At 62.7% G+C, this 109,507-nt stretch carries 110 protein-coding genes and 1 riboswitch (2 of these 111 only partly in view); of the genes, 54 read left to right on the top strand and 56 right to left on the bottom strand.

Annotation, left to right across the window (positions count from 1 at the left end; translation table 11 throughout):
* The 3 genes from AC1D13_RS13840 to AC1D13_RS13830 all read left to right on the top strand — a co-directional run.
* Window positions 1–87: the end of a sigma-70 family RNA polymerase sigma factor gene (locus tag AC1D13_RS13840; protein WP_477689725.1), read on the top strand. It extends 480 nt beyond the left edge of the window; 87 of the gene's 567 nt are visible here — the last part of the coding sequence; its start codon lies off the left edge, out of view; the stop codon is at window positions 85–87.
* A gap of 17 nt (window positions 88–104) precedes the next feature.
* The gene (locus tag AC1D13_RS13835) at window positions 105–356 is read left to right on the top strand and encodes a zf-HC2 domain-containing protein (RefSeq protein WP_477670440.1); all 252 of its coding nucleotides are present in this window, start codon (window positions 105–107) and stop codon (window positions 354–356) included.
* A 639-nt stretch (window positions 357–995) separates the two neighbouring features.
* Complete coding sequence (locus tag AC1D13_RS13830) at window positions 996–1,463, top strand: RNA recognition motif domain-containing protein (protein ID WP_457281904.1); 468 nt, start codon at window positions 996–998, stop codon at window positions 1,461–1,463.
* 151 nt (window positions 1,464–1,614) lie between these two features.
* Here the strand turns inward: AC1D13_RS13830 and AC1D13_RS13825 are convergent, their stop codons facing one another.
* From AC1D13_RS13825 to AC1D13_RS13810, 4 genes are all read right to left on the bottom strand, one after another.
* Window positions 1,615–2,391 carry an SDR family oxidoreductase gene (locus AC1D13_RS13825; RefSeq protein ID WP_457281903.1) on the bottom strand — a complete coding sequence of 259 codons (777 nt, stop codon included), beginning with the start codon at window positions 2,389–2,391 and terminating at the stop codon, window positions 1,615–1,617.
* Window positions 2,392–2,422: 31 nt separating this feature from the next.
* Window positions 2,423–3,088: an LPS export ABC transporter periplasmic protein LptC gene (gene lptC / locus AC1D13_RS13820; protein ID WP_457282087.1), complete on the bottom strand. Its 666-nt coding sequence runs from the start codon at window positions 3,086–3,088 to the stop codon at window positions 2,423–2,425.
* A gap of 77 nt (window positions 3,089–3,165) precedes the next feature.
* Window positions 3,166–3,762 (bottom strand): KdsC family phosphatase, encoded by a 597-nt coding sequence (locus AC1D13_RS13815; RefSeq protein WP_457281902.1) that lies wholly within the window; start codon window positions 3,760–3,762, stop codon window positions 3,166–3,168.
* A gap of 38 nt (window positions 3,763–3,800) precedes the next feature.
* Window positions 3,801–4,793 carry a KpsF/GutQ family sugar-phosphate isomerase gene (locus AC1D13_RS13810; RefSeq protein WP_477689724.1) on the bottom strand — a complete coding sequence of 331 codons (993 nt, stop codon included), beginning with the start codon at window positions 4,791–4,793 and terminating at the stop codon, window positions 3,801–3,803.
* A 116-nt stretch (window positions 4,794–4,909) separates the two neighbouring features.
* Here AC1D13_RS13810 and AC1D13_RS13805 point away from each other — a divergent pair, with 116 nt between their 5' ends.
* Both AC1D13_RS13805 and AC1D13_RS13800 read left to right on the top strand, forming a co-directional pair.
* A complete protein-coding gene (locus tag AC1D13_RS13805) occupies window positions 4,910–6,904 on the top strand; it encodes a cation:proton antiporter domain-containing protein (protein ID WP_457281900.1) in 1,995 nt (664 codons plus the stop codon).
* Window positions 6,905–7,032: 128 nt separating this feature from the next.
* Window positions 7,033–7,605: an adenine phosphoribosyltransferase gene (locus AC1D13_RS13800; RefSeq protein WP_477689723.1), complete on the top strand. Its 573-nt coding sequence runs from the start codon at window positions 7,033–7,035 to the stop codon at window positions 7,603–7,605.
* Window positions 7,606–7,731: 126 nt separating this feature from the next.
* Here AC1D13_RS13800 and AC1D13_RS13795 read toward each other — a convergent pair whose 3' ends face one another.
* The 7 genes from AC1D13_RS13795 to rpmH all read right to left on the bottom strand — a co-directional run bounded on the left by AC1D13_RS13795 (window position 7,732) and on the right by rpmH (window position 13,610).
* On the bottom strand, window positions 7,732–8,508 hold the full coding sequence (locus tag AC1D13_RS13795) for a hypothetical protein (RefSeq protein ID WP_477689722.1): 777 nt from the start codon (window positions 8,506–8,508) through the stop codon (window positions 7,732–7,734).
* A 248-nt stretch (window positions 8,509–8,756) separates the two neighbouring features.
* Window positions 8,757–9,248 carry a Crp/Fnr family transcriptional regulator gene (locus tag AC1D13_RS13790; RefSeq protein ID WP_122954706.1) on the bottom strand — a complete coding sequence of 164 codons (492 nt, stop codon included), beginning with the start codon at window positions 9,246–9,248 and terminating at the stop codon, window positions 8,757–8,759.
* A gap of 185 nt (window positions 9,249–9,433) precedes the next feature.
* Entirely contained in the window at window positions 9,434–10,846 is a 1,413-nt protein-coding gene (gene mnmE / locus AC1D13_RS13785) for a tRNA uridine-5-carboxymethylaminomethyl(34) synthesis GTPase MnmE (RefSeq protein WP_477689721.1), read from the bottom strand.
* A gap of 120 nt (window positions 10,847–10,966) precedes the next feature.
* Entirely contained in the window at window positions 10,967–12,694 is a 1,728-nt protein-coding gene (yidC, locus tag AC1D13_RS13780; RefSeq protein WP_457281896.1) for a membrane protein insertase YidC, read from the bottom strand.
* Entirely contained in the window at window positions 12,691–13,008 is a 318-nt protein-coding gene (yidD, locus tag AC1D13_RS13775) for a membrane protein insertion efficiency factor YidD (protein ID WP_477667047.1), read from the bottom strand. Before yidD ends, yidC begins: the two co-directional genes overlap by 4 nt.
* Window positions 13,005–13,424 carry a ribonuclease P protein component gene (locus AC1D13_RS13770; RefSeq protein WP_457281894.1) on the bottom strand — a complete coding sequence of 140 codons (420 nt, stop codon included), beginning with the start codon at window positions 13,422–13,424 and terminating at the stop codon, window positions 13,005–13,007. Before AC1D13_RS13770 ends, yidD begins: the two co-directional genes overlap by 4 nt.
* A 51-nt stretch (window positions 13,425–13,475) precedes the next feature.
* The gene (gene rpmH, locus AC1D13_RS13765) at window positions 13,476–13,610 is read right to left on the bottom strand and encodes a 50S ribosomal protein L34 (RefSeq protein ID WP_007862708.1); all 135 of its coding nucleotides are present in this window, start codon (window positions 13,608–13,610) and stop codon (window positions 13,476–13,478) included.
* A gap of 424 nt (window positions 13,611–14,034) precedes the next feature.
* On the opposite strand from rpmH, the gene dnaA reads away from it, so the two are divergent.
* From dnaA to AC1D13_RS13740, 5 genes are all read left to right on the top strand, one after another.
* Complete coding sequence (gene dnaA / locus AC1D13_RS13760) at window positions 14,035–15,429, top strand: chromosomal replication initiator protein DnaA (protein WP_457281893.1); 1,395 nt, start codon at window positions 14,035–14,037, stop codon at window positions 15,427–15,429.
* Window positions 15,430–15,747: 318 nt separating this feature from the next.
* A complete protein-coding gene (gene dnaN / locus AC1D13_RS13755) occupies window positions 15,748–16,854 on the top strand; it encodes a DNA polymerase III subunit beta (protein WP_457281892.1) in 1,107 nt (368 codons plus the stop codon).
* A 114-nt stretch (window positions 16,855–16,968) separates the two neighbouring features.
* A complete protein-coding gene (gene gyrB, locus AC1D13_RS13750; RefSeq protein ID WP_477689720.1) occupies window positions 16,969–19,593 on the top strand; it encodes a DNA topoisomerase (ATP-hydrolyzing) subunit B in 2,625 nt (874 codons plus the stop codon).
* Window positions 19,594–19,620: 27 nt separating this feature from the next.
* Window positions 19,621–19,878, top strand: a complete 258-nt coding sequence (locus AC1D13_RS13745) for a DUF3297 family protein (protein WP_457281890.1) — start codon at window positions 19,621–19,623, stop codon at window positions 19,876–19,878.
* Between the two features lie 120 nt (window positions 19,879–19,998).
* Window positions 19,999–20,619, top strand: coding sequence for a 3'-5' exonuclease (locus AC1D13_RS13740; protein ID WP_477689719.1), 621 nt, complete (start codon window positions 19,999–20,001; stop codon window positions 20,617–20,619).
* Between the two features lie 22 nt (window positions 20,620–20,641).
* Here AC1D13_RS13740 and AC1D13_RS13735 read toward each other — a convergent pair whose 3' ends face one another.
* The 3 genes from AC1D13_RS13735 to AC1D13_RS13725 all read right to left on the bottom strand — a co-directional run bounded on the left by AC1D13_RS13735 (window position 20,642) and on the right by AC1D13_RS13725 (window position 24,593).
* Window positions 20,642–22,240 carry an ATP-dependent nuclease gene (locus AC1D13_RS13735; RefSeq protein WP_477689718.1) on the bottom strand — a complete coding sequence of 533 codons (1,599 nt, stop codon included), beginning with the start codon at window positions 22,238–22,240 and terminating at the stop codon, window positions 20,642–20,644.
* A gap of 12 nt (window positions 22,241–22,252) precedes the next feature.
* Window positions 22,253–23,449, bottom strand: coding sequence for an HNH endonuclease (locus tag AC1D13_RS13730; protein ID WP_477689717.1), 1,197 nt, complete (start codon window positions 23,447–23,449; stop codon window positions 22,253–22,255).
* Window positions 23,450–23,975: 526 nt separating this feature from the next.
* Window positions 23,976–24,593 carry a hypothetical protein gene (locus tag AC1D13_RS13725; RefSeq protein ID WP_477689716.1) on the bottom strand — a complete coding sequence of 206 codons (618 nt, stop codon included), beginning with the start codon at window positions 24,591–24,593 and terminating at the stop codon, window positions 23,976–23,978.
* 132 nt (window positions 24,594–24,725) lie between these two features.
* Between AC1D13_RS13725 and AC1D13_RS13720 the strand changes: the two genes are divergently transcribed.
* From AC1D13_RS13720 to AC1D13_RS13705, 4 genes are all read left to right on the top strand, one after another.
* Window positions 24,726–25,139 (top strand): VOC family protein, encoded by a 414-nt coding sequence (locus AC1D13_RS13720; protein ID WP_477689715.1) that lies wholly within the window; start codon window positions 24,726–24,728, stop codon window positions 25,137–25,139.
* Window positions 25,140–25,452: 313 nt separating this feature from the next.
* Window positions 25,453–25,644 carry a hypothetical protein gene (locus AC1D13_RS13715; protein ID WP_477667089.1) on the top strand — a complete coding sequence of 64 codons (192 nt, stop codon included), beginning with the start codon at window positions 25,453–25,455 and terminating at the stop codon, window positions 25,642–25,644.
* A 1-nt stretch (window position 25,645) separates the two neighbouring features.
* Complete coding sequence (locus AC1D13_RS13710) at window positions 25,646–26,455, top strand: alpha/beta fold hydrolase (protein ID WP_477689714.1); 810 nt, start codon at window positions 25,646–25,648, stop codon at window positions 26,453–26,455.
* A gap of 244 nt (window positions 26,456–26,699) precedes the next feature.
* Window positions 26,700–26,915, top strand: a complete 216-nt coding sequence (locus AC1D13_RS13705; RefSeq protein WP_477648569.1) for a hypothetical protein — start codon at window positions 26,700–26,702, stop codon at window positions 26,913–26,915.
* Window positions 26,916–26,940: 25 nt separating this feature from the next.
* Here the strand turns inward: AC1D13_RS13705 and AC1D13_RS13700 are convergent, their stop codons facing one another.
* Both AC1D13_RS13700 and AC1D13_RS13695 read right to left on the bottom strand, forming a co-directional pair.
* Window positions 26,941–27,798, bottom strand: a complete 858-nt coding sequence (locus AC1D13_RS13700) for an alpha/beta hydrolase (protein WP_477689713.1) — start codon at window positions 27,796–27,798, stop codon at window positions 26,941–26,943.
* 128 nt (window positions 27,799–27,926) lie between these two features.
* Window positions 27,927–28,751, bottom strand: a complete 825-nt coding sequence (locus AC1D13_RS13695; protein WP_477667034.1) for an alpha/beta fold hydrolase — start codon at window positions 28,749–28,751, stop codon at window positions 27,927–27,929.
* A gap of 121 nt (window positions 28,752–28,872) precedes the next feature.
* Between AC1D13_RS13695 and AC1D13_RS13690 the strand changes: the two genes are divergently transcribed.
* Window positions 28,873–29,709: an inositol oxygenase family protein gene (locus tag AC1D13_RS13690; RefSeq protein WP_477689712.1), complete on the top strand. Its 837-nt coding sequence runs from the start codon at window positions 28,873–28,875 to the stop codon at window positions 29,707–29,709.
* A 95-nt stretch (window positions 29,710–29,804) separates the two neighbouring features.
* Here the strand turns inward: AC1D13_RS13690 and AC1D13_RS13685 are convergent, their stop codons facing one another.
* From AC1D13_RS13685 to minC, 4 genes are all read right to left on the bottom strand, one after another.
* Window positions 29,805–31,511, bottom strand: coding sequence for an ABC1 kinase family protein (locus AC1D13_RS13685; protein WP_477689711.1), 1,707 nt, complete (start codon window positions 31,509–31,511; stop codon window positions 29,805–29,807).
* 86 nt (window positions 31,512–31,597) lie between these two features.
* On the bottom strand, window positions 31,598–31,894 hold the full coding sequence (minE, locus tag AC1D13_RS13680) for a cell division topological specificity factor MinE (RefSeq protein WP_457281879.1): 297 nt from the start codon (window positions 31,892–31,894) through the stop codon (window positions 31,598–31,600).
* Window positions 31,895–31,898: 4 nt separating this feature from the next.
* Complete coding sequence (minD, locus tag AC1D13_RS13675) at window positions 31,899–32,717, bottom strand: septum site-determining protein MinD (RefSeq protein ID WP_348046637.1); 819 nt, start codon at window positions 32,715–32,717, stop codon at window positions 31,899–31,901.
* Between the two features lie 98 nt (window positions 32,718–32,815).
* Window positions 32,816–33,616, bottom strand: a complete 801-nt coding sequence (minC, locus tag AC1D13_RS13670) for a septum site-determining protein MinC (RefSeq protein WP_477689710.1) — start codon at window positions 33,614–33,616, stop codon at window positions 32,816–32,818.
* 273 nt (window positions 33,617–33,889) lie between these two features.
* Here minC and AC1D13_RS13665 point away from each other — a divergent pair, with 273 nt between their 5' ends.
* The 3 genes from AC1D13_RS13665 to AC1D13_RS13655 all read left to right on the top strand — a co-directional run bounded on the left by AC1D13_RS13665 (window position 33,890) and on the right by AC1D13_RS13655 (window position 36,651).
* Window positions 33,890–35,050, top strand: a complete 1,161-nt coding sequence (locus tag AC1D13_RS13665) for a metallophosphoesterase (protein WP_457281877.1) — start codon at window positions 33,890–33,892, stop codon at window positions 35,048–35,050.
* A 675-nt stretch (window positions 35,051–35,725) separates the two neighbouring features.
* Window positions 35,726–36,148: a PPC domain-containing DNA-binding protein gene (locus AC1D13_RS13660; protein WP_457282085.1), complete on the top strand. Its 423-nt coding sequence runs from the start codon at window positions 35,726–35,728 to the stop codon at window positions 36,146–36,148.
* A 143-nt stretch (window positions 36,149–36,291) separates the two neighbouring features.
* Window positions 36,292–36,651, top strand: a complete 360-nt coding sequence (locus AC1D13_RS13655; protein WP_457281876.1) for a hypothetical protein — start codon at window positions 36,292–36,294, stop codon at window positions 36,649–36,651.
* Between the two features lie 103 nt (window positions 36,652–36,754).
* Here AC1D13_RS13655 and AC1D13_RS13650 read toward each other — a convergent pair whose 3' ends face one another.
* From AC1D13_RS13650 to AC1D13_RS13635, 4 genes are all read right to left on the bottom strand, one after another.
* Window positions 36,755–37,693, bottom strand: coding sequence for a TIGR03915 family putative DNA repair protein (locus AC1D13_RS13650; protein ID WP_457281875.1), 939 nt, complete (start codon window positions 37,691–37,693; stop codon window positions 36,755–36,757).
* A 299-nt stretch (window positions 37,694–37,992) separates the two neighbouring features.
* Complete coding sequence (locus AC1D13_RS13645) at window positions 37,993–39,018, bottom strand: lysylphosphatidylglycerol synthase domain-containing protein (protein ID WP_457281874.1); 1,026 nt, start codon at window positions 39,016–39,018, stop codon at window positions 37,993–37,995.
* A 7-nt stretch (window positions 39,019–39,025) separates the two neighbouring features.
* Window positions 39,026–40,300 (bottom strand): cardiolipin synthase ClsB, encoded by a 1,275-nt coding sequence (gene clsB / locus AC1D13_RS13640; protein WP_457281873.1) that lies wholly within the window; start codon window positions 40,298–40,300, stop codon window positions 39,026–39,028.
* Window positions 40,301–40,302: 2 nt separating this feature from the next.
* Window positions 40,303–41,106: an endonuclease/exonuclease/phosphatase family protein gene (locus AC1D13_RS13635; protein WP_457282084.1), complete on the bottom strand. Its 804-nt coding sequence runs from the start codon at window positions 41,104–41,106 to the stop codon at window positions 40,303–40,305.
* Window positions 41,107–41,546: 440 nt separating this feature from the next.
* On the opposite strand from AC1D13_RS13635, the gene AC1D13_RS13630 reads away from it, so the two are divergent.
* Window positions 41,547–41,849, top strand: a complete 303-nt coding sequence (locus AC1D13_RS13630; RefSeq protein ID WP_457281872.1) for a hypothetical protein — start codon at window positions 41,547–41,549, stop codon at window positions 41,847–41,849.
* 85 nt (window positions 41,850–41,934) lie between these two features.
* On the top strand, window positions 41,935–42,405 hold the full coding sequence (locus AC1D13_RS13625; protein WP_457281871.1) for a hypothetical protein: 471 nt from the start codon (window positions 41,935–41,937) through the stop codon (window positions 42,403–42,405).
* A 96-nt stretch (window positions 42,406–42,501) separates the two neighbouring features.
* On the opposite strand, the gene AC1D13_RS13620 is transcribed toward AC1D13_RS13625, so the two are convergent.
* Together AC1D13_RS13620 and AC1D13_RS13615 are read right to left on the bottom strand one after the other, a co-directional pair.
* Window positions 42,502–43,572: a flavodoxin family protein gene (locus tag AC1D13_RS13620; RefSeq protein WP_477689709.1), complete on the bottom strand. Its 1,071-nt coding sequence runs from the start codon at window positions 43,570–43,572 to the stop codon at window positions 42,502–42,504.
* Between the two features lie 252 nt (window positions 43,573–43,824).
* Window positions 43,825–44,382 (bottom strand): Spy/CpxP family protein refolding chaperone, encoded by a 558-nt coding sequence (locus AC1D13_RS13615; protein ID WP_477689708.1) that lies wholly within the window; start codon window positions 44,380–44,382, stop codon window positions 43,825–43,827.
* 268 nt (window positions 44,383–44,650) lie between these two features.
* Here AC1D13_RS13615 and AC1D13_RS13610 point away from each other — a divergent pair, with 268 nt between their 5' ends.
* From AC1D13_RS13610 to thiE, 6 genes are all read left to right on the top strand, one after another.
* The gene (locus AC1D13_RS13610) at window positions 44,651–45,301 is read left to right on the top strand and encodes a hypothetical protein (RefSeq protein ID WP_457306457.1); all 651 of its coding nucleotides are present in this window, start codon (window positions 44,651–44,653) and stop codon (window positions 45,299–45,301) included.
* A gap of 87 nt (window positions 45,302–45,388) precedes the next feature.
* Window positions 45,389–45,512: riboswitch (TPP riboswitch) on the top strand.
* A gap of 79 nt (window positions 45,513–45,591) precedes the next feature.
* Window positions 45,592–47,511: a phosphomethylpyrimidine synthase ThiC gene (gene thiC, locus AC1D13_RS13605; RefSeq protein WP_477689707.1), complete on the top strand. Its 1,920-nt coding sequence runs from the start codon at window positions 45,592–45,594 to the stop codon at window positions 47,509–47,511.
* A 23-nt stretch (window positions 47,512–47,534) separates the two neighbouring features.
* Window positions 47,535–48,596 carry a glycine oxidase ThiO gene (thiO, locus tag AC1D13_RS13600; protein WP_477689706.1) on the top strand — a complete coding sequence of 354 codons (1,062 nt, stop codon included), beginning with the start codon at window positions 47,535–47,537 and terminating at the stop codon, window positions 48,594–48,596.
* Entirely contained in the window at window positions 48,589–48,813 is a 225-nt protein-coding gene (gene thiS / locus AC1D13_RS13595; RefSeq protein WP_477689705.1) for a sulfur carrier protein ThiS, read from the top strand. The genes thiO and thiS overlap by 8 nt, the downstream gene beginning before the upstream one ends.
* 132 nt (window positions 48,814–48,945) lie before the next feature.
* Window positions 48,946–49,764 carry a thiazole synthase gene (locus AC1D13_RS13590; protein WP_457281864.1) on the top strand — a complete coding sequence of 273 codons (819 nt, stop codon included), beginning with the start codon at window positions 48,946–48,948 and terminating at the stop codon, window positions 49,762–49,764.
* Window positions 49,765–49,775: 11 nt separating this feature from the next.
* Entirely contained in the window at window positions 49,776–50,420 is a 645-nt protein-coding gene (gene thiE, locus AC1D13_RS13585; RefSeq protein WP_457281863.1) for a thiamine phosphate synthase, read from the top strand.
* Between the two features lie 57 nt (window positions 50,421–50,477).
* On the opposite strand, the gene AC1D13_RS13580 is transcribed toward thiE, so the two are convergent.
* Window positions 50,478–51,584, bottom strand: coding sequence for an alkene reductase (locus AC1D13_RS13580; RefSeq protein WP_477667024.1), 1,107 nt, complete (start codon window positions 51,582–51,584; stop codon window positions 50,478–50,480).
* A 377-nt stretch (window positions 51,585–51,961) separates the two neighbouring features.
* Entirely contained in the window at window positions 51,962–52,570 is a 609-nt protein-coding gene (gene gstA, locus AC1D13_RS13575) for a glutathione transferase GstA (protein ID WP_457281861.1), read from the bottom strand.
* A gap of 119 nt (window positions 52,571–52,689) precedes the next feature.
* Between gstA and AC1D13_RS13570 the strand changes: the two genes are divergently transcribed.
* The 4 genes from AC1D13_RS13570 to AC1D13_RS13555 all read left to right on the top strand — a co-directional run bounded on the left by AC1D13_RS13570 (window position 52,690) and on the right by AC1D13_RS13555 (window position 55,806).
* Complete coding sequence (locus AC1D13_RS13570) at window positions 52,690–54,096, top strand: AsmA family protein (protein ID WP_477667023.1); 1,407 nt, start codon at window positions 52,690–52,692, stop codon at window positions 54,094–54,096.
* 274 nt (window positions 54,097–54,370) lie between these two features.
* On the top strand, window positions 54,371–54,556 hold the full coding sequence (locus AC1D13_RS13565; protein WP_457281859.1) for a DUF1328 family protein: 186 nt from the start codon (window positions 54,371–54,373) through the stop codon (window positions 54,554–54,556).
* On the top strand, window positions 54,557–54,871 hold the full coding sequence (locus AC1D13_RS13560) for a hypothetical protein (protein WP_477667022.1): 315 nt from the start codon (window positions 54,557–54,559) through the stop codon (window positions 54,869–54,871).
* A gap of 89 nt (window positions 54,872–54,960) precedes the next feature.
* Entirely contained in the window at window positions 54,961–55,806 is an 846-nt protein-coding gene (locus AC1D13_RS13555; protein ID WP_457281857.1) for a transglutaminase-like domain-containing protein, read from the top strand.
* Here AC1D13_RS13555 and AC1D13_RS13550 read toward each other — a convergent pair.
* Both AC1D13_RS13550 and AC1D13_RS13545 read right to left on the bottom strand, forming a co-directional pair.
* Window positions 55,803–56,690 carry a bile acid:sodium symporter family protein gene (locus AC1D13_RS13550; protein WP_477689704.1) on the bottom strand — a complete coding sequence of 296 codons (888 nt, stop codon included), beginning with the start codon at window positions 56,688–56,690 and terminating at the stop codon, window positions 55,803–55,805. The two genes, AC1D13_RS13555 and AC1D13_RS13550, sit on opposite strands and share 4 nt — an antisense overlap.
* Complete coding sequence (locus tag AC1D13_RS13545) at window positions 56,687–57,457, bottom strand: class II aldolase/adducin family protein (RefSeq protein WP_457281855.1); 771 nt, start codon at window positions 57,455–57,457, stop codon at window positions 56,687–56,689. The genes AC1D13_RS13550 and AC1D13_RS13545 overlap by 4 nt, the downstream gene beginning before the upstream one ends.
* 173 nt (window positions 57,458–57,630) lie before the next feature.
* On the opposite strand from AC1D13_RS13545, the gene AC1D13_RS13540 reads away from it, so the two are divergent.
* Complete coding sequence (locus AC1D13_RS13540) at window positions 57,631–58,296, top strand: Crp/Fnr family transcriptional regulator (RefSeq protein ID WP_457282083.1); 666 nt, start codon at window positions 57,631–57,633, stop codon at window positions 58,294–58,296.
* Window positions 58,297–58,303: 7 nt separating this feature from the next.
* Here AC1D13_RS13540 and AC1D13_RS13535 read toward each other — a convergent pair whose 3' ends face one another.
* From AC1D13_RS13535 to AC1D13_RS13525, 3 genes are all read right to left on the bottom strand, one after another.
* Window positions 58,304–58,567, bottom strand: coding sequence for a YkgJ family cysteine cluster protein (locus AC1D13_RS13535; RefSeq protein WP_457281854.1), 264 nt, complete (start codon window positions 58,565–58,567; stop codon window positions 58,304–58,306).
* Between the two features lie 108 nt (window positions 58,568–58,675).
* Entirely contained in the window at window positions 58,676–59,689 is a 1,014-nt protein-coding gene (locus tag AC1D13_RS13530) for a Bug family tripartite tricarboxylate transporter substrate binding protein (protein ID WP_457281853.1), read from the bottom strand.
* A 119-nt stretch (window positions 59,690–59,808) separates the two neighbouring features.
* Window positions 59,809–60,195, bottom strand: a complete 387-nt coding sequence (locus AC1D13_RS13525; RefSeq protein WP_457281852.1) for a winged helix-turn-helix transcriptional regulator — start codon at window positions 60,193–60,195, stop codon at window positions 59,809–59,811.
* Window positions 60,196–60,290: 95 nt separating this feature from the next.
* Here AC1D13_RS13525 and AC1D13_RS13520 point away from each other — a divergent pair, with 95 nt between their 5' ends.
* Window positions 60,291–60,614: a DMT family transporter gene (locus AC1D13_RS13520; RefSeq protein WP_457281851.1), complete on the top strand. Its 324-nt coding sequence runs from the start codon at window positions 60,291–60,293 to the stop codon at window positions 60,612–60,614.
* 24 nt (window positions 60,615–60,638) lie between these two features.
* Window positions 60,639–61,268: an FMN-dependent NADH-azoreductase gene (locus AC1D13_RS13515; protein ID WP_477667019.1), complete on the top strand. Its 630-nt coding sequence runs from the start codon at window positions 60,639–60,641 to the stop codon at window positions 61,266–61,268.
* Between the two features lies 1 nt (window position 61,269).
* Here AC1D13_RS13515 and AC1D13_RS13510 read toward each other — a convergent pair whose 3' ends face one another.
* The gene (locus tag AC1D13_RS13510; protein ID WP_477689703.1) at window positions 61,270–61,848 is read right to left on the bottom strand and encodes an NADPH-dependent FMN reductase; all 579 of its coding nucleotides are present in this window, start codon (window positions 61,846–61,848) and stop codon (window positions 61,270–61,272) included.
* Window positions 61,849–62,187: 339 nt separating this feature from the next.
* Between AC1D13_RS13510 and mnmG the strand changes: the two genes are divergently transcribed.
* The 9 genes from mnmG to AC1D13_RS13465 all read left to right on the top strand — a co-directional run bounded on the left by mnmG (window position 62,188) and on the right by AC1D13_RS13465 (window position 70,933).
* A complete protein-coding gene (gene mnmG / locus AC1D13_RS13505) occupies window positions 62,188–64,185 on the top strand; it encodes a tRNA uridine-5-carboxymethylaminomethyl(34) synthesis enzyme MnmG (protein WP_477689702.1) in 1,998 nt (665 codons plus the stop codon).
* Window positions 64,185–64,853, top strand: coding sequence for a 16S rRNA (guanine(527)-N(7))-methyltransferase RsmG (gene rsmG / locus AC1D13_RS13500; protein ID WP_457281847.1), 669 nt, complete (start codon window positions 64,185–64,187; stop codon window positions 64,851–64,853). Before mnmG ends, rsmG begins: the two co-directional genes overlap by 1 nt.
* A 155-nt stretch (window positions 64,854–65,008) precedes the next feature.
* Window positions 65,009–65,644, top strand: a complete 636-nt coding sequence (locus AC1D13_RS13495) for a LysE family transporter (RefSeq protein ID WP_457281846.1) — start codon at window positions 65,009–65,011, stop codon at window positions 65,642–65,644.
* A gap of 115 nt (window positions 65,645–65,759) precedes the next feature.
* The gene (locus AC1D13_RS13490) at window positions 65,760–66,530 is read left to right on the top strand and encodes a ParA family protein (RefSeq protein ID WP_457281845.1); all 771 of its coding nucleotides are present in this window, start codon (window positions 65,760–65,762) and stop codon (window positions 66,528–66,530) included.
* Between the two features lie 97 nt (window positions 66,531–66,627).
* Window positions 66,628–67,212: an RBBP9/YdeN family alpha/beta hydrolase gene (locus AC1D13_RS13485; protein ID WP_457281844.1), complete on the top strand. Its 585-nt coding sequence runs from the start codon at window positions 66,628–66,630 to the stop codon at window positions 67,210–67,212.
* Complete coding sequence (locus AC1D13_RS13480; RefSeq protein WP_477667018.1) at window positions 67,209–68,522, top strand: serine hydrolase domain-containing protein; 1,314 nt, start codon at window positions 67,209–67,211, stop codon at window positions 68,520–68,522. Before AC1D13_RS13485 ends, AC1D13_RS13480 begins: the two co-directional genes overlap by 4 nt.
* 24 nt (window positions 68,523–68,546) lie before the next feature.
* A complete protein-coding gene (locus AC1D13_RS13475) occupies window positions 68,547–69,485 on the top strand; it encodes a ParB/RepB/Spo0J family partition protein (protein ID WP_457281842.1) in 939 nt (312 codons plus the stop codon).
* A gap of 161 nt (window positions 69,486–69,646) precedes the next feature.
* Window positions 69,647–70,357: a hypothetical protein gene (locus tag AC1D13_RS13470; RefSeq protein ID WP_477689701.1), complete on the top strand. Its 711-nt coding sequence runs from the start codon at window positions 69,647–69,649 to the stop codon at window positions 70,355–70,357.
* 63 nt (window positions 70,358–70,420) lie between these two features.
* Complete coding sequence (locus AC1D13_RS13465) at window positions 70,421–70,933, top strand: hypothetical protein (RefSeq protein ID WP_477689700.1); 513 nt, start codon at window positions 70,421–70,423, stop codon at window positions 70,931–70,933.
* A 432-nt stretch (window positions 70,934–71,365) separates the two neighbouring features.
* On the opposite strand, the gene AC1D13_RS13460 is transcribed toward AC1D13_RS13465, so the two are convergent.
* Together AC1D13_RS13460 and AC1D13_RS13455 are read right to left on the bottom strand one after the other, a co-directional pair.
* Window positions 71,366–72,787, bottom strand: coding sequence for an FAD-binding oxidoreductase (locus AC1D13_RS13460; RefSeq protein ID WP_457281839.1), 1,422 nt, complete (start codon window positions 72,785–72,787; stop codon window positions 71,366–71,368).
* 96 nt (window positions 72,788–72,883) lie between these two features.
* Window positions 72,884–73,282: an EF-hand domain-containing protein gene (locus tag AC1D13_RS13455; protein WP_457281838.1), complete on the bottom strand. Its 399-nt coding sequence runs from the start codon at window positions 73,280–73,282 to the stop codon at window positions 72,884–72,886.
* A gap of 178 nt (window positions 73,283–73,460) precedes the next feature.
* Between AC1D13_RS13455 and AC1D13_RS13450 the strand changes: the two genes are divergently transcribed.
* The gene (locus AC1D13_RS13450; protein ID WP_457281837.1) at window positions 73,461–74,030 is read left to right on the top strand and encodes a cob(I)yrinic acid a,c-diamide adenosyltransferase; all 570 of its coding nucleotides are present in this window, start codon (window positions 73,461–73,463) and stop codon (window positions 74,028–74,030) included.
* Window positions 74,031–74,235: 205 nt separating this feature from the next.
* On the opposite strand, the gene AC1D13_RS13445 is transcribed toward AC1D13_RS13450, so the two are convergent.
* From AC1D13_RS13445 to AC1D13_RS13435, 3 genes are all read right to left on the bottom strand, one after another.
* Complete coding sequence (locus AC1D13_RS13445; RefSeq protein WP_457281836.1) at window positions 74,236–74,541, bottom strand: hypothetical protein; 306 nt, start codon at window positions 74,539–74,541, stop codon at window positions 74,236–74,238.
* A gap of 40 nt (window positions 74,542–74,581) precedes the next feature.
* On the bottom strand, window positions 74,582–75,694 hold the full coding sequence (locus AC1D13_RS13440; protein ID WP_457281835.1) for an ABC transporter substrate-binding protein: 1,113 nt from the start codon (window positions 75,692–75,694) through the stop codon (window positions 74,582–74,584).
* Window positions 75,695–76,022: 328 nt separating this feature from the next.
* Window positions 76,023–76,445, bottom strand: a complete 423-nt coding sequence (locus AC1D13_RS13435) for a hotdog fold thioesterase (RefSeq protein ID WP_477667014.1) — start codon at window positions 76,443–76,445, stop codon at window positions 76,023–76,025.
* A 171-nt stretch (window positions 76,446–76,616) separates the two neighbouring features.
* On the opposite strand from AC1D13_RS13435, the gene AC1D13_RS13430 reads away from it, so the two are divergent.
* The 3 genes from AC1D13_RS13430 to AC1D13_RS13420 all read left to right on the top strand — a co-directional run bounded on the left by AC1D13_RS13430 (window position 76,617) and on the right by AC1D13_RS13420 (window position 79,853).
* Window positions 76,617–77,924 carry a hypothetical protein gene (locus AC1D13_RS13430; protein ID WP_457281833.1) on the top strand — a complete coding sequence of 436 codons (1,308 nt, stop codon included), beginning with the start codon at window positions 76,617–76,619 and terminating at the stop codon, window positions 77,922–77,924.
* A gap of 191 nt (window positions 77,925–78,115) precedes the next feature.
* A complete protein-coding gene (locus AC1D13_RS13425; protein WP_457281832.1) occupies window positions 78,116–78,466 on the top strand; it encodes a hypothetical protein in 351 nt (116 codons plus the stop codon).
* A gap of 235 nt (window positions 78,467–78,701) precedes the next feature.
* Window positions 78,702–79,853 (top strand): ABC transporter substrate-binding protein, encoded by a 1,152-nt coding sequence (locus AC1D13_RS13420; RefSeq protein WP_457281831.1) that lies wholly within the window; start codon window positions 78,702–78,704, stop codon window positions 79,851–79,853.
* Window positions 79,854–80,004: 151 nt separating this feature from the next.
* On the opposite strand, the gene AC1D13_RS13415 is transcribed toward AC1D13_RS13420, so the two are convergent.
* From AC1D13_RS13415 to AC1D13_RS13395, 5 genes are all read right to left on the bottom strand, one after another.
* Complete coding sequence (locus tag AC1D13_RS13415; RefSeq protein WP_457281830.1) at window positions 80,005–81,291, bottom strand: solute carrier family 23 protein; 1,287 nt, start codon at window positions 81,289–81,291, stop codon at window positions 80,005–80,007.
* Window positions 81,292–81,376: 85 nt separating this feature from the next.
* Window positions 81,377–82,261 (bottom strand): alpha/beta hydrolase, encoded by an 885-nt coding sequence (locus AC1D13_RS13410; RefSeq protein ID WP_457281829.1) that lies wholly within the window; start codon window positions 82,259–82,261, stop codon window positions 81,377–81,379.
* A gap of 226 nt (window positions 82,262–82,487) precedes the next feature.
* Complete coding sequence (locus AC1D13_RS13405) at window positions 82,488–83,108, bottom strand: TetR/AcrR family transcriptional regulator (RefSeq protein ID WP_457281828.1); 621 nt, start codon at window positions 83,106–83,108, stop codon at window positions 82,488–82,490.
* Between the two features lie 76 nt (window positions 83,109–83,184).
* The gene (locus tag AC1D13_RS13400; protein WP_477667011.1) at window positions 83,185–83,577 is read right to left on the bottom strand and encodes a RidA family protein; all 393 of its coding nucleotides are present in this window, start codon (window positions 83,575–83,577) and stop codon (window positions 83,185–83,187) included.
* A 107-nt stretch (window positions 83,578–83,684) separates the two neighbouring features.
* Entirely contained in the window at window positions 83,685–84,128 is a 444-nt protein-coding gene (locus AC1D13_RS13395) for a ribonuclease HI family protein (RefSeq protein WP_457281826.1), read from the bottom strand.
* 93 nt (window positions 84,129–84,221) lie between these two features.
* Here AC1D13_RS13395 and AC1D13_RS13390 point away from each other — a divergent pair, with 93 nt between their 5' ends.
* Complete coding sequence (locus tag AC1D13_RS13390) at window positions 84,222–86,339, top strand: acetoacetate--CoA ligase (RefSeq protein WP_477689699.1); 2,118 nt, start codon at window positions 84,222–84,224, stop codon at window positions 86,337–86,339.
* 9 nt (window positions 86,340–86,348) lie between these two features.
* On the opposite strand, the gene AC1D13_RS13385 is transcribed toward AC1D13_RS13390, so the two are convergent.
* The 8 genes from AC1D13_RS13385 to AC1D13_RS13350 all read right to left on the bottom strand — a co-directional run bounded on the left by AC1D13_RS13385 (window position 86,349) and on the right by AC1D13_RS13350 (window position 97,474).
* Entirely contained in the window at window positions 86,349–87,305 is a 957-nt protein-coding gene (locus AC1D13_RS13385) for an alpha/beta hydrolase (protein ID WP_477667010.1), read from the bottom strand.
* A 31-nt stretch (window positions 87,306–87,336) separates the two neighbouring features.
* Window positions 87,337–88,476 carry an ABC transporter substrate-binding protein gene (locus tag AC1D13_RS13380; RefSeq protein WP_457281823.1) on the bottom strand — a complete coding sequence of 380 codons (1,140 nt, stop codon included), beginning with the start codon at window positions 88,474–88,476 and terminating at the stop codon, window positions 87,337–87,339.
* The gene (locus AC1D13_RS13375; RefSeq protein WP_457281822.1) at window positions 88,473–90,899 is read right to left on the bottom strand and encodes an efflux RND transporter permease subunit; all 2,427 of its coding nucleotides are present in this window, start codon (window positions 90,897–90,899) and stop codon (window positions 88,473–88,475) included. Before AC1D13_RS13375 ends, AC1D13_RS13380 begins: the two co-directional genes overlap by 4 nt.
* A 39-nt stretch (window positions 90,900–90,938) precedes the next feature.
* Entirely contained in the window at window positions 90,939–92,018 is a 1,080-nt protein-coding gene (locus AC1D13_RS13370; RefSeq protein ID WP_477667008.1) for a WD40/YVTN/BNR-like repeat-containing protein, read from the bottom strand.
* Window positions 92,018–93,376 (bottom strand): DUF1329 domain-containing protein, encoded by a 1,359-nt coding sequence (locus tag AC1D13_RS13365; RefSeq protein ID WP_457281820.1) that lies wholly within the window; start codon window positions 93,374–93,376, stop codon window positions 92,018–92,020. Before AC1D13_RS13365 ends, AC1D13_RS13370 begins: the two co-directional genes overlap by 1 nt.
* A gap of 23 nt (window positions 93,377–93,399) precedes the next feature.
* Window positions 93,400–95,079, bottom strand: a complete 1,680-nt coding sequence (locus AC1D13_RS13360) for a DUF1302 domain-containing protein (protein ID WP_457281819.1) — start codon at window positions 95,077–95,079, stop codon at window positions 93,400–93,402.
* An 84-nt stretch (window positions 95,080–95,163) separates the two neighbouring features.
* On the bottom strand, window positions 95,164–95,931 hold the full coding sequence (locus tag AC1D13_RS13355; protein WP_477667007.1) for a coniferyl-alcohol dehydrogenase: 768 nt from the start codon (window positions 95,929–95,931) through the stop codon (window positions 95,164–95,166).
* 88 nt (window positions 95,932–96,019) lie between these two features.
* Entirely contained in the window at window positions 96,020–97,474 is a 1,455-nt protein-coding gene (locus tag AC1D13_RS13350; RefSeq protein WP_477667006.1) for a benzaldehyde dehydrogenase, read from the bottom strand.
* A gap of 257 nt (window positions 97,475–97,731) precedes the next feature.
* On the opposite strand from AC1D13_RS13350, the gene AC1D13_RS13345 reads away from it, so the two are divergent.
* Window positions 97,732–99,534, top strand: a complete 1,803-nt coding sequence (locus AC1D13_RS13345) for a sigma 54-interacting transcriptional regulator (protein WP_477667005.1) — start codon at window positions 97,732–97,734, stop codon at window positions 99,532–99,534.
* Window positions 99,535–99,554: 20 nt separating this feature from the next.
* Here the strand turns inward: AC1D13_RS13345 and AC1D13_RS13340 are convergent, their stop codons facing one another.
* Genes AC1D13_RS13340 through AC1D13_RS13325 form a run of 4 tightly spaced genes read right to left on the bottom strand, consistent with a single transcriptional unit; the run spans window position 99,555 to window position 102,692 of the window.
* Entirely contained in the window at window positions 99,555–100,184 is a 630-nt protein-coding gene (locus AC1D13_RS13340; RefSeq protein ID WP_477667004.1) for an ATP-binding cassette domain-containing protein, read from the bottom strand.
* Between the two features lie 5 nt (window positions 100,185–100,189).
* Window positions 100,190–100,936 (bottom strand): ABC transporter ATP-binding protein, encoded by a 747-nt coding sequence (locus tag AC1D13_RS13335; protein ID WP_477667003.1) that lies wholly within the window; start codon window positions 100,934–100,936, stop codon window positions 100,190–100,192.
* The gene (locus tag AC1D13_RS13330; protein ID WP_457281813.1) at window positions 100,933–101,676 is read right to left on the bottom strand and encodes an ABC transporter ATP-binding protein; all 744 of its coding nucleotides are present in this window, start codon (window positions 101,674–101,676) and stop codon (window positions 100,933–100,935) included. Before AC1D13_RS13330 ends, AC1D13_RS13335 begins: the two co-directional genes overlap by 4 nt.
* The gene (locus AC1D13_RS13325; RefSeq protein WP_477689698.1) at window positions 101,673–102,692 is read right to left on the bottom strand and encodes a branched-chain amino acid ABC transporter permease; all 1,020 of its coding nucleotides are present in this window, start codon (window positions 102,690–102,692) and stop codon (window positions 101,673–101,675) included. Before AC1D13_RS13325 ends, AC1D13_RS13330 begins: the two co-directional genes overlap by 4 nt.
* Window positions 102,693–102,884: 192 nt before the next feature.
* Between AC1D13_RS13325 and AC1D13_RS13320 the strand changes: the two genes are divergently transcribed.
* The 6 genes from AC1D13_RS13320 to AC1D13_RS13295 all read left to right on the top strand — a co-directional run.
* Entirely contained in the window at window positions 102,885–103,778 is an 894-nt protein-coding gene (locus AC1D13_RS13320; RefSeq protein ID WP_477646967.1) for a MurR/RpiR family transcriptional regulator, read from the top strand.
* The gene (locus AC1D13_RS13315) at window positions 103,775–105,718 is read left to right on the top strand and encodes a bifunctional 5-dehydro-2-deoxygluconokinase/5-dehydro-2-deoxyphosphogluconate aldolase (protein ID WP_477689697.1); all 1,944 of its coding nucleotides are present in this window, start codon (window positions 103,775–103,777) and stop codon (window positions 105,716–105,718) included. The genes AC1D13_RS13320 and AC1D13_RS13315 overlap by 4 nt, the downstream gene beginning before the upstream one ends.
* A 65-nt stretch (window positions 105,719–105,783) precedes the next feature.
* Complete coding sequence (locus AC1D13_RS13310) at window positions 105,784–106,686, top strand: NAD(P)-dependent oxidoreductase (RefSeq protein ID WP_477689696.1); 903 nt, start codon at window positions 105,784–105,786, stop codon at window positions 106,684–106,686.
* A 40-nt stretch (window positions 106,687–106,726) separates the two neighbouring features.
* Window positions 106,727–108,079 (top strand): ABC transporter substrate-binding protein, encoded by a 1,353-nt coding sequence (locus tag AC1D13_RS13305; RefSeq protein ID WP_477689695.1) that lies wholly within the window; start codon window positions 106,727–106,729, stop codon window positions 108,077–108,079.
* A 25-nt stretch (window positions 108,080–108,104) separates the two neighbouring features.
* Complete coding sequence (locus tag AC1D13_RS13300; protein ID WP_477689694.1) at window positions 108,105–109,034, top strand: branched-chain amino acid ABC transporter permease; 930 nt, start codon at window positions 108,105–108,107, stop codon at window positions 109,032–109,034.
* A gap of 123 nt (window positions 109,035–109,157) precedes the next feature.
* Window positions 109,158–109,507 carry the 5' portion of an SDR family NAD(P)-dependent oxidoreductase gene (locus AC1D13_RS13295; protein ID WP_477689693.1) on the top strand. It continues 394 nt past the right edge of the window, so only the first 350 of its 744 coding nucleotides appear in the window; it begins with the start codon at window positions 109,158–109,160; the stop codon falls past the right edge of the window.

The raw sequence follows: 109,507 nt of genomic DNA, 5'->3' as shown, positions 1-109,507 counted from the left end.
ACCAACCTGTATGTCCAGTTGCATCGGGCACGCCTGCGCCTGCAGGAGTGCCTGAATATCCACTGGTTTGGCAAACTCAGCACCTGACACGGCCGGCCCTTAACGTGAAACCCAACATTACCCTGTTAAGACGCACCTGCCGGGAGGCTGCGGCATTGCTGATCGCGCGGGAAGACCGCGCACTCCGTTTGCCCGACCACATTGCGCTCAAGCTGCATCTTCTGGCCTGCGATGCCTGCCCGAAGTTTGAGAACCAGATTCTGACCATGCGCGCCGCGATGAAGCAGTGGCGCAACTATTCGGATCTTGCCGAGGCTGGCTCCACCGAATTGCCGCCCGATATTCGTCCCAAATAACGCGCCGCCGAACGAGCGAAGGCGGTCGCCATCTCATCGAATAAATATGGATTCGGATTGAATCATTGCAATTTTTTGTAACTATTTTCCTTCCGCGCGCGCGTCAACTGTCCTGCTTATGGCTTTTAACGGACACATCCTCGCTTCCAGCATCAGGGCTGTCCAGAGAGAACTTACGACTCTGATTTCTTCGCGCCGGTAGCCTCTATTCATTGGTAAGTCCATAAACAGTAGGCGCTAACTTATTAAGCAGGGCCGTAAATTCGGGCCACTAATAGCGCTTTATTGTTAAACACCCGCGTAGCTGGTGCGAAAACCTCATCCCGGGCTTTTTGTTGTGCCATCTTCAATAGAAGTGCTTTGGGTTACCCTCCGCGGCCTTCAAGTCAGCGGGCAGGTCGATACAAAAATCGTAAACAAACCCGGGAAGCCCCTGTTTATGCGGGCTTGCGAGGCCCAGGCAGTAACGCCAGCTGGTTGTCTTTTTGATAACTGACGCATAATATGCCGGTGCGAGTGTCACTATTCGCACACGTTAGGTGATCGGTCAGTTTCGCGCGCTACAGCGGTACGTATCAAGATTTGTTGTGCTTTCGGGACCCCATCGCTTTTGTTTTTGTGTTTTAGAGGAGTCCCTTCATGGGCAACAAACTTTACGTCGGCAACCTGCCGTACTCGGTCCGCGACGAAGACCTGCAACAATCTTTTGGCCAATTTGGCGCTGTCACCAGCGCTAAAGTCATGATGGAACGCGACACCGGTCGCTCCAAAGGCTTTGGCTTTGTCGAAATGGGCAGCGATGCAGAAGCCCAGGCAGCTATCAACGGCATGAACGGCCAGCCTCTGGGCGGCCGTAGCGTTGTCGTGAACGAAGCACGTCCCATGGAGGCACGTCCTCCACGTAGCGGCGGCTTCGGCGGCGGCGGTGGTGGCGGCTACGGTGGTGGTGGCGGCGACCGTTCCGGCGGTGGTGGCTACGGCGGTGGCGGCGGTGGTCGCTCCGGCGGCGGCGGTGGCGACGGCGGTTTCCGCAGCCCCTACGGCGGCGGCGGTAGCGGCGGTGGCCGTTCCGGTGGTGGCGGCGGTGGTGGACGCGGCGGCTACTAAGCCCTGCAGAACCCCCTCTTCAGCCTCTGGTTGAAGAGCGCTTAAAAGGCTTCAAGACTTCGGTTTTGAAGCCTTTTTGCTTTGTAGTGCCCAATAAATGGGCGCGAGCAGCTCCTGTTTTGATAGCGCAGCGCGCAAAGGCGCCCGGCTCTCAGCTCTCGCCCTGGCGATGCTTGCGTGCGCGGCCAGACAAAGCCTTGTCGAACACCGCATTGGGCAGCAGACGCAACAGCTTGGCCACCACACCCATTTGCCAGGGGATCACCCGGTAGCTGCACCCCGCCTGGATGGTGGCAAACGCTTTTTCGGCAAATACCTCGGCCTTCATCAGAAACGGCATGGCATAGCGGTTTTCGCGGGTCAGCGGCGTGTCGATGTAACCTGGGCAAATCGTCACCACCTTCACGCCACTGGGGCGCAGTTCCCCGCGCAGGCTTTCGCAATAGGCGATGACTGCAGCCTTGCTCGCGCAATAGGCGCCATGGCCGGGAAGGCCCCGTATGCCGGCCACGCTGCCAATACCAACCAGTGTTCCTGTGCCTCGCGAAACCATGCCGGCGATGAACGGGTGAAAGGTGGCTGCGACACCGATATTGTTGGTCGCAAAAGTCCGGGCCATGACCTCAAGGTCAGCACGCACCGCGGAGTCCATGCCGATGCTGATACCGGCATTGGCAATCACCACATCGGGCACGCCCTGCGCGGCGATGCAAGCCTCGCCGGCGGACACAATGCTGTCGATGTCGGATACGTCTGCGCCGTAGACCTGGTAGCGGCTCGCACTGATGGCATGGGTCTCGGCCCAGGCCTGGACCTCGGCGGTTCTGCGAGCAGCCAGCGCCAGCCGATAGCCTGCAGAATAAAAACGCAGTGCCAATGCCTGACCGATACCGCTGGAAGCGCCGGTGATAAATACGAGTCTGGACATGGTGGGCAGTCGTTGATTAGAGAGTGTCGCGTTAGCGGGTCGCTGGTGCGTTGCTTGCCGGATTGACGGGTGGTGCAGGCGTGAGAGTGGGCAAGGTACCAGCACCTGCAGCGCTGGCCGCGGAACGCGGGACGAGAATGCCGCGGACACGTCCCTTGAGATCGGCCACCTGGTCCAGGTTGTCGTAGGCAAAAGTGTCACCGGTGAACTGGTCGGTGCCGCGAATCAGCAGCACCGGTTTGTGCGACTTCACGCGCTCGTCATTCAGGAAGGCATGAAGAAACTCACCGCGAAATTCCATGCGCGGCGTTTCCTTCCCGTTCGCATCCTGGCTCGCCTCCCTGACCACTACCGCATTGCCCGTCAACTGCACTTCCGATCCATCACCGTTGGTGTAGGCCCGGTTGGCCGTAGCCGTCGTGATGCGCTTTTCCACATTAATGCTGCGGATGCGCACCTGGTCAATTTCCAGGATGTCGGTGTCGGCGAAATGCCGGGCCTCTGTCCCATAAATTTCGCTCTTGAGCTGGCCCCCGTCGTCAAACGTCTTGACGGTGAACTTGCGCATGAAATAGTCCACATCGTGGCTCGCCTCCCTGGCCACTTCCGGCGTGCTGAAGATCGGGGTGTTGCGCACAAGCCAGTAGGTACCCAGCGCCAGCACCCCCATCATCACCAGCGGCATGTAAATGGCCATGCTGTCCCAGACGCGCAGAAAGCGTCGCCACACATTTTTCAGGTGCAGCAGGGCGCCGCGGTTCTTCGCCGCGGTGCTCACTGGCTGTACTCCTGAAGGAGCCCGGCATAGCGTCCGCTGGCAACCAGCAGCACATCACAGAACTCGCGTGCGGCGCCATGGCCACCAGGTGCTTGTGTCACATGATGGACCATCGCACGAACCTCCGCGTGCGCGTTGATCGGCGCGCAGCTCAATGCCACACGGGACAGAACAGGCAGGTCGGGCCAGTCGTCACCCATGGCTGCGGCAGCGCTCCAGTCCAGCCCCAGGGCCTGCAGCGTGAGCTCGGCGGCCGGGCGTTTGTCCTCCGTACCGAAATGGGCATGGGTGATGCCGAGTGCCTGCAAACGTGCGCGCAGCACGTGGCTATCGCGCCCGGTGATGACGGCGGGAGTAATGCCGGCCCTCTGGAGCAACTTGAGGCCATGGCCGTCCAGCGTGTTGAACCGTTTGACGATCTCACCCGAAGCGCGATAACCACCTGACGCCACAGCCAGTTCATGGCCGTCGGGGTATTCGGAAAAATACAGGCCACCGTCCGTGAGTACGCCGTCAACGTCAAAAAATGCCACCTTGATGCCTTGCGCGCGCAGCAGCAGTTCAGGCGGAAAGCTCAGTGTTGGAGTAAGCATCTATCGTTTCACCGCAAGCCAAATAACGGGTGCAAGTGTCATATCACTTTTGCGCGCATCAGGTCGTTGGTATTCAGCGCCCCGCATAACACCCCTGCGTCGTCCACAACCAGCACGCTGGTGATGCGGTGCTGCTCCATCAATGCCACAGCCTCGACAGCCAGCGAATCCGGCTGTATCGTGCGCGGATTGGCGCGCATCACATCGCCCGCCTTGCTGCTGCGCAGGTCCACGCCTTTTTCGACCAGCCGGCGTAAATCGCCGTCGGTAAATATACCGAGCACCCGCCGGCTGCCGTCCACCACCGCAGAAGCCCCAAGTCCCTTGGCGCTCATTTCACGCATGAGATCGGTGAAGCTGGTGTCAGCCAGCACTTGCGGCACCGCATCGCCACTGCGCATCACGTCACTGACATGCGTGAGCAGCTTGCGGCCGAGCGCACCGCCCGGGTGGGAGCGGGCAAAGTCTTCTTCCTTGAAACCGCGCGCATCCAGCAGGGCGACGGCCAGCGCGTCACCCAGGGCGAGCTGCGCGGTCGTGCTGGCCGTCGGCGCCAGGTTGAGCGGACAGGCTTCCTGCGCCACGCTGCTGTCGAGCGTCACCCGTGCATGCCGGGCAAGCGTGGACTGTGCGCCCCCGGTAATTGCCACCATCGGTACGCCCTGACGGCTTAACACCGGCAGGATCATCGTCAACTCGGCACTCTCGCCGCTGTTGGAAATTGCGAGTACTACGTCGATGGCCTTGATCATGCCCAGGTCGCCGTGGCTGGCTTCAGCCGGATGCACAAACATGGCAGGTGTTCCGGTGGAGGCGAGTGTGGCGGCAATCTTGCGGCCTATATGGCCGCTTTTTCCCATGCCCATGACAACCACTCGGCCGCGGCACTGCAGCATCAACTCCACGGCCCGGGCAAACTCATCGCCCAGCCGTCCCACCAGGCCCAGCACAGCGGCGGCTTCTATTTCAAAAGTCTTCCTGGCTAGGCTCAGCACCTGTTCGGCATCAAAATTCACGGCGTCAAGGCTCATGGCTGCATTCTATAGAGGCGGGCAGGCCCCATCCTGCCGGCCTGCCGCCGCGTGAATGGGCCTTTGCCGCCTGCAAATCGTCAAGGCCATGCAATATCCTCGGCTACCATCAACGCATGAGCGCGCTTGAACTGACCCTGCTGTACCTGCTGGCTGCTGTGCTGGGTGTGGTGGCATGCCGTTCGCTCAAGCTGCCGCCCATGCTGGGTTACCTGGCGGTCGGCGTGGTCATCGGGCCCAACGCACTGGCGCTGGCGCAAAATTCCGACGGCGTCAGGCATTTGGGCGAGTTCGGCGTGGTGTTTCTGATGTTCGTGATCGGGCTTGAGTTCAACCTGCCCAAGCTGCGCTCCATGCGGCGTCACGTCTTTGGCCTGGGCCTGCTGCAAGTCACGCTGACCATCGTGCTGGCCACGGTGGGCTCGCTGTTCCTTGCCAGCATGGCCCCCGGTCTCTGGAAGATGGGCTGGCAGACCGCGCTGGCGCTGTCCGGTGCCATCGCCATGAGCAGCACCGCTATTGTGGTCAAACTGCTGTCGGAGCGACTTGAACTCGAATCCGAACACGGCAAGCGTGTCATGGGCGTGCTGTTGTTCCAGGACTTGGCCGTTGTGCCGTTGCTCGTGTTGATTCCGGCACTGGGCGCGCCCGCCGATGCGCTCCTGATGGCGCTGGCGATCGCGGGGCTGAAGGCGGCCGTGCTGGTGGGGCTGCTGCTCACCGGCGGGCAACGCATCATGCGCTGGTGGCTCACCATCGTGGCACGGCGCAAAAGCGAAGAACTGTTCGTGCTCAACCTGCTGCTGGTCACGCTGGCGCTGGCCTGGCTGACCGAGCGCGCCGGGCTGAGCCTGGCGCTGGGCGCCTTTATTGCCGGCATGCTGATCTCCGAGACGGAATACAAACACCAGGTCGAAACCGACATACGGCCCTTCCACGATGTTTTGCTGGGTCTTTTCTTCATCAGCATCGGCATGCTGCTGGACTGGCGGCTGGTGCTGGAACGATGGCCGCTGGTGCTGTTGCTGACGACGTTGCCTGTTCTCTTCAAGCTGGTGCTGGTTACCGCGCTGGCGCGTTCGCTGGGTGCAACAGCCGGCGTATCGCTGCGCACCGGCCTGTATCTTGCCCAGGCGGGCGAATTCGGCTTTGTGCTGCTGACGCTGGCCCAGCAAAGCAAGCTGGTGCCACCCGCACTGTTAAATCCCATTTTGGCCAGCATGGTGCTGTCCATGCTGGCGACGCCCTTCATCATCATGTACAGCAACCGCATTGTGATGAAGCTCGTTTCCAGCGAGTGGCTGCAGCAATCGCTGCAAATGACCACCATTGCACGCAAGTCCATCAACGCCAACAAACACGTGATCATTTGCGGCTATGGCCGCTGCGGCCAGAACCTGGGTCACATGCTGGAGCGCGAAGGCATCCAGTACATGGCGCTTGACCTCGACCCTGACCGGGTACGGCAGGCCGCAGCCGCAGGCGATTCGGTGGTGTTCGGTGATGCGGTGCGGCTCCAGGCCCTGATGGCAGCCGGGCTGGCCCGGGCCAGCGCCGTGGTGGTAACTTATCTCGACACAGCCAGCGCCCTCAAGGTGCTGGCCAACACGCGCGCCCACGCGCCGACCGTGCCGGTGATTGTGCGGACGGTAGACGACCACGACCTGGAAAAACTCCAGGCAGCCGGCGCTACAGAGGTCGTGCCAGAGGCCATCGAAGGCAGCCTGATGCTGGCCAGCCATGCGTTGGCGCTGGTAGGGGTGCCCATGCGCCGCGTGATCCGCGTCGTGCAGGATCAACGTGACGCCCGGTACAACCTGCTGCGAGGTTACTTTCGCGGTGCCGACGACGACACCGTCAACGAGCTCGAGCAGGAGCGCCTGTCAAACGTCACATTGCCGCTGGGCACCAGGTCTGCCGGAAAACCTTTGGGTGCGGTGGCACTGGGCGCCGGCGGCGTGCGTGTGGTCAGCCTGCGCCGCAGCAATGGCAAGGCAGTGGCCGCGCATGACGAAACATTGCTGGAGGGCGGGGACACGCTCGTGCTGTCAGGCAAGCCCGAGGCATTGGCCATGGCCGAAGAGAAGCTCCTGCGCGGCCGTATCAACTGAGCAGCGGGCCGCCCGTCGCAAAGAGGGGCTTCCGGGGAAACATCTCACCGCTTTGTTCGCGCCTGCAGCAGGTCGTTGTTCGTTGGCACTGACGGCACAATATGGGCGCCACCCACCTTGGACACGCCATGCCTGATCTGCACAGCCTCACTCACCAGACCGTCGGCCAGTACCTGAAGAACCATATCCGCACCGTGCCCGACTGGCCGGCCCCCGGTGTGCAGTTTCGCGACATCACACCGCTGCTGCAGAACCCCAAGGTCTTTCGCGTGCTGATCGACGCTTTTGTGCACCGCTACATGGACGGCAAGCTCCGCCCCGACATCGTGGCAGGGCTGGATGCGCGCGGGTTCATCCTTGGCGCCGTCATCGCCTATGAGTTGAATGTTGGCTTTGTGCCGATACGCAAAAAAGGCAAACTGCCCTTCACGACCGTGCAGGAAACCTATGAGCTCGAATATGGAAGCGCCACCGTGGAGCTGCACACCGATGCGGTCAAACCCGGCGACCGGGTGCTGCTGATCGACGACCTGATCGCCACAGGCGGCACCATGATGGCCGGCAAGAAACTGCTGGAGAAGTTGGGCGCCACTGTCACCGAAGGTGCGGCGATTGTTGACCTGCCGGAACTCAGTGGTTCAGAAAAACTGCGGGCAGCAGGGCTGCCGCTGTTCACCTTGATCGACTTTTCGGGGCATTGAGCCGCGGGATGCAGTTCTGGAAACTGCCCGGAGAGAGAACGGGTTCAGCTATAACTTTTATAGCTGCTTGCGCCCGCCGCTATTGGGTTTGAAGCCTATTTGTTTTAAATTTAAAGCCGGCTCGGCCTAATTCAAATCGCCATACTGCGTGCTGCTCAGCGCTGGTGACGTGCTGAATTCCGGCGGCATTTCGGTGTCTTCAAAGCCCGTCAGCAGCGTGTATGAACGTGAGCGCGGGCCGCTTTGCACTTTGACCCCTTTTTCCGGCGCGACTGCGGGGCCTTGTGCAGACGCAGCAACCAAAGCTTGTTTGAAGGCGGCAACCTCGTCGGCCTGGATAGGCTCATACCGTGGTGTTGCGGGTTTGACGGGCGCGGGCGCGCGGGTTTCTACATTGGCTTCAGCGTGTGCTACTACGGGTGCTGGTACAACAGGTGCTTGCACGGCCTGCGGTGGCGTCGGGGCCTGTTTGACAACGACCGCCATTTCCTCCAGACGCCAGTACACAGCGGGTACCGTGATCTCAAAGCGCGCTTTGGCGTGCTGTGTGATCGATGCCTCAATTCCACTCAATTGCTCGGACGTGCCGCCAAATGCTTTTGCCAGGTCCATCATGACCAGGAATTCATTGCCGCTCTGGTCGAGCGAAAGAACTTTGAATTTGTAGCTGGCCGAAAGCACGCCGGAGCGGGTCATGGCCTCACGAATTGCTACGTACAGCTGCTCGCGGCGGGCGTGACGCTTGAGCTTGCCGGAATCCGCGGGAGCAGGGTGTTCGGGGGAGAGTCGCTGGGGTACGGACGTAGCAAATTTGTCGCGTCCGACGGACGCGCGTTTTTGTTCGTCATTCGCAGCCGCGCTGGCTTGCTGCGGTTTGTCGGAAAACCAGTTTAAGAAAGACATGGGCAATGTTCTCGTGATGAATGTTGATTTTCCGTCAATGCACGGAGTGAATCTGTAAGCAATATCGCAAACGGTTCAGCTGTTGTTTAGCAGCAAATCCTGTTGCCGACTTTATCGAATCACCCATGCAACTGTCTGGTAAAAAATCACGCCCGTCACGTTTTTGAGAACGCCTGTGACGCCCAAAAGTATTACGGCAAGGAGTCAGTTGTCTGATGATGCCAGTACACCCGAGAGAGGGGCGACGCTCAGGTCACGGCGACGCGCTTGGGACGGTTATAGAGTCGCTTGGCCATGACCGACCCCATTGCCATGGTCAGCTCCAATGCAATGGGGCTGTGGCGGTTTGCCAGTTCGAGGAACCGCATCGGGGTGAGGCACCAAAGCTTGCAGGGCGTCGACGCATGGACCGTGGCACTGCGCGGCATGTGCGAGAAAAATGCGCCTTCACCAAGCACGGTACCCGCACCCACCAGTGCCATTCGCACGCGGGCCTTTTCATCTTCGTAATGAACGCTGAGCGTGCCGCTTTCCACAAAGTACAGCGTGCGGTCCAGCGCGCCCTGTTCCATCAGCACCTGACCACTGTTGAGCGCGAAAGGCTGCATGTAGCTGGCCAGGATGTCCCAATGCGGCTGGTTGAATTGACAACGCAATGCGTCACTGGCGTGGCAGTGAAGAATGGCCTGGGCAAGGCCCTGAATGTCAAAACGGATGGCGGCAGGTAATGGAGCGTTCATAGTGGGACGGAAGATACCTTCGCACTACATAGCCCGCAAGAGACGTTAACGGCCCCTTACACCTGATACAGGAAATCCGGAGTTGTAATTTCCCCCCGACAGAGCCCCATTTTTGACTGTTTTGGGGCATTTTTCGCGGCATGGAACCGCTTGTCCCCAGACAAGGCCCGCCTGTCGCCGGTTTACTACTTTCCAATACAGAATCTGGAAAAAATTTCGCCCAACAAGTCGTCCGGTGTGAACGCACCGGTGATCTCGCCGAGGTGCAGTTGCGCCTGGCGCAAATCTTCGGCCAGCAGGTCCAGGGCAGGGTGCCCCGCGCGAATCTGCGCATGGGCCCTCTTGAGTTGTTCTGCGACCTGCTGCAGGGCACGCACGTGGCGTTCGCGGGCCATGAACACACCTTCAGGGGCGGCCTGCCAGCCCACGACGTGCAGCAGTTGCTTGCGCAGCGCCTGCAGGCCGTCGCCGGTTTTGGCGGAGATCAGAACACCGCCGCTGATTGTGCCCAGCACATCCGCGTCAGCCGCGTCCGACTTGTTCCAGACATCGATGATGGGCGTGTTGCGTGGCAGCTCGCGGCTCAGTACTTCTGCGATGTGTGCGTCAGCGGCCAGGTAATCGGCGGCACGCCGGGTCAGGTCATGCAGGAAGAGCACCGCGTCGGCGCTGGCGATTTCAGCCCACGCGCGTTCAACGCCGATTTTTTCCACTTCGTCGAGCGCGTCCCGCAGGCCGGCTGTGTCCACCACGTGCAGCGGCACGCCTTCAATCTGGATCAGCTGCGAAACCTTGTCGCGTGTGGTGCCGGCAATCGGCGTGACGATGGCGAGTTCGGCGCCGGCCAGCGCATTGAGCAGCGAACTTTTGCCGGCGTTCGGCTGGCCAGCGATCACCACCTTGATGCCTTCGCGCAGCAAGGCGCCCTGCACCGCGCGCTGCATCACGCCGGCCAGCGTCACCTGCAAGCGCTCAAGCTGGCCCTGTGCGTCTGCCTTCTGCAGGAAGTCGATATCTTCCTCCGGGAAGTCCAGCGTGGCTTCGACCAGCATGCGCAGATGGATCAGCTGCTCCAGCAGCGTGTTGACCGCCAGAGAGAATTCACCCGACATTGAACGCGCGGCTGATCGTGCCGCGGTTTCAGTGCTCGCGTCGATCAGGTCGGCAATCGCCTCGGCCTGCGCCAGGTCGATCTTGTCGTTGAGGAAGGCACGTTCGGTGAACTCGCCCGGTTGCGCCACGCGCAGCCCCGGCACGGCCGCTTGGCCGGTCACCGGGTCTGGCGCCGCACCGGCCTCGAGGCATCGCGCCAGCAACAGCTGCAGCACAACAGGGCCGCCGTGCGCTTGCAGCTCCAGCACGTCTTCGCCGGTATAGGAATGAGGCGCCGGGAAATGCAGGGCGAGCCCTTGGTCGATGGCTACGCCATGCGCATCGCTGAAGGGAAGGTAGGTCGCCTGGCGCGGTTGAAGCTGGCGGCCGCAAATCGCTTCCACGACGGGCGCGATGTGCTTGCCGGACACCCGCACAATGCCCACCGCACCGCGCCCGGGCGCAGTGGCGATTGCAACGATGGGGTCGTGGTGTCGGGCCAGCATGGTGGTAGATGTTAAGGGGCAAACCAGATCTTGGCGCCTGGGTAAGGAGCGCAGCCGCGAAAGTCGGTTTCCCAAGAAAAAGGGCCGCGAAGCGGCCCAATTTTTTATTCCGTGTCCGCCTTATTTGAATTTCGGCAGGTTGAACTGCGGCGGCACGCCCATGCGCGTGTTGATCACCCACTGCTGCGCGATGGACAGAATATTGTTGGTAATCCAGTACAGCACCAGGCCAGCCGGGAAGAAGAAGAACATCACGCTGAAGATCAGCGGCATGAACCACATCAGCTTGGCTTGCATCGGATCCGGCGGGGCGGGATTGAGCGCCGTTTGCAGCATGGTGGTCAGGGTCATCACCACCGGCAGGATGAAGAACGGATCCGGCGCCGAGAGGTCATGAATCCACAAAATCCAGGGTGCACCGCGCATTTCAACGCTGGACAGCAGCACCCAGTACAGCGCGATGAACACTGGGATCTGGATCATGATGGGGAAGCAGCCACCCATTGGGTTGACTTTTTCCTCACGATAGATTTTCATCATCGCCTGCTGCATTTCCTGCGGCTTGTCTTTCAAGCGTTCACGCATTTCCATGATCTTGGGATTGATCGCCTTCATCTTGGCCATGCTGGCATACGCCTTGGCGTTGAGCCAGTAGAACGCAATCTTGAGCAGCAGCACGAGCGCCACGATGGACCAGCCCCAGTTCTGGATAAAACCGTGCAACTTGTCGAGTAGCCAATACAAGGGCTTGGCCAGGATCTTCAAGTAGCCATAGTCCTTGACCAGCTCCAGCCCGGGCGCCAAGGCTTCCAGCGACTTTTCTTCCTGCGGACCGATAAAAAAGATCGAGTCAACCGTCTTGGTTGCGCCAGGGGCAATGCTATCCAGTGGCGTAATCATGCCCACGGCATACAGATTGGTGTCCACCTTGCGGAAGAACAGGTCGCGCTTGATACCGTCACCCAGAATCCAGGCTGTGGCGAAATAGTGCTGCACCATGGCCACAAAACCGTTGGTCGCCTGTTTTTCAACATCAACCTTGCCTTTTTCGATGTCCTTGAATTCGACCTTCTGAAATTTCTGTGCTTCGGTGTAGACAGCCGGGCCGGTGAAGGTCGAGTAGAACGACGACTCGCCGGGCGGTGGGTTGCCATCACGCACGAGCTGCAGGTAAAGCTGCGGAGCGACCGCGGCTGTGCCGGTATTGACGATCTCGTGGCGCACGGCAATGTCGTAGACGCCGCGCTTGAGCGTGTAGGTCTTGACCAGCTTGACGCCGCCGACGTCGGCCGATTCGAACTTCACTTCCAACTCGTTCACGCCTTCCTTGAGCGAACGCTCACCAGGAACCGCCTTCATCGGGGTCTTGTGGGTCGGGAAGCTGCTGCCGCCCGTGGCGCCGGCGATAAGGCCGGTTTGCGCGACGTAAACACGTTTGGCGCTTTCATCCAGGAGTACAAAGCCCTCTTCCTTGTTGGCCATGTCCTTGAGCTTACTGAAGGCCGAATGCACCAGGGTGCCGCCTTCGCTGTCAAAGGTCAGCGCGAGCACGTCGGTGTTCACCAGCACGCGCTCTTTGGTCGCCGAAGTTGCGGTGGATGGTGCGCCGCCAGGCACGGCGCCTGGGGTGGCTGTTGCACCGACGGCCTGAGGCGCCGGTACCGAAGAAGCTGCTGCGCCGGTAGCGGGTGCAGAAGCGGCAGACCCAGCGGCCGGCGCCTTGGCGCTTTGCGTTGCTGACGGGAAAAAGGTCGCCTTGTGGCCGTTATAAACCTGCCATTGGTCCCACAAAAGGACCATGGAAAAACCAAAAATCACCCACAGGATGGTGCGGCGGATGTCGTTCATGACGGCGTCTTTTTAGAAGGGGTGGAGGCCACAGGGGTGGCCAGGCGGGAAAAGAGGGGAACAGGCGGCACCGGGTCGTGCCCGCCATCGCACCAGGGATGGCAGCGTACCAGCCGGCGCAAGGTGAGGTAGCTGCCGACTGTTGCGCCGTGCTGCTGCAGGGCCTGCAGTGAATAGACGGAACACGTCGGCTCAAACCGGCAGGCTGAGCCCAGCCACGGGCTGAGCAACAAACGGTAGCCTTTGACCAGGCCGATCAGCAGGGTTTGCGGCAAACGGAAAAGTGGTGCCAGCGCGGCAAAAGCGGAACTCATGGCGCCTTGGCTCCTGCCTGCATCAGCGCCAGCACTTCGGTGCGTACCGCCAGCTTGAGCTGCTCGGACGTCGCGCTGATGAATTCCTTGCGCGAAAAATCACGCCGCAAGCGGACCACAAAAGCAGCCTGAGGATACTGATGCGAAAAATCAGCGCTCACGGTGTAGATCTGTCGTTTGATGGCGTTACGTGTGACGGCGCGTTTGGCCCAGCGTTTGGGAACCATGGCCCCAAGCCAGACATCCTGTACGGGAAACAGCGGCTTTGCCGCGAGCACATCAGCCAGCTTGCCTGGCTCAGCTTGCACGGGCTTTGCGTCCAGCGCATTGCGGTGCAATGCGAAGTGCGTTGTTTTTGCAACAATGGCGCCGGCAAGAACTGCCTGGAACTGGGGTCGGGTTTGAAGCCGTTGCACGAGCGCCAGGCGTCAGTTTAAAAAACTGCGAATGGCCAGCAGAAAACAGACTTATACGGCCAGGCGCTTGCGGCCTTTGGCGCGGCGAGCAGCAATCACTGCGCGGCCGCCACGCGTTTTCATGCGGGTCAGGAAGCCGTGCGTACGAGCGCGTTTGACTTTGGATGGTTGGTATGTGCGTTTCATGATTGGGTCCTACTAGCCGGTCAGCTACAAAGCTTTCCCCTTTGCCGTTACCTTGCCTTAGTTATAAGACACACTGCTTTGGGCGATTCGAATGATCTTGGTGGCCGTACAACACAACCATCTCTGCAAGTCTTCAAGGCAGGCAAAACCCGCCGCGAATCAGGGAAACCCATGATTATCGCAGATTTCCTAACGCTGGCAACAAGTTAGCCTGCCCATTTGGGGTAAAGGCTGAGATGCGGCGAACCGGGTCGCTACATACCCCAAACCAGTGCCGAAAATAGGTTGAAACCCGGATCAATTATTTTGTGGATAACTCCCCGTCCGGACTACAATTGCCGGTGCTCAAAATTAACAATATCCACAAGCAGCTCACCGCTGCCGGGCGCCTCTTGCCAGGCCAGCAACCCAGCCAAAACCAGCCATGAGTGAGGCATCCGTCCAAAATCTGAACCAGGACTTGTGGCAGAGCTGCGTCGACCACCTGGCCCAGGAATTACCTGAACAACAGTTCAATACCTGGATCCGACCCCTGCTTGTCGAGGTCGCTCCCGACCTCACCAAAGTCACCGTTTTAGTAGGCAACCGGTTCAAACTGGACTGGGTTCGCGCCCAATATGCCGGCCGTATTTCGGCCCTGCTTGAGAAAATTTCCGGGCAAAGCATCCCCCTTGAGTTAGCACTTGCTCCGCGCGAAGCGCCCGCCAAATCTTCATCTCTGGTTCGCAGCTTTGAAGGCTCCGGCGTTCCTGAACCCGTCGGCCTGGGCGTTCCCGAAGAAGCCGCCGGCGCGCCGTTCAAGAATCGGCTCAACAGCGCGCTGACCTTCGACACCCTGATTGAAGGCACGGCCAACCGCATGGGCCGGGCCGCGGCGCTGCATGTTTCCAGCAGCCTGGGCCAGCTTTACAACCCGCTTTTTATCTACGGCGGCGTCGGTTTGGGCAAGACCCATTTAATGCACGCCATCGGCAATAAATTGCTGTCGGACAACCCCGCCGCCAAAGTTCTCTACATCCACGCTGAACAATTTGTTTCAGATGTGGTTAAAGCTTACCAGCGCAAGACTTTTGATGAATTCAAGGAGCGTTATCACTCCCTGGATTTGCTGCTGATTGACGACGTCCAGTTCTTTGCCAACAAGGACCGCACCCAGGAAGAGTTTTTCAACGCTTTCGAGGCCTTGCTGACCAAAAAGTCGCACATCGTGATGACCAGCGACACTTATCCCAAGGGTTTGACGGATATCCACGAACGCCTGGTGTCGCGCTTTGATTCCGGCCTCACCGTCGCCATCGAGCCGCCCGAGCTCGAAATGCGCGTCGCCATCCTGATCCGCAAGGCCGAAGCCGAAGGCGCCTCCATGCCCGAAGAGGTCGCCTTCTTCGTCGCCAAGAACGTCCGCTCCAACGTGCGTGAGCTCGAAGGCGCCCTGCGCAAGATCCTGGCGTACTCACGCTTCAATCTCAAGGAAATCTCCATCCAGCTGGCCCGCGAGGCCCTGCGTGACCTGCTTTCCATCCAGAACCGGCAGATCAGCGTCGAGAACATCCAGAAGACCGTCGCCGACTATTACAAGATCAAAGTGGCCGACATGTATTCCAAGAAGCGGCCCGCCAGCATTGCGCGGCCGCGGCAGATTGCCATGTACCTGGCCAAGGAACTCACGCAAAAGAGCCTCCCTGAGATCGGTGAACTCTTTGGCGGGCGTGACCACACCACCGTGCTGCACGCCGTGCGCAAGATGTCTGCCGAGCGCCAGCAAATGACAGAGCTCAACCAGCAGCTGCATGTGCTTGAACAGACCCTGAAAGGCTGAGGAACAGCCTCCATGCGTCCCATGAACCCCACGAACCCTCTAGCGCCCGGTTTTCACGGTGTTTTACAGAGCCCAGCCACCCTCACAATAACTTTGGGGACAACTTTTGAACAACCCATGGCTTATCCACAGAAGCAGATGACAATCGAAAGTTGTTCATATTCAGCAGTGCAGTTCAGGGGCGTCTGAACACATGGTTAAACAAACGCCAAGTGGTTGATCAAAAAGGGGAAAATGGCACTATCCACAGATGGGCGCCACCCTTATCTACTACTACTAATTTGAATTAAAGAATTAAAGATATATACAGAGGAAGTCATGATCGTTCTGAAAGCAACCCAGGATAAAGTTTTGTCGGTACTGCAGTCGGTGGCCGGCATCGTTGAGCGCAGGCACACCTTGCCCATCCTTGCCAACGTGCTGATCCGCAAAACTGGCGCCCAGCTGCAGCTCACCACGAGCGATCTTGAAATCCAGATCCGCACCACTGCCGAGCTCGACGGCGATGCCGGCAACTTCACCACCACCGTGGGTGCCCGCAAGCTCATCGACATCCTGCGTTCCATGCCCAGCGACCAGACCGTCTCGCTCGAGTCGTCGCAGAACAAGCTGATCCTCAAGGGCGGCAAAAGCCGCTTCACCCTGCAAACCCTGCCCGCTGAAGACTTCCCGCTGGTGCAGGAAGCCGCCAATTTCGGCCCGAGCTTCTCGGTGCCGCAAAAGGTTTTGAAAGAGCTGCTCAACCAGGTCTCGTTTGCCATGGCGGTGCATGACATCCGCTACTACCTCAACGGCATTTTGTTTGTGGCTGAAGGCAAGCAGCTGAGCCTGGTCGCCACCGACGGCCACCGCCTGGCCTTCTCCTCAGCCACGCTCGACGTTGAAGTGCCCAAGCAGGAAGTGATCCTTCCGCGCAAGACGGTTCTGGAAATGCAGCGCCTGCTCAGCGACAAAGAAGGCGCCATCGAAATGCAATTTGCCGGCAACCAGGCCAAGTTCAGCTTTGAAGGCATGGAATTTGTCACCAAGCTGGTTGAAGGCAAGTTCCCCGACTACAACCGCGTGATTCCCAAGAACCACAAAAACATCATCACCCTGGGCCGTGTGCCCCTGCTGGCCAGCCTGCAGCGCACCGCCATCCTGACCAGCGAGAAGTTCAAGGGCGTGCGCCTGAACATCGAACCCGGCACCCTGCGCGTGGCTTCCAACAATGCCGAGCAGGAAGAAGCCGTCGACGAGCTCGACATCGACTACGGCGGTGACGCCATCGAAATCGGCTTTAACGTCACCTACCTGATCGACGCGCTGGCCAATATGGACCAGGACATGGTGAAGATCGAACTGGCTGATTCCAACAGCTCCGCGCTGCTGACCATCCCCGACGACGCAGCCTTTAAATACGTGGTGATGCCGATGCGCATTTAACGCGCTGACCACACGCTAACCAACAACCAGACCCGCGACTCTCCGCGGGTTTGGTCATTCAAGAGATTGAAGAAATCGAAGCAATTCGAGAAAAGATCGGAAATAAAGCTGGCTATGACTGAAGAAAACACACCGAACGAAGCCGATCAGGTAAACGTCAACGACGGCGCTGCAGGCGAGGGAAGCTCCAATTTCCAGCCCAAGATCGACACCAACCAGGCCGGCGCGTCCGAAGCCTATGGCGAAGGCTCCATCCAGATCCTGGAAGGCCTGGAGGCCGTGCGCAAGCGCCCCGGCATGTACATCGGCGATACGTCCGACGGCACTGGCCTGCACCACCTGGTGTTTGAGGTGGTCGACAATTCCATTGACGAAGCATTGGCCGGCCATTGCGACGACATCGTTGTCACCATCCATACCGACAACTCTGTCAGCGTCACTGACAACGGCCGCGGCATCCCGACTGGCATCAAGATGGACGACAAGCACGAGCCCAAGCGCTCGGCCGCTGAAATCGCCCTGACCGAGCTGCACGCCGGCGGCAAGTTCAACCAGAACAGCTACAAGGTGTCAGGCGGCCTGCACGGCGTGGGCGTGAGCTGCGTCAACGCACTCAGCAAGATGCTGCGCCTGACGATTCGCCGTGACGGCAAAGTGCATGTCATGGAGTTCTCTCGCGGGTTTGTGCAAAACCGCATCATCGAACAGGTCAACGGTGTTGATGTGTCGCCGATGAAAGTCATGGACGACACCGACAAGCGCGGCACTGAAGTCCACTTCCTGCCCGACACCGACATCTTCAAAGAGAACAACGATTTCCACTACGAAATCCTGAGCAAGCGCCTGCGCGAGTTGAGCTTTTTGAACAACGGCGTGCGCATTCGCCTCAAAGACGAGCGCAGCGGCAAGGAAGACGACTTTGCCGGCGCCGGCGGTGTGAAAGGTTTTGTTGAGTTCATCAACAAAGGCAAGACGGTTCTGCACCCCAACGTGTTTAACGCCATGGGCGACCGCCAGAGCGACCAGGGCACCAACATTGGTGTTGAAGTCGCCATGCAGTGGAACAGCGGCTACAGCGAGCAAGTCCTCTGCTTCACCAACAACATTCCCCAGCGTGACGGCGGTACCCACCTGACGGGCCTGCGCGCCGCCATGACCCGCGTCATCAACAAATACATCGACGATAGTGAACTGGCCAAGAAAGCCAAGGTTGAAGTCACCGGCGACGACATGCGCGAAGGCTTGTGCTGCGTGCTGAGCGTGAAGGTGCCTGAGCCAAAATTCTCCAGCCAGACCAAAGACAAGCTGGTTTCCAGCGAAGTGCGCGGCCCGGTGGAAGACATTGTGAGCCGCCTGCTGCACGACTACCTGCAAGAGCGCCCCAACGACGCAAAAATCATTGTCGGCAAGATCATCGAAGCCGCCCGTGCCCGCGAAGCCGCCCGCAAGGCCCGCGACATGACGCGCCGCAAAGGGGTGCTCGACGGCATGGGCCTGCCCGGCAAGTTGGCTGACTGCCAGGAAAAAGACCCCGCCATGTGCGAGATCTACCTGGTCGAGGGTGACTCCGCCGGCGGCTCCGCCAAGCAGGGCCGAGACCGTAAATTCCAGGCCATCCTGCCCCTGCGCGGCAAGATCCTGAACGTCGAAAAAGCCCGCTACGAAAAGCTTTTGACCAGCAACGAAATTTTGACGCTGATCACCGCTCTGGGCACCGGCATCGGCAAAGCCGGCGGCATTGGCGGCACGCCCGGCACCGACGACTTCAATGTCGCCAAGCTGCGCTACCACCGCATCATCATCATGACCGACGCCGACGTTGACGGTGCCCACATCCGCACGCTGCTGCTGACCTTCTTCTACCGCCAGATGCCCGAGCTTGTTGAGCGCGGCCACATCTACATTGCGCAGCCACCGCTGTACAAGGTCAAGGCCGGCAAGGAAGAGCAGTATCTCAAAGACACCGCAGCGCTTGATGGCTTCCTGCTGCGCATTGCGCTCAAAGATGCGTCTGTGCAAACCGCCGCTGAAGGCAGCACGGTTTTGACGGGCGAGACGCTGGCCGAACTGGCCCGCAAGCACCAGCTGGCTGAATCCGTGATTGCCCGCCTGCGCGGCTTCATGGACGCAGAAGCCCTGCGCGCCATTGCTGACGGCGTAAGCCTCAACCTCGACACCGTGGCCGACGCTGAAGTGTCAGCTGTGACGTTGCAGGCCAAGCTGCGCGAGCTCAACACCACCGGCGCCCCCGCCGAAGTGGCCGGCGAGTTTGACACCCGCACCGACAAGCCCATTTTGCGCATCAGCCGCCGCCACCACGGCAACGTCAAGAGCAGCGTGCTGACACAAGACTTTGTGCACGGCGCTGACTATGCCACCCTGGCCGATGCAGCCGCCACCTTCCGCGGTTTGATCAGCGAAGGTGCGAAAGTCATGCGCGGCGAGGGCGAGCGCCAGAAGGAAGAAAAGATCGGCGACTTCCGCCAGGCCATGGCCTGGTTGATTGGCCAGGCTGAAAACGCCACCGCACGCCAGCGCTACAAAGGCCTGGGCGAGATGAACCCCGCCCAGCTGTGGGAAACCACCATGGACCCGACCGTGCGCCGCCTGCTGCGCGTGCAGATCGACGACGCCATCGAAGCCGATCACGTCTTCACCATGCTGATGGGCGACGAAGTGGAGCCACGCCGTGAGTTCATCGAACAGAACGCCCTGCGCGCCGCCAACATCGACGTCTAAGCGACCACCCAGCCCTTACTTGACACCATGACCGAAGAAATCAAAACAGCAGAGCGCCCGGCGCTGCCCGATCACCTCTCTACCGACGAGCGCAGCCCGCACTTCGTCAGAGCGATTTTTGAGCACGACATTGGCATCCGCTTCAACGACAAAGAGCGCAACGACGTCGCCGAGTACTGCATCAGCGAAGGCTGGATCAAGGTGCCCGTGGGCAACAAGGTCGACCGCAAGGGCAACCCGCTGATGATCAAGTTGAAGGGCAAGGTAGAGTCGTTCTACAAGTAAGCAAGCCGCCCGGCCCGGATCAATGCGTTGATTCACCGGGGTTGACCAGCACCATGAAGTCTGAACCTCTGCAGGTCGATTTCATGGTGTTTTTATTTTGGTGATCACATTACCTGAGCCATGAGCCGCATCGCCGTCATCGACTTTGAAACCACAGGCCTGTCGCCCGCGATGGGCGACCGCGCGACGGAAGTAGCCATCGTGCTGGTCGAGCACGGCCAGGTGGTGGACAGGTTCCAAAGCCTCATGAACGCAGGGCGCTACATCCCGTCCTTCATCGAAAGCCTGACAGGCATCAGCAACGCCATGATCGCCGCCGCGCCCGCGGCCGAGAAAGTCATGGCAGAAGCCAATCGCTTTGTCGGCAATGCGCCCATGGTGGCGCACAACGCCTCGTTTGACCGCAGGTTCTGGGAAGCCGAACTCACCCGCGCAGGCGAGAAGGCCACCCAGCCCTTCGCCTGCACTATGCTGGTCGCCAGAAGGCTCTACCCCCAGGCACCCAGCCACAAGCTAGGCGTGCTGATTGATTACCACCGCCTGCCCAAAGCTGGCCGGGCTCACAGGGCTATGGCTGATGCGGAGATGGCGGCTTCCTTGTTGGGGCAGATTCAGGATGATCTGCGTGTTCGCCATCGGGTGGCGAAGGTTGACCATGAATTGCTGATGGCTTTGCAGCGGTGTGCGAAGCCGGCTGTTCCGCAATTGATGGCGCGATACTTGATATCAGCAGCAGGTTGATAACCTCATATTTCAGTAGAAGCTAAAGAGCAGCTAAGAATTTTCCGAGATCTGTCTTCACAAGCTCGTCATTCGTCATGACTTGTGCAGCGCGCCAATTTTCTGACTTTCCCCAAAAGCTGTTCTCCGTACCGGGACGGTCGTAGTCGCCAAGTGGCGCAAATCGGCCACCAAACGCTTCATTGACGGAGCTTTCTGACAAGTAATTCTCGGTTGCTCGTTTTTGAGTGATTAAGCAATTGATTTTTAGTTGAGCACAGTTTGCCGCGAATTCAACACGGTCACTTGCTACAGAATCGCTTTCCGACTTCTTCTCGCTATCTATGATTGCAAAGACGTTGGGGCATAGGCGAATGACTTCTTCAAGCAGCGGTGTGGTTTTTCCGTTAATCATGGAACTACCTCCGAGAGGAAGAATTACAACGTGTCTATCTTTCTCGAATTTTCTCAATAGCTGTTGAAAAGTTCTTACGTCTGATGGCCCCTCAACCAAGAGAATCTTATTCCAACCTATGTCTTCAAGCCCAGCTATTCCCATTGACCCGAGGAACTCGGCGTAATGAGGGGTTTTCGCATATGGGCGGACGATAGAACCTCTCTTCGTGGATTGCACCGAGTACATAAGATCCGAGCATGATCGTGCTAGTCCCAGCGAGTGCGTGGCATACAGCACACCATGTTGTGCATATGAAGCAAGCGTGGTTAAAAAATCAAGTTGGAGACCAGGGTGCAAATGTGTCTCAGGCTCATCAATAGCGATAAAGCTGGGGGCGCGGATAAGTGCATTTCCAAGTACGACTACAAGTTGTGCAATGCCCGCTCCTACCTCAGAAAGTTTGTGTGGGCGACCATCAATAACAAGCTGAAGGGTTTTCAGCTCATTGGAAGCGCTTATTTCCAGCGATTTGGCACCGATAAGTCTTCTAACGTCTTCGGTCACTTTCCCGATAGCCCGGTTTTGTAATTTACTGCCGCCTGTTTTCCAGTTGTGCCATTGACCTAAAAATCCGGTTCCAAGATGGAGGTCGTAGTAATTGCCAGCCCCTTCGTTGAGTGCATTTCTAAAGGGACCAAAATATTGGATGTTTGCTAGAGCCAAGGCAGCGTCGACAAGTGTTGTGAACTCAACAGATCGGCCATCACTCAGGTATAGATTCTTATTTTGTAAGKTACGAAACCCTATGCCATTTAATTCTTGATGCAGGCTTTGCCCGTCTGAACTAACTAAGTCTATTTTCCAGGCTTGTTGTTGTCCGTCGTAGGTCCATGTTGCCGACTTCATAAAAAGCGGGTAGTGATTCCAGGCATGCGGAATTTCTAGTGTGAATTGGAGAGGCCTTTCCGCATACTCGTTAATGATCTCCGTTTGATCCGTAATAGGAGCGGGTAGACCGCCCAAACCGGCAAAGTGACTTGGGAAGACGTCGCGTATGTTTGAACCCTCGCCAGCTGCACCTAATCGCGCCAGCGCATGTCTAACCTCGTAGAAGAAGCGGAGTAAGGTGGATTTGCCCGCATTGTTCGGTCCAATAAATGAGGTGAATCCCTTGCCGATGTGAATTACTGCCGGGGCGGTGTCGGTGAAGCAGCGGTAGTTCCGCAAAGTCAGGCGAGCTTGCATTTTTGGCCCCTCTTATTTGGAAATGACAGGTTGGCCTATGTAGCCAAAGCGCGTCGCATGAGATTCAAGGAATTTGGAGTGTGGGGGGTATCGACCAGGGATTGCAATCTTCTTTCCGTCATAGCGCAGAAGAGATTCGGTCAGAAAACTGTTGGATCGCTGTTGCATTAATCCTGCTGAGACGCGAATCGTCAGATCGGGCAAGACAGTTATTAACCCTTGGTCATATGCCCGGTCGTGTAGCGCGGATAGGCATAAACCGTTTGCTGGATTAAGACGGTTTTCAACGTCCATTGACCAGGGAACAATGTGGCTTGCGATTAGTAGCTTCTCATTCTTCAGACCCGAAATACAGCACGTGGAGTTGTAGCCATTGAGAATGGCAGTTCTAAATATTCTTTGATTTATTCGTATCTCGACTAAGGCTTCACGTGTTTGTCCGGCACGGAAAAGATAGCTGGCGTCCGCAGCGGATATCTGCCCCGCGTCTGCAGCGGCTTCGTAGGCTCCCACAACATCTTCAAATGCTTCGTTGGCAGTCAAAGTCGTTGCCGTCCAGTTGTTCTGGAATTCGAGCGATACCTGTTTGTCGAGATCAGTGACGTTGTCCGATGCTCTTGTGCTTTTGGTGACCAGTACGGGATCAAGCTGGGCTAATGTCCGCAGTTTCGCGGCTACAGCGTCGCCGGATTTTCCCAATTGCCCGGCGAACTGGACCACTAGTGGAGAAGAGTTTTGTATTTCATGGGGCTTGAGTTGAAGGTACAAATAGAAAGCCGCAAGAAGTTGGTCGTGTGTCCAGGCTTCCCGGTGTGGATCAAGGATTTCAAAAATGAACTTGCTAGGAGCGTTCGTTTTGAGTTTCTTGTCTGTAACGACGATCTCGCCTTTGTACTGAAACGGGGAGTGATGACGTTGGCGGTGAAAGAGATGAATGGCTTCACCGGTTTCTCTGGCCCTGAGCATGCGCCCTTCGGCGAAGTGATCATTCGGCCCTTCCCATTCGAGGATGTCTTCTTTGAGAATGTCCTTGTAGCTCGTGGCCGAGGTTTGCTTTTCCTCTGTGACAAAAAGGATGATCTGGTCGGCACCTGCCGGAGTAACTACCCCTCTAGCTAAAGCCTGATATGCCCTGTAGCCCCATAGCTCGGCTAAGTCGGGCCTCGTCCAGAAGCTACCAACCGAGATATTTGTGAAGGAAACTGCCATCTCCGCTCTTTCTTCTTAGTCTGAGCGTCGATCTTGCCGGAGTAGGGCTTGTTGCGCAATGACCTGAATGGAGAGACGATGGCGCTATGGTTTGGTAGACGTCTTGCTTAAGCAGAACTCCGGCGCGATGTAGCAAACATCCCATTCGCCAAAACATTTGCTGCCAAAAACAATGGTTCCCTCAATTACCTCAAGGGAATTGATGGTCAATGAAGTGTGCGGAAAGAAGCGCTGAGCATCACGGCGGTTTAGGAATCGCAAAGTAACCTGTTGGGCATAAAGCGTTTTGACGTAGTGGAGCGGGCCCAACTTCGGACCCGGGAAGCCAGTCGTTTTCATTGCTTGCTGTGGGAAGTCTCTGCCGTGCGATAGCGACAGATACAGGCCTGGATGCCTGGGCATTTCGCCCCAATCGGGTAGCGGTTTTGATTTGTGTTGAGTAGACATGCGCAGAGCATATTTACTTGTCGAAGAAATTGAACCCAGGGCTTTACCTGGGTGTCGGAGGGATTCACGTGGCTAGGTGTTAGCAGTGAATCCGAAATTGACGATCGCGAAGCTCTTTCCGGATGCGAGAAATTTCATCCTGTGTATGTGCGTTTAGCGGCTGCCTTGCCAACGCATCAAGACGTTTGATTTCTGCGTCAATGAATACACATTCGCTTCTTTTGTCGGGGGTTGCGTTGACAGATGGAGCGATTGTGGACATCGATGGTGCGGCCGGCTGGATGCGATCAGCCGCCGCCATCTGCGCTGGCGATAGGCCAGTCATCAGGTTGTGATCGGCCTTGGTGACGACTTGCGCACCTGCCGAGCCTTGTGGACAGGCGTTGTCGCTGTAGATGGTTTTGCCGTTGACCACGCACTTGGTGACGATGCGGTTGCCCGGTGCTGGAGTCGCGGGTACAACTGGTTGCGGCTGTGCTGATGTTTGGGGCGGCGGTGAGGGTAGGCTGGTTGCTGGCGCTGCCTGCTGGGTCTTCGCTGGTGATACCCGATCGCTCCGCGACACCCACACCCGATAGCCTGCGTAAGCAAGCGCCAGAAGAACGAACACGAACGCAATCCAGCGCAGAAACGGTTGTTCTGGAGCCGGACTGAATGGCCGTTCACGGCCACCACTCTTCATGAAATCCTGGTCCATTGGTTTTCCCCCTGCCTGTTTTATTTGCAGCAACGATACCGCATGAATATGCTTTGGTGAACTGGGGTCTTCGTTGCCAGAGGCGATCTGGCCGGCTAAGCTTTTCCCTCTCAACCAACAAGGACTACGCCCATGCCCAACACCCCCTCCTTCCCCGAAAGCATCATGTCCCACGTGTCCATCGGCACGAACGACTTTGAGCGTGCCAAGGCGTTCTATACCGCTGTGTTGGGTGCGATGGAGATCAAGGTGATCATGGAGCATCCCGGCGCCGTGGCCTTCGGGCGGGCTTATCCAGAGTTCTGGGTAGGCGTGCCGCACGATGGCGGTAAGGCGCATGTGGGCAATGGCTCGCACTTTGGTTTTCTGGCTGTGTCGAAAGCGCAGGTGGATGCGTTTTATGCCAAGGCGCTGGAGCTGGGTGGGCAGGGTGATGGCGCGCCGGGCCCGCGGCCTTTGTATGGGCCGCAGTATTACGGCTGCTTTGTGCGGGACCTGGACGGGCACAAGATTGAAGCGCAGTTTTCGGATACATCTGCGGGTTGATGTAACGCTGGCCTTAAGCGGAATGGGCCATTGGGCCAAGCAGAGCTTGCGCGAGCAGCTATTTAATTCATAGCAATCCGGCTTGCTTTCCCTTCGCCTTGTCGCGCTTGGGTACGGGGCGCTGTCTGACATGGGCGGGCATTCGGGGTTTTCAGAATGGTTGTTACGCGGGTTGGTGTTGCCTTGTTTGCACGCTGGCCCTTGTTCAACCCCCTTTATCTGGAGACAGACCATGCCGAACAAACAGAACGCCAAAAACAAGCAGAGCAAACAACTCGCACCCGAGGACGCGCGCAACCAGGCCGGCGGCGCGATGGAGCAAGACGGCACACCCAAAGCATCGGGCCACGGCGGCAAGGTTGAAAACGACTTCAACCAGATGGGTGAGCAGAAACCAACCCAGAAGAACGAAGGCCAGCGCACGGCCAACAGCCGCAGCGACCGGGAGTCGCATGTGGGCGGCAGCAACCAGCTGCAGTCGCGCCGCGGCAGCACGGGGCGTTGACGTGGCTGCGGACACGTTCAGCCGCGGGGCGAGGGTGAAGGCGGGCCAGTTTGACCACCACAGCGGCGACCACCTGACGCTGGACAGCGCGAAGATTTACTTTGAAGTTCACGGTGATAACGCAGACCCGCCGCTGCTGTTTTTGCACGGCGGGCTGGGCACGATGAAGGACTTCAACGGCGTCTTGCCGCTGCTGCAGAAGCGCTTCCGCGTGATCGGCATCGACAGCCGGGGCCACGGCAAGTCAACCCTGGGCACGGCGGGCGTGACTTACCAGCGGCTGGCGCTTGACGCTGCCGCTGTGCTGCAGCACCTGGGCGTTGACCGCTGCAGCGTGGTGGGTTTCAGCGACGGCGGGATCACGGCGTTGCGCATGGCTGCGCAAACTGGATCACTGATCGACAAGCTGGTTGCCATTGGCACCGACAAGATGCTCAAGGCCGACGACCCGGTGCGCAAGCTGCTGGGCGGCGTTACGGCGCAAAGCTGGACGAAAAAATTCCCCGAGTCGGTGGCGCTGTACAACGCGGTCAACCCGCAGCCCGACTTTGCGGCGCTGATTGATGCCGTCGTGCCGATGTGGCTGGACGACGGCCCCAGCGGCTACCCGGGCGAGTGCGTCAAGCAGATCAGTTGCCCCCTGCTGGCGATTCGCGGCGATGAAGACCACCTGGTGTCGCGCGCCAGTGTGTTTGAGCTGGTGGAGCAGGTGCCCGGCGCGAAGCTGCTGAACATTCCGTTTGCCGGCCATGAGGCGCACAAGGACCAGGCCGAAGGGGTGATGGCGTGCGTGAACCGGTTTCTGGAATGACATAGTGGCCATTTTCATAACGAAAAGTGGCCGTAGCCCAGGCAGAACGTGCGCAAGCAGCTATCAATACCATAGCGCTTGGCGCTTCCGGCGCCGGCGCTGTGCGCGTCTTTACCTGCCGCTGAGGCATTTCCTTACAAACCGCAACGTGGCAGACGCATGGCCCTAAGTTTGGCGGCGCAGGATGAACGCTTGTTTTTTTCTGCGGGGCAACCACCTGCAGACATCGCCAAGAAAGGCCGCCATGAAAAAGATCGCCGACTTCCTGTTTCACCCGCGCTATTTGCGGGCCATTCCTTCGCTGGTGGTGCTGACCACCGCCATGGCCTGGAGCGTGGCGCCGGACCCGGATGCGGTGGACACCGTGCAGAAGCGGGCGGGCGTGAGCTTGTCGCTCAACCATACCGCCGCGGGCAACAGCCCGAACGACAAGCTGCTGGACAAGCCCGAACAGGCTTGAGCGCGGCCCGGACGGTCGTAGCGCGCTAGGGCTTGGCCGCAGCCATCCAGCGGCTGATCTTGCCGACCACCTCGGCCTCCAGCCCGTTATAGCCGTGGTACGCCATGGCCTCGCAGGGGTCGCCCCGGCTTTGGCCGCCGGTGAAGGTCAGCAGCTCGGCCTTGGGTGTTTTGGCGAGCTTGTTCATCAGTTGCGGCATGTCGCTGAAGGCGCAGAGTTTGCAGCCGTCTTGTTCGTGGTGCACCACCAGCACAGGAATCGTCAGTTTCTCCACCGGCATTTTGGGCACGGCGCGGCCGGTGTTGTCGGTCAGCATGGTGGACGTGAGCACGATGCCGTCGGGGCCGCCTTGCGCCGGTGCAACCTCGGTGGCGATGTAGGCGGCTGACTGCGTGCCGCGGCTGGTGCCCACCAGCCACACGGGCACAGGCGCCTGCTGCTTGAGCCAGGCGATGACGGCCAGCACGTCGGCCGTGTGTTCGGGCGTTTGCCGGTTGCCCGACAGAAACGGCGGCGACTGTTTGTCTGACGGCGCGTCAATCACCGCGACCGCAAAACCGGCGTCTGCAAACTGCTGGCGCGTGCGCACCAGGAAGTTGCCACCCCGGGCGAAACCACCGCTGTCATTGATTTGCAAACCGCCATGGCCGCCGGCAAAGAGGATGACAGAGGCCTTGGGCGTGCTGTTCGGCCTGGTCGGATTGGGGGATGCGGCCGCTGCGATGTAAACAAAGCGCTGGGTGACACCCGGGCGGGTGGGAATGTCGATCACGCGCGGAGTGCTTTGCGCCTGCGCGTTCCCGGCCACGGCCATGCACACCAGCAGGAAAGCGGGCAGTGCGTGGCGCAGCCACAGGTACCGTGCGGATGAATGCGGTGTCATGGTTGGGTTTCTGTGACGATGCTCTGGGATTTATTTAAGGGGAATAGGGCTGCAACCCAATCAGGTCGTGCGCAAGCAGCTATCAAATCCATAGCATGAATGGTGAGCGCTGCTGGCGTTCCCGCGCTTCATGGTGCTGTCGCGGTTTTGATCCACTGCACCACGGCTTCGCTGGCCACGACCGGTGTGGTGAGGTGGTTGGCCTTGACTTCGAGGTACTGGCTTTTGGGATTGGCGGGCAGCTTGTCGGCAAAGTAGGTCTTGGCGAATTTGCTGATCCAGTCTTCGTCGCCCACCACCGTGAGCACGGGCGTGCCGGGCGGGATGCGGGGCGCGGTCACGCCCATTTCTGCGTCAGAGGCGGGGTCGAAGTAGCTCAAATAGTCTTTGGCGGTGGCCGCCACGGGCAGCTGCTTGCCCTGGTTGATGTCGGTAAAGCGTTCGCGCGAATCGCCCTTGCCGTCGGCCACCAGCTTGCGGGCTTCGTCGACGCTTTCGCGCACTGTGGTGTTTTGCAGGACGCGGTAGTAGCTCACGGGCACGTGGCCGGGCGCCAGCAGCACCAGGGCCTGCACGTCGCCGCCACGCGCGGCAAAGCTCATGGCGGCGGGCACGCCTATGCTGTGGCCGGCAATCACGATCTTCGTTGCGCCCTGGCTGCGCAGGGCTTTGACATGCGTGGCCATTTCGGCCATGGCCTTGTCCCAGTTGCCGTCCAGGTAGCGGGTGCGCGACCAGGGCATGTCGGGGAAAAGCACCACCATGCCTGCGCCTTCCAGCACCGGCTTGATGCGGCTCATGTTGGGGTCGTTGTTGCTGCCGGGGTTTTTGCCGTGCAGCATCAGCACGCCGATTTTGGGGTTGCCGTCTTGTGCGTGGACGGCGCCGGCCAGCAGGGCTGACGCAAAAAGAAGGCCGATGGCCATCAGGCGGTGGAACGGTCTGCGGTGCATAAAGCCTTTCGGGCGGTGGCGGGTGGGGCGGGTTGGATCGAGGTCGGGCCCAATATACCCGCGGCAAACCGTTGCGACAGCCGGGTTTGCACGCAGGGGCCGGGCTTCCTACAATGGCACGATGAACGCCGTCATGCCGCAAACCACCCCCAACGCCCCGGCAACGCCCTTGCTGGCCAGTGAACCTGCCCGCGCGGCCTACCGCGACTACGCACAGCCCGGGCTGGACAGGGTACGCACGTTCTACCGCAACAACCACCAGAACCAGACCTACGATTTTGTGCAGCGCAAGAAAGCCGAGTGGCTGGCGTTTTCGCAGCGCGAGATGACGCCGTGGGCCGCGCTGGAATTCCTCAACACGCTGGTCGATGAGTCGGACCCGGACATCGAGCTGCCGCAAATCAGCCACCTGCTGCAAACCGCCGAAGCGATTCGCGCCGACGGCCACCCCGACTGGTTTGTGCTGACGGGTTTTATCCACGACCTGGGCAAGGTGCTGTGCCTGTTCGGCGAGCCGCAGTGGGCCGTGGTGGGCGACACCTTTCCGGTGGGCTGCAAATTTTCAGACCGCATCGTCTACCCCGAATACTTTGACCTGAACCCCGACAGCACGGACGCGCGCTACAACAGCGAGTACGGTGTGTACGCCCCCGGCTGCGGGCTGGACGCGGTGCATATGTCCTGGGGCCACGACGAATACCTGTACCAGCTGCTGAAAACGCACCTGCCGCTGCCGGCGCTGTACATGATCCGCTACCACTCGTTCTACGCCTGGCACCGTGAGGGCCAGTACGGCCACCTGACGGATGCGCAGGACGCGGCGCATATGGAGTGGGTGCAGAAGTTCAACCCCTACGATCTCTATTCCAAGAACGACAGGCCGCCGGTGCTGGCCGAGCTCAAACCGTATTACGACGATTTGATGGCGAAGTACCTGCCGGCGCAGCTCAAGCTGTAGCTTCCCCGCGGGCGGCAAGGCGCGCTTTCTTGAGTAAAAAAGGCCTGTAAGCCTTTAGGAATGTGCGCGAGCAGCTCCTGAAAAGATAGCGCTGCTCAGTTCTCGTCGTCGCTGTTGCGGCCGCGACTGCTGCGCCAGATGGCCCGCACCAGCCACAGGCCGCCGGCCATGGCGCCCATAAAACCGACAAACCCGAACGCCGGCAAACCAAACAGGGTGGGGCCGCCCTTGACGGTCATGACGATGGACGAGCCGATGATGAGCGCCGAAATCACCAGGGCCATGGCCAGCCGGTTGGCGGCGCGGTCGAGCTGGTCGCCCACGCGTTTGAGGTGGGCCAGCTCAATGCCTACCTGCACGCGGCCGCGGCGCGCGTTGCGCAGCAGGCGCGTCAAGTCGTGCGGCAGCTGGCCGGCCAGCGCCATCGCGCGGCTCAGTGTTTGCCAGCCGCGGCTGGCAAGTGCCGCGGGCTCGTAACGCGCACGCACCATTTGCTGCAGCAGCGGTGTGGCTTCGGTGGCCATGTGAAAGCCCGGGTCCAGACCGCGACCCATGCCTTCGAGTGAGATGAAGGCCTTGATCAGCAGCGCCAGGTCGGGCGGCAGGCCCAGGTGGTGGTCGCGCAGGATGGCGGTGACGTCGGACAGCATTTGCCCCAGGCTGAGCTGGGCCAGCGGGGTGCTGTGGTACTGGTCGACAAAGGCTTCAATCTCGCCCTCCAGCTGGGAGAGGTTGGTGCCATGCTCGTCACTCGTCCAGTCGAGCAGCACGTCGGCCACGGCCTGCGGCTGGCGTTCGACCAGGCCCAGCAGCAGTTGCAGCAGCTCTTCGCGCCGCCGCTCGGTCAGGTGGCCGATCATGCCGAAGTCGATAAAGGCGATGCCGTTGCCGGGCAGGTAAAACACGTTGCCGGGGTGCGGGTCTGCGTGGAAAAGGCCGTCTTCCACAATCATCTTCAGCACGGCGTGGGCGCCGCGGCGGGCAAGTTCGCTGCGGTCAAAGCCGGCTTCGGGCGTGAGCTGGTCCAGCGCACTGCCGGGCACGCCGTCGACCAGGTCCTGCACATTGATGCGCAGGCCGGTGTGGGCCCAGTGCACGCGCGGGATCACGATGTAGGGCAGCGACGCCATGTTGAGGGCGATGCGCTCGGCATGTCGGCATTCGGCGGCTAAATCGAGCTCGCGGCGCAGCGACTTGGCGAGCTCGCGCACCAGCTGCCGCGGGTGGTAGGGCTTGAGCGCGGACAGCTCGGCTTCGGCCAGCGAGGCCAGCCGGTCCATCAGGCGCAGGTCGGCGTCGATGACTTCAGTGATGCCGGGGCGGCGGATCTTGACGATGACTTCAGTGCCGTCATGCAGCTGCGCGCGGTGCACCTGCGCAATCGAGGCGGCGGCCAGCGGCGTGGTGTCAAAGCGGGCAAAGACAGCCTCAGGCTCGCCACCCAGGTCTTCGCGCAGCTGCGGCAGCAACAGCGCCAGCGGCACGGGCGGAACATGGCTGTGGAGTTTTTCGAACTCGGTGATCCATTCGGGGCCGAACAGGTCGGCGCGGCCGGCAAGCACCTGCCCAAGCTTGACGAAGGTGGGGCCCAGCTCTTCAAGCGCCAGGCGCACTTGCTCGGGCGGGTTGATGCGGGCGAGGTCGGCGACGTGGCCCCAGTGCAGGGCATGGCCGGCACGCTCGAGCTTGTCGGCCAGGCCGAGCCGCCGCACGCTGTCGCCAAAGCCGTGGCGAATCAGCACACCGGCGATTTCCGCCAGGCGTGCCATGTCGCGCGCAGCACCGAAGGTCTCGATCAACATCGAATGATGATAGCCCTGAGTTGTGTTGCCGGGCTTGCCTTTTGTCAATTGCGGGGCAGGCGCCGAGGCGGGTTCCTTGGCGTGCGCTATTTGCGGGCTGCTGCGGCGGAGGCGCCGGTTTTTTCCTTCTTGTCGGGCAGCTCGATCTTCACTTCCAGCACGTCCAGATTGTCCTGCCGCTCCAGGTGCAGCTTGATGTCGTGGGGGTCGATGCGGATGTATTTGGCGATCACGGCGATGAGGTCGCGCTGCAGCGCGGGCAGGTAGTCGGGCTCATGGCCGCGCCCTGTGCGCTCGTGCGCCAGGATGATCTGCAGCCGCTCCTTGGCGACGTTGGCAGTTTTTTTCTTCTCGCCGAGAAAAAAGGACAGGAAGGACGCCATCGTTTTACTTCCCCCCGAACCAGCGCTTGAAGAGGCCGGGTTTTTGCGCGTCGATGAAACGCATGGGCTTGTCCTTGTCGCCGAGGAAACGGTCGACCACGTCCTTGTAGGCTTCCGATACATCGCTGCCGTTCATGTGCACCGCCGGCACGCCCTGGTTGGAGGCCTGCAGCACGGATTCGGATTCGGGGATCACGCCGATGAGTTTGATGCGCAGGATGTCCTGGATGTCTTCCAGCGACAGCATCTGCCCCTGGTCAACGCGGCCGGGGTTGTAGCGGGTGATGAGCAGGTGTTCCTTGATGGCGTCACCGCCGTCGATGGCGCGTTTGGTCTTGCTTGAAAGCATGCCGAGGATGCGGTCGGAGTCGCGTACCGAGGAGACCTCGGGGTTGGTGACGATGAGGGCTTCGTCGGCAAAGTGCATGGCCATGAGCGCGCCGGTTTCAATGCCGGCGGGGGAGTCGCAGACGATGTACTCGAAGTCCATCTCGCCCAGGTCTTTGAGCACCTTCTCCACGCCGGCTTTTGTCAGCGCGTCCTTGTCGCGCGTTTGCGAGGCGGCCAGCACAAAGAGGTTGTGGCACTGCTTGTCTTTGATGAGCGCCTGGTTGAGCGTGGCTTCACCCTGGATGACGTTGATGAGGTCGTACACCACGCGGCGCTCGCAGCCCATGATGAGGTCGAGGTTGCGCAGGCCCACGTCGAAGTCGATGACCGCGGTTTTGTGCCCGCGCAAGGCGAGGCCGGTTGCAAAGCTGGCACTGGTGGTGGTTTTGCCCACGCCGCCCTTGCCGGAGGTGACCACAATGATTTTTGCCATCAGATAAAAGTCCTTTTGAAAACGGGAACGGGTATGCCGGGTTTACACATGGGCGGCATGAAGGCGCGGAAACATGACGTGGCGTGTAGGCCTCGTGCTCAAGCTGCGAGCACGTTCATGACGAGACGGTCGCCTTCCTGGCCTTCTTCAGCAGGCACCAGCCGCACTTGCGTGGGCTGGCCTGCCAGGCCTTCGGGCAGTGGGTGCTCGGCAGTGCGGTACACGCCGGCAATCGAAATCAGCTCGGCTTCCAGCGCCAGCGAAAAAATGCGTGCCTCGGTGTTGCCGCGCGCGCCGGCCATGGCCTTGCCGCGCAGTGGTGCATACACATGGATGTGGCCGTCGGCAATGACTTCGGCGCCGGCGTTGACCATGGCCAGCACCACCAGGTCGCGGCCGCGTGCATACACCTGTTGGCCCGAGCGCAGGGGTTTGTCGACCACCAGGGCACCCAGCGGGGCGGCGGCGGGCGCGGCCACCAGCACGGGCGGTGGTGGCTGTTGCTGCTGTGCGGGTGCTGCTGCGGTGGGGCGGTCGGGCAGCAGGTGGGCGTCGGGCACGGGCAGCAGCCCGGCCTGCAGCGCTGCCGCCATTTGCGCGGGGTTGCCGCCCTTCACGGAAAGCGGCACCAGCTGGTAGCTGCCCAGCAGGGTGATGAGGGCGGGGAAGTCGATGTCGCCCACCGCCCGTCCGCTGCGCGCGGCGGCGGACTGCAGGGGCGAGAGGTCGATCATCAGCGCGTCCTGGTCGAAAAAGTCGGGAATGTCGCCAAAGCGGGCCTGCAACTCTTGCGCGAGCGCGACAAGGTCGGTGGACTTGAGCAGCAAAGCCACCAGGGGCAGGTTGGCACTTTTGATTTCGAAGGTGGCGGGGGTGGTGGCCTGTATGGCAACAGTCATGGGTGGAAAGTCATGGGCAGAAGGACAACGGGCGACCGGTGCGAAAAATGAGGGCGAAGAAAGATGGCCGAGGGTAGCGTGCGAAGGGGCGGATTCGCACGCACGCTTTGTCGCACTTGTGAGCGTATGAAACGCTGGCCCGTGACTTGTGGCACGCTGGTGGTGGTGTTTGCGTGGCGCGGCAGCCCCGCTTTAAAGCAGCGCCGGCATTGAATGCGCGCGTCCCGTACCCATGTGCAGGGGTCATCAGCTCGTCATTACCCTGGACATTTCATGAACTTCCTGCCGCTGGCGCTTGTAACCGCGCTGCTCCATGTTTACATTGGTGCACGCCTTCTACCCGGGTTGGGGGCGTATCCCGCGGGGCAATGGCTGTTTGCCGCGGTCCTTGTGGTGTCGGCCTTTGTCATGCCGCTGGGGCTGATGGCCGGCCGTGTAGCCAAACAGCCTTTGGCCGATGTGCTGACCTGGGCGGGCCTGCTTTTCATGGGCCTGTTTTCGTCGCTGCTGGTGTTGACGGTGGCGCGTGATGCGGCACTGCTGGTGCTGTGGCTGGCCGATGCCGTGGCGCCCGGCCACCTGCCGCTGGCGTGGCTGCGCACGGTGTCGGCCGAGGCGGTGCCGCTGCTGGGCGGGCTGATCACCGTGCTGGGTTTTCTGAATGCGCGCCGCACAGCCGCCGTGGTGAAGGTGGATGTGCCCATCAAGGGCCTGCCCGCCGCACTGCAGGGGTTTACCGTGGCGCAGATCAGCGACATCCATGTGGGGCCGACCATCAAGCAGGCGTATTTGCGCCGCATTGTCGACAAGGTCAATGCGCTGGATGCCGATGTGGTAGCCATCACCGGCGACCTGGTGGACGGCAAGGTGAGCGAGCTGGCCTCGCACGTGGCGCCGCTGGCGGAGCTGCAGTCGCGCCACGGCACGTATTTTGTGACGGGCAACCATGAGTACTACTCGGGCGCGCATGCCTGGATTGACGAGCTGCGCCGGCTGGGCCTGACGGTGCTGCTGAACCAGCATGTGGTGATTCGACCGCCACTTCTTGCTGCGGGCCAGGACGCCACGCCGCTGGTGCTGGCGGGTGTGACGGACTACAGCGGCGGGCATTTTGACCCAACCCATCGCAGTGACCCGGAGGCGGCTCTGCGTGGTGCGCCGCTGGAGGCCGTGCGCGTGTTGCTGGCGCACCAGCCGCGCAGTGCGGCGGCGGCGGCCAAAGCCGGCTTTGACCTGCAGCTGTCGGGCCATACGCATGGCGGGCAGTTTTATCCGTGGAATTTGTTTGTGCGGTTTCAGCAGCCGTTTACGGCGGGCTTGCACAAGCTGCAGAACCTGTGGGTTTATACGAGCCGCGGGACGGGGTACTGGGGGCCGCCCAAACGGTTTGGGGCGCCTTCGGAGATTACTTTTTTGAGGTTGGTGGTGGGGTAAGGTTGTGTTGATTTGATGGTTGCGCTCTTTGCTGAGGGCGGCTGGCCGGGGGTTGCCCGGCATGCAAGTAACTTTCTTTTGCTTCGCCAAAAGAAAGTCACCAAAGAAAAGGCGACCCTGCTGTCTGCGACCCCTGCGCTGCGCTCCGGGGCAACCTGCGGTGCTCGGTTCAGGCGGGGTCTCGCTCGAACTCGCTACGTTGCACTTCGCTCAGACAATCGCGATCCCTGATCCGCCTGGACCTGCGCTCCTCGGCGCAGACAGAAGGGCAAATCGGGAACGGGGACAAAATGCCAAAGACAAATATCAACTCCAATACCAACAAGGACACGCCATGGCGTGTCCTTGTTTCTTCCGTATTCGGGTTCTTGTTTTTGGCTGTTGGTATTCCTTCCCCCACCCCTTGTGGATGCGCCGAGGAGCGCAGGTCCAGACGGATCAGGGCAAAAACTTGTTTGAGCGAAGCGAGTTGTTTTTGACCCCGGCTGGACCGAGCACCGCAGGTTGCCCGTAGCGAAGCGTAGGGACGCAGGAACCAGGGTCGCCTTTTCTTTGCTTACTTTCTTTTGGCGAAGCAAAAGAAAGTGAGTTGCATGCCGGGCAACCCCCGGCCAGCAGCCCTCAGCAAGAGCACACAGCTTGAACAACAACAGCAACATCGTCTACCCTCCACCCATGCCCCAAACCCAAACCCTCCGCCTGAACCCTGGCGACGACCTGCGAACAGCCCTGGATGCAGCATTCGCCCAGCTGCAGGCCGAGCAGAACACCCGCGCGGCTTGCGTCATCTCTGCGGTGGGAAGCCTGTCTCGCGCCGTGCTGCGCTACGCGGCCGAGCCGCAGGGAACGGTGTTGGTGGAGCCGCTGGAATTGATCACGCTGTCGGGCACGTTGAGCCCGGACGGTGCGCACCTGCATGCCAGCGTGGCCAATGCGCGGGGAGAGATGTGTGGCGGCCATGTGATGCCGGGTTGCATTGTGCGGACGACCGCTGAAATTGTGCTGGTGTCGTTGCAGGGTTGGGTGTTTGCGCGTGAGCATGACGCGCGGACCGGGTTCAAGGAACTGGTGGCGAAGCCGGCAACGCCCTGGTCGTGAAAGCAGGGGCCGCGTCTGTAGGCCGGCCCTGACAGCCGTGCTGGCGTCATGGCCATGGCGGGCGTGGAGGACAGGCGTAGAGTGGTGTTAGCGCATTACCACGCACGCAACCTACCAGCACCCAGTATCAAGGAGGCATGTTCATGTTGAAACAACCACCCTTTTCCGTCGCTTCCGTCGCCCTGCCGGGCGTTGTGTTGGCAATGGCCCTGACGCTTTTCACAGGACCACAGGCGGTAGCCCAGACATCGCAAACCACACAGCCGGCCGCGGCACCCGATACCGCAGTGCCGACGGCTCCCTTGAGGAATCCGATGAACCGCAACCCGGCGCGCCGGGCGTCTGAACCCGAAGCGCCGCCCCCGCCGCCGGATCCGCGTGACTCGACCATCCGTCCGGTGACGCCGCCCGGCAACGACGGTCGTGACGCGGTATCGCCCTCGCCGAATGCGACACCTGCGCCTGGTGTTGCGCCAACGCGGCCGCCTCTTGCCAAGCCCTGAGGCGGATTTGCTGCCTGTTTATAGCCCGTGAGCGGTATGGCGTGGCATCAAGGATGAATGCCAAATGACGCCCTGGCCCAACAGGGACAAGCGCAAGCAGCTATTAAATTGATAGTGGCTGACCGGCGGCAGCCTTCGGTGTGCGCGCCTTGCGGGCGCCGGCCGAGCTGCGGTTTTTCCGGTAGTAACGCTGCGGCGAATCTTTCTGCATCATCCGGCGGCGCAGGCGCGCGGGGTGAAAGACCTGTTCGTACTGCGTTAGCCAGCGCTGTTCGCTGGCGTCGGGTGAGGGGGCGGTCTGCCTGTCGGCGGCGGGGCCGAAGCGCAGTGAAGCCGGGGCGTCGGCCGGCTTGTGGCCTGGTCGTACTTCTTCCGGGGGCAGCACCGGCGCAGCGTGCCGGCCGTGGCCGGTAGCCTGCGGGCCCAGGTAGTCGGACTCGACGCTGCATTGGGGCGTGAGGATGGCCCAGCGCATGTGGGCAAAGCGGCGGGCAAACAGCGGCGCCACGGCTTCAACGATGTGGTGTTCCGGCTCGAACCAGGCCACGTGCAGCGGGCCGCCTTGCGGGCGGGTTTTGAAGGTGTCGTCCTGCACCGAGTGAAAGCGCAGCTGGGCCTTCATTTTCTGCATGTCGTGGCGCACTTCTTCGGCCATTTGCCGGGCCTGCGCCATGTCGGTGTCGAGCTGGTTGTGCCGCAGTTCGGGCTCATGCACCAGACGCCACAGCAGGCGGTAGAGCAGGCTGAAGCGCTGCGGGTTGTTGTGCAGGATGACGGCCTGGCACAGGGTGAGAAATTCGGGTGGGACAGTGACGGTGGGTGCGTCGCTGAGTGCGGGGCTCTGCGCCGTGCCGGTGGGCGGCACGCCTTCAGCGGGCGTGGTGCTGCAATGCCAGATGACTTGCCCAGGCAGGATGTTCTGTGCCAGCAGGCCGCGTGCGGCACGGCGAAAGCCCTCGAGGTCCGTCTGCCCCTGCAGCGTGACAGGCAGCATGGCTTGTGGAAAGAGGTCGTTCGTCAGCAGGTCATTCATCACGCCCATGGACACATCCTTTCTTCACGGTTCAAGCACCCATGGTGCGGCGGCGGCCACCGCGGCGGGTGTAGGCAAAAGAGCCGTCTTCCTGGGTGCGGGCGGCGCATTGCCAGGACAGAAAGCCCGAATTCACTGTATTAATATACAGTGTTTTGGTGATTCAGGTGCGAAAGTGAGGCAAAAATCCCGGGCCTTTTGTGGCTTTGTCGCCTAAATCAGCTGGAAACGACCCCAAAAGGGCGAGGCTGGCGGCAACGGCGCCAAACCTGCTGCGGCGCATGTTTTTTGACCCGGATGAAGTGCCGTCAACGCTGTTTGTGGGCCCGCCGCAGCTTTTTGGCGTGGGTTTCCATGGCGAGATACGCCACAACGGCCACGGTCAGCGGCACCAGGTAATAGATCACGCGGTAAGCCACCAGCGCGGCCAGCAGTTCGTACTGCGGCATCTCGTGCGACAGCAGGGCGACGAACACGGCCTCCAGCACGCCGAGGCCGGCCGGCACATGGGTGATCACGCCGGCAATGGCCGCCAGCAGCAGCACGCTGACGACGGCGGAAAACTCGATGCGGTGCTGCAGCAGGATGAAAATAATGCCCGACATGATGAGCCAGTTGCCGGCGCCCATCAGCAGCTGCAGGCCGGCCAGCCGCACGGAGGGCAACACCACCTCATGGCCGCGCAGCCGCAGCATGCGCCGGCGGGAAAACGCGCAAATGCCGAGATAACCCGCAACAACCGCCAGCAGCACCGCACCGATCAGACGCAGGGAGTTGGTGGTGACAGGCCAGTCCAGGGGCAGGGTGGGCGGCTGCAAGGCAAACACCGCGCCGGCGAGCAGCAGGTACCCCATCCAGTTGGTCAACATGCTCAGCGACATGATGCGGGTGATGGCGCCGTTGCCCAGGCCCAGGCGTGAATAGAGGCGGTAGCGAAAAGCCACGCCGCCCACGAGGGAGCCGAGGTTGAGGTTGAAGGCGTAGCTGACGAAGGTCACTGCCATCACGGTGGGGGCGCGCAACGGGTGGCGGGTGTAGTGGCGGCCCAGCAGGTCGAAGGTGCTGTAAAGCGTGAAGCTGGCCACGGCTAAAAGCACGGCGCCCCAGGCGGCGGTGAGGGGGTAGTCCTCCAGCGCGGTGAGGACCTGGGACCATTCAATCTTGCGAGCCTGCGAGAACAGCAGGCTGGCGATGAGCAGAAAAAATGCGGCGGTGGCGCCGTGCCTGAGCCATGGCCACCAGGCCTTTTTTTTCGGCGCGGCGGGCTGGGGCTTGCCGTGCCGCCGGGGCGGGCGGGGAGGATGGGGCGTGGGCAAGGTGCGGCTTTCGGCCATCACGCGCTCAAATGGGTCTGGCCTGGTGCTGTTGGGGCTCGCGCTGATCGGGCGTGGCCACTTCGGCGGGCGTGATGCGTGGCGCGTGCGCCGGCAGCCAGCCGGCCCAGGCGGGGTAGCGGCGCAGCAGGTGAAAGACAAAGTAGCTGCGCAGCGTGCGCCACCACGTGGGCTTCACCAGGTCCTGGCGGCCTATCTCTTTGCAGCTGTGCTGCATCAGGTGGTCCAGCCGCGTGCCCAGGTCGTTGTTGAAGGTGCGGTCGCGGATCATGACGTTGGCCTCGAGGTTGAGCGCCAGGCTCAGCGGGTCCAGGTTGCTGGAGCCCACGGTGGCCCATTCGTCGTCGATCACGGCCACCTTGCCGTGCAAGGGGCGGTCGCAGTATTCGTAAATGCGCACACCCGCGTCCAGCAGGTGGTGGTAGAGCATGCTGGCGGCGGTCTTGACGATCGCCATGTCGGGCTCGCCCTGCAGGATGAGGTGTACGTCCACACCGCGCCGCGCGGCGTGGCGCATTTCCCTGAGCAGCCGGTAACCGGGAAAGAAATACGCGTTGGCGATCACGACACGCTGGCGCGCCGTGCGGATGGCGGCGCGGTAGTGGCGCTCGATGTCGTTGGTGTGTTTGCGGTTGTCGCGCGTGACAAAAAGCGCCGCGGCGTCGCCCGCCGGCGCGGGCACGTCGTCCCTGCGCCAGGTGCCGGCCACGGAACGGGCGCGTTCGGAAAAACGTTCACGCAAGCCCGTGGGCGGCTCGGCGCCGGCATTGCGCTGCCCCGCCGCCAGGGCCCTGCGCACAAAGCTGTGGATGTCGGCGACAAGGGGGCCTTCAATCTCGACGGCATAGTCCTGCTTGGCCTGCGGGCCGAAGTCGGCCAGGTGGTCCGCCGAATAGTTGATGCCGCCGACGAAAGCACGTTCGCCATCGACGACCACAATCTTGCGGTGCATACGGCGAAACAGGTTGGTGCGCCAGCCCCACAGCCTGGGCCCCGGGTCAAACACATGCACGCGCACGCCGGCCCGCGTCAGGGTGGAAATGAATTCAGGTGACAGGTCCGGCGAGCCGTAGCCGTCGATCGTCAGGTCGATCTGCACGCCGCGCCGCGCCGCCTGGTGCAGGGCCGCGTGCAGCTCTTCACCGACCTTGTCTTCAAACAGGATGAAGGTTTCCACCACCACCTCGCGTTTGGCCGCGGCAATGCACTCAAAGACGCGCGGGAAAAACTCCTCGCCGTTTTCAAGCAGCTGGAACTGGTTGCCGCTTACCCAACGACTCATGTTCAGAGCTCGATTTCTGCCGCAAGGGGCGCGTGATCTGACAGGTGTGACCAGGGCCGCAGAGGCAGCACCACCGGTGCGTGGCCGATGGCGTTGCGCACATAGATGCGGTCCAGCCGCAGCAGGGGCAGGCGTGCGGGAAAGGTGCGCGCCGCCTTGCCGTTGGCCTGCACAAACACCTCATGCAGCTCGGCGCCTTTTTCCAGCCGGGCATGGGCGCGGTGCCGCCAGTCGTTGAAGTCCCCGGCCACCACGACGGGCGCGTGCGGCGGAATGTTGTTGCGCACCAGTTCGCACAGCATGTCCATTTGCTGCTCGCGGTGCGCTTCCATGAGGCCCAGGTGCACGCAGACGGCGTGCACGTTCACGCTGCGGCCGGGTATCTGCAGTTCGCAATGCAGCAGCCCGCGGCGCTCGGGCCCGCTGATGGACACGTCGAGGTTTTCAAAACGCACGATGGGGAACTTGGACAGCACGGCATTGCCGTGGTGCCCGTTGGTGTAGACCGCGTTGCGGCCGTAGGCGAACTGCGGCCAGATGGTGTCGGCCAGGAATTCGTAGTGCGGCGTTTCCGGGTAGTTGTCGAACTTGTCCTGGTGCTTGACGTGGTTGCCCGTCACTTCCTGCAGGAACACCACGTCCGCCCCGACGCCGCGAACGGCTTCGCGCAGCTCGGGCAGGATGAATTTGCGGTTGAAAAAGGTAAAGCCCTTGTGGATGTTGACCGTGAGTACCTTGAACGAGAACGAAGATTCGGGGCTGACCGCTGCAAGTGCAGTCTGCGTGTCGGCCTCGACGGCCTCCATGTCGATCAGCGTGGCGGCTTCAGGAGAGCGGGTGGGCACGGCGACAGACAGGGCATCCGGCCCGCGGCGCGAAGCTGAAGAAGGCGATGGCGATGGCGAAGGGGATTCGGGTGTGGAAGTCGGCATAGGAAAGATAAGCGAGTAGGCCCAGACAGGCAGGCGGAAAGGGCGCAGGACAGGCCTTGGCACCCATTGTTATTCTGCGCCCGGGGAGTGACTGTAGGACAGTAACTTATTTGCGGCAGGGCGCGGCGTACGCAAGCGCCTGGGACGTGCCTTTGGCCACAGCCCGCGGGCGCAGTGTCCTACATGGCGCGGGGGGCCTCTCCGATAAGGCCGGCGGGCCCGGCCCGCTAGATTGAATTCAACGTTAGCCCCGATGAAGTGGCAGGCGTGTTTTTTCAACCCAGCCTACGAGCACAACCCAAGGAACTACTCCCATGTTCAAAACCCCCTCTTCCATGAAGACCCTTTCCCTTGCAGCAGCCATGACGGCCGCACTGATGTTTGGCGCAGCTGCACACGCGCAGACCGATCCTGCGGGCAAACCAGGCGACAGCTCGGGTTCGGTCTCCACCGGTGCAACCGCCAAGACGCCTGAGCAGCGTGACGCCGCCAAGTCCGAAAAACAGGCAGCGAAATCCGACAAGAAGCAGGTCAAGGCCGCCAAACGCGCTGCACGCAAGAGTAAAGCCGCCACTGCAGGCGCTGCCCCCACGGATTCGGGCGGTACCAGCAAGTAAGGCCAGGCGCTGCCTTGGCGCCATGACAGTTTCAGGTTGAAGGTGCGCTGACGCGTTGCCATCACCCTTTTTGAAGGAGTTTGATATGTCCAAGTACTTTATGCGTTCCATTCCTGCGGCCGCTGCGTTGACCGCAGTCACGTTGTTCGGCTCTGCCGGCGCCTTTGCACAGGGCCTCGGTGTGGGTGTCGGCACCGGTGTAGGGGTCGGCGTCTCGGCCGGCCAGAACACCAATATCGACGCCGGTGTTCGCGCGAATGCCGCGGCAGGCGCTACCTCGGACTCCAGCGGACCCTCCTCGGGATCTTCCAGCGGCAGGCTCGGTGCCGGCGCCAATGTCTCCGGCTCAGCCCAGGGGGACACCTCCGCAGGCAGCAGGGCCGCGGCCGCGGTGGACAACACTGCCCGCAGCACCGGACGGGCTGTAGCCCGCACCGGCAACGCCGTGAAGAGCGGCGCCAAGCGCACCTACAACAAACTGGATAGCGCTGCGGGCAGTGCCCGTGTCCAGGGCAGTGTTCAGGGTGATGCGGCCGTCGGCGGCACTTCGAAGTAAGGGCAGGCAAGGTGCGGGTGTAATCGCCGCAAGGTAGTTGCACCGCCACAAAGCCGGGCACGGGGTTCTACCTGCCCGGCTTTTTTCGCGCCTGCGTTATTTGGGCCGGGGCTGCTGCAAGCCCTTGCCGGGCTGGGGTAGCTTCCCGGCCCGGAGTTCGGTGACAGCGGTGGCAACCGCCCTGGCCACGTTGCGGACTTCTTCCATCAGGGCTTTGTCTGCGTCCAGCGTGTCGTGGCTGGTGGCATAGGGTTCGTAGTAGCCGATGTAGCGGTCCAGCCGGGCCTGGCTGCCGGCGTCGATCAGGCCCATCCAGTCCAGCCAGTCGCACAGGCCGCGGCGTGTGCCTTCGATCCCGGCCACGTCGCCATGCACCACGACACCGTACGCGCGGCCGGCCAGGTGCTTGGGATAGTCCCAGCCTTTCATCTCCAGCGCCTTGGCTTCCTCAGGCTTTTTGCCGTGGGTGGTGGTGGGGTCGGGGTTGCCGCCGTCGGCACACACCAGGCGGTCGATCATGAGCTTGAGCGGGCTGGGTGACTGGTACCAGTACACGGGCGTGAGGATGATGACGGCATGCGCAGCCGTCCAGCGTTCGTAGATCTCGGCCATCCAGTCGCTGGTTTGCCCCAATGCATGGTTGGGGTAGCAGCTGCAAGGCCAGTGGCACAGCGGCATGGCGGTCGACACGCAGCCTTTGCAGGGGTGGATGTTGAGGCGGTAGCTGGAGGTGAGCAGGCTGAGGTCCAGCACATCGGGATTCATGTCTGCCTCTTGGAGCGTGGTCTTCGCGCTGTTGAGCAGGCGCCAGGTCTTGGAGATTTCGCCGGGGCAGGTGCCGTCGTTGCGGGCGGAGCCGCACACCAGCAGCACGCGGGAAGGCGTGGCCGGGTCTTTCCAGGCCGCCTGCGCTTTGGCCAGGCGTTCGCGGGTTTCCAGCCATTCGACGGACAGGTCGTAGTCGGGGTCGGAAAATTCTTCCCCGGCCTTGCGCGTGTGGGGCGCCTTGCGGCCCTCCTGGTAGGCATCCCAGGCCACGCTTTCAAGCCGGGCCAGGGCTTCGTCTTCCTGCCGGAATGCCGGGTCGACAAAAGATTGCATGAAGCGTTCGTGGAACGCGTCGCGTGAAAGGACGGCCGGTGCCTGGCCTTTGCGTACCGTGGTCATCTGCCGAGTCTAGTGACCCTGCAGGGCTTGAACCGGGGGTTTCGATGCCGTCCTACGCGGGCTTTCGGCGCCGTCTGGCGAGCTGCGGTTTTTGGTAAAAATGGCCTGTAATCCTTATGTAAGCAGCGCAGACAGCTATCAAAATAATAGCTAATGAGAAATGTGAACTGGCCACAAAAAAGCCCGCACGCAGCCGTTGGGGCTGCCGTGCGGGCCTGACACCGCTTCAGTTCAGCGTGTCATGGTTGCAGCTCAGCCTTTTTGCGGGGCGGGGCCACCTTGGCCGCGAGGACCGCCATGGCGCATGCCGTGCTTTTTGTGCTCGGCATCAAAGGTTTTTTGCTGCTCGGGTGTGAGCCCCGCGTAGAAGGTCTTGGTGGCTTCACCGCGCTTGTCCATCGCCGCGTTCATTTCGGCCATGCGCTGGGTGCGCATTTCCTTCATCTTGTCGATGCGCTGGGGCGTGGTCAGCTTGTCGAACTCGGCGCGTTGCTCCGGCGTGGGGCGTGCTCCGTGTGCGGGCGGCTGCATGGAGGCGGTGTAGCTGGTCCATGCGCCTTCCTGGGCAGGCGTGAGCTTGAGCTTGGCCTTCAGTTCGGCCTGGTGCTTGGCGATCATGGCCTGCATCTTGGCGGGGTCGTGGCGGCCCATGCGGCCTTCGTGGGGGCCGGCAGGCTTGCCTGCGGCGGGCGGCGATCCGGCGGGTGGTGCAGGAGGCGTTTGTGCCATGGCACCGGCGCCAACGGTTGCCAGCAGGCCGGCCAGTACGAGGCTGTTGAGGGAAGCAGGGCGGTTGAATGCGAATTTCATGGGGAACTTCCTTTCAGGAGAAGATGCCTGAGTTCCATTGAGTCGTGACATACGGCTTTTGGCTTCAGGTTGAAAGCAAGTGTGCGGGCCGTCTGTTTCCCTGGCGTTGCCGGGCGATGACGGTATGTAAAGTTTGGTGAAAGCCTGGTGGTGGCCACGGGGCAAGGACGTAAATATTGCCGGAGGCCGTTTTGCGGACGGCCGTGCCTCACGGCCAGGGCTTGCGGGTATGCTGTGTGCCTCAACGTCTTACCCGTCCGCCGACCAAATGAGTTTTTTGTCTGAACTGAAGAAGCACGCCACGGAACTGCAAAGCCGGCAACTCGGTGTGCAGCAAGACCTGAGCACCAACACGCAAAACTGCGAATTCGCATGCAAGATGGCGCGCAAATACCTGCAGGAACTGTGCGCGCAGCTCAATGTGATCAGACCGCCGGCGCCCGGCGACTACAGCCTGAATGGGAAACAGCCGTTCCCGCCGCTTGCGCTGGCAAACCTTCGGTGCGACGCCCGTACCAAGATGCTGAGAAACGCAGAAGCGATTGACTACATCGGGATGGGATGGGATCTGCTTCCGGCCAAGGGAAGTGTGGCCGTCCATAGCGTGACAGTGAACTTCCCGCCGGATCTTGAACGGGTGACGAGCCGCCTGTCTGTCGGCAAGGTACCGCATGAGCGCAAGGAGCAGCGCCATCCGGAAACCAACAAACTGTTGGCCTATGTGTTCGAGTATGAAACGCAGACACGGGGTTTTATCACGGTCACGCCGGACCACGACCGCGGCGAAATTGCCTTCCGGATCAGCAATGTGGGCGGCTTTGGTGTGGAAAACACGACCTACCCCGCGGCACAGGTTACGCCGGGCCTGATGGACGAATTGGCCAAAAAACTGGTTGGGCAGGCGAGCCGCTTTGGGTAACTGGCCCCTGGTTTTTGTCTCCCTCGCCGGTTAAGGTGCTATTGACCACGGTCAATTGCCATTACCGGCCGGCCTGCCTACAATGGCTTCAGCTTGTCGGGGTGCCAAGGATGTTTCCGTGAGGAGGCTTTCGAGGCTGAGATCGCAGTTTGCGAGACCCGCTGAACCTGATCGGGATTATCCCCGCGTAGGGAACAACGCAATTGGCTCCGGAACTCCGCAGCGGCATCCCACATGCCACCGATGGACCCCCGGCTCCCCAGCAGGCACCCCACCTTCTGGAGAACCACATGGCCAAAACCCGACTCACCGTTGACACCCAAGACCTCACCAGTCGCATCACGCGCGCGCCTTTTCCGGGCTCGGCAAAAATCTACATTGAAGGCTCGCGTCCCGACATCCGCGTTCCGTTCCGTGAAGTCACGCTGACCGACACGCTGGTGCACGAAGGCGCCGGCGAGCCGCGCCGCGAGGCCAACCCGCCGCTGCGTTTGTATGACGCTTCGGGTGTCTACACCGACCCGGCCTCGCCCATCGACATTACGCGCGGCCTGCCGCCGCTGCGCGGCGCCTGGATCAACGAGCGCCAGGACACCGAAGCCCTGCCCGGCATCAGCAGCGCCTACGGCCGTGAGCGCCTGAACGATCCGGCCCTGGCCGCGCTACGCATGGCGCATGCGCCCGTGCCGCGACGCGCCAAGGCCGGCGCCAATGTGTCGCAGATGCATTACGCGCGCAAAGGCATCATCACCCCCGAGATGGAATACATCGCGGTGCGCGAAAACCTGGTGCGCGCGCAGCTGGCTGAGCGCCTGGCCACTGAACGCATGCCGAAAAAAGGGCACTCCTTCAACGCCGCGATTCCGGAGCAGATCACGGCCGAGTTTGTGCGCGACGAAGTGGCGCGCGGCCGCGCCGTCATTCCGAACAACGTCAACCACCCTGAGAGCGAGCCGATGATCATCGGCCGCAACTTCCTGATCAAGGTGAATGCCAACATCGGCAACTCGGCGGTCACCTCGAGCATCGAAGAAGAAGTCGACAAGCTGGTCTGGTCGATCCGATGGGGCGCAGACACCGTGATGGATCTCTCGACGGGCGAGAACATCCATGAAACACGCGAATGGATTTTGCGCAACTCGCCGGTACCCATCGGCACGGTGCCGATTTACCAGGCGCTGGAAAAAGTCAACGGCAAGGCCGAAGACCTGACCTGGGAAATCTTCCGCGACACGCTGATCGAGCAGGCCGAGCAGGGCGTGGACTACTTCACCATCCACGCCGGTGTGCGCCTGGCCTATGTGCCGCTCACGGCGAATCGCCTGACGGGCATCGTCTCGCGCGGCGGCTCCATCATGGCCAAGTGGTGCCTGTCGCACCACAAGGAAAGCTTCTTGTACGAACGCTTTGACGAGATCTGCGAGATCATGAAGGCGTATGACGTGTGCTTCTCGCTGGGCGACGGCCTGCGCCCCGGCTCGATTGCCGATGCGAACGACGAAGCGCAGTTTGCCGAGCTGCACACGCTGGGCGAGCTCACACAGATCGCCTGGAAGCACGACGTGCAGGTGATGATCGAAGGCCCCGGCCACGTGCCGCTGCAGCTGGTGAAGGAAAACGTCGACAAGCAGCTCGAAGCCTGCTTTGAAGCGCCTTTCTATACGCTGGGCCCGCTGATCACCGACATTTCGCCGGGCTATGACCACATCTCTTCGGCCATGGGCGCGGCCAACATCGGCTGGTACGGCACGGCCATGCTCTGCTACGTGACGCCGAAAGAGCATTTGGGCCTGCCCAACCGCGACGATGTGAAGCAGGGCCTGATCGCCTACAAGATCGCCGCGCATGCGGGCGACCTGGCCAAGGGCTACCCTGGCGCGCAGATGTGGGACAACGCGGTGTCGAAAGCGCGCTTTGAGTTCCGCTGGGAAGACCAGTTCCGCCTGGCGATCGACCCTGACACGGCGATGGCGTATCACGACGAAACGCTGCCCAAAGAGAACGCCAAGGTGGCGCATTTCTGCTCGATGTGCGGGCCGAAGTTCTGTTCGATGAAAATCTCGCAGGAGGTGCGCGAGTTTGCGCGGCTCAACCCGGCCACCACCACGCTGGCGTCGGCCACCACGACAATTCCCATCAAGCAGATCGCCACCGGCTTTGAGGAAAAGGCCAAGGAGTTCCGCGAAGGCGGGAGCGAGATTTATTCCTGAGTTGTTTCGGAGCCGTCCCTGACATGAGCACTTTGCACATCGGCATCGCGGGCGCAGGCCTGGCCGGACGCACGCTGGCCTGGCGCCTGCTGCGCGCCGGCTGCCGCGTCAGCCTGTTCGATGCGCGGGCGCGTGACGATCTGGCCACGGCCTCGATGACGGCGGCGGCGATGCTCTCGCCGCTGGCGGAGCTGGCGGTGGCTGACGAGGCCGTGTTTGCCCTGGGCCAGCGCTCGATGCAGCTATGGCCGCAATGGATTGCCGAGCTGGAGGTTGCAGGCTTGCCGGTGTATTTCCGGCGCGAAGGTACGCTGGTGGTGGCCCATGCACCCGACCAGAGTTCGCTGGAACATTTCACCCGCCTGCTGATGCACAAGCTGCCTGATGCGTCACGTGCGCAGGTGCAGGCGCTTGATGCCGCTGCGCTGGGCCGGGCCGAGCCCGCGCTTGCCGGGCGCTTTGGCGGCGGCCTGTTGCTGGAGGGCGAAGGCCAGCTGGCCAATGACCAGTGGATGGCCGCGCTGGCGGTGGAGATCGACAGGCTGGGCGGCACCTGGCTCGAAGGCCAGGCAGTCAACGCTGTGGAAGAGGGCCGCATTGTCTGCGCCGGACAAACCCATGGCGTGGATGTTGCGGTGGACGCACGCGGTGTGGGTGCGAAGGAAGGCTGGCCGCAGCTGCGCGGCGTGCGCGGCGAGGTGCTGACGGTGGAATGCGCCGGCGTGACGTTGCAGCGCCCGGTGCGCCTGATGCATCCGCGCTACCAGCTGTATGTGGCGCCGCGGCCCGGCCACCGTTTTGTGGTGGGCGCGACCGAGCTGGAATCGGAAGACAGCGGGCCGGTGACCTTGCGCTCCACACTCGAGCTCGCCAGCGCGCTGCACAGCCTGCACCCGGCTTTTGGCGAGGCCAGGGTGCTGCGCCTGGCGGCTGCACTGCGGCCTGCGCTGGACGACCACCGGCCGGCGATTGCGCTGCGCAACGGTGTCTGGCACATCAATGGCCTGTACCGTCATGGGTATCTGTGCGCGCCCGCGCTGGTGGATGGGCTTGTCCATAAACTCCTGAGTACGGAGAATGAATGACATGACGACGACAACATTGGAAATATCGTTGAACGGTGAACGCATGGAAACCGATGCGCCGACACTGCAGGCATTGCTGCAGGCGCGGGGCTACGACTTCAAGAGCGCCTTTGCCTGCGCCATCAACAATGGGTTTGTGCCGCGGCCGCAGTGGCCGGAGCGCGCGCTACAGGATGGTGATCGCATCGATGTGGTGACCCCGATTACAGGGGGATAGACATGACACACCCCTGTCGGATGCTCACTGCGTGTAGCACCTTCCCCCCTTGCAGGGGGCGACGCTGGCGGCCTGGCGGAGCCAGTTCCGCGGCGTCTGCTGGCATCGCGATACTTTTGCGGAACGCTTGATATGACAACACCTGCATTACCTTCTATCGCCCACGGCCAGCCCCTGAAGGTCGGTGGCAAGACTTTGTCCAGCCGCTTCTTCCTTGGCACCTCGCATTACCCCTCGCCGCAAGTCATGAGCGATGCGGTGCGTGCCAGCGGGTGCGAAGTGCTGACGGTGGGCCTGCGCCGCCTGCAGCCGGAAAGTGGCGGCGGCAACAGTTTCTGGCAACGTATCCAGGCGCTGGGCTGCCACATCCTGCCCAACACGGCGGGCTGCCACAGCGCGGAAGAGGCGATCACGCTGGCGCAGATGGCGCGCGAGATTTTCGGCACGACCTGGATCAAGCTGGAGGTGATCGGCGACGACTACACCTTGCAGCCCGACACACACGCCACCCTGCACGCCGCAACGGTGCTGGCCAAAGACGGGTTTGCCGTGTTTGCCTACACGACGGATGACCTGGTGATAGCCCAGCGCCTGCGTGATGCGGGCTGCGCGGCCGTGATGCCCTGGGCAGCGCCCATTGGCACGGGCCGCGGGCCGCTGAACCCTTATGCGCTGGAAACCATGCGCCGCCGCCTGCCCGATGCGGTGCTGGTGGTTGATGCCGGCATCGGCCGGCCTTCGCATGCGGCGGCGGTGATGGAGCTGGGCTTTGATGCGGTGCTGCTGAACACCGCGGTGGCGCAGGCCGGCGACCCGGTGCGCATGGCGCGCGCTTTTGCCGACGGCGTGGCCGCCGGCCGCGCCGCTTATGAGTCGACACCCATGCCGGAGCGGGCTGCCGCGCAGGCTTCCACGCCGACCGTTGGCGTACCCTTCTGGCACGCACCCTGACTGGACTTCCGATGAAAACCCCCGCCTTTGCCCCATTGACCGGCCCAATTGGTTTTTACCCCGTGGTGCCCGACGCAGCCTGGGTCAAACGCCTGCTGGGCTGGGGCGTGCGCACGATCCAGCTGCGCATCAAGGCGGCGGACCACACGTCTGCGGAGATTTCCGCCGAAGTACAGGCGGCGATTGAAGCAGGGCGCGGCATCAAGGGCGCGCAGGTTTTTATCAACGACCACTGGAAGCTGGCGCTGGATTTCGGCGCGTATGGGGTGCACCTGGGCCAGGAAGACCTGGACACGGCCAACCTGGATGCGCTGCGCAAGGGCGGTGTGCGGCTGGGCCTGAGCACCCACACGCCGGCTGAACTTGCGCGCGCGCATGCGGTGCAGCCGTCTTACCTGGCCATTGGCCCTGTTTACCCGACGACGCTCAAGGTCATGCCTTATGAGCCGGTGGGGCTGGAGCAGCTGCGCGACTGGGCCTTGCGGGCGTCGCCCTACCCGGTGGTGGCGATAGGCGGCATCTCGCTGGACCGCATCGCCGGCGTGATGGCGTGTGGCGTGGGCGGCGTGGCTGTGGTGAGCGCCGTGACGCTGGCAGTCGACCCGCAGGAAGCCGCGCTGCACGGCCTGCGCCTGGCGGCACCGAACCGGGCCTAGATCGGGTTCATGGATGAAAAGGCCCGCTCAGGCAATCTGAACGGGCGCAAGCAGCTATTAATTTGATAGCGTCGGGTAGTCTGTGTAGCCCTTTTCGCGGCCGCCGTAGAAGGTGGCCTTGTCCGGCGTGTTGAGCGGCGCGCCAGCGCGCAGCCGCTCCACCAGGTCCGGGTTGGCGATATAGGGCTTGCCGAAGGCGACCAGGTCGGCGCCGTTGGCGACCGCTTTTTCAGCCAGCACCTGGTCGTAGCCGTTGTTGACCATCCATGCGCCCTTGCCGCCGGCCTGACGGTAGGCGGCCTTGAGTGCCTTGTAGTCGAACGGACGGTCGTCGATTTCGCGCGGGCCGCCGGTGGCGCCTTCGATGATGTGGATGTAGGCGAGATTGAGTGTGGCAAGCTGCTTGACCACGTAGTCAAACAAGGGCTGTGGGTCGGTGTCGTGCACATCGTTGGCGGGCGTGACGGGTGACAGGCGAATGCCGGTGCGGCCGCCGCCCACGGCATCCGTCACGGCCCGGGTGATTTCCAGCAGCAGGCGGGCGCGGTTTTCGATGCTGCCGCCGTAGTCGTCGGTGCGCTTGTTGCTGCCGTCTTTGAGGAACTGGTCGAGCAGGTAGCCGTTGGCGCCGTGGATTTCGACGCCGTCAAAACCGGCCGTCTCGACGGCGTTACGCGCCGCTGCCGCAAAGGTGTGCACGATGCCAGGGATTTCAGCTGCCGTGAGCGCGCGCGGTTCAGAGGTTTCAACAAAGGTCGGCACGCCGTCCTCGATCAGCACGGTCTTGGTCTTGGCGGTGATGGCCGAAGGCGCGACCGGCTTGCCACCGTCAGGTTGGAGTTTGGTGTGTGAAACCCGGCCGACATGCCAGAGTTGCACGACGATCTTGCCGCCCTTGGCATGTACAGCACGGGTCACTTCCTTCCAGGCGTCGAGCTGCTCGCTGCCGTACAACCCTGGGACGTCGGCATAGCCCTGGCCCTGATGGCTGACGGCGGTGGCCTCGGTGATCAGCAGCCCGGCGCTGGCACGCTGGCCGTAATAAATCTGCGCGATGTCGGTCGGGATGGCGTTGGGTGAGCGGTTGCGCGTGAGCGGCGCCATCACGATGCGGTTGGCAAGGGCCAGGTCACCGGCTTTGTTGGAGTCGAATAGGGTGGGCATGAAGAGATCCTGAATGGGGCTTGAATGAAAACAGGGCCAGTTTGGCCCGGTTTCGATTGGCTTGCCCAACACGGGTTGCTTGAATCGTGCTATTGCAGCAACTTGTCCCCACACCCGATTCCGCTCGCCCCTTGTGGATGCGCCGAGGAGCGGAGGACCAGACGGATCAGGGCAAAAACTTGTTTGAGCGAAGCGAGTTGTTTTTGACCCCGGCTGGACCGAGCACCGCAGGTTGCCCGCAGCGAAGCGGAGGGACGCAGGAACCAGGGTCGCCTTTTCTTTGCTTACTTTCTTTTGGCGAAGCAAAAGAAAGTGAGTTGCCGCCGGCAACCCCGGCCCCGGAACGCAAACTGCGATCAGCGTCCGGGAGGCATCACTTATTTCAGCAATCCCTCATGCTTCATCGCTGCCTGCACAGCTGGCCGAGCCGCAACACGCTCCCGAAACGCAGCAATGTTCGCAAACCCCGAAATATCCACCCCGACCCGCGGCGCCCAGTTGGTCACAGTGAAGAGGTAAGGGTCGGCCACGCTGAAGGCATCGCCCATCAGGTACTGCTTGCCGGCGAGCTGGCTGTCCACCCACTTGAGGCGCGACAGCAGCTTGTCGATGACGATGGTCTTGTAGTCGGCCGGTGTGGCGGCATTGAACAGCGGGCTGAAGCCCTTGTGCAGTTCGGTGCCGACAAAAGTCAGCCAGGACTGCAGCTTGTAGCGCTCCAGCGTGCCGTTGGCGGGTGCGAGTTTCTTCTCCGGCACCTGGTCGGCGATGTACTGCACGATGGCCGGGCCTTCGGCGATGCGTGTGCCGTCGTCCAGCTCCAGCAGCGGGACATAACCCAGCGGGTTGATGGTGTAGTAGTCGGTGCCGTCTTCCAGCTGGTGGGTTTTGGTGGGCGCCAGCACATGCTCGAACTTCAGGCCCGACTCGTGCAGCGTGATGTGGGGTGACAGGGAGCAGGCGCCGGGGGAGTAGTAAAGTTTCATGGTGTCTTGTCCTTTGTGGGGTAGCGGAGTGCGGTGGGAGTGTGGCGGGAATGTCGCACAGCCCCTCATGCTAGCCGGAACAGCGGATTATTGCTGGCCGGGCGCGCCACAATAGCCGCATGGCAAAACTTTTCAAATGGCTGGTGTTCCTGGCCCTCGGCTTGATGGTGCTTCTGGCCGTGGTGGCCTACACCTTGCACCGCTGGGTCAGCACGGACGACTTCCGCCAGCGCGTTGAGCGGGAGGCGTCGGCCGCGCTGGGCGTTCCCCTGACCCTGGACCGGGTGGCGGTGGACATCTGGCCTTTGCCCGCTGTGGCGCTGAGCGGTATTTCCGTGCAAAGCAAGCCGCCGCTGACGCTGGAGCGCGTGGAAGTGCGGCCCGAATGGCGCCCGCTGTTGCAGGGGCGCCTGGAAGTGGCCACCCTGCGGGTGCGCCGGGCGGTGTTGCCGCAGCAGGGCATTGACGCGCTGCTCCTGCTGCTGCAAAAGAAGAAGCAGGCGGTGCCTGTCAAACCGGGCGCACCGGCGTCTGCAGCCAACACGGGCCCGGAAATGAACCGGCTTGACTGGTTGCCGCGCCGCACGGTGCTGGACGAGGTTACCTGGGTGAACACCACCGGCGCACGCACCACGGTCAAGGGCGAGGCCAGCCTGGGCGCCGATGGCCTGCCGGAGAACGCTTCGATCAAATTGACAGAAGGCAACCTCCAGGGTCTGGAGGCAACGCTGCAACGCGTGGAAGCGCAAGCCGGCGAGGCCGGCGGTGCCGCACAGTGGGACTTGCTTGTGAAGGTGGGCGGCGGCAAGCTGGAAGGCCGCCTGGGCCTGCAGCGCGGTTTTGTGGCGGCCGCAGCAGCAACGGCCGCCGCCAAGCCGGGCGCCAAGGCGCCGCCGGTGGCGCGTTCGGCGGAAGAACTGGTGCTGCAGGGCCAGCTGAAAACCAGCGGTGTCGAGGTGTCCGCACTGACGGCGCCCGCCAAGGCCCTGACCGGCCAGCTTGACGCCACGACCACGCTCAATGCGCGCGCCGCCACCACGGCTGCGCTGGTGGATGCGCTGCAGAGCCACACCACCTTCACGGTGCGCGATGCAGTGGTGAACGGGCTGGACCTGGCCAAGGCGGTCAAGACGGTGGGGCTGAGCCGTGGTGGCCAGACCCGGCTGGATACCTTGGCCGGGCAGGTCAGCACCCTGGGGCGGTCGGCGCAATTGACCAACCTGGTGGCGAGCTCCGGGGCATTGAGCGCCACCGGCAATGTGGCGGTCTCATCCGCGAAAGCCCTGAGCGGGCAGGTCAGTGTGACCCTGGCCGGCGACAGCAAGATCGGCAGTGCCATTGGTGGCGCCGTGGGGGTGCCGCTGGTGGTGGGCGGCACGCTGGACAACCCGGAAGTCACGCTGTCACGCGCGGCGCTGCTGGGGGCCGCCATCGGCACCGTGCTGCTGCCTGGCGTGGGCACCGGGGCCGGCGCTGGTGTGGGCGAAAAGGTCGGTAAAAGCCTGCGGGGCATCTTTGGCAAGTAGGCCCGGCACTCTCCGGTTGGGCGCGTCAACAGGCGCTTGACTGCTCCTAAAGGCATAGCGATCCTGAAATTGTGCTGAGCCGCTGCGTCCTTGTCCTACAGGGCCATGCGGGCGCTGCTGATTCGGAAAATCGTCGCCTGCTTTTAGCATGGGCTTATGGGTCATGGGCTGCGTTGACTCACCTTGACTTCACACTTTGATGCCCATGACGTGCGTAACGCCGTAACGCCTCATCCTGCGCATTCGCGCAAGAGGCCACTTTCTGGAGGCCATCATGCTCAAGTACGCGATTATTTTTGCGCTGATTTCATTGGTTGCCGCTGCCCTCGGTTTCGGTGGTGTGGCAGCGGGCGCAGCAGGCATTGCCAAAATCCTGTTCGGCCTGTTCCTGATCCTCGCGGTTATCTTCATCGTGCTGGCTGCGCTGGGTGTAGGCGCTGCAAAGAAAGCGCTGAAGTAGATGGCTGCGAGCACCGACATGCCGGCCAGCACCATGGCCGCGCGGTTCCGGCAGCGGCTGTTCCACCCGTGGCGACAGCCGGGCAATGAGGCTGCGCGCTTGCCTGCGTCGCCTGCCGGTGTGGCGCCCAAACGGCCGCTGGGTTTCCAGGCCAGCATTGCCGAGTTTTTACTGATCAACCGCTTGCGTGCGCGCCGGCCGGCTGCACCGTCTGCCGATGTGCTGGAGCGCGCGGCCCGCATTGTGTTTGTGACCTGCAAAAACTGGTTTGCACCGGCCGAGAACCGGGAAGTCAGCCACCGCACACGTCTCTGACTGCGCGGCCGCCTGACGCACATTCCTGCAAACCGTGCCGCTACTGCACGTCACGCATCCACAAGGTTTCTTTTCACCGGTTCAGGCTTATGCACACCACCCTTATTGACCTGCTGCTGGAATACGAGGTCACTCATCCTGCCCATTTCCTGTTTCACATCGAGGCGGCTTTTCACGAAGGCCATCATGTTGTGGAAGAGCGGCTGACCATCACGCCCAGCATGAAGGTGCGGAACTTTTCGGATGAGCGCAGCGGCAACCGCTTTATCCGCCTGGACGCTCCCAAGGGCGTGCTTTCGGTGAACTACCATGCGCGCGTGGAGCTGCACCCGGCCCCGGTGCCCCTGCACCTGGACGAAACCCCCGTGACGGCGGTGCCGGATGAAGTGCTGCGCTACCTGATGCCCAGCCGCTATTGCGAATCCGACGTCATGAGCCGGGCCGCGCAGCAGCTGTTTGGCCACTTGCCGCCGGGTATTGGCAGGGTGCGTGCCATCGAGGCCTGGATTCACGACTCGATTGGCTACCTGCCGGGTTTCAGCAATTCCACGACGACCGCGCAGGAGGTGTTTGTGCAGCGCGCCGGTGTCTGCCGCGACTTTGCACACCTGGGCATCACGCTGTGCCGGGCCTTGAACATTCCCGCGCGGCTGGTGGTGGGGTATGTGCATTTTGACGAGCCGCCGGAAGATTTCCATGCCGTGTTTGAAGCCTGGCTGGAGGGGCGATGGGTGATCTTCGACCCGACACGCATGGCGCCTATCGACCGCCTGGTGCGCGTGGGCACAGGCCGCGACGCCAAGGACGTGGCTTTTGCCACCATTTTTGGCGGTGTGCAGATGCTGCGCAAGGAACTCTCGATCACCGAGGGAGACATCCTGCCCGGCGTTTCGACCGGCGTGCATTCCCCCGCGCTGACCGTGGTCACGGTCTAGCCAGCGGGCGCCGCTATGGCTGGCGCGTTGCGGCGCTTCAGCACCAGCAGCCCGAACAGCGTGGCCGTGATGTACATGCTGAAGGAGTAAATCGCCGCCGGCAGGGCCAGCTGGAAGTTGTTCAGCACGGCCAGCGCGATGAAAATGGCCAGCGTTGCGTTGTGAATGCCGATCTCATAGCTGATGGCGGTTGAGATGGGCTTGTCCAGCCCCGTGGCCCGCGAGACGTAGTAACCGGCCAGCAGGCTCACGAGGTTGAAAGCCAATACCGCCGGGCCGACGGCCGCAAAGGTGCTGGCAAGCGCCTGCCACTCCTTGACGACTGCGCCTACGGCCACCACGGCCAGCACGATGATGCTGAAAATCTTGGTCGGGTTTTCGCTGCGCGCGGCCCAGGCGGGTTTGCGCGTGCGCAGCCACATGCCGATGGCCACCGGCACCAGCACGATGACGATCACCTCCACCACCTTGCCAAACTGCAGCGGCACCACCTGGCCTGTTTTGGCGAAGGTGTTGATGGCCCAGTTGGCAATGATCGGCATGGTGACGATGGACAGCAGCGTGTTGATGGCCGTGAGCGAGATGTTCATCGCCACGTTGCCGCCGAAGAGGTGGCTGAACAGGTTGGCCGAAATACCGCCGGGTGAGGCGGCCAGCAGCATCAGCCCCACCGCAAAGAGCGGCGGCACATTCAGCAGGACGATGATCGCGTAGCAGGCAACGGGCAGCACGATGACCTGCAGCACCAGTGCCACCGCCACGGCCTTGGGGTATTTGAGCAGGCGGGTGAAGTCCTCGACCTTCAGGGTCATGCCCAGGCCGAGCATGACCAGCGCGAGTGCCGCGATCAGCAGCTGCGCGACGACAGGTGAGCCGCCGCTCATGACTTGTAGCTTTCGTCGAGCTTGTCGAGCTTGCGAATCAGCGAGGGCCAGACAAAAGCACCACCCAAGCCGCCGGTCTGCACGCGCATGGCCTCGGCCACACCCTTGACGATGAGCGGGTTGACCTCGGTGAGTTCGCCGCCGGCCTGGGCGTCCAGCTGGATGCGGCAGGTGTTCTCGAAGGTGTACATGCTCAGGAAGGCGTCGGCAATCGTTTTGCCCACTACCAGCAGGCCGTGGTTGCGCAGCATCAGGAAGTTGGCTTGCCCCAGGTCGGCCTGCAGGCGCGGTTTTTCATCGTCGCGGAAGGCCACGCCTTCGTACGCGTGGTACGCGAGGGACGCCAGCACGAAGGTGGACTGCTGGCTGATGGGCAGCACGCCGCACTTTTGCGCGCTCACGGCCACGCCGGCACGCGTGTGGGTGTGCAGCACGCAGCCGGCGTCGGCGCGCGCGTCGTGGACCGCACTGTGGATCACAAAACCGGCCGGGTTTACCGGGAAGGGCGTATCAATGATCTTGTTGCACTGGCCGTCGATCTTGACCAGGCTGGAGGCCGTGATCTCGTCGAACATCAGGCCGTAGGGGTTGATCAGGAAATGGTGATTGCCGGCGCCGGAAATGGTCTCAGGCAGCTTGGCGCTGATGTGGGTGAAGACGAGGTCGCTCCAGCCGTAGAGCGCGACGAGGCGATAACAGGCGGCGAGGTCGCAGCGCAGTTGCCATTCTTCGGCGCTGACGACTTCCTTGAGGGAGGGGATGTGCATGAGGGTTGTCTCCGTGGTGTGTATGAATAAAGGTGCTCTGCGGCATGAACTGCCCACGATACGTGGGTGCTTGACGGGGAACTGTCAAAAATTTGACAATTGACCGCATGCCTGTCGTTCCGAAGACACCTTCGCCCCTTTCACCGCTCTCACCGCCATCCTTGCTTGCCCGCATGTCGGCCAACCCGTGGTTCGGTGCGCTGCCGGCGGCGGACCGTCAGGCGCTGCTGGCGTCGTCCGAGGTGCTGCGCCTGCGGCCCGGCGAAATGCTGTTTCGCCAGGGGGATGCACCCGGCGGCTTTTATGGCCTGCTCGGCGGCCTGCTGAAGATCTCCTCGCTGCGGGAGGATGGGCGCGAGGCGATTCTGGTGGTGCTGGAGGCGGGCAACTGGATCGGCGAGATCTCGCTGATGGACGGCGAGCCGCGCACGCACGATGCCACGGCCTTGTCGGCGGTGGAGGTGCTGGTGGTGCCGCAGGCCGCTTTTACCCTGCTGATGCAGGGTGCGCCGTTTGCGCGGGCCATTGCTGGCTTGCTGGCCGCGCGCGTGCGCTCGCTCTACGGCATGGTGGAAGACGCCGCGCTGCGTTCGACGCGCGCCCGGGTGGCGCGCCGCCTGCTGTTGCTGGCGCGCGGCGATGCCACGATGGCATTGAAGGCGCGGCCGGTGGTGCGGGTTTCGCAGGAGGCGCTGGCCATGATGCTGGGCATCTCGCGGCAGACGCTGTCGGTGGAACTCAAGGTGATGGTGCAGCGTGGCGCCATCGCGCTCGGTTACCGCTGCATTGAAATTGTTTCGCCTGCGCGGCTGGAGGCGTTGGGCAACGTATCGCGCTAGGGCGGGTTCAATGCCGGCCGGGCCGCGTGTCGTTTTCCAGCCGGGTCAGCCAGACCATCGCGCTTCCCGCGTCGGCGCCACACATCTCGGCAGACGCCATGAGCTGCCCGCACACCGCAGGCCGTTCGGGCTGGCCGAAAATCAGGCAGCGGTTGGCATCGTCCAGCTGCGCGCAGCGCACGCCGGCCGGCTTGCCGTGCGGCATGCCGGGTATGGCGGAGCTGATGGAGGGCGCGATGCAGCAGGCGCCGCAGCCGGGACGGCAGTTCATGGCTGGTGGTTTGCTATGAAAAATATAGCTGCTCGCGCAGATTTCTATTGGGCTGGAGCCGTATTTGATGCTCAAAAAAGGCCTGTGGGGCCGTTTGTGGGGCAAAAATCAGTCGGGTTTGATTTTTGCCCGTGCCGCCACTTCCTTCCAGCGCACCTGCTCGGTCTTGATGAAAGCGCCGTACTGCGCCGGGGTGTCGCCGATCGGCTGGGCGGTGTCGCCGCGCAGGCGTTCGGTGGCCTGCGGATTGCGCATGGCCTTGTTGCAGGCTTCGGCGATGCGGTCGATGTTGGCCTGCGGCATGTTGGCCGGCGCATTGAGGCCATACCACTGCGTCATTTCAAAACCGGGGTAGCCGCTTTCCGCCACGGTAGGCACGTCGGGCAGCTGGGGCAGGCGCTCCTTGGTGCCGGTGGCAATGCAGCGCAGCTTGCCTGACTTGATGTGCGCCAATATGGCTGGCGCACCTACGCTCGCCGCTTCGAGCCGCCCGGCCAGCAGGTCGGTCAGCTGCGGGCCGGTGCCGCGGTAGGGCACGTGCAGCACAAAAATGCCGGTGGCCATCTTCAAATATTCAAACGCCAGATGGCCGGCACTGCCGTTGCCGGCCGAGCCGTAGTTGAGCTGGCCGGGCTTGGCCTTGGCCAGCGCGATGAATTCTTTCAGGTTGTTCGCAGGCACGCTGGAATTGACGACATACAGGCTGGGCACCTTGGCCAGCAGCGAGATGGGCTTGAAGTCCTTGTTGGTGTCGAAGGGCAGCTTGTCGAAGATGAAGGGGTTGACCGCCATGGTCCCGATGTGGCCCAGGATGATGGTGTGGCCGTCGGTGGAGGCTGCGCACTCCTGCATGGCGATGTTGCCGCTGGCGCCGGGCTTGTTTTCCACAAACACGGTTTGGCCCAGGCTCTTGGTGAGTTCGTTGGCCGCTGAGCGCGCAACGATTTCCGAGCTGCCGCCGGGCGCGAAGGGTACGAGCAGGCGTATGGGTTTGCTGGGCCAGGTGCTTTGCGCGTGCGCGCTGCCGAGAAGAAGGCCGGGGAAGGCCGAGACAGCGGCTGCGGCGCTGCCGGCCTTGAGGCCAAACTGCAATGCGCCGCGGCGCGTGTTGAGGTGTTTCATCTGATGTGTCTCCATGTTGTGGTCGCCGCCGTTTTCATCGCCGGCGTGTCGGTCCAATATAGGACCGAACATGAGGTGCGGCGCTACGTGATTCCGCTAATGAGGCTAACCCCCATGCGCTAGATGAAGGATGCGTCGAAACGTTCGCGCGCGGCCTTCAGGTTCTGGTGGTTGCGCTCGGCCCAGTTGTCCAGCGGGATCAATGTTTCGCTGAGCGACTGGCCCAGCGCGCTGAGCTGGTATTCCACATGGGGCGGCACGGTCTGGCGGTCAAAGCGCAGCACCAGGCCATTGCGCACCAGCTCCTTGAGTGTCTGCGTCAGCATCTTTTGCGAGATGCCTTCGATGCGGCGCATCAGTTCGTTGTTGCGCACCGGGCCGTCAGCCAGCGCCGGGATCACCAGCAAAGCCCACTTGCTGGCCACCAGCTCCAGCGCTTGCCGCGACGGGCAGGCCTGGCTAAACACATTTGAAGCGTCGGTGGGTGGGTCGCCGGGAATTGTCATGGTTACCAGAAGGTGCGTACTTGCCTATGGGTAATCGTAAACCTAAGCTGGTGGCTCTTCAACCGATTAACCCTGTTCCTGAAAGAAGTCCCCTGATGGCCTGGCTCTATTTACTCGCTGCAAGCATTGTCGAAATCGCAATGGCTTTGTTCCTGAAATCTTCCGAAGGCTGGACGCGCCTGTGGCCCAGCGTGCTGGGGGTGGCCGCGGCCGGCGCCAGCATTTTCTTTTTGACGCATGCCGTCAAGACCTTGCCGGTGGGTACGGCCTACGCGATCTGGACGGGCATCGGCTCGGTCGGCGTGACGCTGATTGGCATTCTCTGGATGGGCGAAAGCGCCTCGGCACTGCGCCTGACCTGCGTGGCGTTGGTCGTGGCCGGCATGGTGGGCCTGCGCTTGCTGGATGGCACTGTTTGATCAACCCATCGCACGGAGAAACGCATGACCCATCTGGTTTATATCGAAGCCTCGCCGATGCAGGCGGCATCCACTTCAACTTCCGTCGCCACCGCCTGGCTGGACGTCTATCGCCAGGCGCATCCAGACGTCACCGTGGACACGATCAACGTGTGGGACATCGACCTGCCGCCTTTTGACGCCGACATGATCGCAGCCAAGTTTGCCGTGTTGCGCGCGCAGAATGCGACAGCGCCGCAGCAGGCGCTGTGGGCGCGGGCAGTGGAGGTGTCGCAGCGCTTCAATGCGGCGGACCGGTATCTCTTCAGCCTGCCGATGTGGAATTTCGGCATTCCCTATCGGCTCAAGCATTTCATCGATGTAGTGACCTTGCCGGGGCAGAACTGGAGCTGGTCAAGAGAGGCCGGTTATAAGGCGCTGCTGCCAGGCAAGAGTGCGACGCTGGTGTATTCAAGCGCAGGCGCGTATCTGCTGCGGCCCGAGGAAGATGAATCCGATTTCCAGAAACCATACATGCGGCGCTGGCTGCGTTTCCTGGACATTGCGGTGACGGCGGAAATCAGCGCCGCACCGACGCTGGTGCCGCCCGAAGAACTGGCGGCGACCAGGGCCGGTGCGATGGAACGCGCCCGCACCTTGGCCTCAACCCGTTAAGTTATGTCGCCAGCCGGGCGCTGGCAAACAGCACCTGGTCGATCACCGCCTGCACATTTTTGAGGTGCGCATCATCGAGCAGCTTGCCGTCCGCGTCAAAAGCGGTGCCGGCGCGGCCCAGGGCAAAAGCCTTGGGCGCGACCCAGCACTGCGCGTTGAGCAGCAACGGCACCAGATGGCTTTGCGAACGCAGGCCGCCCAGCGCACCGGGCGAGGCGCTGAGAACGCCCACGACTTTGCCAGTGAAAGACTTGAAGCCTTCGTGCCAGGCCGGGTCGCTCTTGACGGGGCTGGAGACCCAGTCGATGGTGTTCTTGAGCAGCGCGGTGTAGCTGCCGTTGTACTCGGGCGAGCAGATGATCCACGCCGGGTGTTCAAACATGAGCTGCTTGAGTTTCATCACGTCGGGCGGCGTGCCCTGCGCCTCCAGGTCGGCGTTGTACATGGGGATGTCGAAGTCGGCCAGCTCGATGTGGGTGACTTCGGCGCCGCTGGCGCGCGCCAGTGTGGCGGTCACCTGGGCGAGTTTGCGGTTGAAGGAGTTTTGGCGGATGCTGCCAGCAAAGACGAGTAGTTTCATGCCCGCTATTGTGGCCGTTAGGGTGCAGGCTTTGGGCCCTCTGCCGCACACAATCGTCTTTTAGAAGTCTTTTGGGTCTGCAGCCCAAGCAGGGAAAGCGCGGGCAGCTATTAATTTGATAGCTAAACCCTGAGGCCAAGCAAGGCCATGCCCTCCGGCGGGCCGCACAAATCAGGCCTCGCCTGATAAAATCACGCCTTCGTCCTGTGGGGACCGATGGGCCAGGGCACCGCATGGCGTGCCGTGCGGCTGCGGCAGGCCTGGCCACCATCGACACCGGACCGCTCCATGGCATGCAGGCGCCCCAGCCTGAAAGCCGCTTTACCCGAAGGAGGCGTGATGCACTCGCCTTATGTTTACCCGCAAGAATTTGACGTGATCGTGGTCGGTGGCGGCCATGCCGGCACCGAGGCCGCGCTGGCTTCCGCACGCATGGGCTGCAAGACTTTGCTGCTGACCCACAACATCGAGACCCTGGGCCAGATGAGCTGCAACCCGTCCATCGGCGGGATCGGCAAGGGCCACCTGGTCAAGGAGGTGGACGCCATGGGCGGCGCGATGGCACTGGCCACCGACGAAGGCGGCATCCAGTTCCGCATCCTGAACAGCTCCAAGGGCCCGGCCGTGCGGGCCACCCGCGCGCAGGCCGACCGCATTCTGTACAAGGCGGCGATTCGCCGCAAGCTTGAGAACCAGCCCAACCTGTGGCTCTTCCAGCAGGCGGTCGACGACCTGATGGTCGAGGGCGACCGGGTTGTCGGGGCGGTGACGCAGGTCGGCATTCGCTTTCGTTCGCGCACCGTGGTGCTGACGGCCGGCACTTTCCTGGACGGCAAGATCCATGTTGGGCTCAATAACTATTCGGCGGGCAGGGCGGGCGACCCGCCGGCGGTATCGCTTTCGGCCCGGCTCAAGGAACTCAAGCTGCCGCAAGGCCGGCTCAAAACCGGCACACCCCCGCGCATCGACGGCCGTACCATCGACTTCAGCAAATGCACCGAACAACCCGGTGACGGCATGCCGGGCGGCACTGAAGGGCCGGTGCCGGTGTTCAGCTTTATGGGAGGCGGAATTGCTCATCCGCGGCAGATGCCGTGCTGGATTACCCATACCAACGAGCGCACCCACGAGATCATCCGCTCCGGTTTTGACCGCAGCCCCATGTTCACCGGCAAGATCGACGGCGTCGGCCCGCGCTATTGCCCGAGTGTGGAAGACAAGATCAACCGCTTCGCCGACAAGGACAGCCACCAGATTTTCCTGGAGCCGGAAGGCCTGACCACGCACGAGATCTACCCCAACGGTATTTCGACCAGCCTGCCTTTTGACATCCAGTACGACCTGGTCCGTTCCATGGCGGGGATGGAAAACGCCCATATCCTGCGACCCGGCTACGCCATCGAGTACGACTACTTTGACCCGCGGGCGCTGAAATCCAGCTTTGAAACGCGCGCCATTGGCGGGCTGTTTTTTGCCGGCCAGATCAATGGCACCACCGGTTATGAAGAGGCGGCGGCCCAGGGCATGTTCGCCGGTATCAACGCCGCACTGCAATGCCAGGAGAAAGAAGCCTGGTTGCCGCGGCGCGACGAAGCCTACCTGGGCGTACTGGTCGACGACCTGATCACCAAGGGCGTGACCGAGCCTTACCGCATGTTCACCAGCCGGGCCGAGTTCCGCCTGATGCTGCGCGAAGACAACGCCGACATGCGCCTGACCGAAAAGGGCCGGGAACTGGGTCTGGTAGACGACGCCCGCTGGGATGCTTTCAACCGCAAGCGCGACACTGTTTCACGTGAAACAGCCCGGCTTCGGGCAATCTGGGTCAACCCCAACAACCTGCCGGTGGCCGAAGCTGAGCGGGTTCTGGGCAAGTCCATCGAGCGGGAGTACAACCTGCTGGACCTGCTGCGCCGCCCGGATGTGAACTACGCCGGACTGATGTCACTGGAGGAGGGCAAGTACGCCAACCCCGAACTGGCCGCCGAAGCAGCGGCCAGCGACGACATGGCCAAAAGCGTGATCGAGCAGATCGAGATCACGGCCAAGTACGCCGGCTATATCGACCTGCAAAAGACCGAGGTCGAGCGGGCCGCGCACTACGAAAACCTGAAACTCCCGACGGATCTGGATTACCTGCAGGTGCCCGCCCTGAGCTTTGAGGCGCGCCAGACCCTGGCCAAACACCGGCCCGAAACCCTGGGTTTGGCCTCCCGGATTTCCGGCATCACGCCCGCCACCATTTCCCTGCTACTGGTGCACCTGAAGAAAAACCTCTGGAAAAACACGACGCCGCTCCAGGCGGCCGGGGCTTCCACCGAAAAAGCCCAAGCCTGATGCGGGGCGGTGAACAGGATTTGCGCGCCGGCCTCAAGGCGCTGCAGCTGGACTTGAGCGATGCACAAGTCGGCCAGTTGCTGGATTACCAAGACCTGATCGGCAAATGGACCAAGGTGTACAACCTGACCGCCGTGCGCGACCCGGCTGAAATGCTGACCCACCATTTGCTGGACAGCCTGGCGGCGGTGCTTCCGCTGCGCCGGCAACTGAAAAAAGCCGGGCTGGAGCAGGGTGCTCGCTTGCTGGATGTGGGTTCCGGCGCCGGCCTTCCGGGTGTCGTTATTGCGATTTGCTGCTCCAATGTAGCGGTGACTTGCGTGGATACGGTGGCCAAAAAAGCCGCGTTTATCAAGCAAGCGGCGCTGGCTTTGAAGCTACCCAACCTCTCCGGCCTGCACGCCCGGGTCGAAACCATCACCGCCCCTTTTGACGTGATTTGCTCCCGGGCCTTTGCGTCCTTGGTCGATTTCACCAACTGGTCGACCGACGCGCTGGCACCGCAAGGTGTGTGGATGGCCATGAAGGGCAAACACCCGGCCGACGAAATTGCCGCCCTGCCAGCCGGCGCTGAAGTGTTTCACGTGGAACAACTGCAAGTTCCGGGGCTGGACGCCGAGCGCTGCATTGTCTGGATGCAGGCGAAAGCCGCCGCCAGCCCGGCCTGAAAACCGGGGCCGAGCGCCTCAGCCCGTTGTTCGGGCACAAAAAGAAACCTCTGCGGACACTGAATCAGCCCTGATCGGGCTGGTTTGGCATTTCTGCGGCACACCCCTGTCGTAAACTCACAGCCTCACTTCTCTCTACTTTCTGGAGAACCTCCATGTTGGGCTCATTCGTCGCTACTACTGGTGTGGCCGACTACGGCGCTTTTGTCGTCGCCATCATTGTCTTTTTGCTGATTCCCGGTCCGGGCAACCTGGCGTTGATCACCTCGACCAGCAAGGGTGGCATCGCGGGCGGCCTGGGTGCAACCTTTGGCGTGATTGCTGGCGACCAGGTTTTGCTCTGGGCGGCGGTCGCGGGGGTGTCGGCCATCATGGCGGCCTACCCGACGGCTTTTCATATCGTCCAGTGGGCGGGTGCCATTTACCTGGCCTGGCTGGGCATCAAGATGTTGATGGCCAAGCCCGGTGACGCGCCCTTGCTCAATATCAAGCCGCGCCACTACTTTCAGCAGGCGATGATGATCACCTTGCTGAACCCCAAGGCCATCGTGTTCTATATGGCTTTTTTCCCGCTGTTTGTCGACCCGGCCCTGCACCAGGGGCTGAAGACTTTTGCCGTGATGGCGGCCACGATTGCGGGCCTGACTTTCCTGTATGGCCTGACCTCGGTCATGATCACCTACCACCTGGCTGAGCGCATACGCGCCAACCCGAAAATCACGGCGGCCCTCAACAAGCTGGCCGGCGTTTTCCTGATCGGCTTCGGCCTCAAGCTCGCGGTCTCCAAATGAATAACAAAAATCACATGAATAACAAAATGCAATTTTTCGACGGGCCGCCCCTAGAAAAATTAGCCCCCTCGGGGGGCAGCGCCTTACACGCAGTGAAAAGCGTGGGGGCTCTTTGATGGCCAAAATATTCTGCATAGCCAACCAAAAGGGTGGGGTAGGGAAGACAACAACGACGGTGAACCTGGCCGCAGGCCTGGCCAAAGTCGGCCAGCGTGTGCTGATGATTGACCTGGATCCGCAGGGCAATGCCACCATGGGTTCAGGCGTCGACAAACGCAAGCTGGAAATGACGGTGTACGACGTGCTGCTGGAATCGGCCTCGGTGGCCGAGGCACGCGTGCACAGCGAGAAGTGCGGCTACGACGTGTTGGGCGCGAATCGCGAACTGGCCGGCGCAGAGGTCGAACTGGTCGATGTCGAGCGCCGCGAAAAGCGCCTCAAGCTGGCGCTGGCCGAGGTCGACAGCCAGTACGACTTCGTGCTGATCGACTGCCCGCCGTCGCTCAGCATGCTGACGCTCAACGGCCTGTGCTGCGCGCACGGCGTGATCGTGCCCATGCAGTGTGAATACTTTGCGCTCGAAGGCCTGACCGACCTGGTCAACACCATCAAGCAGGTGCACGCCAACCTCAACAAGGACCTGCAGATCATTGGGCTCTTGCGCGTGATGTTCGACCCGCGCATCACATTGCAGCAGCAGGTGAGCGACCAGCTCAAGGAACACTTTGCCGACAAGGTGTTCAACACCGTGATCCCGCGCAACGTGCGCCTGGCCGAAGCGCCCAGCTACGGCTTGCCGGGCGTCGTGTTTGACCCGGCCTCCAGGGGCGCGCAGGCTTTCGTCACGTTTGCCGAAGAAATGGTGGGGCGCATCAAGGCGATGTGAACCGCACAAGTGCTGTTCTGTAAGCAAAAATGCCTGCAGACCAATAAGCACGGGCGCAAGCAGCTATTAAAATCATAGCAAGCTGATTCTTCTTTTCATGAAACCCGACAACGTCCTCATTCTTCCCGGCTGGAAAAACAGCGGCCCCGGCCATTGGCAAACGCTGTGGGAGGAGGTCGACGGCTACACCCGCGTGGAGCAGCACAGCTGGATGCACCCACTGCGCGGCGACTGGACGGCGCGCCTGGAAGAGGTGCTGTTGTCCTGCGACGAACCTGCGGTGCTGGTGGCGCACAGCCTGGGCTGCATGCTGGTGGCGGCCTGGGCCAGCCACTCCAGGAACATTCACCGCGTCAAAGGTGCGCTGCTGGTGGCCCCGCCTGACGTCGACCGCGAAGACGTGCGTGAGCTGCTGCCCAGCTGGTCGCCAGTGCCGCTGAACAAACTGCCGTTTGAGAGCGCGCTGTTTGCCAGCATTGACGATCCTTTCTGCGCGATCCAGCGGGCGCGGCAATTCGCGGCCGCGTGGGGCTCTACCTTTGTGGACACCGGACCTTGCGGGCACCTGAATGCCGAGAGCGGCCTGGGCGGCTGGCCCGAAGCGTACCTGCGGCTGCTGCAGCTCAAGGACCTGACCTCGCCGGCCATTGAACCTTCACCCGGCATCACCCCTGGCCTATGACCTCATTTTTTTATCAACGCACGCGCGCGCGCTACCTGCAACTCGCCCTGATAGTGCTGGCGACAGGGGCGAGTGCCTCTCTGCATGCCGAGCCTGATGAAGAGTTGCTTGGAAAATCGCAAAATTATCCGCTGGGCAACGTGAACAACTGGCAGCTCAACCCTTTTCGCGTTGGCTCCTGGTCGGCGCTCGACAAAGTGCCCGGGGTGCGGATCCGCGTGGTCGGGCACCCGGCCGAGGCCAGCCCCTTGCCGCGCGCAGCCAGCCCGGCGGCGGTCAGCTACCGCTACAAGAACACGAACTACACGCTGGCCGACTACCTGGACCGCCAGCGCGCCACTGGCCTGCTGATCCTGAAAAACGGCGAGATCGTCGCCGAGCACTACCGCTACGGCCGTAAGGACGACGCGCGGTTTTTATCTTTTTCCATGGCCAAGAGCGTGACCTCGCTGCTGGTCGGCAAGGCACTCTCGCTCGGGTTGATTGCCTCGCTCGACGACCCCACCGAAAAATACGCAAGAGACCTTGCCGGCAGCCCCTATGGCGCCACTACGATTCGCCAGCTGCTTCGCATGAGTTCAGGGCTGACGTTTACCGAACGTTACGATGGCAAGGACGACATCGCGCGCCTGTCGCGCGCCTCGTTCGGGACGCCTGGTGCGGGCATGCCGCTGGATGTGCTCAAGTCCATCACCGACCGGCATTCACCCCCCGGCGAAAAGTTTGTCTACGCCGGCTCCGAGACCGACGTGCTGGGCCGCGTGGTGGTGGCCGCCACCGGCAGGAACATGTCCGAGCTCACCACGGAGTGGCTGTGGAAGCCCATGGGCGCCGAACATGATGCCTTCTGGCGTGTCTCCGCCGACGGGCAGGAGCAATCCTACGGAGCCTTCAACGCCACCCTGCGCGACTGGGCGCGGCTGGGCCAGTTGCTGGCCAATGACGGCCGTGCCATCGACAAGGCCACCGGCAAACCCGGCGCATTGCAGGTCTTGCCGCTGGACTACCTGCTGGACGCCACGGATCCGGCGCGCCAGCCGCCCGCGTTCAAGCCGCGCAAGGCCACGCCTTACTTTGGTTATGGCTACCAGTTCTGGCTCATGCCGCTGCGGGCACGCACTTTTGCCATGCAGGGCATCCACGGCCAGACGGTATATGTGCAGCCGTCCACCGGCATTGTGATGGTGCTCACCTCGGTGTGGGAACAGGCCGGCGGCAAACAGGATGCGCAACCTTATGAAGAGCGCGACGCCCTTTGGCGCGGCGTGCTGCAATCACTGGGCGGGGACCTCACGCCCGGCTCGCAATGACGAATTGAAAGAAAGAAAAAAACCATGGTCACCAAAAAACCCAAGGGCCTGGGCCGCGGGCTCGAAGCACTGCTCGGCCCCAAGGTCAGCGAGACAGCCACCGACGCGGAAAACGCCAGCAGCACGGCCAACAGCCCCGGCTTGCCGGCGTCGCTGCGCCTGTCCGACATGGTCCCGGGCCAGTACCAGCCGCGCACCCGCATGGATGAAGGCGCGCTCTATGAGCTGGCCGAGTCCATCAAGGTGCAGGGCATCATGCAGCCCATCCTGGTTCGCCGGCTGACCAGCGGCGCCAACGACGGCAAGTACGAAATCATCGCCGGCGAGCGGCGCTTTCGCGCGGCCAGGCTGGCCGGACTGGACGAGGTGCCGGTGCTGGTGCGCGACGTGCCCGACGAGTCGGCCGCCGCGATGTCGCTGATCGAAAACATCCAGCGCGAAGACCTGAACCCGCTCGAAGAGGCCCACGGCCTGCAGCGCCTGGTCAAGGAATTCGGCCTCACGCACGAGCTCGCCGCGCAGGCCGTCGGCCGCTCGCGCAGTGCTGCTTCCAACCTGCTGCGGCTTTTGAATTTGGCTGATCCGGTGCAAACGATGCTGATGGCGGGCGACCTGGACATGGGCCATGCGCGGGCCTTGCTGGGCCTGGACCGTGCCGCGCAGATCACCGCGGCCAACCAGATCTCGGCCAAAAAAATGTCGGTGCGCGAGGCCGAAAGCCTGGTCAAAAAACTCAGCGCCGAGTTTTCACTGAAGCCGCAAAAAGCCACCAAGGAAAAGTCCCGCGACACCCGCCGCGTGGAGGAAGAACTCGCCGATCTGCTGATGGCCAATGTGGAAGTGCGCATCAAAAAGCAGGTCAAGCGCAACGGCCGGCGCGAAGACATGGGCGAGGTGGCGATCCAGTTCTCATCGATGGACGAACTCAACGGCCTGATCGAACGCTTGCGCGGCAATAAATAGACTGTTTAGGTTATTTTTCGCCGATGAATCGGGTGGCGATAGTCAAAATGTGAACTAATTAACGACTTTTGTGACTCTTACAAGGCTTTCTCCAGAAAGCGGGTGACGGCTGGCGCCCACATGCTTATTGTTACTACATGTAATTATTTGTGTGTTTGCGTATGAATTACCTGGCGAATCGTTCTTTCCGTAGCGCTCACCTGGCCCGGTTCGGCGTCACCACCGTCACCACCGTCTCCGACATGACAGACTGGATCAAGCCAGGCTGGCGAGAAGGGTTTGCCGGCCTTGGCGCCTGCGCCACCCTTGCGGTGGTGATGGCCTTGGCGCCTCAGGCCGCAAAGGCGCAGCAAACCATTGAGCGCGTCAAGCTCACGGACAACGACCTCAGCTGCCAGCAGATGTACGCCGAGGCGCAGCAGATGGACACCACCATGGCCCTGGCGGGCCCGGGCCTGCCGGTTGTCAGCGCAGCGCCCGCGGCCACTGCCACGCCCGTTGCCGTCGTGCCCGGTGGCGCGCTCACGCTGGCGCAAATGCATGCGCCGACCGCCGCGCTGGCCACGCAGCAGGGGCTTTCGGCCCAGTACCAGCAACAAATCGCCAACAACATGGCGGCGGCCCAGCAAAACGGGCGCAATTCCGCTGCGCCATCGCCCGCGCAGCCCAGCGGCCTGGCCGGTGCGCTGGGCGCAGGGATGTTGGGCTCCTTGCTGGCACGCACCGGTGCCGCAGCTGCCGCCACCGCCACCGTACCGGCGCCAGTTCAGGCGGCTGGTGCTGGTCTGGGGGCCCAGGCCAGGGCGCGCAAGGATCACCTGACTGGCTTGTTCCTGTCCAGGGGCTGCAAGCTCTCGGAAATGCAGAAGTAGCCTCCAATTTTTTACCCCCGTTTCCCCCAACCTCCATCAACCTTACCTACTGCAGGACCGGTCATGAAACAACACTCCCTTGCCGCCGCGCTGGCGCTTTCCCTGGTGGCTGCCACCGCATCTGCGCAAACCATCGAGCGCGTAAAGATGACGGACAACGACCTCACGTGCCAGCAGATCTATGGCGAGATCGGACAGATGGACAGCGTGGTCACGCGCGCCGCCCAGTACACCGCGGCACCGGCCACTGCGGCTCCCACAGATGCAGGTAGTCAGGTTGCCGGAGCGGTGGTGCAAACTGCGCTGGCCACCGCAGCGGCCAATACGGCGGCGCAAAACGCCGGCGGCTTTGGCGGATTCGGCGGCGGCCTGGGCGGCATGTTTGGCGGCATCGTGCAGCAGCTGGCAGGCAATACGGCCCAACAGGCCGCCAACAGTGGCGTCGCCCAGCAGCAGGCCGCAACCGCGCAGCAACAGGCCATTGCCCTGCAGAGCCAGCAGGCGCAGGGCCGCAAGGAACATCTCACTGGCGTGTTCCTGGCCAAAGGCTGCAAGATGAGCGATATCCAGAAATAATTGAGCCCCCACGGTCGCTCACTTCGTGTAGCTTCCGAGGCCTTGCAGGCCGCGGCGTCGCGAGACGCTTCGCCTCTGTCGCCCGTCCAAGCCTGCGCAGGCAGGCTTGGAGCCGCGGGCTCCAGCCCCTCGGGGGCCGCCCGCCCTCCGGCCCGGCAAAGCCGAAAACTGACACACCCCTATCGGGCTCACTGCGTGTAGCCCTTTTCCCCTTGCAGGGGACTGTGCCTGCGGCCCGGCAAAGCCGGTTCCGCGGCTCATGCTGGCTCGAAGATTCAGGGCGTATTCAGTGGGGGTATTCACCAGTGGGGGCCGAGGGACCGGCTTCGCCGGCCCAAGGCGCCGCCCCCTCGAGGGGGGAACGGGCTACACGAAGTGAGCCCGGACGGGGGTGGTTATAGATCGCACAGCAAACGCGCGGTAGAGCTCGCTTCACAGCGAGAAAATCTTGCCCGGGTTCATGATGTTCTTCGGGTCGAGCGCGCGCTTGATGGTGCGCATCATGTTGACTGCGCCGTCACCGGCTTCGGTTACCAGAAAGTCCATCTTGTGCAGGCCCACGCCGTGCTCGCCGGTGCAGGTGCCTTCGAGCGCCAGCGCGCGGGTGACCAGCTTGTGGTTCAGCGCTTCGGCCACTTCGCGCTCCTTGGGAATCGTCGGGTCGATCAAATAGCCGAAGTGGAAGTTGCCGTCGCCGACATGGCCGACGAGGAAGTAGGGAATGCCGCTGGCATCGACTTCGGCCACCGACTCCAGCAGGCAATCGGCCAGGCGCGAAATCGGCACGCAGGTGTCGGTGGAAATCGCGCGGCAGCCGGGACGCGACTGGATGGCCGCGAAGTAGGCGTTGTGCCGTGCCGTCCACAGGCGCGTGCGCTCTTCCGGTGTGCTGGCCCATTCAAACGCGTTGCCGCCGTGGCCGCTGGCGAGCTCCTGCACCAGCTCGGCCTGCTCTTTCACGCTGGCGGGTGAGCCGTGAAACTCCATCAGCAGCATGGGCTCTTCGCGCAGCGTGAGCTTGGAGTGCGCATTCACCATGCGCACCGTGTTGTGGTCGATCAGCTCCACGCGCGCAATCGGAACACCCAGCTGGATGATTTCGATGGTGGTGCGCACGGCGGCTTCGATACTCGGAAAGGAGCACACTGCAGCGGAGATGGCTTCAGGCAGGGGGTACAGCCTGACGGTGACTTCGGTGATCACGCCCAGCGTGCCTTCGCTACCCACCATCAGGCGCGTGAGGTCGTAGCCCGCCGATGATTTCTTGGCGCGAGTGCCGGTGCGGATGACGCTGCCGTCTGCGGTGACGACCTCCAGTGCCAGCGCGTTCTCGCGCATGGTGCCGTAGCGCACCGCATTCGTGCCGCTGGCGCGCGTGGCGCTCATGCCGCCCAGGGTCGCATCGGCGCCCGGGTCGATGGGGAAGAAGAGGCCGGTGCTTTTGACCTCTTCATTGAGCTGCTTGCGCGTCACGCCCGCCTGCACGGTAACGGTCAGGTCTTCGGCATTGATGGACAGCACCTTGTTCATGCGGCTCACGTCGATGCTGATGCCGCCCTGCACGGCCAGCAGGTGGCCTTCCAGCGATGTGCCCACGCCGAAAGGAATCACCGGTACGTTGTGCCGGGCGGCCAGCTTCACCGCATCTGCCACGTCTTGCGTGCTTTCGGCAAACACCACGGCCGAAGGCGGCGGCGCGGCGAAGGAGGACTCATCGCGGCCATGCTGCTCGCGCACCACCAGGGCGGTGGAGCAGCGCTCGGCAAAGCGGGCTTTCAGCGCATCGATCAGCGCGGCAGGGGTTTCGCGCTGGCAGATTTCGGGAAGCAGGTGCGTGGGCAGGGGGGCGTTCATGGTGTCTCCGGGTCGGTGGCACAGTTTACGACGTGTCCGTCGTTCCTGCCAGCCATTGACCCGGTGAAAACCCCCTTGGTGACGGCGCGGCGCCGGTCAGGAACTTGCTGCCTTGATCAGCTCGCCCAGCGAGATAAAGGTGTCGTGGTTGGTGTCGATTTGCTCGAAGCGCTGTGCCACGGCGGGAAAGTGCTCGGCTTCCTGGCGGTCCAGCTTGCCGTCCTTGTTGGCGTCCGCACGGTTGAAAGCCGCTTCAATGTCTTTGCTGGTCACACGGTTTTGCGGCACGGCGCCGGCTGCGCCGCCCGTACCCGGGGATGAAGGCGCCACCTGCGCAGGAGGGCTGTTGGGGCTGGCGGGCGAGGGCGTTGCAGTTTGCGCCCGTGCGGCGCCGGCTGCACCCACGGCCAGTGCGGCCACCAGGAGCACGCTGCGCAACTCGAAGCCGGGAATAGAATGTTTTGTATGCTGTGTTGCTGTCGTGTGCATGGTCATGCGAAGAGTCTTTCAAGGAGTGAACAAGCAACCATTGCAACCCAGCCTGTCCGTTGCGGCCAGCAGTTTTGCAGGGTGTTTCCTCACTCACATGATGGCGTACGACGACACATTTTCTTGCCCGGCGTAACGCCTGGAGCTTCATGCACTTTCACCGCGCTTCACCGCGTCTCAGACCATGGCCAACAGACTCTCACAGATCGCAACGCGCACCGGCGATAACGGCACCACCGGCTTGGGCGACAACACGCGTGTGTCCAAGGACAGCCTGCGTGTGCATGCCATGGGCGATGTCGATGAACTGAATTCGCACATTGGCGTGTTGTTGTGCGAAGAGCTGCCGCCGGGCGTGCGCGAATTGCTGGTGGAGGTGCAGCACCAGCTCTTCAACCTGGGCGGCGAACTCTCCATTCCCGGCTTTGAACTGCTTAAGCCCGAAGCCGTGGCGCTGCTGGACGACGCGCTGGCCGAACACAATGCGAAGCTGCCGCGCCTGGCGGAATTTATCTTGCCGGCGGGCTCGCGTGCCGCGTCGCTTGCGCATGTGTGCCGCACGGTGGCGCGCCGTGCCGAACGATCGGTGGTCGCGCTGGGTGCGGCCGAACCGGTCAAGGAGTCGCCGCGCCACTACCTTAACCGCCTGAGCGATCTGCTCTTCGTTCTGTCGCGCGTACTCAACCGCATGAACGGCGGTGACGACGTGTACTGGAAGAGCGAACGCATGGCACAGGCCGCCGGTACGAAATAACAACAACGGCCTGCGCGGTGTTCTCCGCGTGAACTGCAGCCATGCCGGCCAGCCGGCGTCTGTAAACAGGTCCCGTTCGGGTGCGGTTGGAGCTGGCGGTTTTGCTATCAATAAGATAGCCATTGCGCGCGATCATCAAGCGTCGCAGCACTAAAACATCTTGATCTCAAGTTGCCGTCGGGTTCTGGCCAAAAAAATGGCGCTTCTAGACCCGCGTCAGCATGTGCGCCGGCAGCCAGCCGGAGAAGGCGGGCAGCAGCGCATTGATGCGCCGCGCTGCCTCCTCCTGATAGAACTGGCGGGCGACCAGCTGGAAGATCTCTCCCCGCAGCTGCCAAAGGTGCTGTGCGGTGTGCGCCTCGTCGATGCGCCAGTGCATGCGTTCGCACATGGGCCCTTCGCATCGTTGCAGCGTATCGTGGAGCTGATGGCGCAGCTGGTCCAGGTCCAGCGTCGATGGCTCCAGGGCACTTTCATGCGGCCGGCTGTGCAGCGACTTCATCCATGCCATGGCGGTCTTCTCATGTGGAGGGCCTCGATACAGCTGGGCGTCAGCGCACAAAGCGGCCCTCGAGGCTCACGATGGAGAGGTCCGCGAAGTCCAGGCCCGTGTGGTCGTCGGGGCTGAAGCTCACTTCCAGCCCGCCCAGGTCGAAGCGTTTCATGCCTTCCAGGGCCGCCTGCAGCGTCTCCCGCGTCGGGTTCTTGCCCGCGCGCCGCAGGCCCTCCACCAGCACCTTGGCAGCGGCATAGCCTTCCAGCATCGCCGGCGACAGCGCTATCCCCTTGGCTTTGGCCAGGTCGTTGGCTTCCTGCACCATCGTGTAGGCGTAGGAGCGCTCCGCCGGGTAGACCTGCGTGACGATGACGCCGCGTGAATACTCCCCCAGCGCCTTGATAAAGCCCGTCGATGCATTGTTGGACAAGGTGACCACGCGCACGGACGACTTGGTGGCGCGCAGGGCCCGCACCCCTTCCGCCACGGCGTTGCTCGAGCCGATCCAGAGCACGGCTTGTGCATCGCTTGCCAGAATGGGTGGAACAAGCTGGTTGTAGTCGGGCTTGCTGCGGTCCGCTTTCAGGATATTGGTGGGCTTCAGCTTCGCCTGCGTAAAGCCCTTGTTGGCCCCTTCCAGCCCGTCACGGCCAAAGGAGTCGTCCGCATGCACCACAGCGATACGCTGGATGCCCAGCGTGTGCAGGTGCTCGATGGCCTTCTCGGCCTCTCGCTGGTAGGTTGCGCGCACGTTGAAGACATAGCGGTTGACCGGCTGGTGCAGGATCATCGCGCCCGTGGAGGGGCCGACCAGCGGCATGTGGTTGGCTAGCAGTACGGGCAACACGGCTTCGGTGGGGGGCGTGCCGCGCGTCAGGAACAAGGCGACGGCGCCGCGCTCGGCCAGCTTTTGCGCGTTCTCGCCGGCGAGCTTGGGGTCGAACTTGTCGTCCAGTGACACCAGCTCCAGCTGCCGGCCCGCGATCCCGCCCCGCGCGTTCACCGCGTCCAGCCACAGTCGTGCGCCGTCGGTGTTTTCCTTGACGCCCGCGGCCACGGGACCCGTGAAACCGGCTGTCTGGCCGATCAAAATCTGTGCGTGTCCCGCGCCGCACAGGACGGCTGCCAGCAGCGCTGTGGCCCATCGACTTACAGTTTTTGTGTCCATTTGTTACCTTTCGTCTTCTTGTCGGCGAACGATACAAATGCGCATCTATAAGATCAAATACGATTCAAACCATCTCTTGAGACGAAAAAAATATGGAGCTGAACCCTGTCGTTATGAGCAGATTTGGCCTCTGGCGCGGCTTTCGGAGGGAAGGCCTCATCACAGCCCCTGAAAACACCGATAACCGTGGCCGTGAATGTGCGCCTGGCCAGGCAAAGTGCAGGGTGGATATCTGGCGCGGGAGAATTGTTGCTATTTGTAAATATGCAGCTTGTGCGTAGCCATCAAGGGTGGGTGCGCCATTACACCTATCACCCTTCGAATCGCCTCACCCCGGCCGCAGCATCGCCATCGTGATGCGCGAGACACAGGTCAGTTCGCCCGCGTCATTGGTGAGCTCGATTTGCCAAACCTGCGTACTGCGCCCTATGTGCACGGGCCGCGTGGTGCCGGTGACCCAGCCGCTGGTGACGCCCTTGAGGTGGTTGGCATTGATGTCCAGCCCGACAGCGCGGTGCCCTTCGGGTGCCGCATAGGCCGCGCCGCAAGAGCCCAGGGTCTCCGCCAGCACCACCGATACGCCGCCATGCAGCAAGCCATAGGGTTGCACCGTGCGGCGGTCCACCGGCACGCGGGCACGGATGAAGTCGTCACCCACCTCCAGGAATTCGATGCCCAGATGGGTGACCGCACTGTCGGCATTGTGGTGCGTGAGCAGTTCGACGGAGATGGGCTGTTTCCAGATGCGCATGAGGGTTCTCACAGGGCTGATACCCCCTCACTATAAGGTTGCGGCCTACAGCGCTTGGGCACCTTGTCGCGTAGGCTGCAGCGGCGGCCGGGCTTAAGCTGGCCGTATGAGACACACGGAATACATGAACCTGGATTACCGGGACCGGGGCTGCCCGGCTCCATCGGGCCGATGACACGTTCGCACAAATGGCTGGCAGGGCTGCTGGGTGTCGCACTGGCCCTCGGCTTGCTGTGGTTCGCCGCACTCCGGCTGTTGCCGAGTGACGAGGAACTCGCGCAGCGTGCTGCCACCGAGCTTGAGGCGCAATTGGGCGTCAAGGTCCGTGTCGGTGCATTGCACTGGCGTTTGCTGCCTTCGCCGGCGGTGGTGATTGAAGAGGCCAGCACGGAACAGCCCCAGCCGATCCTGATTAAAAAACTCACCGTCTATCCGGACCTCTTCGCCCTGTGGCAACGCCGCGTGAAAATTGACCGCGCCGATCTGGAAGGTGCCGTGGTGCCCCAGCTGTCGCTGCGCGGATTGGGGAAACAGCGTGAAAAAAAAGACGAGATGGCCGGCGATGAACTGCCGCTGGCGCGCTTTGTGTTTCACGACGTGACCTGGATCTCGCGCCGCGGCATCTCTGTGGTGTATGACGGCGAGGTTGATTTTGACCCCGGCTGGCGTCCGCGCAAGGCCGCGCTGAGGCGTCCCAATGTCGAGCCCACCACCCAGCTGAGCCTGACACGCCAGGGCCAGGAAGACCGCTGGGATACACGCATTCGGGTGGGCGGCGGCACGGCCGATGGGGAAGTCCGGCTCGAGTTTCGCGCCAACGGGCGCATGCATCTCGAAGGCACCCTGCAGCCCCGCGATATCGAAGTTGAAAGTGCATTGGCTGCTTTCAATCGCCGGTCTGTCGTTGCAGGTCGGGCCTCTGGCGAAACCACACTGTCGGCCAACGGCGACACGGTGGCCGAGCTGGCGCAGTCGTTGCACACCAAAACCCCCTTTACGGTGGGCAAGTCCATGCTGCTGCGCTTTGACCTGGAAAAGGCCGTGCGCACGGCCGGCAAGGAACACGCCGGCCAGACACCGCTGGACACCATCACGGGCCAGCTCGACACGCAGAACACGCCCGAGGGTATGGTGGTGACCTACACCGGCGTGAGGGCCAGCTCCGGTGCGCTCACCGCCTCGGGTGACGCCAAAATTGCCAACCGGCAGATCGCGGGCGAGTTTGCCATTGACCTGGTGGACGGCATAGTGGGCATCCCGCTGACGGTCAGCGGCCCGCTCGACAACGTCAAATTCTCCGTGTCGGGCGGCGCCATTGCGGGCGCCGTGGTGGGCACTGCGGTACTGCCGGGTGTTGGCACGGCCATTGGGGCCCGCATCGGCTCCACACTGGGCAAGATTTTCAGCCCGGGCCCGGCGCAGCCTGCCAGCGCGGCGCGCAGCGGCAAGGCACCCGCCGCACCGCCCAAATCGCGCTGAGGGTCCGATCCATCAACTGCGCCCGGCGGGTCCGGTTGCCGTCAATACCCACATCCGATGCTGAGCTTCTGGCCCTCTGAATTTGCCGCAGGTGGTTAAAATCCCGCTGAAGCAGCGCAAGCCAACACCATCATTTTTTGCGGATACCCACGTTTCAACGACCCGCATCAACCGACCATAAGGCCATCGATATGCCACAGCAGCAGTCTGCCGCTTCCACCACCGCATCGACTCCCCTGGAGCGCGCGCTCGGGCAAAACGAAGCCGTCAAGGACACCGTGGAGCAATCGGCCGCCGAGCTGCTGGTGATCAATACGGTGCTCAAGCAGGAACTCCCGCCGCATGTGCAAGCCGGCGAAGTGGCTCAGGCCCTGCAGAAAACCGACGCCCTCGAAACCCGCATCCAGGAATCCGCTGAAGACCTCGCGCAGGTCAATGAAACCCTGGAACAGGAAATCGGCGAGCGTGCCGACCTGGAACGCGAACTCGCCAGAACCAAGGCGGCCCTTGCCAGGGCTACTGGCCAGCCCCAGGCCAAGTAACTGGCTAAACCGGCCAGGCCGACGATAAGCCGGCCATGCCCCGGCAATTTCACAGCTGCCTGCGCTTTGTCATCAATTGGTAAGGGTTTACCCCTAGAATCATTTAATCCTAAATGATTTGCTTTGCCCTTCTGGCGCGCTGCTGTGCGCCGGTTGGCGAGCGGTTTTTACCCTGCAAGGTCACTCGGCCTTGTCTTTTGGCCTTCACGGCTACCCCACCTTTTGGAGATTTGCGATGCTTCGCCGCCGCTTCCTTTCGTTTGCCCCTCAAATGGCTGCCCTTGCCGCCGCCCCTGCCTTCATCCGCAACGCCTACGCCCAGGAAGGCCTGACGGCCAAGGCCATCACCATCGGCAGCACGGGCGCGACCAGCGGCCCGCTGGCCGGTGTGGGCGCCGAGTTGAAGCAGGGCGTCGATGCCGCCATGGGCGAGATCAACGCCAAGGGCGGCGTGAATGGCCGCATGCTGCAGTTCCAGATGATGGACGATGCCTATGTGCCGCAGCGCAGCGCCGACAACGTCAAGAAGATGATCGGTGACGGCAGCATTTTTGCGCTGATGTCCTGCGTCGGCACGCCCAACAACGCCGCCATCATGCCGGTGATTGAAGAGTCCAACCTGCCTTACGTCGGGCCGCGCTCGGGCGCCTCGTCGCTGCGCAAGCCCGGCATGCGCAACGTGTTCCACGTGCGCGCCAGCTTCACCGACGAAACCCAGCGTCTGGTGCAGCGGCTCGTGAGCATGGGCATGAAGGACCTTACCGTCGTTTATCTGGACAACGACTACGGCAAGGAAGTGCTGGCCGACGTCAATCGCGCACTCCAGGCGCAGGGCGCGAAGGCCGCTGCGCAGGTGGCGCTCGCCGTCGACGGCAAGAACCTCAACGACGTCGTCAGCCAGGTCGTCGCGGGCAAGCCCGGCGCCGTGCTGCTGGGGACCGCCGGCTCGGCTTCGGTCGGCGTGATTGCCGCGCTGAAGAAAGTTTCGCCCATGCTGCCCATCGCGGGCCTGAGTGTCACGCTGTCAGGCGAAGGCATCAAGGCGCTGGGCGCGGCCGGTTCCGGCCTGGCGCTGACCATGGTGTTCCCCGACCCGTATCGCGCCAGGCTCGAGGTGGTGCGTGAGTACCAGGCCGCCATGCGCGCCATCGGCCAGCAGGAGTTCTCGCTCGGCAGCCTGGAGAGTTACATCAACACCCACGTGATGGCCGCGGGTCTGGAGCGCGCCGGCCGCGACCTGACGCGCGCCAAGCTGCGCACCGCACTGGCCGGCCTGCAGAAGTTCGACCTCGGCGGTTTCAGTGTCGACTATGCCGCGCCGCCGTTCGCGGGTTCGAAATTTGTCGAACTGGGTGTTCTCGGCGCAGGTGGACGTTTCCTGGGCTGATGGACCATTGATCCTGGCTGGCAGCGCCTGTTGCCGCCAGCCAGAAAAAAGCCCCGGTTGTTGGGTCAACCGGGGCTCTTGGCATTAAAAGGAAGCTGAAGCCCAATCAGGACTTGCGCAAGCAGCTATCAAATAGATAGCGATTCGTTGATCAGGGTTTGCGGCTCAGCAAGGCGTACAACAGGATGGCGCCGAAGGTCGCGGTGCCGATGCCACCCAGTGCGAACTGGCCGAACTTCAGCGTGAAGTCACCGGTGCCGAGCACCAGCGTGATGGCGGCAACAATCAAATTGCGGTTGTCCGAAAAGTCCACCTTGTTGTCGACCCAGATCTTGGCGCCGGCCACGGCGATGAGGCCGAACACCACGATACTCACGCCGCCCATCACCGGCAGCGGAATCGCCTGGATCAGCGCGCCGAACTTGGGGCTGAAGCCCAGCACGACGGCGATCAGCGCCGCCACCACGAAGACGGCGGTGGAATAGATCTTGGTCGCCGCCATCACGCCGATGTTCTCGGCGTAAGTCGTCACGCCGGTGCCGCCCGCGCTGCCCGAGACGATGGTCGCCACGCCGTCGCCGATGAAGGCGCGGCCCATGTAGACATCGAGGTTCTTGCCCGTCATGGCCGTCACCGCCTTGATGTGGCCGAGGTTTTCCGCCACCAGGATGATGGCGACGGGCGCAATCAGCAGCATGGCATTGGCGCTGAACACCGGTGCTGTGAAGCCCGGCAGGCCGACCCAGGCGGCATTGGCAATGCCCGACAGGTCCATCGGCTTGCCCAGGCCCAGTCCGTTGGTCAGCACTGCATAAATCACGCTCGCCACGATCAGGCCGACCAGGATCAGCAGCCGCTGCACCATGCCGCGTGTCATCACGGCCACCAGGGCGACGCTCACAAACGTCACCACCTGCATCCATGAATCGAAATTACCGGCCGCCATATTCTTGATGGGAATGCTGGCCAGGTTCAGGCCGATTACCGCCACCACGGCGCCGGTGACCACAGGCGGCATGAAACGTTCTATCCAGCCGGTGCCGATGGACTGCACGATGAAGCCGATCAGCGTATACACCACGCCGCAGGCAATGATGCCGCCCAGGGCCACGCCCAGGTTGGCATTCGGCCCCTTGCCGGCGTAGGCCGTGGCGGCAATCACCACACCGATGAAGGCAAAACTCGAACCCAGGTAGCTGGGCACCTTGCCGCCGGTGATGACGAAGAAAATCAGCGTGCCGATGCCGCTCATCAGGATGGCGATGTTGGGGTCAAAGCCCATGAGGATGGGTGCCAGCACCGTGGCACCGAACATCGCGATCACGTGCTGCACGCCCATCACCGCGGTCTGCGGCCATGGCAGGCGTTCGTCGGGCCCGATGACGCCGCCCTGTTGCAATACCGCGCTGCTTTTTTCTGTCCAGTCCAGCATTCCCATCATGTCTCCTCGTTGTAAAAGTGAGGCAATGCTAGGGGGAATGCGCGCGCCGCACAAGGGCGGGCACGCTGGAGAGGTACCTGGCTCAGGCCAGGAAAGCGGCAACCTGGCGCAGCACCTCATCATCCTTGAGGATTTTGCGATGGCCCAGGCCTTCGGTGGCCACCAGGCGTGCGCCGGCGATCGCCTCGCTATAGGCCACGCCGTCGGCAAAGCGGTTGATGCTGTCCTGCCGGTCATGCACCACCAGCGTGGGCAGGGCGATGCGCGGGCCGACCATCGCCGGCTCGAACTGCGGCATCAAAATGCCTTCGCGCGCCTCGATGCGCCGCTGCATGGCCGCGCGCGTGGATTCGCGCAGGCCGAATACGTGGGCGAACAGCCGCGTGTATTCGAGCGGCGAGGCAGGCGGCGCCAGCAACACCAGCCGGCCGGCCGCCAGCCCGCGGCTGGCGGCATAAGCGCCGGCGTTCGCCGACAGCGAATGCGCCACCACCGCGCGCAGCGTATGGCCCTGTTGCTGCAGCCGTGCGGTCACGTACTCGAGCACGCGCGCAAACTGCGGCAGGTTGGTGACCGAGCCGCTGCTGCGGCCATGCGCCGGCATCTCAACAATCACGGGCCGCAAGCCTTGCGCGCTCAAGACCTCCGCCAGCGCCAGCATCTGCCCGGCGTGTCCGCCCCAGCCGTGCACCAACAGCACCACCGGGCCGGCAGGCGCGACGGGGCGGCTGTACATCGTCACGCTGGCGTCTTCAAAAGGCCATTGCTCAATGTGCCAGTCGGGGCTCCACTTTCTGCGGCGACTCACCCACTTGGGCGGCAGCGGTGTGCCGAACAGGCGGTAAGCCGCCCGCACAGCCAGCGCCGGCCAGAGCTGCTGCGAAGCGCCCAGCCCCCAGCGGAAAATGCGTGTCAGGGGGCTGGCGTTATAAAAGGCCGCGGTGGCCTGGAGCGATGTGCGTGTCATGGTCTGCTGTCTCCGCGGTTTTCAGTACCAGACCCAGTCTTCATTGCTGCGCGGCAGTGTGCGCAGCGAAGCCTGCACCGCCATCACGGCGCGAACGCCAAAATAAATGCCAAAGCCAATGATCAGGATCAACATGATTTCCTCATTTCTCCGCACAGTCGTGCGAAATTAAAACTTGCCAACACATCGAAAATGGCATGGCTGCCCTTTCCGCCCAGTTTGTCTCTTACTTTTTGGTGACTGTCTCGGTCTGGTAGCTCTTGATCAGGCGCTCCCAGGCTGCCTGGGCCCGTTCAGCCGCGCGTGCATCGCGTAGAAAACGGGCATCGTGAAACATCCCCATGGCAATGCTGCTGATTTCCATGACCAGCTGTTCCGCATCGGTGTCGGCCTTCAGTTGACCGGCCTCCATGGCCTGCAGCACGGTGCGCCGCAACGTGGCGCGCCAGCGGGTGACCTCGCTGAACAGCAGGTCGCGCAGCTCGCCTTCGCGGTCGTCCAGCTCAAAGGCGCCCGCCGTGTAAATACAGCCTGACTTGGCTTCCACATCGCGCGTGCGCACAATCCAGCGCTGCACGATGGCTTCCAGCCGCGGCAGGCCCTTGGGCTGCTGCATGGCGGGCACGAACACGTCGGCAATGAAGCGCCGGCCGAACTCTTCGATCACGGCCTTCTGCAAAGCCTCGCGCGAGCCGATGCGTGAAAACACGCCGCTCTTGGAAATACTGATGCGGTCGGCCACAGCCTGCAAGGTGATGGCTTCCAGACCTTCCGCCGCAGCCAGGTCAATGCCTGCGCCGATGATGGCGGCGCGGGTCATTTCGCTTTTCTGGGTTTTGGCGTCCATGCGGCGAATATTAGCACGATTGTGCGAAAGTGCAATCCCCTCACCGCGTCACGGGTTTCGGATCTTCCGCGCAGGGCTAGCAGGCGGCGACGCAATCGATCTCGATGTCAAAGTGCCCTGGCCATGCCGGCACGCAGATGAAAATCCGGGCCGGTGGATCCTGGGGAAAGTAGCGGGCGTAAATAGCATTGACCGTTGCAAATTTCTCGACCGATGTGCAATAGATGTTGCACTTCAGCACCTGGTCCAGCGACGAACCCGCTGTTTCCAGGCAGAGCTTCATCTGCTCCAGCACCAGCTCGGTCTGGCGTTCGAGGCTTGCATTGATGACCTCACCCGTGGCGGGATCAAACGGCGGAAGGCCAGAGACATAGACCGTATCGCCATGGCGCGTCATGACCGAAGTGGGCGCCTTCCACCGCTCGAGCCAGGTTGAAAGGGGCTCGACGCGAATAATCTCTTTGGCCATGCGTTGCTCCTGGGCAGGGTGTGCGGGGTGATGCGGGTACATCCACATTTGTACGCGGCTACGGCACTTCTTTGCTTCGCGCGGGAACGAAGCATTCACACCTGCGGCTAACGGCGACGCCTGATCGTTGGCGTCGGGCCTTTGGGCATCAGCCCCACCGCCGCCCGGGCCAGCGTATCGGCCTCCCGGTTGCGGTGGCGAGGTATCCACACCAGCCGCGCGCTCGCGAAGGAGTGCAGCACGGCGCGCACCTCTTCGAACAGCGGAGCCAGGCGCAGGAATGGCTCCGTGGCAGTTCCCGCCAGCTGCTGGACCACCACGCTGTTGTCGCAGTGAACAAGCAGCGCCGTTGCACCCTGCTGCCCGGCGTACTGCATGGCCGCCATCAGCGCACGCAACTCCGCTTCGTTGTTGCAGCCTCGGCCTTCCGCGGTGATAGACAGCGGATGCCGGCTGCCGTCCGGCCCGGTAACGACTGCACCCAGGCCCATACGGCCAGGGTTCGGCACGGCGCTGCCGTCGCAGTAGATGATCCAGGGGGCGCTATTCAATGAGCACTTCTTTCATGCGGAGTTAGCCAATATAGGCCATGGCGGGGATACCACCGGGTCGCATCCGCCTCGTCCTGGTTTATGGTTACGGCCATGTTCCAGATACGCAAGTACCAAAACTGGCTGCAGGCCACACGCGGCCTGTCATTCGACAACTATGACGCGCTGTGGCGCTGGTCGGTCACCGACCTCGACGCCTTCTGGCAAAGCATCTGGGATTACTTCGAACTGCAGTCGCCCACCGCGCACACGGCCGTGCTGGGCCGGCGCAGCATGCCGGGGGCTGAGTGGTTTCCCGGTGCGCAGGGCAACTACGCGCAGCAGGTGTTCCGCCACACGGCCGCGGCCGACGCGGCGGGCGTGCCTGCCATCGTCAGTCACGGTGAAGCCAGCCTGGCGAACGGCGAAGCAGCGCGGGAACTGGGTTGGGCCGAGATGCGCCGGCAGTCGGCGTCGCTGGCCTTGCACCTGAAGGCGCAGGGCGTACAGCCCGGCGACCGCGTGGCCGCCTACTTGCCCAACACGCCCGAGACCATGGTCGCCTTCCTCGCGACGGTCAGCATAGGCGCCGTGTGGAGCGTGTGCGCGCCCGACATGGGCACGCCCGCTGTGCTGGACCGTTTTCGCCAGATTGAGCCCAAGGTGCTGATTGCCTGTAACGGCGTGCACTACGGCGGAAAGGACATCGACCGCCGCAGCGTGGTGGCGGAGCTGGTTGCGGCGTTGCCCAGCGTCACGCACGTGATCCTTCACGAGGTGCTGCCCGGCAATTCAAATGCTATTGATTTGATAGCTGGTTGCGCATACCTGCAAAGCGCCACAGCCCGAAACGATGCACAAACAGCGGCCTTCGAGCCACTCTGGCTGCCGTTTGACCACCCATTGTGGATCGTCTATTCCAGCGGCACCACCGGCCTGCCCAAACCTATCGTCCACGGCCATGGTGGCGTGGCCTTGGTGGGGCTGGCGCTGCTGCGCCTGCACAACGACCTGGCACCCAGTTGTGCCGACCCGGTCAATCCGGAACGATTTCACTGGTACAGCTCCACCGGCTGGATCATGTGGAACGTGCAGGCCGCCAGCCTGCTTAACGGCACGACCTGTTGCATCTACGACGGCAACCCGGCGGGCACGAACAAGGACGCACCTGACTGGACCACACTGTGGCGCTTTGTCGCCAACACCCGCGCTACCTTCTTCGGAGCGGGCGCGGCCTTCTTTGCCAACTGCATGAAGGCGGGCATTGACCTCGCGCAGTGCGGAGACCTGAGCCGGCTGCGCACGCTGGGCACGACGGGATCACCGCTGAGTGAGGACACGCAGCGATGGGGAACCGCGCAGTTCGAGAAGCTACGTGATCGGGAAAACCGAAGACGCCTGACCGCCGGGCCGCCCCAAGGCCAGGCAGCCCCCTCGAGGGGCAGCGTATTACACGAAGTGAAAAGCGTGGGGGCACCGATCTGGTGGTGCAATATTTCCGGCGGGACTGATTTCGCCGGTGCGTTTATAGGCGGCAACCGCGAACTGCCCGTGGTTCCCGGCGAAATGCAATGCCGCATCCTCGGCTGCGCGGTCGAGGCCTGGAACGACAAGGGCGAGTCCGTTGTCGATGAAGTCGGTGAGCTGGTCTGCACGCAGCCGCTGCCGTCCATGCCGCTTTACTTCGTTGGCGACAAGGACAACCAACGCTACCTCGCGAGCTACTTCGACACCTACCCCGGCGTGTGGCGGCATGGCGACTGGCTCAAGGTTACGCCCTCGGGCAGCTGCATCATCTATGGCCGCAGCGATGCCACTATCAACCGCCACGGCCTGCGCATGGGCACCAGCGAGCTTTACAGCGCGATTGAGGCGCTGCCCGAAGTGCTGGACTCCATGGTGGTCGACCTTGAATACCTGGGCCGTGAAAGTTACATGCCGCTCTTCGTTGTACTGCGTCCCGGCCACGAGCTGGATGACGCGATGAAAGCCAAACTCAACCAGGCCGTCAAGACCGCGCTGTCGCCGCGCTTTGTGCCCAACGACATCTTCGCCGTGCCGGAAATTCCGCGCACGCTCTCGGGCAAGAAGCAGGAATTGCCGATCAAGAAACTGCTGCTGGGCCAGCCGCTGGAGAAGGTGGTGAACCGCGACGCGATGGCCAACCCCGGTTGCCTGGACTGGTACGTGGCTTTCGCGCAAAAGCGTGCCGCAGGTGATCGGCGGGATTGAGCAGGCGGTTCACACCCGCGCGCGCAACCACTGCGCCAGGTCCGTCATGACCCGCAAACCGACAGGCGATACGGCAGTGAAATGGATACAGGCATGAATCGCCTCCGGGTAGTGCCGGTGCGCCACCTCCACCCCGGTCGAGGCCACGCGCAGTGCGAGGGCATGGCCTTCGTCACGCAACGGGTCGTGGCCCATGGTGGCCACCCAGGTGGCGGGAAGGTTCGCCAGGCCCCCTGAGTCCAGCAAGGCAAAGTCAGGATGCTTGTCCGCACCGGCCTGCTTGCCGAGATAGCTGGCCATAAACCACTGCATCACGCCCATGCTGAGAAATTTGCCTTCGTTCTCCGGGTAGGAGGCACTGGGCTGGCTGGGGTGTTGTGCCACCGGATAGATCAGGCCGAGCGCGCGAACGGCTTTTGCGTTCACGCGCCGTGATGCCACCAGTGCCAGCTGTGCACCGGCGCTGTCGCCGGCCACCGCGATACGGTTTGCGTCGCCGCCCAACGCAGAGGCATTTGCCAGTACCCAGCGCAAGGCGGCCTCGACGTCGTCAGGTGCGGCGGGGAAGGGGTGCTCCGGCGCCAGCCGGTAATCCACCGCCACGACCAGCATGCCGGTGTGGTGGCACAGCGTGCGGCAGACCTTGTCATGGGTCTCCAGGTCGCCGATTACAAAACCACCGCCATGCGCATACAGCAGCACAGGCCAGGGGCCGATGGTGTCGGGGCTGTACACGCGCAGGCGCACGGGGCCGCCCGGACCGGGAAAGCTGGTGTCATCCACTTTCCCGATGGCCGGGGCCGGCAAACCCAATGTGTCGGCCAGCTCGCGGTAAACCTGCCGTGCGATGGCAGGTGGCAGGCTTTCCAGCGGCGGATTGCCTTGCGCGGCGGCCTGGGCCAGAAAGCCGGCCAGGCCAGGGTCCATATCGGCCGTCTCCAGCACCGGCTTCACAACAGCATTCATTCGAGAGTCTCCTCATGGGTGGGTAACGTGTTCATCGCAACAATTTGCCGTCGCGGGCGCGCATGCCGATCTCGACATGGTCCGAGGCGTGGTGCCGCTCCCGGCCGAACGAGAGCCTGAAGCCGCCCAGGTCCAGTGCTCCAAGGCTTTCAATCGCCTCGCCGAGGCGCAGCCCGTCGGCGCGGGGCCCGGCGCGGCGCAGTGCCTCCGTGCAGACACGCAGATTCAGGTAGGACTCCAGGCCTTCGAAGGTCATAGCTTCGGGGCCGATGAAATCGTCTGCATCGCGCTCGAGCTCGCGCACGATGGGCAGGCGGGCCACCTCGGGATTCGGCACCACGCTGGTGTAGCCCACCAGCCGGTTGCGGAACAGCCGTGTCAGCTGCGTCAGCCCCGCCGTCGACAAAGTGGCGACGGTGGACGGCACGCTGTCATAGGCTGAGGCCGGAAGCCGCCCCAGCGCATCCAGCACCTCGTTGCCCAGGTTGAGGACCAGGGCCTGCGGCGCGGCCTTGGCCACGTCGCGGAATGCCGCTTCGATGGACGCCAGCCGCGCGTCGGCGGTGATGCGTGTGACCTGCCGGCCGTCGCGTTGCAAGGCTGCCACCAGCGCCTCGGTGCGCGCCGGTTCGGAACCGTCGGCCAGCACCGCCACCCGGGTGACGCCGATGGATGCCAGCTGGCGCACCAGTGCATCGGCCTCGCGCGCATCATCCGGTCGCAGGCTGAAAACATGGCGGACATCGGGGGAACGCAAAGCCGACGCGCCCGACATCGGGCCGACCAGCGGCACGCGAAGTTCGCGCGTGGCCTGGGCAGCCTCAAGGCAGGCCCGTTCACCGAGGCAATTGGCAATCAGCACCGCCTTGTGCTGGCCCACCAGGATGCGCAGGTTGGCCGCCACACGCCGTGGGTCACCGCCGTCATCCAGCGTCACCAGTTCAACGCGTCGCCCGGCAATTCCGCCCGACGCGTTGACGCGCTCCACATGCGCGCGGGCGCCGGCCAGCACGCGGTTGGCGACCGGAAAGCCCGCACCGGTGAGCGGCAGAGACTGGCCGACGACCAGGGTGTCGGGCGCGGCATGGCTTGCCGCGGCCGCGCCCAGCAGCATCGCCGTGCCAAGAAGCCTGCGCGTGCGGCGGGTCAGTGTGTCGCTACGCCGGCTCATACCGGCACTCGTGCATTGACCGGCATGGGCAGGGCCACCGCCGGCCGCAGCAGGAAGTAGCCCAGCGCGGGCAGCAGGACCAGCGCCCCCACCATGTTCCACACAAACATGAAGGCCAACAAAATGCCCATGTCGGCCTGGAACTTGATGGGCGAAAAAGCCCAGGTGCCAACGGCTAGCGCCAGCGTGATGCCGGTGAGCAGGACCACGCGGCCGGTGAACTGCAGCGCGTGGTGGTAGGCCTCGGACAGGCTGGCGCCTTCCCGCATGCGGGCCAGCGTGATGCTGAGCACATAGAGGGCATAGTCCACGCCGATGCCCACGCCCAGCGCAATCACCGGCAGCGTGGCAACTTTCACCCCCATGCCCAAGCCCACCATCAGCGCCTCGCAAAGGATCGAGGTCAGCACCAGCGGCAGTACCGCCACCACCACCGCACGCCAGGAGCGAAAGGTGACCCAGCACAAAATCACCACCGCTGCATACACCCACAGCAGCATCTCGCGCATGGCCTTGCCCACCACGATATTGGTCGCCGCATCAATGCCGGCGCTGCCCGCGGCCAGCTTGAAGGTGACGTCCTGCGTGTTGTTGATCGCAGCGAAGCGGTCCACATCGGCCACCACGCGCGCCAGGGTTTCGGCCTTGTGGTCCTTCAGGTAGACGTACAGCGCGAGGAATGAGCAGCTCTGGTTAAAGAGTTCGCGCGGCGCGCGCGTCTGCACCCCGCCCAGGGCGCCTTCATTGGGGAGCAGCTCAAACCACTTGAAGTTGCCTTCGTTGTAGCCCACCATGGCCAGCTTGGACAGCGCGGCCATCGAGTTGGTGGACTCCACCCCGGGCAATTGTTCAAGCTGCCAGGCCAGGGCGTCCACCTTGGCCAGCGTGCCGTAGGCCGTGCATTTATCCGCGGGTGTGGTCACCATCACAGTCAGGATGTCGGCGCTGGCCGCGTAGTGGGCGATCTGGTAGGCGTTGTCCTGGTTGTAGCGCGAGCCGGGCCGCAGCTCGGACGCGCCGGGGTCGAGGTCGCCGATTTTCAAGTGCAGGCTGATGGCATAGCCGCCTGCGGCCATGAGCGCCGCAACGACCACTGCTGCCGTGGCCCAGCGCTTTTGCGTGAAATGGTCCAGCAAGGCCCATAGCCATGAACGTTGCGCCCCCTGTGATGCTTCCTGGCGCAGGCTGCGCGCCGCCGCAGCAGGGGCCACACCCGCATAAGACAACAGGATGGGCAGCAGCACGAGGTTGGTGAAGATCAGAACCGCCACGCCGATGCTGGCAATCAGGGCCAGGTCCTGGATGACCTTGATCTGGATGATGACCAGCACCGCGAAGCCCACAGCATCGCAGAGCAGGGCGGTCAGGCCTGCGACGAACAGGCGCCGGAAGGTATAGCGGGCCGCCACCACACGGTGCGTGCCGCGGCCTATGTCCTGCATGATGCCATTCATCTTTTGTGCGCCGTGGCTCATGCCGATGGCAAACACCAGGAAGGGCACCAGAACCGAATAGGGGTCAAGCTCATAGCCCAGCAATGCCAGCAAGCCGAACTGCCAGACTACCGCCACCACCGAACACGCCACCACCAGCGCGGTGCTGCGGGCGCAGCGGGTGTAGGCAAAAAGAACCGCGGTGGTGATGGCAAGTGCCAGCAGGAAGAATAGCAACACCTGATGCAGGCCCTCGATCAGGTCACCAGCCACCTTGGCGAAACCGGTGACGCGGATCTGCAGCGCATCGCTGCCGTGCTTGGCGCGCAGGACTTCGATCTGGCGTGACAAATCGCCATAGTCCAGTGCCTTGCCGGTGTCCGGGTTGCGGTCCAGCAAGGGAACAAACACGATGCTGGACTTGAAGTCGCCCGCCACCAGCTGGCCGATTTCCCCCGAGCGCTCGACGTTGGCGCGCAGCCCGGCCAGGCTGGCAGGCGAGCCGTCGTAGGCATCGGGGATCACCGGCCCGCCGTCCAGGCCTTCTTCGGTCACGGCCACCCAGCGGGTGTTGGATGTCCACAGCGACTTCATGAAAGGCCGGTCCACGCCGGGCAGCAGGAAGATTTCGTCGTTGATCTTCTGCAGCGCATCGAGGTAGGCCTTGTCGAAGATCGTGCCCTGCCGGGCCTCCACCACCAGCCGCAGCGCATTGGCCTGGCCGCCGAGATCGGCCTTGTGGGCCAGGTAGTTGACGATGTAGGGGTGGCCCGTCGGAATGGTTTTTTCAAAACTGGCGTTGAGCTGCAGCTTGGTGGCCTGCCAGCCCAGCACGAGGGTCAGCAGCAGGCACACCGCCATGACCCAGGGCCGGTGATTGAAAAAAGCGCGCTCAAGCAGCGTGCCCGAACGCGTGTCAAAGTCTTCAAGCCGCGCGACGACGGGCTGGGTATCTGAAGAGGAAGCGGAGGAGGAGGAATCGGCGTGCATAAAGTTTCGCTGTTGGCGGCGTATGTCTCTTCGTTGTTTTCAGTTAGCCGGCAGTGCGGGCAAGTGCCGCATGCCACGCAGGCTTGCCAGCACCAGGCTGCCGTCGGCCGCCAGGGCAACGCCGGAAACCGGAACCGGCTCGCGTGCCGGGATGCGCCGCAGGCCGGGCCCGCCTGCGGTGCCCATCAGGGCGTCGCCCGCCTGGCTCATCAGCACAAAACCGCCGTCCGGCAAAGCCATGCCGGCTCCCACCGCCATGGGCACGCCGGTGTCGAGCTTGTCCCAGTGCACGCCCTCGTCTGTCGAGCGATAGGCTGAGCCGCGCAGGCCGTAGGCCACCAGCGCGCCGCCTCGGGTGCGCAGCAGGCCGAAAAAGCTGCCCTTGTACGGTGACTGCAACGCGGTAAAGCTGGCCCCGCCGTCACTTGAGCGCAGCAGCAAGCCCTGCTCACCGGCGATCACCAGCGTGCGGCCGTGGGCGCGCACGCCGTACAGATGCAGGGCTTTCGGGTTGGGCAGCCGCGGCCCCCACGCGGTCCATGTCTTGCCGCCGTCTTCGGTAGCAAAAATCAGGTTGTAAGCACCGACGGCAAAGCCGCGCCGGGCATCCACAAATTCCAGGTCAAAAAATGGTTTGTCTGCACCTTCTTCAACCAGATGCTCTGCCTGCGCCATGGCCTGGCTGTCGCCACTGCGCTGCGCAGCCTGCTTCACCAGCTCGGCCGCCTGGATGCCATCGAGCTGCTTTTCCCAGGTGGCCCCGCCGTCGACGCTGCGCAAAATCACGCCCAGGTGTCCTGCGGCCCAGCCGGTGCGTTCATCGGCGAAACACACGGCCGTCAAGGTGGCTTGCACAGGCACCTGCGCCTGTCGCCAGGTGGCGCCATGGTCATCCGACAGCAACACCGTGCCGCGCTCTCCCACCGCCACGAGCCGGGTGCCGGCCCGTGTCACGGCCAATGTGGCCGCGCCTGACGCCTTGGGCGTGACCAGCGCCGGCTGTGACAACACGGCGGGCCCGTTGGCAGCCCACGCGGGGAGTGCAGCGGAGGCCACCCAGCCGAGCAGCCCCATCAGGGCTGCCCGCCGCGCAGCGCGAGGCTGGGCACTTCCGGTCATCAGCGAGCGCCTTCGCTGGCGAGCGATTCAGCGCTGAAGAAGGAGCGCGGAATCGGCGGCTGCACTTCGTACTGCTTGGGCAGCTCGTTGGAAGCCATGTTCAGGTAATAGGCGCCGGTCTGCATGTCATAGCCGCCCCACAGCACGACGTTGGTCACGGCCGGAATGTCCGGTGCCGTCAGCATCAGTGCGTAGTTGGTGCGCCAGAGCTGGCCTTTGGCGTCCCAGCCGTCGAACAGCGCGATCTGCCAGGAGTCTTCGTCGATGTAGTACTTGCGCTTGGGCACCACGTGGCGCTTGCCGGCAGCCAGTGTGGCTTCCACTTCCCATACCCGGTGCAGCTCCCAGCGTACCTGCGCAGGGTTCAGCGTGTTGGGCGTCACCAGGTCTTCGATCTTGGCCGAGGCGGCGCGGTTGTTGTTATAGGGAATGTAGATTTCCTTCTTGCCCACCAGCTTGAATTCGTGCTTGTCGATCGGGCCAAACAGCGTGAAGGCCTCGTCGAACAGACCGATGCCGGAGGTCACCGAGTCGGGTGTGTCGTAGGCCACGGAAGGCGCTTTGCGCACGCGGCGCTGGCCCACCAGGTACTGCCACAGGCCGCGCGGCGCGGCATCCGAAACACCGTCGAGCGCGAGAATGGCTTCGCCCGCCTTGGAGCCCGGCGCGTTGACCACCAGCTTGCCGTACTGGTAATAGCCGTCGAACTTCTCGGCGGTGCCGTCCTTGTCGTAGAAGGCCTGGCGTATGGTTTGCGTGCCGCCGGAGGCCATGGTGCGCTTGCCATCGGACGTCACCACCCACACGCGCATCGGCATGGAAAAGTTGCCGCCGCGCCAGGCTGTGCGCTGGTTCCACATGGCTTCATAGCCGTCTTTGGGAATCGGAAATGGTGTGCCGCCAAAAGCGCCTTCCATGCCGTAGCCACCTTCAATGGTCTTGGCCCGGGTGGCGTTCCTGAAGGTGTTGTCGTACACCGACTGCGGCGCCGCCGCGGTGCGGTGCGTGGGGTACACGTCGACGCGGAAGTCGGGGTACTTCTTCATCAGGGCCTGCACGCCGTCGGTCAGCTTGTCGGCGTGCTGCGCCATGTTTTTGGCGTTGATCGACAGGATGGGTTTTTCGTTGGGGTAGAGGTCGGGCCGCGCGTCGCCGTTCTTGTAGCCCGGGGTGGCCTTGGCGAGGCCCCCTTCCCACGGCGGAATGGTGCCTTCCTTGTTGCCGGCTTTCTCGGCGCCCATGGGCGTCAGCGAGGATTTGAGTTTGGCGGCCTCTTCGGCGGTGACAGCGGCCTGGGCGGACATGGCGCCGGCCAGCAGGGCGGCCACGAGCAATGAAAGTTTTGCGGTCTGCATCATGATGGTTGTCTCTGTAATGTTTTTCAGAAAGTGCGGGAAGCGGTGAAGGAAACGTAGTTGCGGTCTTTCAGTGTTTGCCCATAAGACAGCATGCGGGTGGGGGTTCTGGGGTCCGTGACGGTCAGGGTGTTTTCCTTGCCGAAGAAGGCGGTGTAGTTCAGGGCGAAGTTCCAGACGTTCTGGTATTTGCCCTTGATGCCTATGCTCACGTCGCCCGCTTGGCTGGCCCCGCCAGCAAAGTTGATAACGGCTGCGGAACGGCCGCCGAAGTTGTAGCCCAGGCCCAGCGGGATGGACAGGTCCAGGCCCGGCAGCACCTGGAAGTACTGCGGCTCAAAGATCATGCGGAACGCCGCGGCGTTCCGCGTTGCGTTCGGGTCCAGCCCGCCAAAGCCAACGGCGCTGGGGTTTTTTGTCACGCTCATGAGCCGGTTCCAGGCCAGTTCGGCCACCAGGGCGCCGCCGTCCCACAGGCTGGACTTGTTGAGTACGTAAATGCCCGACAGATTCAGGTGCGCCGTCTTGCCGGTTGCATAGCACGGGTTGGAGGGCGAGCCGTCGCAGTTGACTGGTGGCATGAAGGGTGCGCCGCCCAGCACGGCGGGATCGCTGGCCAATGGCGCGTCGGTGCGCACCGAGCCCTCCAACGCCCAGTTGAGCTGTCCTATCGACGAAGTGACGCTGGCACCAAAAGTCTTGATGCCCTTGGCGTAGACGTTGTGCACATTGCCGTTGATCAGGTCGAACACCGGAACGGCCGGGGTCTTGTCGTTGTAGCGTGCCGCGTACACGCCGAACTCATAGTTGCCGCCGGCCGGCGCCCAACGCAACTGGGCGCCGAACTGGCCGCTGTCGCCCGGCTTCTGGTCGCGGCTGGTGTCGGTGGGCAGCACCGGCCCGCCGAGATAGACACGGCCGCCGCCTATGTAGTCCTGGTTCGAAAAATAGCTGCCGACCCCGGGAATCTTGCTGGGCCGCCACTTGAGCTGGTAGTAGCCGCCCAGCGTCACGCCATCGGCCACCTGCAGCGTGCCGGAAATCTGCTCCACCGGCAGAAGTACTTCCTTGAATTGCCAGTTCGGCACCGAGACGATTTTTGCGATGTCCACCGGGCCTTGCGCGTTGGCAATGCCGTTCTGGCCGAAGAACACGCTCTCGCCATACTGCAGCGCGTGCTTGCCGACGCGGATCGAGGCTGGCATGCTGCCGATGGATCCCTTGCCCCAGACGAAGGCGTCGAGGAATTCGTCTCCACGGCCATGCTGCTCCCGGGTTGCCGGGACGAACTGGTTGGCGGCCTGGCCGGCGAAGTTGCTGACGCCGGCCGTGCCGTCATTGGCATTGGCGCGAAGGTACTGCGAGTCGTACCAGGCGGAGTGACTGATGCGCAGGCCCCAGTTGCTGCGGCTGTAGTCAAATTCGGTCAACAGGTCGGCGCGGTTGGAGATCAGGCCCTTCTTGAAGTTGAGGTCGCCGTCGTTTTCATTGGTCACACCGCCATCGCCGCGGGCGGCCGGCGAGGTGAGCAGTGCGGACGGGTCCTTCAGCCGCCAGGCCAGGCTGTACTTGGGTGTGAAGTCCAGCCGGATTTTGGTGTCGGGGTCGCCGTTGTCCAATTCCAGGGCGTGGACCGGCAGTGCGCAAGCCAGGCCGCAGGCCAAGGCCAGCGTGGCTGGCCTGAAGGGGGTGAATACCTTGTTCATCGAATGTCTCCTCGTTATGTGTCGTTGTTACGTGAATGGGGGATGGGTGCCCTCGCACCCGTGGCGTGTCAGCGTTAGATGTAGTTAGATATAGGTAGAGGCCAGGCCGCCATCAACGGGAATGTTGGCGCCGCTGACCCAGCGCGCGGCGTCGCTGCATAACCAGGCGATGACGGGTGCGATTTCGTCGGCAAAGCCAGGGCGCAGCATGCGATGCGCATCGGCTTGAACGCGCTCCTGGCCCAGCATTGCCACGAAGTCGCCCAGGATGGGTGTGAACACCGGGCCGGGCGCCACGCAGTTCATGCGCACGCCTTTGCCCAGGAACCACTCCTGCGACTGCGTGGCGTTCCAGACGATCAGGGCTTCCTTGAAGTACTGGTAGCAGGTCGCCTGCGGCACCGGGTGGCCGCGCAGCCATGCGGCGCCGGCTTCAAATCCTTTGGCTGCCGCCAGCTCCTTGTGCAGGGCCAGCCGCTGCGGCCATTCGGCGCCCAGGATGGACGCCACGTTGACGATGCTGCCGCCGCGCGGCATGCGCGCCAGCACCTTTTCCGTCAGATGCCGCAGGCCCAGGTAGTTCACGCGGGCCACCAGCTCGCCGTCAGCCGTGCCGGGTACGCCGGCGATGTTGCACAGCGCGTCAACCTGCGCCGGCAACTGGGCCACGGCGGCATCGATGGCCGCGGCGGTGCCGAGGTCGGCCTTGATGAAGCCGCCCAGCGTCAGGCTGGGATCGTTGCGGTCCATGCCGATGACCGTGGCGCCCTGGAAGCGCGCCAGCCTGGCCACCTCGGCGCCGATGCCGGACGAGGTGCCGGTGATGACAATGGTTTTGCCTTGCAGGCTCATAAAGCCTCCCGGGTATGCGGATTCATGAAGGTCTCCTTGATGTGGTGAGCCAAAAAAATCGAAAAAGCCGAAAAGTCGAAGCGTTCCGTTAGAACGGGAACATGGGCGCGGTGTCCTTGACGGTCATCCACTGCCACTGCGTGTATTCCTCCCAGTCGGACGGGCCGCCCACGCTGGTGCCGTTGCCCGCGATGCCGGGGCCGCCGAAAGGGTTGACGCAGTCGTCGTTGACGGTCTGGTCGTTGATGTGAACCATGCCGGCCTTGAGCTGCTGCCCCACGGCCATGGCGCGGCCCACGGAGCGGGAGATGACGGCGCAGGCCAGGCTGCCGCTGTTGTTGTTGGCCAGCGCGACCGCTTCCTCGTCACTGCCGAAAGTGACGATGTTGGCCACCGGGCCGAAGGTCTCTTCATCGAACACGCGCATGCCGGGCTTGACGCCGGACAGCACCGTCGGCTTGTAGAACAGGCCGTCGTAGCTTCCGCCGGCTTCCAGCTTCGCGCCGGCCTTGATGCTGTCCTGCACGATGGCATGCACGCGATCGCGCTGGCGCGCATCGATCAGCGGCCCGAGCGCAACCTGGCCTGTGGCGCCGTCGCCGACCGGCAGGTGCGTGGCCTTGGCGACCAGGCGCTGCAGCAGCGGGGCCGCGATGCTCTGGTGAACGAGGATGCGGTTGGCGGCCATACAGATCTGGCCCTGGTGCAGGTAGGCGGCCCAGGCGGCGTTGCTCGCGGCGATGTCCAGGTCGGCGTCGTCCAGGATGATCAGCGAGTTCGCGCCGCCGAGTTCCAGCGACACTTTCTTCAGGTGCTTGCCCGCGAGCTCGCCGATGCGCCGGCCCACCGCGGGCGAGCCGGTGAAGGCGATCATGGGCACCAGCGGGTCGGTGACCAAAGCTTCGCCGGCTTCGGCGTCGCCGGGCAGCACATGCAGCAAATCCCTGGGCAGGCCGGCCTCCGCAAAAATGCGCGCGATCATCAGGCCGCCGGTCACCGGCGTGCGGGTGTCGGGCTTGATCACCACGGCGTTGCCCGCGGCCAGCGCCGGGGCCACCGCGCGCAGCGTCAGGATCAGCGGAAAGTTGAAGGGCGAGATGACACCCACCACGCCGTGCGGCACGCGGCGGGCGATGCTGGTGCGCCCCGGTACGCTGGGCAGCACATGGCCCTGGGGCTGCAGCGGCATGGCGGCGGCCAGGTGGCAGATGGTGATGGCTTCGCGAATCTCATGCTGCCCCTTGGGCAGGATGCCGCCCGTCTCACGCGTGGCATACAGAGCGAGTTCATCAAAGTGCTGCTGGAACAGCGCGCCGGCGCGGCGGAAGACGTCGGCCCTCTCGCGCGGGGGCAGGGCGGCCCAGGGCTTTTGCACGTTGGCCGCCGCCCGCGTGGCCGCGGCCACGTCCGCCGCATTGGCGATGCCCACCGTGCACATCACTTTCCCGGTCGCCGGCTCGACCACGTCGCGCTTCCCGCCGCCTAGCGGCGCTTGCGTCAGCGCGGAAAAATCCAGAAATGCCATCGCGTCGGATACACCCATTTGCTTTTGTCCTTACGGTTGTTTGATCAGCTCGCCACATCGGCGCGTCGTGCTCCTGTATCGCAATGCATGTACCAGCGCCGCGCGAAAGAGTCCGCTTGCTGCGCTGCACCCAAAGTTTTTTCACTGGGAAACCCGGGACATACCCTAGGTATGTTTGCTGCGGTGCAGCACATGGAAATCACCCATACTTTTCTGATCAAATGGTTATAAAGTTGAATCAAATTTCACCAATTGATCAAATTGAGGAGCAAGCCATGCGCGTATCCGATCGCATTTCCCTGGCCGAGGTGGCCCGGGCCACCGGTGTCGCGCTGGGCAGCTTCGACAGCGCGTCGGTGGCCAAAGCCATGGGCGGGTTTGCCAGCACGCACATCGGCGGTGACACGCACCCGACGATCGCTGACATCAGCGAATGCCTGTTCTTCTCGCCGGGCGACGGGCGCATCTGGCTGCAGGACCAGCGCATGGTGCTGCTGCACACCGAGGCGCTGGGCTCCATGCGCCGCGAAATGATTGACAGCCTGGGCATCGAAAAAGCCCGCGGCCTGTTCACCCGCGCCGGTTATGTCAGCGGCGCCCGCGATGCCCAGCTGGTGCGCAAGCACTGGCCCGACGCCGACCCGCCGGCTGCAGCCATGGCCGGCACGCGCCTGCACGCGCTGGAGGGCGTGGTGAAGGTCGAACTGGTCAGCGTGACCTACGACCCGGACACCAGCGGCTATGAAGGCGAATTCATCTGGCACAACTCCAGCGAAGACGATGAACACATCGCCGCCTACGGCATAGGCGGCTCCCCGGCCTGCTGGATGCAGGTGGGTTACGCCACGGGCTATGTCAGCACGCTGTTCGGCCGCCTCATCGTTTTCCGGGAAACCATGTGCCGGTCCATGGGCCAGGCGCAATGCCGCGTGGTCGGCAAGTCCGCCGACAAGTGGGACAACATCGAAGAAGACATGCGCTACCTGAACGCCAGGGAGTTTGTCGACACCGCGGCCTATGCGCGCAGCGAAGCGGGCCCGGCCGACCTGGCGACCGGCGACGTGCCGGCCGGCGACGCGATGGTGGGGGCCTCATCGGCCTTTAACGCGGCCTGCCATCAATTGAGCCGGGTGGCGCGCACGACAGCCACCGTGCTGTTCACGGGCGAGTCGGGCGTGGGCAAAGAAAAGTTTGCCAGCATGCTGCACAGGATCAGCCCGCGCAAAGAGCTGCCGTTTATCGCGGTGAACTGCGCGGCCATCCCGGAAACCCTGATCGAGTCCGAGCTGTTCGGGGTGGAGCGCGGCGCCTACACCGGGGCCAGCCATTCGCGGCCAGGCCGCTTTGAGCGGGCCAGCGGCGGCACCCTGTTCCTGGACGAAATCGGCATGCTGAGTTTTGTGGCCCAGGGCAAGCTGCTACGCGCCCTGCAGGAGGGCGAGGTCGAACGCGTGGGCGGCACGCGCGGCATCGCGGTCGACGTGCGCGTGGTGGCCGCCACCAATGAAGACTTGCGCCAGGCCGTGCGTGAAGGCCGATTCCGCGAAGACCTGTTCTTCCGGCTCAATGTGTTCCCCATCCACCTGCCGCCGCTGCGCGAGCGGCGCGACGACATTCCCCTGCTGATGAACCATTTTCTGAACCACTACCGGCGCAAACACGGTTGCAACACCGGCGGCTTCACGCAGGCCTCGGTGCGCACGCTGCTGAACTACGACTTCCCCGGCAACATCCGCGAACTGCAAAACCTGATCGAGCGCGCCGTGATCATGGCCGATGCCGACGGCTTGATCGACGTGCACCACCTGTTCACCGGCGGCGAGACCTTGAGCACCGAGGTCATGACCTTGCGGATGCAGGGCAGTTCAGGCACCTTGAACTTCGAGGGGGCGCCGGCCGGCGCGCATCCCGTGCCGGCAGGGACCGCCGCTTCGCAGCGGTCCCTGGAGCAAACCGAGCGCGACATGCTGGAACGCGCCATCTCGGCCTGCCAGGGCAATCTCTCAGCGGCGGCGCGGCGGCTCAACACCACGCGGGCGAAGCTGGCTTACCGCGCCAGAAAACACAGCCTGATTTGAACCGCGTGCGGCGCCGTGGATCAAGCTGCCGGCGCCAGCGCCCCCAGGTAGGCCCTGACCTTCTCGTCGCGCGCCAGCGTGTCGAAGTCAGGCGCTTCGCTGACCGCACCTTTTTGTACAAAGATGAAACGCTCGCAGCATTGCCGCAGGATGTCGACGTGGTAGGGCTCGTTGGGATGCAGGCATAAAAACACCAGGCGGCCGTTGGCCCTGAGTTTGGCGAAGAAGTCCAGCATGAAGCCGATGTAGCCGTCCTGCGTATTGAACTGCGGCTCGTCGAACAGATGCACCAGCGGCGAGTCGTTCTGTGCGTGTTCCAACATGAAGTCGGGTTTGGTTTTCTGGAAAGACCGCACCTGGTAGGACTGGTGGTAGTGAATGGCGAGGCGATCCCGCTCGCGCGTGCGTACCTGGTGGATGTCCTGGCCGTTGACCAGCACACGGCCCGCGCTCGGCAGGTTGCTGCCGGTGATCAACTCGAACAGCGTGGTCTTGCCCGAGCCGTTAGGGCCCATGACACCGACCACGCAGGGCTTGTGCACTTCGAAATCGGCGGTCAATGAAAAGGTCGTGGTCTTGCGGAAGACGCCGCGCTGGTATTGCTTGGCGACGTTCTCGACGCGTAGCAGTGGATGGAGTGGATGGCTCATGCGGGTCAGACTCCCAAAAGTTGCCGGCACAAGGCGGCATCGTTGCGCAATTCGGCCGCAGGGCCCTCGTGGACGATCACGCCCTGGTTCATCACATAGGCGCGGTCGGCCACCTGCAGCGCGCTCTGCACGTTTTGCTCGACCACCAGCACCGCAATGCCCTCGGCCTTGAGCCGGCTGATGGTTTTCATCACGTCCTGCACCACCTTGGGCGCCAGGCCCTGGCTGGGTTCGTCGAAGAGCACCAGGCCGGGCGAGCCCAGCAGCGCACGCGAGATTGCGACCATCTGCATTTCGCCGCCCGAGAGGTTTTCGCACTCGCGGTGCATCAGGTATTCGAGCGCGCTGAAGATTTCAAAACACTCCTTCTCCTGCCAGGGGCGAAAGCGCGTGGTCTTGCGGGCGATAGCCAGATTGCGCGCTACCGTCAGCGTCGGGAAGATGCGGCGGTCATCCGGCACCCAGCCCATGCCGGCCTTGGCGATCTCGTGCGTGGGCATACGGGTGATGTCGCACGCGTCGAAGGCAATGCTGCCCTTGCGTGGCGGCGTGAGGCCGAGCACGGAGCGAAGCAGCGTGGTCTTGCCTGCGCCGTTGGGGCCCAGCAGTGCCACCACTTCGCCGGCGCCGACTTTCAGCGACACGTCGAACAGCACCTGCGTTTCGCCGTAGTAGGTGTCTATGCGGTTCACCGCCAGCATGTCGGCCTGCGGCGACACGGTTTTGATGACGGACTTCAGGACCGCGCTCATGCCAGCGCCCCCAGGTTGGACCGGCGCACCCATTCGTTTTCACGCAACTGGTCAGGTGTGCCCTGGCTGATGACCTGGCCCCAGTGGATAACGGAGATCTGGTCGGCGAGCTTGAAAAGGAAATTCATGTCGTGTTCGATGATCACAATCGTGAGCTGACGCTTGAGTTCTTTCACCAGCTCCATCAGGCGCGCCGTGCCTTCGGCGCCCAGGCCGGCGGTGGGTTCGTCGAGGAAGAGCATGCGTGGCTCGGCTGCGAGTGCCACACCGATCTCCAGCGCGCGGCGCTCGCCGTAAGACAGGCTGCTGGCCAGCACGTGCTCCTTGCCCTTGAGGCCGACGCGCTCGAGGATGGCCGCGGCCAGTTGTTGCGCCGTGCTGTCGGCGCCCAGATCGCGCCAGGGGTTGAAGCCCTGTCTGCGCACGTGCGGCGTGGCCACCAGCACGTTGTCAAGCGCGGTGTAGCTGTCGAAGAGGTTCATGATCTGAAAGGAGCGCGACACGCCCTTGCGGGCAATCTCCCGCGGCGAGAGGCCGGTGATGTCCTCGCCGGCAAAGGTCACACGGCCGCGGTCGGGCTTGTAGCGGCCGGTCAGCACATTGAAGCAGGTGGTTTTGCCCGCGCCGTTGGGGCCCATGATGCCATTGAGCTCACCTTCCCTGAAGCTGAGGGTGATATCTTGCAGCACCACCTGGGCACCAAAGCGTTTGGACAGGCCGCTGGCCTCGAAGAGCTTCACAGTGCACCTCCGGCGGGGGTTGTCACGGGTTTGGCCACCACAGTGCGCCGCGGCCGTGCCTTCCAGGCCTGCCACGCGCCGGCAATGCCTTCGGGCTTGAACAGCACCATCGCCATGAAGACGAGGCCATACCAGAGCAGCCAGGTCTCGGTGTAGGCGCCCAACAGGTCACGCGCCAGAATAAAGAAAGTGGCGCCGATGATGGGGCCCCAAAAGCTTACGAGGCCGCCGCCTATCAGCACCATCATCACGACGAATCCCGAGTTGTGCAGGCTCATGACGTTGGGGTAGGCCGACTGCTGCGCCATGGCGAACAGCGCACCGGCCAGGCCCGCCACCGCGGTGGAGATCGTGAAGGCCAGCCACTTGTAAAGCCACACGTTGTAGCCCACAAAGGCGGCGCGGGTCTCGTTCTGCTTGATGGCACTGAAGATGCGACCCAATGGCGAATGGATCAGCCGCCACAGCGCCAGCAGCACCAACCCGAACAGCACGAGGCAAAAGAAGAAGAGGGCGTTGTTGCCGGAGAGATTGAAAGACACAAAACCAAAATCGGCCGGCAGGCGCTTGATGTTCAGCAGCCCGTCTTCACCGCCCGTGACGGTATGCCATTTGTTGGCGATGAACCAGAACACCTGCCCGAATGCGATGGTGAGCAATGCGTAATAAATGCCGCGCCTGTGCGAGATGAACAGCGCCACCAGCGCGCCGAGCGTCGCTGTGACCAGCACCGCGCCGGCCAGGTCGAACCACAGGTTGGGCCAGACCTTGAGTTGCAGCAGGCCGAAGGCGTAGGCGCCCGTGCCAAAGAACGCGCCGTGCCCGAAGGAGGGCAGTCCGGTGAAACCCAGGAGCAGGTTGTAGCCCATCGCAAACAACACCCAGATCATGATTTCCAGCGCCAGGTACTGGTAGAGCCCGACGTGGCCCACCCATAGCGGGGTGGACAGTAGCACCAACAGGGTGATGAGCATGGGTAAAGGAATGAGCGGCGCGCGACCGGAAGCGAGTTGCATGGGGACCTTGTCTCTTCGATGGTTCTGGGTGAAGGAATAAAGCGCTGGAAATCAATGCTGAAAGAAAAGTTGAAGAAGGGCTGGACAGAACAGAATGTACGTTCTATTATTTAAATACGCAAGAACATTTATTCTAAATTGACGCGATGCAGCCAACCGGCTCATCGCCTTCCCCGAGGCGGCAAACGACATATGGACTCTGCAACGACTTACGAAGAACTCAAGGCGCTGATTGGCCGGGCTTATCCGGACATGTCCAAGCAGCTGCAGCGCATCGCGCGCTTCGCCCTTGAGCAACCCAACGACCTGGCACTGGGCACCGTGGCGACGGTGGCCGAAGCGACCGAGGTGCAGCCTTCGGCCATGATCCGCTTTGCCAATGCGTTGGGCTTTGGCGGTTTTTCCGAAATGCAGCAGGTGTTTCGCGGCCACCTGCTGGAGCGTTCCGACAGCTATCGCGAACGCATTGACCAGATGCGCCGCAAGCAGCTCAACGGCGAGCGCGCGCCGGCCGGTGTGTTGCACCAGCTGGTGAGCGAGTCGGTGGCCGAGCTTGGCCATCTGGAAGAAAGCATCGCCCAGGCTGACCTGAAGGCCGCTGTCAAACTCATGGCGTCGGCACCGCGCATCCATGTGCTGGCCCAGCGCCGCGCCTTTCCGGTGGCGGGCTACCTGGCTTATGCGCTGAGCCAGTTGGAACTGCGTACCCATTTGCTCGATGGCACGGGCGGCATGCTGCGCGAAAGCCTGCGCTCCATCGCGCCCGGCGACGTGCTGATCGCCGCGAGCTTTCGCAACTATTCCCCTGAAGTCATCGCGGCTGCTTCTGAGGCCGCCAAGCTGGGCGCGGTGGTGATCGCCATCACCGACGGCCCGCTCTCGCCGCTCAAGGCGCATGCCAGGGTTTGCCTGGAACTGGCTGACGATTCGTCGAAACCCTTCCGCTCGCTGGTCGCGCCGCTGTGCCTGGCGCAGGCGCTGGTGGTCAGCACGGGTCATCAGCTGGCCGAGCAGGGCGCAGCGAAGGCTAAAACCAAAGGCGGCGGCAAAGCTGCGGCGAAACCCGCGCGCAAGGGGGCCGTATGAGCCGCCCGCTGGACCTGATCTGCGTGGGCCGCGCCGCCGTGGATTTGTACGGTGAGCAAATCGGCGGTCGTCTTGAAGACATGCAGAGCTTCACCAAGTATCTGGGCGGCTCGCCGGCCAACGCCGCGGTGGGCGTCGCGCGTCTGGGCCTGAAGCCCGCGATGCTGACCCGTGTGGGTGACGAACACAACGGCCGCTTTGTCCGCGAAACCCTGGCGGCCGAGGGCGTGGACGTGAGCCATGTAGCCACCGACGCCAAGCGACTGACAGCGCTGGTATTCCTGGGAATTCAGGACCGCGACACCTTTCCGCTGGTGTTCTACCGCGACAACTGCGCCGACATGGCGATCAGCCCGGACGACTTTGACGCGGCCTTCATCGCTTCGGCCAAGGCGCTGCTGATTTCGGGCACGCACCTGTCACAGCCGCAAACGTATGAAAGCTGCCTCCGGGCGATGACGATGGCAAAAGCCGCAGGCACTCGCGTGGTGCTCGACATCGATTACCGCCCCGTGCTGTGGGGCCTGACCAGCCCGGGTATGGGCGAGCAACGCTTTGTACCTTCCGGTGAAGTCAGCGCGCATTTGCAAACCGTCGTCGGCCACTGCGACCTCATAGTGGGTACCGAAGAAGAAGTTCATATCGCCGGCGGCAGCACCGACACGCTCGCTGCGTTACGCCGCTTGCGCGACCTGACGGCCGCAACGCTGGTCGTCAAGCGCGGGCCCATGGGTTGTGTCGTGTTCGACGGCGCGATTCCCGACTCGCTGGAAAAGGGATTGCAAGGCCCCGGTTTTCCGGTGGACGTATACAACGTGCTCGGCGCCGGCGACGCTTTCATGTCGGGTTTCCTGCGCGGCTGGATTCCGGGCGAACCGCTCGCGCGTTGCTGTGCTTATGCAAATGCCTGTGGCGCACTCGTGGTGTCACGTCACGGGTGTGCCCCTGCCATGGCCAGCTGGGAAGAACTGCAGTTCTTTCTGGTGCATGGCTCGCCTACCCGGCGCCTGCGCGAAGACGCGCAACTTGAACGCCTGCACCGCGTCAGCACGCGTACGCGTCGCTGGGAGGAGCTGGTCATCCTCGCGTTCGACCACCGCATGCAGCTGGAAGATATCGCAGCGCGCCATGGAGCGGGCAACGAACGCATTCCCCTCTTCAAATCCCTGATCGCTGAAGGTGCGCGGCTCGGAGCGGGTGCGCGCGGTGGCGTGGGCGTGATCGTGGACGGCCGCTTCGGCGAAGAGGTGCTTCCCACGGTGACCGGCAAGGGCTGGTGGGTCGCAAGGCCGGTTGAACTGCCGGGCTCGCGCCCGCTGCAGTTCGAGGCCGGTGCAGGCCTGGGCGCCGCCATGCGGACCTGGCCCGGCGAGCACGTCGCCAAGTGCCTGGTGTATTACCACCCGCAGGACACGCCGGCCCTGCGTGAAAGCCAGCTCGCCAGACTGGCCGACCTGCAGCGCGCCAGCGTGGACAGCTTTCACGAATTTCTCATCGAAGTCATTCCGCCCAAAGACATGCCAACGGATGACGACACCGTGCCGCTGGCGCTGGAGCAGATTTACCAGGCCGGCATTTTCCCCGACTGGTGGAAGCTGCCGCCCGCCGCCAACACGGCTGCCTGGCAAAAGATCGCTGCGGTCATTCACCAGCATGACCCGCATTGCCGTGGCGTGCTGATGCTGGGCCTGGAAGCCAGCGAGGAAAAACTCGACCAGAGCTTTCGCATCGCGGCACCGCACGCCGTCTGCCGCGGCTTCGCGGTGGGGCGTTCGATCTTTGCCGATGCTGCGAACGGCTGGTTCTCCGGCGCCATGGACGATGCGGCAGTGGTCAAGGACATTGCCGAGCGTTATGCGCGGCTGATAACGCTGTGGGACCAGGCCAGAACAGGCCAGGGGACCGCTGTTTCAGCAGGCGCCGCTGAAGTCGTGAACTGAGCCGCCAAACACAACACACAACACACAACACACAACACACAACGAGAAAGAAGACGGAGACAAACATGACACCAAAAATCGGATTTATCGGCATCGGCATGATGGGCCACGGCATGGCCAAGAACCTGCTGGCCAAAGGCTTCGGCCTGACTTTCAAGATCAACCGCAACCGCGACAACCTGGCCGACCTGATAGCCGCCGGAGCCAGGGAGGCCAAGACCAACGCCGAGTGCGCGCAGGCCAGCGACATCGTCTTCGTCTGCGTCACGGGCTCGCCTCAGGTCGAAGACATCGTTTACGGCAAGGATGGCCTGCTGGACAGCGGCCGTAAAGGCCTCATCGTGGTTGACACCTCCACGGCCGAGCCTGCCTCCAGCACCCGTATCCGCAACGACCTTGCGGCCAAAGGCATCAAGCTGGTCGATGCGCCGCTGGCCCGCACGCCCAAGGAAGCCGAGGAAGGCCGGCTCAACACCATGGTGGGCGCGGAGCCCGAAGACTTCGCAACACTGGAGCCCGTGCTCAAGGCTTTTTGCGAAAACATCTTTCATGTCGGCCCGCCCGGCCACGGCCACGTGCTCAAGCTGGTCAACAACATGATGGCCATGAGCTTTGCGGCCTCGATTGCCGAGGCCTTTGCGGTGGCGGCCAAAAGCGGGCTGGACCTCAACCGCCTCTATGACGTGATCTCGGCCGGCGGCGTGAACTGCGGCATCTTTCAGATGATGGCAACGAAAACGCTCAAGGAAGGCGACGTCACCGGCTTCAAGTTCGGCATCGCCAATGCGCAAAAAGATTTGCGCTATTACACCCACCTGGCCGAGATGCTGCCCGTCACCAGCTTCATGGGTGAAGCCACGCACCAAAGCCTGATCCAGGCCAGCAACGCCGGTTACGGCGACAAGCTGATCGCCTCCCTTTTCGAAGCACAGGAAAAACTCAACGACGTCAAGATCGTTCCCCGTTAAGCCAACCCGTTTGACCCATTTACACGCAGGAGACAAAACCATGAGCGACATCAAGAACAACCACGCAACACCTGAATCCCAATCCGACAGCAAGGCCACCTCGCGCCGCGCGCTGCTCAAGCACTCAAGCCTGGCGCTTGTGGGCGCGGGTCTGTACGGCGCGGCGCCCTTCATGGGGCCGTGGAAGCACAACCACGCCTGGGCGCAGACCGGCCAGAAGAAGCCGCTGACCATTGGCCTGACCATGGACGCTTCGGGCCTGTACGCAGCCTCGGGCGCCGAAGAGCGCCTGGGCGCCATGATGGCCATCAAGGAATTTAACGACAAGGGCGGTGTGCTGGGCCGACGCATTGAGGCCATCCATATCGATACGGAAACGACGCCGGCCACCGGCTCGCGCGTGGCCGAACGCATGATCACGCGCAATGAGGCTTCCTTCCTGATCGGTGCAGTGCACTCAGGCGTCTCCAATGCCATCTCGCAGGTTGCGCAGAAATACGGCACGGTATTTTTTAACACCAATTCCAGCAGCCCGACCGAAGCCGGCAAGGACTGCCACCGCACCAAGTTCGTCTGGGACGGCAACGGCACCAACTTTTCCAACGCCATCGTCAAGAACGCCATCAAGGCCAGCGGCAAGAACTGGGTGCTGCTGACCAACGACTATGTGTGGGGCCACACCACCTCCAAGGCGACACGCGCGATCGTGGAAGCCAACGGCGGGCGCATCGTTGAGGAACTGCTGGTGCCGCAAAACACCCGCGACTTCTCGTCCTACCTGCTCAAGCTGCAGCAGCTCAAGCCCAATGTGGTGGCCACGGCGGTGGGCGGCGACGACATCAAGGCGCTGCGCCAGCAGGTGGTGCAGCTCAAGATGAACCAGTCCATGGCGTGGATCAACAACCAGCAGGACTGGCCAGATGTCTACGGTCTGGGCCCCGAGGCCATCTTCGGCGTCTTCGGCACCACCTGGTACTGGCGCCTCGGCCTGCCCGGCGTGAAAGAATTCGTTGCGGCCTACCAGAAGCAGTTCCCGGGCATGGCGATTCGCGTGCCGGGCAATGTGTATCACAACGGTTATATGGCCACGCGCGAACTTCTGCGATGCGTGGAAGAGGCCGGCACCACCAACAACATTGCCGTGATCAAAAAACTCGAAGGCCGCAAGATGAGCGCGGCCGACCGCCTGCAGCACTACGACGCGTGGATGGATCCCGTCACCCACCAGTGCCAGCAGACGATTTACATGGCGACCTACAACGACCAGCCCACCGAGAAAGACGACATCTTCAAGATCCTCACACAGGCCGATCCCAAGGACGTAGCGGACAAGGATGCCAGCGGCGCCTGCAAGCTTGAGAGCTACGACTCGACACCTAGCTACGAAGTCTGATTGACTTCAAGCTCCAAAGACCGCAATGGACTTCTTGCTTCAGCTTATTCCGCACCTCGTCAACGGCATCTCGCTGGGCTTGTTGTTCGCGCTCATCGCGCTGGGCTTCATGCTCATCGTGGGGGTGATGGAAACCATCAACCTGGCGCACGGCTCGCTGTTTGCGCTGGGCATGTACTTCGCGCTTTTCCTGATCGCACCGCAGCTGGGCATGTTTCCGAATCTGCAGGCCTGGTACATGAGTTTGCCGCTTGGAACGCGTTACCTGGCGGCACTCATTCTTGCGCCCATCCTGGTGGGTATTTTCGGCATGTTGCTGGAGCTGTGCATGCGGCGCACCTATGGCCGCGACCCGCTCTACGGCCTGCTGCTGACCTTCGGCGCGGCGCTGGTGATTGAAGAGGTTATCCGCCTGGTGTGGGGCTCGTCGGAAAAGCAGTTGATGCTGCCCGAGGGCATCTCCGGCGCCTTCCTGATGGGTGACCTGGTTTATTCCAAGTACCGCTTCTTTGCCAGCGGATTCGCCATCCTCATGATCGTGCTGCTCTGGACGTTCTTGCAGAAGACGCCCTACGGCGCCATCATCAAGGCCGGCGCGCACGACAGCGAAATGGTGCGAGCGCTGGGCATCAACCTCTCGCGCCTGCGCCTCTTCGTGTTTGGCCTGGGCGTGGCGCTGGCGGCGATCGCCGGGGTGGTCATGGCGCCCATCTGGGGCATACGCCCGCATGTGGGGGTGGACGCCGTAGTGCCGGCGTTTCTGATCATTGTGCTGGGCGGTGTCGGTTCGCTCTGGGGTGCAGTGATTGCCGGGCTGATGGTCGGCATGGTCGTCGGGCTCACGGGTTCGTATGCGTCCGAGTGGTCGCTGATGTCCATGTACCTGTTGTTCATTGCCGTGGTGACGTTTCGTTCGCGCGGCCTCTTCGGCAAGAAAAGCGTCCTGGATCAGTGAGACCCCCTGTCTCGTCTCACTTCGTGTAGCCGGAACCCCCCAAGGGGCAACACCAGCGGCCCGGCGAAGCCGGTTCCGCGGTGTTCTGGCACAGAAAGTTCTTTAATGTATGAAGGTTAATTGATGAAACCGCTTCAAGAAAAAGTCGCGCTGGTCACCGGCGCGGCCGGCACCATGGGCCTGGCCGTTGTCAAGGCCTTGCTCGAAGACGGCTGCAAGGTCGCGATGGTCGATGTGAGCCAGGAGCGCAACCGCGCGCTGGCCGATGAGCTGGGTTCGCGTGCCTTGTCCTTCTCGTTTGACATCAGCGATGCGGCCGCCGTGAGCGACGGCCATGCACTCATCGTCAAGGCCTTCGGGCCCGTCGACATCCTGGTCAACAACGCGGGCATCCTGTCCAACAACAAGGTCGAAGCCACCGAAGCGGGTGAATGGCGGCGCGTGATGGGCGCCAACCTCGACGGCGCGTTCTA

Source organism: Polaromonas sp. P1_E12 (assembly GCF_056405975.1).
The sequence above is the reverse complement of the archived record's forward strand: the minus strand, read 5'-3'. Positions and strand labels throughout refer to the sequence as shown.

What these genes read in the sequence shown, in the direction of transcription:
- AC1D13_RS13385 (WP_477667010.1), bottom strand. Translation starts at nt 87,305, where the DNA reads ATGAATGCTGTTGTGAAGCCGGTGCTGGAGACGGCCGATATGGACCCT.
- AC1D13_RS13690 (WP_477689712.1), top strand. Translation starts at nt 28,873, where the DNA reads ATGAACGCCGTCATGCCGCAAACCACCCCCAACGCCCCGGCAACGCCC.
- AC1D13_RS13360 (WP_457281819.1), bottom strand. Translation starts at nt 95,079, where the DNA reads ATGAACAAGGTATTCACCCCCTTCAGGCCAGCCACGCTGGCCTTGGCC.
- AC1D13_RS13720 (WP_477689715.1), top strand. Translation starts at nt 24,726, where the DNA reads ATGCCCAACACCCCCTCCTTCCCCGAAAGCATCATGTCCCACGTGTCC.
- AC1D13_RS13510 (WP_477689703.1), bottom strand. Translation starts at nt 61,848, where the DNA reads ATGAAACTACTCGTCTTTGCTGGCAGCATCCGCCAAAACTCCTTCAAC.
- AC1D13_RS13405 (WP_457281828.1), bottom strand. Translation starts at nt 83,108, where the DNA reads ATGGACGCCAAAACCCAGAAAAGCGAAATGACCCGCGCCGCCATCATC.
- AC1D13_RS13370 (WP_477667008.1), bottom strand. Translation starts at nt 92,018, where the DNA reads ATGACCGGAAGTGCCCAGCCTCGCGCTGCGCGGCGGGCAGCCCTGATG.
- AC1D13_RS13790 (WP_122954706.1), bottom strand. Translation starts at nt 9,248, where the DNA reads ATGAACGCTCCATTACCTGCCGCCATCCGTTTTGACATTCAGGGCCTT.
- minC (WP_477689710.1), bottom strand. Translation starts at nt 33,616, where the DNA reads ATGACTGTTGCCATACAGGCCACCACCCCCGCCACCTTCGAAATCAAA.
- gstA (WP_457281861.1), bottom strand. Translation starts at nt 52,570, where the DNA reads ATGAAACTTTACTACTCCCCCGGCGCCTGCTCCCTGTCACCCCACATC.
- AC1D13_RS13310 (WP_477689696.1), top strand. Translation starts at nt 105,784, where the DNA reads ATGACACCAAAAATCGGATTTATCGGCATCGGCATGATGGGCCACGGC.
- AC1D13_RS13335 (WP_477667003.1), bottom strand. Translation starts at nt 100,936, where the DNA reads ATGAGCGCGGTCCTGAAGTCCGTCATCAAAACCGTGTCGCCGCAGGCC.
- AC1D13_RS13380 (WP_457281823.1), bottom strand. Translation starts at nt 88,476, where the DNA reads ATGAGCCGGCGTAGCGACACACTGACCCGCCGCACGCGCAGGCTTCTT.
- AC1D13_RS13635 (WP_457282084.1), bottom strand. Translation starts at nt 41,106, where the DNA reads ATGGAGGCCGTCGAGGCCGACACGCAGACTGCACTTGCAGCGGTCAGC.
- AC1D13_RS13805 (WP_457281900.1), top strand. Translation starts at nt 4,910, where the DNA reads ATGAGCGCGCTTGAACTGACCCTGCTGTACCTGCTGGCTGCTGTGCTG.
- AC1D13_RS13490 (WP_457281845.1), top strand. Translation starts at nt 65,760, where the DNA reads ATGGCCAAAATATTCTGCATAGCCAACCAAAAGGGTGGGGTAGGGAAG.
- thiC (WP_477689707.1), top strand. Translation starts at nt 45,592, where the DNA reads ATGGCCAAAACCCGACTCACCGTTGACACCCAAGACCTCACCAGTCGC.
- AC1D13_RS13470 (WP_477689701.1), top strand. Translation starts at nt 69,647, where the DNA reads ATGAATTACCTGGCGAATCGTTCTTTCCGTAGCGCTCACCTGGCCCGG.
- AC1D13_RS13530 (WP_457281853.1), bottom strand. Translation starts at nt 59,689, where the DNA reads ATGAAACACCTCAACACGCGCCGCGGCGCATTGCAGTTTGGCCTCAAG.
- AC1D13_RS13355 (WP_477667007.1), bottom strand. Translation starts at nt 95,931, where the DNA reads ATGAGCCTGCAAGGCAAAACCATTGTCATCACCGGCACCTCGTCCGGC.
- thiO (WP_477689706.1), top strand. Translation starts at nt 47,535, where the DNA reads ATGAGCACTTTGCACATCGGCATCGCGGGCGCAGGCCTGGCCGGACGC.
- AC1D13_RS13655 (WP_457281876.1), top strand. Translation starts at nt 36,292, where the DNA reads ATGTTGAAACAACCACCCTTTTCCGTCGCTTCCGTCGCCCTGCCGGGC.
- AC1D13_RS13730 (WP_477689717.1), bottom strand. Translation starts at nt 23,449, where the DNA reads ATGGCAGTTTCCTTCACAAATATCTCGGTTGGTAGCTTCTGGACGAGG.
- AC1D13_RS13660 (WP_457282085.1), top strand. Translation starts at nt 35,726, where the DNA reads ATGCCCCAAACCCAAACCCTCCGCCTGAACCCTGGCGACGACCTGCGA.
- AC1D13_RS13480 (WP_477667018.1), top strand. Translation starts at nt 67,209, where the DNA reads ATGACCTCATTTTTTTATCAACGCACGCGCGCGCGCTACCTGCAACTC.
- AC1D13_RS13630 (WP_457281872.1), top strand. Translation starts at nt 41,547, where the DNA reads ATGTTCAAAACCCCCTCTTCCATGAAGACCCTTTCCCTTGCAGCAGCC.
- rpmH (WP_007862708.1), bottom strand. Translation starts at nt 13,610, where the DNA reads ATGAAACGCACATACCAACCATCCAAAGTCAAACGCGCTCGTACGCAC.
- AC1D13_RS13435 (WP_477667014.1), bottom strand. Translation starts at nt 76,445, where the DNA reads ATGCGCATCTGGAAACAGCCCATCTCCGTCGAACTGCTCACGCACCAC.
- AC1D13_RS13685 (WP_477689711.1), bottom strand. Translation starts at nt 31,511, where the DNA reads ATGTTGATCGAGACCTTCGGTGCTGCGCGCGACATGGCACGCCTGGCG.
- thiS (WP_477689705.1), top strand. Translation starts at nt 48,589, where the DNA reads ATGAATGACATGACGACGACAACATTGGAAATATCGTTGAACGGTGAA.
- dnaN (WP_457281892.1), top strand. Translation starts at nt 15,748, where the DNA reads ATGATCGTTCTGAAAGCAACCCAGGATAAAGTTTTGTCGGTACTGCAG.
- minD (WP_348046637.1), bottom strand. Translation starts at nt 32,717, where the DNA reads ATGGCAAAAATCATTGTGGTCACCTCCGGCAAGGGCGGCGTGGGCAAA.
- AC1D13_RS13610 (WP_457306457.1), top strand. Translation starts at nt 44,651, where the DNA reads ATGAGTTTTTTGTCTGAACTGAAGAAGCACGCCACGGAACTGCAAAGC.
- AC1D13_RS13525 (WP_457281852.1), bottom strand. Translation starts at nt 60,195, where the DNA reads ATGACAATTCCCGGCGACCCACCCACCGACGCTTCAAATGTGTTTAGC.
- minE (WP_457281879.1), bottom strand. Translation starts at nt 31,894, where the DNA reads ATGGCGTCCTTCCTGTCCTTTTTTCTCGGCGAGAAGAAAAAAACTGCC.
- AC1D13_RS13420 (WP_457281831.1), top strand. Translation starts at nt 78,702, where the DNA reads ATGCTTCGCCGCCGCTTCCTTTCGTTTGCCCCTCAAATGGCTGCCCTT.
- AC1D13_RS13425 (WP_457281832.1), top strand. Translation starts at nt 78,116, where the DNA reads ATGCCACAGCAGCAGTCTGCCGCTTCCACCACCGCATCGACTCCCCTG.
- AC1D13_RS13305 (WP_477689695.1), top strand. Translation starts at nt 106,727, where the DNA reads ATGAGCGACATCAAGAACAACCACGCAACACCTGAATCCCAATCCGAC.
- AC1D13_RS13465 (WP_477689700.1), top strand. Translation starts at nt 70,421, where the DNA reads ATGAAACAACACTCCCTTGCCGCCGCGCTGGCGCTTTCCCTGGTGGCT.
- AC1D13_RS13615 (WP_477689708.1), bottom strand. Translation starts at nt 44,382, where the DNA reads ATGAAATTCGCATTCAACCGCCCTGCTTCCCTCAACAGCCTCGTACTG.
- AC1D13_RS13570 (WP_477667023.1), top strand. Translation starts at nt 52,690, where the DNA reads ATGGCAAAACTTTTCAAATGGCTGGTGTTCCTGGCCCTCGGCTTGATG.
- AC1D13_RS13475 (WP_457281842.1), top strand. Translation starts at nt 68,547, where the DNA reads ATGGTCACCAAAAAACCCAAGGGCCTGGGCCGCGGGCTCGAAGCACTG.
- AC1D13_RS13410 (WP_457281829.1), bottom strand. Translation starts at nt 82,261, where the DNA reads ATGACACGCACATCGCTCCAGGCCACCGCGGCCTTTTATAACGCCAGC.
- AC1D13_RS13740 (WP_477689719.1), top strand. Translation starts at nt 19,999, where the DNA reads ATGAGCCGCATCGCCGTCATCGACTTTGAAACCACAGGCCTGTCGCCC.
- AC1D13_RS13650 (WP_457281875.1), bottom strand. Translation starts at nt 37,693, where the DNA reads ATGGGCGTGATGAATGACCTGCTGACGAACGACCTCTTTCCACAAGCC.
- AC1D13_RS13520 (WP_457281851.1), top strand. Translation starts at nt 60,291, where the DNA reads ATGGCCTGGCTCTATTTACTCGCTGCAAGCATTGTCGAAATCGCAATG.
- AC1D13_RS13515 (WP_477667019.1), top strand. Translation starts at nt 60,639, where the DNA reads ATGACCCATCTGGTTTATATCGAAGCCTCGCCGATGCAGGCGGCATCC.
- AC1D13_RS13320 (WP_477646967.1), top strand. Translation starts at nt 102,885, where the DNA reads ATGGACTCTGCAACGACTTACGAAGAACTCAAGGCGCTGATTGGCCGG.
- AC1D13_RS13315 (WP_477689697.1), top strand. Translation starts at nt 103,775, where the DNA reads ATGAGCCGCCCGCTGGACCTGATCTGCGTGGGCCGCGCCGCCGTGGAT.
- AC1D13_RS13645 (WP_457281874.1), bottom strand. Translation starts at nt 39,018, where the DNA reads ATGGCCGAAAGCCGCACCTTGCCCACGCCCCATCCTCCCCGCCCGCCC.
- AC1D13_RS13300 (WP_477689694.1), top strand. Translation starts at nt 108,105, where the DNA reads ATGGACTTCTTGCTTCAGCTTATTCCGCACCTCGTCAACGGCATCTCG.
- gyrB (WP_477689720.1), top strand. Translation starts at nt 16,969, where the DNA reads ATGACTGAAGAAAACACACCGAACGAAGCCGATCAGGTAAACGTCAAC.
- AC1D13_RS13495 (WP_457281846.1), top strand. Translation starts at nt 65,009, where the DNA reads ATGTTGGGCTCATTCGTCGCTACTACTGGTGTGGCCGACTACGGCGCT.
- AC1D13_RS13800 (WP_477689723.1), top strand. Translation starts at nt 7,033, where the DNA reads ATGCCTGATCTGCACAGCCTCACTCACCAGACCGTCGGCCAGTACCTG.
- AC1D13_RS13580 (WP_477667024.1), bottom strand. Translation starts at nt 51,584, where the DNA reads ATGCCCACCCTATTCGACTCCAACAAAGCCGGTGACCTGGCCCTTGCC.
- AC1D13_RS13815 (WP_457281902.1), bottom strand. Translation starts at nt 3,762, where the DNA reads ATGCTTACTCCAACACTGAGCTTTCCGCCTGAACTGCTGCTGCGCGCG.
- AC1D13_RS13400 (WP_477667011.1), bottom strand. Translation starts at nt 83,577, where the DNA reads ATGGCCAAAGAGATTATTCGCGTCGAGCCCCTTTCAACCTGGCTCGAG.
- lptC (WP_457282087.1), bottom strand. Translation starts at nt 3,088, where the DNA reads ATGGCCATTTACATGCCGCTGGTGATGATGGGGGTGCTGGCGCTGGGT.
- AC1D13_RS13695 (WP_477667034.1), bottom strand. Translation starts at nt 28,751, where the DNA reads ATGCACCGCAGACCGTTCCACCGCCTGATGGCCATCGGCCTTCTTTTT.
- AC1D13_RS13540 (WP_457282083.1), top strand. Translation starts at nt 57,631, where the DNA reads ATGTCGGCCAACCCGTGGTTCGGTGCGCTGCCGGCGGCGGACCGTCAG.
- AC1D13_RS13705 (WP_477648569.1), top strand. Translation starts at nt 26,700, where the DNA reads ATGAAAAAGATCGCCGACTTCCTGTTTCACCCGCGCTATTTGCGGGCC.
- AC1D13_RS13550 (WP_477689704.1), bottom strand. Translation starts at nt 56,690, where the DNA reads ATGAGCGGCGGCTCACCTGTCGTCGCGCAGCTGCTGATCGCGGCACTC.
- AC1D13_RS13825 (WP_457281903.1), bottom strand. Translation starts at nt 2,391, where the DNA reads ATGTCCAGACTCGTATTTATCACCGGCGCTTCCAGCGGTATCGGTCAG.
- AC1D13_RS13565 (WP_457281859.1), top strand. Translation starts at nt 54,371, where the DNA reads ATGCTCAAGTACGCGATTATTTTTGCGCTGATTTCATTGGTTGCCGCT.
- AC1D13_RS13625 (WP_457281871.1), top strand. Translation starts at nt 41,935, where the DNA reads ATGTCCAAGTACTTTATGCGTTCCATTCCTGCGGCCGCTGCGTTGACC.
- AC1D13_RS13560 (WP_477667022.1), top strand. Translation starts at nt 54,557, where the DNA reads ATGGCTGCGAGCACCGACATGCCGGCCAGCACCATGGCCGCGCGGTTC.
- AC1D13_RS13620 (WP_477689709.1), bottom strand. Translation starts at nt 43,572, where the DNA reads ATGACCACGGTACGCAAAGGCCAGGCACCGGCCGTCCTTTCACGCGAC.
- AC1D13_RS13485 (WP_457281844.1), top strand. Translation starts at nt 66,628, where the DNA reads ATGAAACCCGACAACGTCCTCATTCTTCCCGGCTGGAAAAACAGCGGC.
- AC1D13_RS13535 (WP_457281854.1), bottom strand. Translation starts at nt 58,567, where the DNA reads ATGAACTGCCGTCCCGGCTGCGGCGCCTGCTGCATCGCGCCCTCCATC.
- AC1D13_RS13365 (WP_457281820.1), bottom strand. Translation starts at nt 93,376, where the DNA reads ATGATGCAGACCGCAAAACTTTCATTGCTCGTGGCCGCCCTGCTGGCC.
- AC1D13_RS13340 (WP_477667004.1), bottom strand. Translation starts at nt 100,184, where the DNA reads ATGAGCCATCCACTCCATCCACTGCTACGCGTCGAGAACGTCGCCAAG.
- AC1D13_RS13325 (WP_477689698.1), bottom strand. Translation starts at nt 102,692, where the DNA reads ATGCAACTCGCTTCCGGTCGCGCGCCGCTCATTCCTTTACCCATGCTC.
- AC1D13_RS13795 (WP_477689722.1), bottom strand. Translation starts at nt 8,508, where the DNA reads ATGTCTTTCTTAAACTGGTTTTCCGACAAACCGCAGCAAGCCAGCGCG.
- AC1D13_RS13665 (WP_457281877.1), top strand. Translation starts at nt 33,890, where the DNA reads ATGAACTTCCTGCCGCTGGCGCTTGTAACCGCGCTGCTCCATGTTTAC.
- AC1D13_RS13545 (WP_457281855.1), bottom strand. Translation starts at nt 57,457, where the DNA reads ATGCACATCCCCTCCCTCAAGGAAGTCGTCAGCGCCGAAGAATGGCAA.
- AC1D13_RS13430 (WP_457281833.1), top strand. Translation starts at nt 76,617, where the DNA reads ATGACACGTTCGCACAAATGGCTGGCAGGGCTGCTGGGTGTCGCACTG.
- AC1D13_RS13345 (WP_477667005.1), top strand. Translation starts at nt 97,732, where the DNA reads ATGCGCGTATCCGATCGCATTTCCCTGGCCGAGGTGGCCCGGGCCACC.
- yidD (WP_477667047.1), bottom strand. Translation starts at nt 13,008, where the DNA reads ATGAGTTCCGCTTTTGCCGCGCTGGCACCACTTTTCCGTTTGCCGCAA.
- AC1D13_RS13445 (WP_457281836.1), bottom strand. Translation starts at nt 74,541, where the DNA reads ATGGCATGGATGAAGTCGCTGCACAGCCGGCCGCATGAAAGTGCCCTG.
- AC1D13_RS13375 (WP_457281822.1), bottom strand. Translation starts at nt 90,899, where the DNA reads ATGCACGCCGATTCCTCCTCCTCCGCTTCCTCTTCAGATACCCAGCCC.
- rsmG (WP_457281847.1), top strand. Translation starts at nt 64,185, where the DNA reads ATGCGGGGCGGTGAACAGGATTTGCGCGCCGGCCTCAAGGCGCTGCAG.
- yidC (WP_457281896.1), bottom strand. Translation starts at nt 12,694, where the DNA reads ATGAACGACATCCGCCGCACCATCCTGTGGGTGATTTTTGGTTTTTCC.
- thiE (WP_457281863.1), top strand. Translation starts at nt 49,776, where the DNA reads ATGAAAACCCCCGCCTTTGCCCCATTGACCGGCCCAATTGGTTTTTAC.
- AC1D13_RS13390 (WP_477689699.1), top strand. Translation starts at nt 84,222, where the DNA reads ATGTTCCAGATACGCAAGTACCAAAACTGGCTGCAGGCCACACGCGGC.
- AC1D13_RS13455 (WP_457281838.1), bottom strand. Translation starts at nt 73,282, where the DNA reads ATGACCATGCACACGACAGCAACACAGCATACAAAACATTCTATTCCC.
- AC1D13_RS13810 (WP_477689724.1), bottom strand. Translation starts at nt 4,793, where the DNA reads ATGAGCCTTGACGCCGTGAATTTTGATGCCGAACAGGTGCTGAGCCTA.
- AC1D13_RS13725 (WP_477689716.1), bottom strand. Translation starts at nt 24,593, where the DNA reads ATGGACCAGGATTTCATGAAGAGTGGTGGCCGTGAACGGCCATTCAGT.
- AC1D13_RS13440 (WP_457281835.1), bottom strand. Translation starts at nt 75,694, where the DNA reads ATGGACACAAAAACTGTAAGTCGATGGGCCACAGCGCTGCTGGCAGCC.
- AC1D13_RS13590 (WP_457281864.1), top strand. Translation starts at nt 48,946, where the DNA reads ATGACAACACCTGCATTACCTTCTATCGCCCACGGCCAGCCCCTGAAG.
- clsB (WP_457281873.1), bottom strand. Translation starts at nt 40,300, where the DNA reads ATGAGTCGTTGGGTAAGCGGCAACCAGTTCCAGCTGCTTGAAAACGGC.
- dnaA (WP_457281893.1), top strand. Translation starts at nt 14,035, where the DNA reads ATGAGTGAGGCATCCGTCCAAAATCTGAACCAGGACTTGTGGCAGAGC.
- AC1D13_RS13715 (WP_477667089.1), top strand. Translation starts at nt 25,453, where the DNA reads ATGGAGCAAGACGGCACACCCAAAGCATCGGGCCACGGCGGCAAGGTT.
- AC1D13_RS13555 (WP_457281857.1), top strand. Translation starts at nt 54,961, where the DNA reads ATGCACACCACCCTTATTGACCTGCTGCTGGAATACGAGGTCACTCAT.
- AC1D13_RS13745 (WP_457281890.1), top strand. Translation starts at nt 19,621, where the DNA reads ATGACCGAAGAAATCAAAACAGCAGAGCGCCCGGCGCTGCCCGATCAC.
- AC1D13_RS13350 (WP_477667006.1), bottom strand. Translation starts at nt 97,474, where the DNA reads ATGGGTGTATCCGACGCGATGGCATTTCTGGATTTTTCCGCGCTGACG.
- AC1D13_RS13460 (WP_457281839.1), bottom strand. Translation starts at nt 72,787, where the DNA reads ATGAACGCCCCCCTGCCCACGCACCTGCTTCCCGAAATCTGCCAGCGC.
- AC1D13_RS13700 (WP_477689713.1), bottom strand. Translation starts at nt 27,798, where the DNA reads ATGACACCGCATTCATCCGCACGGTACCTGTGGCTGCGCCACGCACTG.
- AC1D13_RS13830 (WP_457281904.1), top strand. Translation starts at nt 996, where the DNA reads ATGGGCAACAAACTTTACGTCGGCAACCTGCCGTACTCGGTCCGCGAC.
- AC1D13_RS13415 (WP_457281830.1), bottom strand. Translation starts at nt 81,291, where the DNA reads ATGGGAATGCTGGACTGGACAGAAAAAAGCAGCGCGGTATTGCAACAG.
- mnmE (WP_477689721.1), bottom strand. Translation starts at nt 10,846, where the DNA reads ATGCTGGCCCGACACCACGACCCCATCGTTGCAATCGCCACTGCGCCC.
- AC1D13_RS13450 (WP_457281837.1), top strand. Translation starts at nt 73,461, where the DNA reads ATGGCCAACAGACTCTCACAGATCGCAACGCGCACCGGCGATAACGGC.
- mnmG (WP_477689702.1), top strand. Translation starts at nt 62,188, where the DNA reads ATGCACTCGCCTTATGTTTACCCGCAAGAATTTGACGTGATCGTGGTC.